Annotated in this window: 102 protein-coding genes and 3 tRNA genes (2 of these 105 cut by a window edge); 54 read left to right on the top strand and 51 right to left on the bottom strand. The window is 64.7% G+C overall.

Going from position 1 to position 113657, the window contains the following annotated elements; genetic code table 11:
- The 7 genes from SOM28_RS04905 to SOM28_RS04875 all read right to left on the bottom strand — a co-directional run.
- A protein-coding gene (locus SOM28_RS04905) for a DUF3426 domain-containing protein (protein WP_320467406.1) crosses the window boundary here: on the bottom strand, positions 1-430 show its beginning. 719 nt of this gene lie to the left of the window's left edge; the window shows 430 of its 1149 coding nt (coding positions 1-430); its start codon is at positions 428-430; its stop codon lies off the left edge, out of view.
- A 6-nt stretch (positions 431-436) separates the two neighbouring features.
- Positions 437-1387: a 50S ribosomal protein L11 methyltransferase gene (gene prmA / locus SOM28_RS04900; protein ID WP_320467405.1), complete on the bottom strand. Its 951-nt coding sequence runs from the start codon at positions 1385-1387 to the stop codon at positions 437-439.
- Positions 1384-2784, bottom strand: a complete 1401-nt coding sequence (accC, locus tag SOM28_RS04895; RefSeq protein ID WP_123072003.1) for an acetyl-CoA carboxylase biotin carboxylase subunit — start codon at positions 2782-2784, stop codon at positions 1384-1386. Before accC ends, prmA begins: the two co-directional genes overlap by 4 nt.
- A gap of 114 nt (positions 2785-2898) precedes the next feature.
- Positions 2899-3363 (bottom strand): acetyl-CoA carboxylase biotin carboxyl carrier protein, encoded by a 465-nt coding sequence (gene accB, locus SOM28_RS04890; protein ID WP_123072004.1) that lies wholly within the window; start codon positions 3361-3363, stop codon positions 2899-2901.
- A gap of 95 nt (positions 3364-3458) precedes the next feature.
- Positions 3459-3890 (bottom strand): type II 3-dehydroquinate dehydratase, encoded by a 432-nt coding sequence (aroQ, locus tag SOM28_RS04885; protein WP_123072005.1) that lies wholly within the window; start codon positions 3888-3890, stop codon positions 3459-3461.
- 143 nt (positions 3891-4033) lie between these two features.
- Positions 4034-4591, bottom strand: coding sequence for a TlpA family protein disulfide reductase (locus SOM28_RS04880; protein ID WP_123072006.1), 558 nt, complete (start codon positions 4589-4591; stop codon positions 4034-4036).
- A 3-nt stretch (positions 4592-4594) separates the two neighbouring features.
- On the bottom strand, positions 4595-5230 hold the full coding sequence (locus SOM28_RS04875) for a hypothetical protein (RefSeq protein WP_320467404.1): 636 nt from the start codon (positions 5228-5230) through the stop codon (positions 4595-4597).
- Between the two features lie 89 nt (positions 5231-5319).
- On the opposite strand from SOM28_RS04875, the gene mpl reads away from it, so the two are divergent.
- From mpl to SOM28_RS04830, 9 genes are all read left to right on the top strand, one after another.
- On the top strand, positions 5320-6690 hold the full coding sequence (mpl, locus tag SOM28_RS04870) for a UDP-N-acetylmuramate:L-alanyl-gamma-D-glutamyl-meso-diaminopimelate ligase (protein ID WP_123072008.1): 1371 nt from the start codon (positions 5320-5322) through the stop codon (positions 6688-6690).
- Entirely contained in the window at positions 6687-7289 is a 603-nt protein-coding gene (locus SOM28_RS04865; protein WP_320467403.1) for a YqiA/YcfP family alpha/beta fold hydrolase, read from the top strand. The genes mpl and SOM28_RS04865 overlap by 4 nt, the downstream gene beginning before the upstream one ends.
- Positions 7286-7876 (top strand): chorismate--pyruvate lyase family protein, encoded by a 591-nt coding sequence (locus SOM28_RS04860; RefSeq protein ID WP_320467402.1) that lies wholly within the window; start codon positions 7286-7288, stop codon positions 7874-7876. Before SOM28_RS04865 ends, SOM28_RS04860 begins: the two co-directional genes overlap by 4 nt.
- A gap of 2 nt (positions 7877-7878) precedes the next feature.
- Complete coding sequence (locus SOM28_RS04855; RefSeq protein ID WP_123072011.1) at positions 7879-9921, top strand: ribonuclease catalytic domain-containing protein; 2043 nt, start codon at positions 7879-7881, stop codon at positions 9919-9921.
- Positions 9922-10164: 243 nt separating this feature from the next.
- Positions 10165-11022 (top strand): TonB C-terminal domain-containing protein, encoded by an 858-nt coding sequence (locus SOM28_RS04850; RefSeq protein ID WP_320467826.1) that lies wholly within the window; start codon positions 10165-10167, stop codon positions 11020-11022.
- Positions 11019-11834, top strand: a complete 816-nt coding sequence (aroE, locus tag SOM28_RS04845; RefSeq protein ID WP_320467401.1) for a shikimate dehydrogenase — start codon at positions 11019-11021, stop codon at positions 11832-11834. The genes SOM28_RS04850 and aroE overlap by 4 nt, the downstream gene beginning before the upstream one ends.
- Before the next feature lie 2 nt (positions 11835-11836).
- The gene (mtgA, locus tag SOM28_RS04840) at positions 11837-12553 is read left to right on the top strand and encodes a monofunctional biosynthetic peptidoglycan transglycosylase (protein WP_123072014.1); all 717 of its coding nucleotides are present in this window, start codon (positions 11837-11839) and stop codon (positions 12551-12553) included.
- A 108-nt stretch (positions 12554-12661) separates the two neighbouring features.
- Positions 12662-13627 (top strand): magnesium/cobalt transporter CorA, encoded by a 966-nt coding sequence (gene corA, locus SOM28_RS04835; protein WP_123072015.1) that lies wholly within the window; start codon positions 12662-12664, stop codon positions 13625-13627.
- A gap of 146 nt (positions 13628-13773) precedes the next feature.
- Entirely contained in the window at positions 13774-14739 is a 966-nt protein-coding gene (locus tag SOM28_RS04830) for a DUF4214 domain-containing protein (RefSeq protein ID WP_320467400.1), read from the top strand.
- 22 nt (positions 14740-14761) lie between these two features.
- Here SOM28_RS04830 and hemL read toward each other — a convergent pair whose 3' ends face one another.
- Positions 14762-16057, bottom strand: a complete 1296-nt coding sequence (gene hemL / locus SOM28_RS04825; protein WP_320467399.1) for a glutamate-1-semialdehyde 2,1-aminomutase — start codon at positions 16055-16057, stop codon at positions 14762-14764.
- A 48-nt stretch (positions 16058-16105) separates the two neighbouring features.
- Positions 16106-16915, bottom strand: coding sequence for a bifunctional hydroxymethylpyrimidine kinase/phosphomethylpyrimidine kinase (gene thiD, locus SOM28_RS04820; RefSeq protein ID WP_123072018.1), 810 nt, complete (start codon positions 16913-16915; stop codon positions 16106-16108).
- 98 nt (positions 16916-17013) lie between these two features.
- On the opposite strand from thiD, the gene SOM28_RS04815 reads away from it, so the two are divergent.
- From SOM28_RS04815 to SOM28_RS04790, 6 genes are all read left to right on the top strand, one after another.
- Positions 17014-17166, top strand: a complete 153-nt coding sequence (locus tag SOM28_RS04815; protein ID WP_123072063.1) for a rubredoxin — start codon at positions 17014-17016, stop codon at positions 17164-17166.
- 163 nt (positions 17167-17329) lie between these two features.
- Positions 17330-17725 carry a response regulator gene (locus tag SOM28_RS04810; protein WP_320467398.1) on the top strand — a complete coding sequence of 132 codons (396 nt, stop codon included), beginning with the start codon at positions 17330-17332 and terminating at the stop codon, positions 17723-17725.
- Between the two features lie 25 nt (positions 17726-17750).
- Complete coding sequence (locus SOM28_RS04805; RefSeq protein WP_320467397.1) at positions 17751-18137, top strand: response regulator; 387 nt, start codon at positions 17751-17753, stop codon at positions 18135-18137.
- Complete coding sequence (locus SOM28_RS04800; protein WP_123072021.1) at positions 18134-18679, top strand: chemotaxis protein CheW; 546 nt, start codon at positions 18134-18136, stop codon at positions 18677-18679. The genes SOM28_RS04805 and SOM28_RS04800 overlap by 4 nt, the downstream gene beginning before the upstream one ends.
- 49 nt (positions 18680-18728) lie before the next feature.
- Positions 18729-21002, top strand: a complete 2274-nt coding sequence (locus SOM28_RS04795; RefSeq protein ID WP_123072022.1) for a methyl-accepting chemotaxis protein — start codon at positions 18729-18731, stop codon at positions 21000-21002.
- 7 nt (positions 21003-21009) lie between these two features.
- Complete coding sequence (locus SOM28_RS04790) at positions 21010-26193, top strand: Hpt domain-containing protein (RefSeq protein ID WP_320467396.1); 5184 nt, start codon at positions 21010-21012, stop codon at positions 26191-26193.
- Here SOM28_RS04790 and SOM28_RS04785 read toward each other — a convergent pair.
- On the bottom strand, positions 26183-27637 hold the full coding sequence (locus SOM28_RS04785) for a cryptochrome/photolyase family protein (protein WP_123072024.1): 1455 nt from the start codon (positions 27635-27637) through the stop codon (positions 26183-26185). The genes SOM28_RS04790 and SOM28_RS04785 overlap by 11 nt on opposite strands.
- 232 nt (positions 27638-27869) lie before the next feature.
- Here SOM28_RS04785 and SOM28_RS04780 point away from each other — a divergent pair, with 232 nt between their 5' ends.
- The 6 genes from SOM28_RS04780 to SOM28_RS04755 are packed head-to-tail and all read left to right on the top strand — an operon-like array spanning position 27870 to position 32449.
- Positions 27870-28484: a YqgE/AlgH family protein gene (locus tag SOM28_RS04780; protein WP_123072064.1), complete on the top strand. Its 615-nt coding sequence runs from the start codon at positions 27870-27872 to the stop codon at positions 28482-28484.
- Between the two features lie 27 nt (positions 28485-28511).
- On the top strand, positions 28512-28904 hold the full coding sequence (gene ruvX, locus SOM28_RS04775; RefSeq protein ID WP_147933339.1) for a Holliday junction resolvase RuvX: 393 nt from the start codon (positions 28512-28514) through the stop codon (positions 28902-28904).
- The gene (gene pyrR / locus SOM28_RS04770) at positions 28891-29421 is read left to right on the top strand and encodes a bifunctional pyr operon transcriptional regulator/uracil phosphoribosyltransferase PyrR (RefSeq protein WP_123072026.1); all 531 of its coding nucleotides are present in this window, start codon (positions 28891-28893) and stop codon (positions 29419-29421) included. Before ruvX ends, pyrR begins: the two co-directional genes overlap by 14 nt.
- Complete coding sequence (locus SOM28_RS04765; protein WP_005665326.1) at positions 29402-30376, top strand: aspartate carbamoyltransferase catalytic subunit; 975 nt, start codon at positions 29402-29404, stop codon at positions 30374-30376. The genes pyrR and SOM28_RS04765 overlap by 20 nt, the downstream gene beginning before the upstream one ends.
- On the top strand, positions 30373-31656 hold the full coding sequence (locus SOM28_RS04760) for a dihydroorotase (RefSeq protein ID WP_320467395.1): 1284 nt from the start codon (positions 30373-30375) through the stop codon (positions 31654-31656). The genes SOM28_RS04765 and SOM28_RS04760 overlap by 4 nt, the downstream gene beginning before the upstream one ends.
- 55 nt (positions 31657-31711) lie before the next feature.
- Positions 31712-32449: a lysophospholipid acyltransferase family protein gene (locus tag SOM28_RS04755; protein ID WP_183407566.1), complete on the top strand. Its 738-nt coding sequence runs from the start codon at positions 31712-31714 to the stop codon at positions 32447-32449.
- Between the two features lie 36 nt (positions 32450-32485).
- Here SOM28_RS04755 and SOM28_RS04750 read toward each other — a convergent pair whose 3' ends face one another.
- Positions 32486-33334, bottom strand: coding sequence for a symmetrical bis(5'-nucleosyl)-tetraphosphatase (locus SOM28_RS04750; RefSeq protein ID WP_123072029.1), 849 nt, complete (start codon positions 33332-33334; stop codon positions 32486-32488).
- Positions 33335-33661: 327 nt separating this feature from the next.
- Here SOM28_RS04750 and SOM28_RS04745 point away from each other — a divergent pair, with 327 nt between their 5' ends.
- The 6 genes from SOM28_RS04745 (at position 33662) to SOM28_RS04720 (ending at position 39679) form a co-directional block, all read left to right on the top strand.
- Positions 33662-34756, top strand: coding sequence for an MraY family glycosyltransferase (locus SOM28_RS04745; RefSeq protein ID WP_123072030.1), 1095 nt, complete (start codon positions 33662-33664; stop codon positions 34754-34756).
- 102 nt (positions 34757-34858) lie between these two features.
- Positions 34859-35170, top strand: a complete 312-nt coding sequence (locus SOM28_RS04740; protein WP_109348056.1) for an H-NS histone family protein — start codon at positions 34859-34861, stop codon at positions 35168-35170.
- A gap of 251 nt (positions 35171-35421) precedes the next feature.
- Positions 35422-36804, top strand: a complete 1383-nt coding sequence (locus SOM28_RS04735; protein WP_320467394.1) for a phosphomannomutase/phosphoglucomutase — start codon at positions 35422-35424, stop codon at positions 36802-36804.
- Between the two features lie 9 nt (positions 36805-36813).
- Entirely contained in the window at positions 36814-37794 is a 981-nt protein-coding gene (gene waaC / locus SOM28_RS04730) for a lipopolysaccharide heptosyltransferase I (RefSeq protein ID WP_320467393.1), read from the top strand.
- Complete coding sequence (gene waaA, locus SOM28_RS04725) at positions 37791-39077, top strand: lipid IV(A) 3-deoxy-D-manno-octulosonic acid transferase (RefSeq protein ID WP_320467392.1); 1287 nt, start codon at positions 37791-37793, stop codon at positions 39075-39077. Before waaC ends, waaA begins: the two co-directional genes overlap by 4 nt.
- A 95-nt stretch (positions 39078-39172) precedes the next feature.
- Positions 39173-39679: a YcxB family protein gene (locus SOM28_RS04720; protein WP_320467391.1), complete on the top strand. Its 507-nt coding sequence runs from the start codon at positions 39173-39175 to the stop codon at positions 39677-39679.
- A 171-nt stretch (positions 39680-39850) separates the two neighbouring features.
- Here the strand turns inward: SOM28_RS04720 and SOM28_RS04715 are convergent, their stop codons facing one another.
- The 10 genes from SOM28_RS04715 to miaB all read right to left on the bottom strand — a co-directional run bounded on the left by SOM28_RS04715 (position 39851) and on the right by miaB (position 50804).
- Complete coding sequence (locus tag SOM28_RS04715) at positions 39851-40753, bottom strand: M48 family metallopeptidase (protein WP_123072035.1); 903 nt, start codon at positions 40751-40753, stop codon at positions 39851-39853.
- A 41-nt stretch (positions 40754-40794) separates the two neighbouring features.
- Positions 40795-41535 carry a lysophospholipid acyltransferase family protein gene (locus SOM28_RS04710; RefSeq protein ID WP_123072036.1) on the bottom strand — a complete coding sequence of 247 codons (741 nt, stop codon included), beginning with the start codon at positions 41533-41535 and terminating at the stop codon, positions 40795-40797.
- A gap of 70 nt (positions 41536-41605) precedes the next feature.
- On the bottom strand, positions 41606-42175 hold the full coding sequence (gene gmhB / locus SOM28_RS04705) for a D-glycero-beta-D-manno-heptose 1,7-bisphosphate 7-phosphatase (protein WP_320467390.1): 570 nt from the start codon (positions 42173-42175) through the stop codon (positions 41606-41608).
- 34 nt (positions 42176-42209) lie between these two features.
- On the bottom strand, positions 42210-44318 hold the full coding sequence (gene glyS, locus SOM28_RS04700; protein ID WP_320467389.1) for a glycine--tRNA ligase subunit beta: 2109 nt from the start codon (positions 44316-44318) through the stop codon (positions 42210-42212).
- Positions 44319-44335: 17 nt separating this feature from the next.
- Positions 44336-45265: a glycine--tRNA ligase subunit alpha gene (gene glyQ / locus SOM28_RS04695; protein ID WP_123072038.1), complete on the bottom strand. Its 930-nt coding sequence runs from the start codon at positions 45263-45265 to the stop codon at positions 44336-44338.
- A 107-nt stretch (positions 45266-45372) separates the two neighbouring features.
- Complete coding sequence (gene lnt, locus SOM28_RS04690; RefSeq protein WP_320467388.1) at positions 45373-46938, bottom strand: apolipoprotein N-acyltransferase; 1566 nt, start codon at positions 46936-46938, stop codon at positions 45373-45375.
- Positions 46938-47816: a CorC family transporter gene (locus tag SOM28_RS04685; protein WP_123072040.1), complete on the bottom strand. Its 879-nt coding sequence runs from the start codon at positions 47814-47816 to the stop codon at positions 46938-46940. The genes lnt and SOM28_RS04685 overlap by 1 nt, the downstream gene beginning before the upstream one ends.
- A gap of 93 nt (positions 47817-47909) precedes the next feature.
- Positions 47910-48377, bottom strand: a complete 468-nt coding sequence (gene ybeY / locus SOM28_RS04680) for an rRNA maturation RNase YbeY (RefSeq protein WP_123072041.1) — start codon at positions 48375-48377, stop codon at positions 47910-47912.
- On the bottom strand, positions 48352-49446 hold the full coding sequence (locus tag SOM28_RS04675; RefSeq protein ID WP_320467387.1) for a PhoH family protein: 1095 nt from the start codon (positions 49444-49446) through the stop codon (positions 48352-48354). Before SOM28_RS04675 ends, ybeY begins: the two co-directional genes overlap by 26 nt.
- Positions 49443-50804, bottom strand: a complete 1362-nt coding sequence (miaB, locus tag SOM28_RS04670; RefSeq protein WP_123072043.1) for a tRNA (N6-isopentenyl adenosine(37)-C2)-methylthiotransferase MiaB — start codon at positions 50802-50804, stop codon at positions 49443-49445. The genes SOM28_RS04675 and miaB overlap by 4 nt, the downstream gene beginning before the upstream one ends.
- A 607-nt stretch (positions 50805-51411) precedes the next feature.
- Here miaB and SOM28_RS04665 point away from each other — a divergent pair.
- A complete protein-coding gene (locus SOM28_RS04665) occupies positions 51412-51819 on the top strand; it encodes a hypothetical protein (protein ID WP_109346351.1) in 408 nt (135 codons plus the stop codon).
- 134 nt (positions 51820-51953) lie between these two features.
- Here the strand turns inward: SOM28_RS04665 and SOM28_RS04660 are convergent, their stop codons facing one another.
- Positions 51954-52805, bottom strand: a complete 852-nt coding sequence (locus SOM28_RS04660; protein WP_123072044.1) for an HDOD domain-containing protein — start codon at positions 52803-52805, stop codon at positions 51954-51956.
- The gene (locus SOM28_RS04655) at positions 52802-53131 is read right to left on the bottom strand and encodes a hypothetical protein (protein WP_320467386.1); all 330 of its coding nucleotides are present in this window, start codon (positions 53129-53131) and stop codon (positions 52802-52804) included. The genes SOM28_RS04660 and SOM28_RS04655 overlap by 4 nt, the downstream gene beginning before the upstream one ends.
- Before the next feature lie 141 nt (positions 53132-53272).
- On the opposite strand from SOM28_RS04655, the gene SOM28_RS04650 reads away from it, so the two are divergent.
- Positions 53273-53824: a DUF1697 domain-containing protein gene (locus SOM28_RS04650; RefSeq protein WP_123072046.1), complete on the top strand. Its 552-nt coding sequence runs from the start codon at positions 53273-53275 to the stop codon at positions 53822-53824.
- An 18-nt stretch (positions 53825-53842) separates the two neighbouring features.
- Here the strand turns inward: SOM28_RS04650 and SOM28_RS04645 are convergent, their stop codons facing one another.
- Positions 53843-54115, bottom strand: a complete 273-nt coding sequence (locus SOM28_RS04645) for a hypothetical protein (protein WP_123072047.1) — start codon at positions 54113-54115, stop codon at positions 53843-53845.
- Positions 54116-54675: 560 nt separating this feature from the next.
- Between SOM28_RS04645 and SOM28_RS04640 the strand changes: the two genes are divergently transcribed.
- Positions 54676-56634, top strand: a complete 1959-nt coding sequence (locus tag SOM28_RS04640) for an AAA family ATPase (RefSeq protein ID WP_320467385.1) — start codon at positions 54676-54678, stop codon at positions 56632-56634.
- Between the two features lie 73 nt (positions 56635-56707).
- Here SOM28_RS04640 and SOM28_RS04635 read toward each other — a convergent pair whose 3' ends face one another.
- Genes SOM28_RS04635 through SOM28_RS04620 form a run of 4 tightly spaced genes read right to left on the bottom strand, consistent with a single transcriptional unit; the run spans position 56708 to position 63197 of the window.
- A complete protein-coding gene (locus tag SOM28_RS04635) occupies positions 56708-58798 on the bottom strand; it encodes a T6SS phospholipase effector Tle1-like catalytic domain-containing protein (protein ID WP_320467384.1) in 2091 nt (696 codons plus the stop codon).
- Positions 58795-59544 carry a DUF3304 domain-containing protein gene (locus tag SOM28_RS04630; protein ID WP_320467383.1) on the bottom strand — a complete coding sequence of 250 codons (750 nt, stop codon included), beginning with the start codon at positions 59542-59544 and terminating at the stop codon, positions 58795-58797. Before SOM28_RS04630 ends, SOM28_RS04635 begins: the two co-directional genes overlap by 4 nt.
- A gap of 16 nt (positions 59545-59560) precedes the next feature.
- Positions 59561-60373: a DUF4123 domain-containing protein gene (locus tag SOM28_RS04625; RefSeq protein WP_123072051.1), complete on the bottom strand. Its 813-nt coding sequence runs from the start codon at positions 60371-60373 to the stop codon at positions 59561-59563.
- A gap of 1 nt (position 60374) precedes the next feature.
- Positions 60375-63197 carry a type VI secretion system Vgr family protein gene (locus tag SOM28_RS04620; protein WP_320467382.1) on the bottom strand — a complete coding sequence of 941 codons (2823 nt, stop codon included), beginning with the start codon at positions 63195-63197 and terminating at the stop codon, positions 60375-60377.
- A gap of 231 nt (positions 63198-63428) precedes the next feature.
- On the opposite strand from SOM28_RS04620, the gene SOM28_RS04615 reads away from it, so the two are divergent.
- Positions 63429-63935 carry a lipocalin-like domain-containing protein gene (locus tag SOM28_RS04615; protein ID WP_123072053.1) on the top strand — a complete coding sequence of 169 codons (507 nt, stop codon included), beginning with the start codon at positions 63429-63431 and terminating at the stop codon, positions 63933-63935.
- Positions 63936-63994: 59 nt separating this feature from the next.
- On the opposite strand, the gene SOM28_RS04610 is transcribed toward SOM28_RS04615, so the two are convergent.
- From SOM28_RS04610 to SOM28_RS04600, 3 genes are all read right to left on the bottom strand, one after another.
- Positions 63995-64387 (bottom strand): RidA family protein, encoded by a 393-nt coding sequence (locus SOM28_RS04610; protein ID WP_320467381.1) that lies wholly within the window; start codon positions 64385-64387, stop codon positions 63995-63997.
- A gap of 273 nt (positions 64388-64660) precedes the next feature.
- Positions 64661-64915 (bottom strand): hypothetical protein, encoded by a 255-nt coding sequence (locus SOM28_RS04605; RefSeq protein WP_123072055.1) that lies wholly within the window; start codon positions 64913-64915, stop codon positions 64661-64663.
- Positions 64916-64972: 57 nt separating this feature from the next.
- Complete coding sequence (locus SOM28_RS04600) at positions 64973-66676, bottom strand: cation:proton antiporter domain-containing protein (protein ID WP_320467380.1); 1704 nt, start codon at positions 66674-66676, stop codon at positions 64973-64975.
- Positions 66677-66822: 146 nt separating this feature from the next.
- On the opposite strand from SOM28_RS04600, the gene SOM28_RS04595 reads away from it, so the two are divergent.
- The 3 genes from SOM28_RS04595 (at position 66823) to SOM28_RS04585 (ending at position 68678) form a co-directional block, all read left to right on the top strand.
- A complete protein-coding gene (locus SOM28_RS04595) occupies positions 66823-68091 on the top strand; it encodes a DUF445 domain-containing protein (protein WP_320467379.1) in 1269 nt (422 codons plus the stop codon).
- 11 nt (positions 68092-68102) lie between these two features.
- The gene (locus SOM28_RS04590; RefSeq protein WP_320467378.1) at positions 68103-68435 is read left to right on the top strand and encodes a putative signal transducing protein; all 333 of its coding nucleotides are present in this window, start codon (positions 68103-68105) and stop codon (positions 68433-68435) included.
- Positions 68436-68519: 84 nt separating this feature from the next.
- A complete protein-coding gene (locus SOM28_RS04585; protein ID WP_005665369.1) occupies positions 68520-68678 on the top strand; it encodes a hypothetical protein in 159 nt (52 codons plus the stop codon).
- Between the two features lie 68 nt (positions 68679-68746).
- On the opposite strand, the gene SOM28_RS04580 is transcribed toward SOM28_RS04585, so the two are convergent.
- The 5 genes from SOM28_RS04580 to SOM28_RS04560 all read right to left on the bottom strand — a co-directional run bounded on the left by SOM28_RS04580 (position 68747) and on the right by SOM28_RS04560 (position 72913).
- Positions 68747-68823 (bottom strand) — tRNA-Met (locus tag SOM28_RS04580).
- 73 nt (positions 68824-68896) lie between these two features.
- Positions 68897-68973 (bottom strand) — tRNA-Met (locus SOM28_RS04575).
- Positions 68974-69054: 81 nt separating this feature from the next.
- Positions 69055-70011: a tRNA (adenosine(37)-N6)-dimethylallyltransferase MiaA gene (miaA, locus tag SOM28_RS04570; RefSeq protein ID WP_320467377.1), complete on the bottom strand. Its 957-nt coding sequence runs from the start codon at positions 70009-70011 to the stop codon at positions 69055-69057.
- On the bottom strand, positions 70008-71939 hold the full coding sequence (gene mutL, locus SOM28_RS04565) for a DNA mismatch repair endonuclease MutL (RefSeq protein WP_320467376.1): 1932 nt from the start codon (positions 71937-71939) through the stop codon (positions 70008-70010). Before mutL ends, miaA begins: the two co-directional genes overlap by 4 nt.
- Before the next feature lie 44 nt (positions 71940-71983).
- Complete coding sequence (locus SOM28_RS04560) at positions 71984-72913, bottom strand: peptidylprolyl isomerase (RefSeq protein WP_320467375.1); 930 nt, start codon at positions 72911-72913, stop codon at positions 71984-71986.
- A gap of 209 nt (positions 72914-73122) precedes the next feature.
- Between SOM28_RS04560 and SOM28_RS04555 the strand changes: the two genes are divergently transcribed.
- Complete coding sequence (locus SOM28_RS04555) at positions 73123-74145, top strand: carbonic anhydrase (RefSeq protein ID WP_123072062.1); 1023 nt, start codon at positions 73123-73125, stop codon at positions 74143-74145.
- Between the two features lie 112 nt (positions 74146-74257).
- Here the strand turns inward: SOM28_RS04555 and SOM28_RS04550 are convergent, their stop codons facing one another.
- From SOM28_RS04550 to tsaE, 3 genes are read right to left on the bottom strand one after another with little or no spacing between them, the layout of a single operon-like run.
- Positions 74258-75043: a D-hexose-6-phosphate mutarotase gene (locus SOM28_RS04550; RefSeq protein WP_123070433.1), complete on the bottom strand. Its 786-nt coding sequence runs from the start codon at positions 75041-75043 to the stop codon at positions 74258-74260.
- A 13-nt stretch (positions 75044-75056) separates the two neighbouring features.
- Complete coding sequence (locus tag SOM28_RS04545; protein ID WP_320467374.1) at positions 75057-76571, bottom strand: N-acetylmuramoyl-L-alanine amidase; 1515 nt, start codon at positions 76569-76571, stop codon at positions 75057-75059.
- Positions 76523-77032 carry a tRNA (adenosine(37)-N6)-threonylcarbamoyltransferase complex ATPase subunit type 1 TsaE gene (gene tsaE, locus SOM28_RS04540; protein ID WP_123070431.1) on the bottom strand — a complete coding sequence of 170 codons (510 nt, stop codon included), beginning with the start codon at positions 77030-77032 and terminating at the stop codon, positions 76523-76525. The genes SOM28_RS04545 and tsaE overlap by 49 nt, the downstream gene beginning before the upstream one ends.
- Before the next feature lie 40 nt (positions 77033-77072).
- Here tsaE and queG point away from each other — a divergent pair, with 40 nt between their 5' ends.
- Positions 77073-78170, top strand: coding sequence for a tRNA epoxyqueuosine(34) reductase QueG (gene queG, locus SOM28_RS04535; protein WP_320467373.1), 1098 nt, complete (start codon positions 77073-77075; stop codon positions 78168-78170).
- A gap of 20 nt (positions 78171-78190) precedes the next feature.
- On the opposite strand, the gene SOM28_RS04530 is transcribed toward queG, so the two are convergent.
- From SOM28_RS04530 to SOM28_RS04520, 3 genes are all read right to left on the bottom strand, one after another.
- Positions 78191-78520, bottom strand: a complete 330-nt coding sequence (locus tag SOM28_RS04530) for a DUF3052 family protein (RefSeq protein ID WP_229493352.1) — start codon at positions 78518-78520, stop codon at positions 78191-78193.
- 199 nt (positions 78521-78719) lie between these two features.
- Positions 78720-79301, bottom strand: a complete 582-nt coding sequence (locus SOM28_RS04525) for a response regulator transcription factor (RefSeq protein WP_147933380.1) — start codon at positions 79299-79301, stop codon at positions 78720-78722.
- Between the two features lie 96 nt (positions 79302-79397).
- Positions 79398-81407: a two-component system sensor histidine kinase NtrB gene (locus tag SOM28_RS04520; protein ID WP_320467372.1), complete on the bottom strand. Its 2010-nt coding sequence runs from the start codon at positions 81405-81407 to the stop codon at positions 79398-79400.
- Between the two features lie 159 nt (positions 81408-81566).
- Here SOM28_RS04520 and SOM28_RS04515 point away from each other — a divergent pair, with 159 nt between their 5' ends.
- The 5 genes from SOM28_RS04515 (at position 81567) to SOM28_RS04495 (ending at position 87236) form a co-directional block, all read left to right on the top strand.
- The gene (locus SOM28_RS04515) at positions 81567-82565 is read left to right on the top strand and encodes a TRAP transporter substrate-binding protein (RefSeq protein WP_320467371.1); all 999 of its coding nucleotides are present in this window, start codon (positions 81567-81569) and stop codon (positions 82563-82565) included.
- Positions 82566-83122: 557 nt separating this feature from the next.
- Complete coding sequence (locus SOM28_RS04510) at positions 83123-83647, top strand: methylated-DNA--[protein]-cysteine S-methyltransferase (RefSeq protein ID WP_147933383.1); 525 nt, start codon at positions 83123-83125, stop codon at positions 83645-83647.
- Positions 83620-84522: a site-specific tyrosine recombinase XerD gene (xerD, locus tag SOM28_RS04505; protein WP_147933384.1), complete on the top strand. Its 903-nt coding sequence runs from the start codon at positions 83620-83622 to the stop codon at positions 84520-84522. Before SOM28_RS04510 ends, xerD begins: the two co-directional genes overlap by 28 nt.
- 80 nt (positions 84523-84602) lie before the next feature.
- Positions 84603-84818 carry a hypothetical protein gene (locus SOM28_RS04500; RefSeq protein WP_320467370.1) on the top strand — a complete coding sequence of 72 codons (216 nt, stop codon included), beginning with the start codon at positions 84603-84605 and terminating at the stop codon, positions 84816-84818.
- A gap of 264 nt (positions 84819-85082) precedes the next feature.
- Positions 85083-87236 (top strand): putative bifunctional diguanylate cyclase/phosphodiesterase, encoded by a 2154-nt coding sequence (locus tag SOM28_RS04495; RefSeq protein WP_320467369.1) that lies wholly within the window; start codon positions 85083-85085, stop codon positions 87234-87236.
- A gap of 23 nt (positions 87237-87259) precedes the next feature.
- Here SOM28_RS04495 and SOM28_RS04490 read toward each other — a convergent pair whose 3' ends face one another.
- Positions 87260-88219 (bottom strand): endonuclease/exonuclease/phosphatase family protein, encoded by a 960-nt coding sequence (locus tag SOM28_RS04490; protein WP_320467368.1) that lies wholly within the window; start codon positions 88217-88219, stop codon positions 87260-87262.
- Positions 88220-88257: 38 nt separating this feature from the next.
- Here SOM28_RS04490 and ybaK point away from each other — a divergent pair, with 38 nt between their 5' ends.
- The 3 genes from ybaK (at position 88258) to SOM28_RS04475 (ending at position 90223) form a co-directional block, all read left to right on the top strand.
- Complete coding sequence (ybaK, locus tag SOM28_RS04485) at positions 88258-88749, top strand: Cys-tRNA(Pro) deacylase (protein ID WP_147933389.1); 492 nt, start codon at positions 88258-88260, stop codon at positions 88747-88749.
- 81 nt (positions 88750-88830) lie between these two features.
- A complete protein-coding gene (plsY, locus tag SOM28_RS04480; protein ID WP_320467367.1) occupies positions 88831-89454 on the top strand; it encodes a glycerol-3-phosphate 1-O-acyltransferase PlsY in 624 nt (207 codons plus the stop codon).
- A 91-nt stretch (positions 89455-89545) separates the two neighbouring features.
- Entirely contained in the window at positions 89546-90223 is a 678-nt protein-coding gene (locus SOM28_RS04475) for a DsbA family oxidoreductase (RefSeq protein ID WP_320467366.1), read from the top strand.
- A gap of 152 nt (positions 90224-90375) precedes the next feature.
- Here SOM28_RS04475 and SOM28_RS04470 read toward each other — a convergent pair whose 3' ends face one another.
- From SOM28_RS04470 to SOM28_RS04460, 3 genes are all read right to left on the bottom strand, one after another.
- Positions 90376-91221 carry an endonuclease/exonuclease/phosphatase family protein gene (locus tag SOM28_RS04470; RefSeq protein ID WP_123070439.1) on the bottom strand — a complete coding sequence of 282 codons (846 nt, stop codon included), beginning with the start codon at positions 91219-91221 and terminating at the stop codon, positions 90376-90378.
- Positions 91222-91342: 121 nt separating this feature from the next.
- Complete coding sequence (gene tsaD, locus SOM28_RS04465) at positions 91343-92383, bottom strand: tRNA (adenosine(37)-N6)-threonylcarbamoyltransferase complex transferase subunit TsaD (RefSeq protein WP_320467365.1); 1041 nt, start codon at positions 92381-92383, stop codon at positions 91343-91345.
- Positions 92384-92441: 58 nt separating this feature from the next.
- Positions 92442-93503 (bottom strand): 3-deoxy-7-phosphoheptulonate synthase, encoded by a 1062-nt coding sequence (locus tag SOM28_RS04460; protein ID WP_123070437.1) that lies wholly within the window; start codon positions 93501-93503, stop codon positions 92442-92444.
- Between the two features lie 137 nt (positions 93504-93640).
- Between SOM28_RS04460 and ybiB the strand changes: the two genes are divergently transcribed.
- The 7 genes from ybiB to SOM28_RS04425 all read left to right on the top strand — a co-directional run bounded on the left by ybiB (position 93641) and on the right by SOM28_RS04425 (position 101448).
- Positions 93641-94627, top strand: a complete 987-nt coding sequence (gene ybiB / locus SOM28_RS04455) for a DNA-binding protein YbiB (protein WP_320467825.1) — start codon at positions 93641-93643, stop codon at positions 94625-94627.
- A 66-nt stretch (positions 94628-94693) separates the two neighbouring features.
- A complete protein-coding gene (locus SOM28_RS04450) occupies positions 94694-95911 on the top strand; it encodes a BaiN/RdsA family NAD(P)/FAD-dependent oxidoreductase (RefSeq protein WP_320467364.1) in 1218 nt (405 codons plus the stop codon).
- A 108-nt stretch (positions 95912-96019) separates the two neighbouring features.
- On the top strand, positions 96020-96232 hold the full coding sequence (gene rpsU, locus SOM28_RS04445; protein WP_005665410.1) for a 30S ribosomal protein S21: 213 nt from the start codon (positions 96020-96022) through the stop codon (positions 96230-96232).
- A gap of 164 nt (positions 96233-96396) precedes the next feature.
- Positions 96397-96846, top strand: coding sequence for a GatB/YqeY domain-containing protein (locus SOM28_RS04440; protein ID WP_109346388.1), 450 nt, complete (start codon positions 96397-96399; stop codon positions 96844-96846).
- Positions 96847-96965: 119 nt separating this feature from the next.
- Entirely contained in the window at positions 96966-98762 is a 1797-nt protein-coding gene (gene dnaG, locus SOM28_RS04435; protein WP_320467363.1) for a DNA primase, read from the top strand.
- Positions 98763-98991: 229 nt separating this feature from the next.
- Positions 98992-101253: an RNA polymerase sigma factor RpoD gene (gene rpoD, locus SOM28_RS04430; RefSeq protein ID WP_320467362.1), complete on the top strand. Its 2262-nt coding sequence runs from the start codon at positions 98992-98994 to the stop codon at positions 101251-101253.
- A gap of 116 nt (positions 101254-101369) precedes the next feature.
- A tRNA-Ile gene (locus tag SOM28_RS04425) sits at positions 101370-101448 on the top strand.
- A gap of 99 nt (positions 101449-101547) precedes the next feature.
- On the opposite strand, the gene SOM28_RS04420 is transcribed toward SOM28_RS04425, so the two are convergent.
- Positions 101548-102414: an SAM-dependent methyltransferase gene (locus SOM28_RS04420; protein WP_320467361.1), complete on the bottom strand. Its 867-nt coding sequence runs from the start codon at positions 102412-102414 to the stop codon at positions 101548-101550.
- Positions 102415-102649: 235 nt separating this feature from the next.
- Between SOM28_RS04420 and SOM28_RS04415 the strand changes: the two genes are divergently transcribed.
- Together SOM28_RS04415 and SOM28_RS04410 are read left to right on the top strand one after the other, a co-directional pair.
- Entirely contained in the window at positions 102650-103645 is a 996-nt protein-coding gene (locus SOM28_RS04415) for an alpha/beta fold hydrolase (RefSeq protein ID WP_123069722.1), read from the top strand.
- A gap of 79 nt (positions 103646-103724) precedes the next feature.
- On the top strand, positions 103725-104336 hold the full coding sequence (locus SOM28_RS04410) for a hypothetical protein (protein WP_123069718.1): 612 nt from the start codon (positions 103725-103727) through the stop codon (positions 104334-104336).
- Positions 104337-104386: 50 nt separating this feature from the next.
- Here the strand turns inward: SOM28_RS04410 and SOM28_RS04405 are convergent, their stop codons facing one another.
- The 3 genes from SOM28_RS04405 to SOM28_RS04395 form a co-directional block, all read right to left on the bottom strand.
- Complete coding sequence (locus tag SOM28_RS04405; RefSeq protein WP_123069717.1) at positions 104387-105550, bottom strand: HAF repeat-containing protein; 1164 nt, start codon at positions 105548-105550, stop codon at positions 104387-104389.
- Between the two features lie 49 nt (positions 105551-105599).
- Positions 105600-106733 (bottom strand): HAF repeat-containing protein, encoded by a 1134-nt coding sequence (locus SOM28_RS04400; RefSeq protein ID WP_320467360.1) that lies wholly within the window; start codon positions 106731-106733, stop codon positions 105600-105602.
- A gap of 243 nt (positions 106734-106976) precedes the next feature.
- The gene (locus SOM28_RS04395) at positions 106977-109007 is read right to left on the bottom strand and encodes a chemotaxis protein CheB (RefSeq protein ID WP_148044002.1); all 2031 of its coding nucleotides are present in this window, start codon (positions 109005-109007) and stop codon (positions 106977-106979) included.
- A 251-nt stretch (positions 109008-109258) separates the two neighbouring features.
- Between SOM28_RS04395 and SOM28_RS04390 the strand changes: the two genes are divergently transcribed.
- Positions 109259-113371: a CheR family methyltransferase gene (locus SOM28_RS04390; RefSeq protein ID WP_320467359.1), complete on the top strand. Its 4113-nt coding sequence runs from the start codon at positions 109259-109261 to the stop codon at positions 113369-113371.
- Between the two features lie 167 nt (positions 113372-113538).
- On the opposite strand, the gene SOM28_RS04385 is transcribed toward SOM28_RS04390, so the two are convergent.
- A protein-coding gene (locus SOM28_RS04385; protein WP_320467358.1) for a ribonuclease Z crosses the window boundary here: on the bottom strand, positions 113539-113657 show its end. 844 nt of this gene lie beyond the right edge of the window; 119 of the gene's 963 nt are visible here — the last part of the coding sequence; its start codon lies off the right edge, out of view; the stop codon is at positions 113539-113541.

Genomic DNA, 113657 nt, shown 5'->3' with positions numbered 1-113657 from the left:
CGGGCTCGGGCTCGTCGTGCTCATCGTCCGGCGCGGGAGCCGCCACGATCTCCTCGTCGACCTGGATGTCGGCCACAGGAGCTGGTGCGGTTTCAGTTTTTACCGCCACATCCTGCTCTTCGTCTTGTTCGGTCAAGGGATGCGGCAGGATCCCGAACGGCGACAGCGTACGGTCGAATTCGAGCGTGTAGATCGGTTGTTCGGTGTCGTCGGTCGCGGGAACGTCTGGCGCAATGGCCGGTTCGGCGACTGGAGGAGGAGGAGAAGCAGGAGGGGAAGACGGCGGGGCGTTCAGGTCGACCAGCCCCGTATTGCCGTCAAAGACCTGCTGGCAGGCGCCGCAGCGCACGATGCCCCCACGCAGCTTGAGCTGGTCCGCAGCGACGCGGAACAGCGTGCCGCAGTGGGGGCATTGGGTGGCGAGCGCCATGCCTGCCTAGCCGCCAGAGCGGGGCGGCGGCGCGCTGTCCTGGCCGAGCGTCCCGTGTAGGGCAACCCAGCCGTCCTGCTCGGCCCAGACGCCCAGCTTGATGAAAGGTGCGTAGGCGGCGGCGACTTCTTCCGCCTGGCGCGCCAGCACGCCCGACAGGATCAGCGAACCGCCAGCGGCCACGCGGCCGGCCAGCATCGGCGCCATCAGCTTCAATGGGCTCGACAGGATATTGGCCACCACGATATCGAACTTGCCGCCCGCATGACGCTCGTTGCTTGACGCAGCGAAGGTGTCGGGCAGGTAGTAGTCGATCTCGACTTTGTTACGCTCGGCGTTGGCGCGCGCCGACTCGATCGCCTGCGGGTCGATGTCGACGCCGGCCACGTCTTGCGCGCCCAGCTTCTTGGCCACCATCGCCAGGATGCCCGAGCCGCAACCGTAGTCCAGCACCGACTTGCCCGGCGCCGGATGGGCTTCCAGCCACTCCATGCACAGGCGGGTGGTCGGATGGCTGCCGGTGCCGAAGGCCAGGCCCGGATCGAGTTCGAGGATCAGGCCGGACGGGTCTGGCGCTTCGTGCCAGCTCGGCACGACCCAGATGTTCTTGCCGATGTGGATAGGCTCGAACTGCGATTGCGTCAGGCGCACCCAGTCGGCGTCTTCGACCTTGCGGGTGGTGAAGGCCGGCACGACGGCCAGCTTGACCGCCTGCGCGGCCTCGGTGACGATCGCCAGCTGGTCGGCGTCGGTGTCCGTCAGGGCCACGACGCGGCTGTGGTCCCATGCGGCCTCGGTCGGCTCCATGCCCGGCTCGCCGAACAGGGGTTTTTCGTCCTCGGTGCCTTCGTCGGCGTCCTCGACGGACACCGACAGCGCGCCGGCTTCCATCAGGGCGTCGGACAGCGCTTCCGCGTGGTCGCGGGCGATCTCGATGACGACTTCAGTCCAGCTCATTCTTGTACCTTGGCTTCCGATTTGGCGCCGAGCGCCGTTTCCTTCGGCAGGTCTGGCTTGGCGGCCAGTTTCTGCTCCAGGTAGTGGATGTTGGTGCCGCCTTCGATGAAGCGGGCGTCGACCATCAGTTCGCGATGCAGCGGAATATTGGTGAGGATACCTTCGACCACCATTTCGGAGAGCGCGATTTGCATGCGGCGGATCGCCTGCTCACGGGTCGCACCGTACGAAATTACCTTGCCGATCATCGAGTCGTAGTGAGGTGGCACATAGTATCCCGCATACGAGTGCGAATCGACACGGATGCCAGGGCCGCCCGGCGGGTGCCAGCCGGTGATGCGGCCTGGCGACGGGGTGAACTTGAACGGATCCTCGGCATTGATGCGGCACTCGATCGAGTGACCCGACAGCATGATGTCGCGCTGGCGGAAGCGCAGCTTCTCGCCGCAGGCGATGCGGATCTGCTCCTGCACGATGTCGATCCCGGTGATCATCTCGGTGACCGGGTGCTCGACCTGGACGCGGGTGTTCATCTCGATGAAGTAGAACTCGCCGTTCTCGTACAGGAATTCGAAGGTGCCGGCGCCGCGGTAGCCGATCTTGCGGCAGGCTTCGGCGCAGCGGTCGCCGATCTTTTCGATCAGCTTGCGCGGGATGCCCGGCGCCGGTGCTTCCTCGATCACCTTCTGGTGGCGGCGCTGCATCGAGCAGTCGCGTTCGCCCAGCCAGACGGCGTTTTTATGTTCGTCGGCCAGGATCTGGATCTCCACGTGACGTGGATTCTCCAGGAACTTCTCCATATAGACTTCCGGATTACCGAAGGCGGTGCCGGCTTCGGTCTTGGTCATCTGCACGGCGTTGAGCAGCGCGGCTTCCGTGTGCACCACGCGCATGCCGCGGCCACCGCCGCCGCCGGCGGCCTTGATGATGACCGGGTAGCCCACGCGGCGCGCGGTCTGCACGATCTCTTTCGGATCGTCCGGCAGGGCGCCGTCCGAACCGGGCACGCACGGCACGCCGGCGCGGATCATCGCCTGCTTGGCCGAGACCTTGTCGCCCATCAGGCGGATCGAGTCGGAACGTGGGCCGATGAAGACGAAGCCCGATTTCTCGACGCGCTCGGCGAAGTCGGCGTTCTCGGACAGGAAGCCATAGCCCGGGTGGATCGCTTCGGCGTCGGTCACTTCGGCCGCGCTGATAATCGCGGGCATGTTCAGGTAGCTGAGGGTCGATTGCGCCGGTCCGATGCAGACCGATTCGTCCGCCAGTTTCACGTACTTGGCGTCCTTGTCGGCCTCGGAGTGGACGACGACCGTCTTGATGCCCAGCTCGCGGCAGGCGCGCTGGATACGCAGCGCGATTTCACCACGGTTGGCGATGAGGATTTTTTCAAACATGGTAGGTCCGGTATTCAGTGAAAACCGGCGCGGCTGGAACAACAGGCGGCGCCGGACACGTCATGGAGGTAAGCCGGCGGCGCGTCATGCGCGCGGCCGGCTTGGAGAAGCAGATCAGCCGATCACGAACAGTGGCTGGCCGAATTCGACCGGCTGGCCGTTTTCCACGAGGATCTTGGTGACGGTGCCGGAGACATCGGCATCGATTTCGTTCAGGAGCTTCATCGCTTCGATGATGCACAGGGTGTCGCCTTCCTTGATGTTCGCGCCGACTTCGACGAAGGCGGCGGCGCCAGGCGCGGACGAACGGTAGAAGGTGCCGACCATCGGCGACTTGACCACGTGGCCGGTCGGTTCGGCGGCGACGGCCGGTGCGGCGGACGGCGCTGGCGCGGCTGCAGGAGCGGCCGGCGCCGAGTATTGCTGCACGCCCTGGTGCGGCAGCATGACCATCTGGTTCTGCGGGATTGCGGACGACTTGACGATGCGAACCTTGCTTTCGCCTTCGGTCACTTCGAGTTCGGCGATGTCCGATTCAGCGACCAGGTCGATCAAAGTCTTGAGTTTTCGTAGATCCATGTGAAACCCCTTGGAATTATTCGTTTTAGAGAGCAGACCGCTACTATCAGGATAGTCGAACGGCCGCTGTTACATGAAGTTGACGTAGATTAACGCTATTTAAGTGCGAAGTCGATGGCAAACCGATATCCGTCCGTCCCCAGCCCGCAGATCACGCCGCGCGCGATTCCAGACAAATAAGAATGGTGCCGGAAGGATTCGCGTTGGTGGATATTCGAAATATGCACCTCCACGAAGGGTATGGCCACCGAGGCGAACGCATCGCGCAGGGCTACGCTGGTATGGGTCAGGCCGCCAGGGTTGATGACGATGAAATCCACGCCCTCGCTGCGCGCGGCATGGATACGGTCGATCAACGCTCCCTCATGGTTGCTCTGGAAGTGTTCCAGTGCTGCGCCAGCTGCCTGGGCTTGTGCGACTGCCGCCTGCTCGATGTCGGCCAGTGTGGCCGTTCCGTACACCGCCGGTTCCCGCGTCCCCAATAAATTGAGGTTGGGGCCGTTCAGCAGCAGTAGCTTTTTCGCCATGGTGAGTGTCTGGTTGCCCGAAAGTCAGGCATTGTGCCGCCTAGCTCAGCTATTGGCAAGCGGTAAAATTGCCGGTCGATAGGAGGAGTTGGCGGCAGTTACAATCGTACGATCGTTCGTAATTTTGCCGTCCAAATCCCGGTTCACGTGCCCAGCTTGTCCAGGTCGGCGCGCAGTTCATCGAACTTCAGTTCGCCCAGATACGTCTTGATCACCTGCCCATCGGCGCCGATCAGTACCGTATACGGCAAGCCGCCATTCGTATTGCCGAACCCGCGAGACAGCTCGGTGCCGCCCATGCCGCCCACGTACAGCGGATAGGTGACGTTCATCTTGGCCGCGAACTCGCTCATATTGGTGGGCGAATCGATGCCGATGCCGATCACGTTGAAACGCTTGCCGCCATCTTCGCTCGCCAGGTGCATCAGTTCGGGCATCTCGCGCACGCAGGGACCGCACCAGGTGGCCCAGAAATTGACCAGCAGGGGCTTGCCCTTCCACTGGGCCAGCGGCTGCGGCTTGCCCTCGAGGTCGTTGAGCGACTGTGCATACAGGTTGACGGCCGGGTTGGTGACCTGGCCATCGTGGGCGACGGTGGTCGGCGCCACGGGAGCCGGTTTCTTGTAGACCGCCACCAGGGCGCCCATCACGCCGAACAGCGCGGCGACTGCCGCATACGCGGCCAGATGTTTCTTGTTCATTCGTCAGCTTTCACTGGGTTCACTCTTGTCGCCCGCCGCGATCAGCGCGCGCAGGCCGCTCATGTCGATGCGTTGCACACGGCCGTCGGCGCGCGGCTTGAGCGCGCCGCGCAGGTCTTGATACTCATACAGCTCGGCATGCACTGTTTCCTTCATCCAGGAGAAGGTCACGGTCTCGACCGGCGCATGGCGGCCCCCCTTGAAATGCGGGGTTTCCGAAATGTCGATATTAACATTACGGTTGAGCAAGTAGATTTCTACCTCTTTGGCACTGTCGGCGAACAACTGAAGATGGATGTCGTCATGCTCGCCCGCGGTGCCGTTGAGGACGGCGCCGGTGAGATAGGGATGGAAGTCGGCCAGCGCTTCCATCACCTGCAGCGCGGTGGCGCGCAGGTGGGCCAGGCGTTCGGTGTGGGCGGCGCCGCCGAACAGGGCCAGGTATTTACGCACCTCGTCCTCGATCTGCCCGTCGTCGGGCAGCATATTCGGTTTCGGCGGGGTGACGCCCAGCACCTGGCGGGCGGCCTTGCGGCGGGCGGTATCGAGATCGGCGCCGTCCTGCGCGATCATGCGCGCAGCGGACAGGGCGATCTCGTTACGCAACTGGAGGAGATCGTTGTTCAGATTCGGCATCATGCCTGGGATCATACTCTTGAACGGAAAATGACAGCGGCTCGGGTAGAATCGCGTATTCGTCCATTCATTATTGGCTAGACATTCTCTCCATGCACATTCATATCCTCGGCATCTGCGGCACCTTCATGGGCGGCCTGGCCGTCCTGGCCAAGGAGGCGGGCCACCGCGTAACCGGTTGCGACGCCAATGTCTATCCTCCGATGAGCACCCAGCTGGAAGCCCAGGGGATCGAACTGATCCAGGGCTATGGCCCGGAACAGGTGGCGCTGAATCCCGACCTGTATGTGATCGGCAATGTCATGACGCGTGGCAATCCGCTGATCGAAGAGATCCTGAACCGCGGCCTGCCGTATGTCTCGGGCCCGCAGTGGATCGGCGAACACATCTTGCGCGAAAAATGGGTCCTGGCCGTGGCCGGCACGCACGGCAAGACCACGACCACCTCGATGCTGGCCTGGATCCTGGAAGACGCGGGCTATGCGCCGGGCTTCCTGATTGGCGGCGTGCCGATGAATTTCGGCGTCTCGGCGCGCCTGCATGGCGACCAGCCGAGCGACTTCTTCGTGATCGAGGCCGACGAATACGACACTGCCTTCTTCGACAAGCGCAGCAAGTTCGTGCACTACCACGCCAAGACCGCGGTGCTGAATAACCTGGAATACGACCACGCCGACATCTTCCCCGACATCGGCGCCATCGAGACCCAGTTCCACCACCTGGTGCGCACCGTGCCGGGCGTGGGCCGGCTGGTCGTGAATGGCGATGAAGCGTCGATCGGCCGCGTGCTCAAGCGCGGCTGCTGGAGCGACAAGGAAAGTTTCGGTTCGGCCGACGGCGTCGACTGGAATATGGTCGAGCATCCTGGCGGCGCCAGTTTCGACGTCCTGTTCAAGGGCGAGCTGCAGGGCACCGTGCACTGGGACCTGAGCGGCAAGCACAACCGCTCGAACGCGCTGGCCGCGATCGCCGCCGCGCGCCACGTCGGCGTGCCCGTCGCCCAGGCCATCGAGTCGCTGGCGCGCTTCCAGAACGTCAAGCGCCGCATGGAAGTGCGCGGCGTGGTCAATAACATCACCGTGGTCGACGACTTCGCCCACCATCCGACGGCGATCGCGACCACGGTCGGCGGCCTGCGCCAGAAGCTGGGCACGGGCGGGCGCATCCTGGCCGTGCTCGAGCCCCGTTCGAACACGATGAAGCTGGGCGCCATGAAGGATGCGCTGCCGGGCAGCCTGAAGGATGCCGACCTGGTGTTCGGCTTCGGCAGCCAGCAGGCGCTGGGCTGGTCGCTGGCCGACGCCCTGAAACCGCTGGGCAAGATCGCGCACAGCTTCGACCAGATCGACTATATGGTGCAGGCCATCGTGCAACAGGCGCAGCCGGGCGACCACATCCTGGTGATGAGCAATGGCGGCTTCGGCGGCGTGCACCAGAAACTGCTGGACGCGCTGGCGCCATGAGTTCGGCCCCGTACCTGCTGTACCTGCACGGCTTTCGCTCCTCGCCGCGCTCGTTCAAGGCGCGCGTGGTGCAGGACAGGCTCGAGCAGGCAGGGCTGGCGGAACGCCTGATCTGCCCGCAGCTGCCAGCGTCACCGAAGGCGGCGATGGATCTTGCACTGGAACTGGCCGAACCCCACGCGCCAGGCAATTTGTCCATCGTCGGCTCGTCGCTGGGCGGCTTTTATGCGACCTGGCTGGCCGAACGCCTGGGCGTGCGCGCGGCCGTCATCAACCCTTCCGTCGACCCGACCCGCAACCTGTCCAAGCACGTCGGCGTGACCACGGCCTGGCATTCGGAAGAGCCGTTCGAGTTTCGCCAGGAATACGTCGACGAGCTGGTCGCGCTGCGCACCGCGCACATCACCCGCCCCGAGCGTTATTTCTTGCTGGCCGCGACCGGCGACGAAGTGCTGGACTACCGCGATATGGTGGCCCACTATGCAGGAGCGCGCCAGCACGTGATCGAGGGCAGCGACCACGCGATCCCGGAATTCGCGCAGTATGTGGATGAAGTATTGGCGTTCTGCGGCTTTGGCCCGGTGGACGCGGCGCAGTGAACGGCAAGTCTTTACGCCTGGCTGCCTGGCAGCCGCATGCGCGCGCGGTGCGTGCGCCGGAAGGCATGCACGACTGGCTGCTCACGCCCGGTTCGCTGACGGCGCGCCTGGTGTCCAGCAGCGCCGCCTTCCGCGTGCGCCGCCTGCACCAGCGCAGCGCCACCTGCCTTGCGGACGAGGCGCAGGCGATTGGCCTGGCGCGTCCTCAGCGGGCGTGGGAGCGCGAAGTGCTGCTGGAGTGCGACGGCAAGCCGGTGGTGTTCGCCCACACGGTGGTGCCGATGGATTGCGACGCCACCGATTGGCCGCTGTTCTCGGCGCTGGGCGAGCGCTCGCTGGGCACCACGCTGTTCTACGATCCGCTGGTGCGACGTGGGCAACTGGAATTTGCGCGCCTGTCTGCCGACCATCCGCTGGTGCGCCGTGCGCACGCGGCGCTCGGCAAGCAGGGCGACACTGACACGACTATTTATTACGCGCGGCGCTGCGTCTATCGCCGCCGTCAAGGCCTGCTCCTGGTCACCGAGGTATTCTTGCCCGCGGTACTGGAATTGGGAGCGGCCGCAACCATGAAGAACATACTGTAAATATGAACGTATTTTTTGAGGAATCGGGCGACTTCAAGGTCGGCGCCATCCTGTCGCAAGCAGGCGAAGCCTATCAGGTGGAGCTGCCGAGCGGTAAGCGCACCAAGGTCAAGACGCGCGACGTGCTGCTGCAGTTCGAGAAACCCGAGCCGCAAGCCCTGCTGGACGCGGCCAAGGCAATCGTCGCCGAAGTCGATCTCGATTTCCTGTGGGAAGTCGCGGGCGAAGAAGAATTCGGCTTCGCCGAGCTGGGCGCCGAGTATTTCGGCCACGCGCCGCTGCCGCACGAAGCGGCCGGCCTGGTGCTGGCCCTGCATGGCTCGCCCATCTATTTCTACAAGAAGGGCCGTGGCCGCTACAAGGCGGCGCCGGAACAGTCGCTGAAGGCGGCGCTGGCCGGCATCGAAAAGAAAAAGCAGCAGGCCATCGTCCAGGCCGGCTATGTGGAAGAGCTGAAAGCAGGCAAGCTGCCCGCTTCGATGCAGCAGATCGTGCACCAGCTGCTGTTCAAGCCCGACAAGAACACCATCGAATACAAGGCCTTCGAGACCGCCGCCAACGAACTGCAGACTAGCGCGCCGCGCCTGATGCTGGACGTCGGCGGCCTGGCCTCGCCCAAAGAGCTGCACATGGGCCGCTTCCTGTTCGAGCACTTCCCGCGCGGCGCCGGTTTCGCGCCCGTGGAGATCCCGAAAGCCCCGGGCGACCTGCCGCTGGCCAATGTTGCCGCCTTCTCGATCGACGACGTCACCACCACCGAGATCGACGATGCCTTCTCGGTCGTGCATCTGGACGACGGCAGCGTGCAGGTCGGCATCCACATCGCGGCGCCGGGCCTGGGCATTCGTCCGGACGACGCGATCGACAAGATCGCCCGCGCGCGCATGTCGACCGTGTATATGCCGGGCGACAAGATCACGATGCTGCCGGACGAGGTGGTCAATGCCTTCACCCTGGCCGAGGGCAACGATTGCCCGGCCCTGTCGCTGTACGCCGTGCTCGATCCGAGCGACTGGAGCGTCAAGTCGACCACGACGCGCGCCGAGCGCGTGCCGGTCAAGAACAATCTGCGCCACAACGACCTCGATCACGTGGTCAATGAAGAGACGCTGGAAAGCGGCGAGGGCGACTATCCGCACAAGGAAGAGCTGGGCCTGCTGTGGAAGTGGGCGCTGCAGCTGGAAGCGGGCCGCATGAAGAAGCGCGAAGCCTTCGGCCTCAAGCCGGAACAGGCGAACCGGGTCGACTTCAATTTCTACGTCGAGGACGACGTGGTCTCGATCGTGCGCCGCAAGCGCGGCGCGCCGCTGGACAAGATCGTGGCCGAGCTGATGATCTTCGCCAACAGCACCTGGGGCAAGCTGCTGCACGACTCGGGCGTGCCGGGCATCTATCGCTCGCAGACGCCGGGCGCCGGCGGCTGGGCCGCCAAGATGCAGGTGCGCATGGTCACGCACGCGGCGCCGCACCAGGGCCTGGGCGTGGACCAGTACGCCTGGAGCACCTCGCCGCTGCGCCGCTACACCGACCTGGTCAACCAGTGGCAGATCCTGGCCGCCGCCGAGCACGGCGTGACGGCGCCGCTGGTGGCCCCCTTTAAACACCGCGATGCGACCCTGTTCGCGATCGTCTCGAGCTTCGACGCCGCGTACGCGGCCTATAACGACTTCCAGCAGAATATGGAGCGCTACTGGTGCCTGCGCTGGCTGGGACAAGAGAACGTGAAACAGGCCGAGGCCGTCGTGCTCAAGGACGAACTGGTGCGCCTGGTCGACGTGCCGCTGGTGGTGCGCCTGACCGGCATGCCGCAGGTGGCGCGCGGCGCCCAGGTGAAACTCGACATCGTGCGTTGGGACGAGATCGAACTGAACCTCGAAGCGCGCCTGCTCGAGGTAGCGTCGGCCGAGCCGGATGCGTCGCTCGACTACGAGGAAGAAGCGGACACCGGCGAAGCGGCGGTGGCCGAGGTGGTCGAGGCCGAGGGTGCGGTGGCGGCGGTCGATACCGGGGATGCGCCGCAGCCGGCGCCGGCGTCGGCGCAATAGATTCGCGCTGCGCGCGAATGGGAGAGAATACTTGGGTTCCCGCCCTCGCCGGGCGCCTTGGCGGGAACCTAAGGCACCCACCGAAGCCGCCCAAGTTGTCGAACCAACCACATCCCTCCACACCCGTATTTTTCACCCTCCCTCATCCGTTCGTGCCGGGTTAGAATGGATCAATTCTCTGATTCAATTGCCCCACCAGGCCACCCGTAGCGCGTGAAGTCCTTTCTCCAAAACCGTCCCCTGATGATCGCCCTGGCCGTATCGGTGGCAGCCCACGCGGGCCTGCTGGCGCTGCGGTTCGCTGCGCCGGAGGCTTTCCGTCACCAGCCGGCCGATCCCGGACTGGAAGTGGTGCTGGTCAACGCCAAGCACGACCGGGCGCCAGCCAAGGCCGACGCGCTGGCCCAGGCCAACCTGGACGGTGGCGGCACGGCGGAGGCGGGCCGCGCCAAGTCGCCGCTGCCCGACCTGCGCAAGGTCGAAGATGGCGACAGCATCAAGGCCCTGCAGCGCCGCATCGCCGAATTGGAGCGCCTGCAGCAGAACGTGCTGACGCGTGCCCGCGGCGGCGGCAATTTCACCGCGCCGCCGGTCACCGAGCGCGAAAAGCCCGATCCGACCCGCACCGGCAACGACAATCTCGACACCACACGCGCCATCTCGCGCACCAGCGCCGAGATCTTCGAGCGCATCGAGGAAGAAAACCGCCGCCCCAAGCGCACGCAAATTACGCCCAGCACGCGCCAGGTCGGCTACGCGCTGTACTACAAGTCGATGCAGAAGCGCATCGAGGAAGTCGGCACGCTGAACTTCCCGCAGCAGGCCGGCCGCAAGCTGTATGGCGACCTGGTGGTCTACATCCCCGTGTTCCAGGACGGCACCCTGTACCTGGGCGATGGCGGCCCGCGCATCGAGCGCAGCTCGGGCAACCCGGCCCTCGACAAGGCCGCGCTCGAGATCGTGCGCCGCTCGGCCCCGTTCGGCGCCTTCCCGGCCAATATGCGCACCGAGGGCAAGGACGACCTGTGGGAAGTGTTTACCCGTTTCCGTTTCACCCGTGAGGACAAGATGCAGGCAACCCTTGGAGAAGCCGCCAAATGAGCGACCGCTATTGCGTCATCGGCAATCCGATCGCACACAGCAAATCCCCGCAGATCCACGCCGCCTACGCGCTGCAGACCGGCCAGGATCTGGCGTATGAACGCTGCCTGGCGCCACTGGACGGCTTCGAGGCCACCGTGCGGCGCCTGGTCGCCGAAGGTTATCGGGGCGCCAACGTCACGCTGCCGTTCAAGCTCGACGCGGCGCGGCTGGCGACCCGGTTGGCGCCGCGCGCCCAGGCCGCCGGCGCCGTGAACACCCTGATCTTCGACCATGGCGAGATCGTCGGCGACAACACCGACGGCCCCGGCCTGGTGGCCGACATCGTGCGCAATGCCGGCGTGCCGTTGGCCGGCAAGCGCATCCTTTTGCTGGGCGCCGGCGGCGCCGCGCGCGGCGCGCTGCTGCCGCTGCTGACGGAAAATCCGCGCCAGATCGTCATCGCCAACCGCACGCTGGCGACCGCCGAACGGCTGGCGGCCGATTTCGCGGCGCACGCCGACCGCCTGGCGGTGAGCGGTTTCGCCGACGTGGAGGGCGGCTTCGACGTGGTCATCAACGCCACCTCGGCCAGCCTGGCGGCCGATATTCCCCCGGTGCCGTCATCCGTATTCGGCCCCGGCGTGCTGGCGCTGGACATGATGTACGGGAAGGAGCCGACCGTGTTCATGGACTTCGCGGCTAGTCATGGCGCCAGCGTGCGCGACGGCCTGGGCATGCTGGTCGAGCAGGCGGCCGAGGCTTTCCTGCTATGGCGCGGCGTGCGTCCCGACACGGGCGAGGTCCTTGCAACGATGCGCCAGGCAGGCTGACCATGGCCAAGTCGCGCAAGACCGCGCCGACCGGGCGCCGTTGGATCAAGTGGATCTTCCTGGCCCCGCTGCTGCTGGTGCTGCTGGTCCAGCTGTATTTCTTTGCGATGGTGTGCTGGTATTCGCAATTCAACCCCGGCTCGACCAGCTTCATGCGCGAGCAGCTGTCCCAGCTGCGTGAAAAGAATCCGAACGCGACCCTCAAGCACCAGTGGGTGCCGTACGAGCGCATCTCGCGCAACCTGAAGCGCGCGGTGGTGGCGTCGGAAGACGCCAACTTCAGCGTGCACAATGGCGTGGACTGGGAAGGCATCGAGCGCGCCTACGAGCGCAATAACCGGCGCAGCAAGGTGGTCGGCGGCGGCTCGACCATTACCCAGCAACTGGCCAAGAACCTGTTCCTGTCCGGCTCGCGCAGCTATGTGCGCAAGGGGCAGGAGCTGGTGATCGCCTTCATGCTCGAGACGGTGATGAGCAAGGAGCGCATCCTCGAGCTCTACCTGAATGTGGTCGAGTATGGCCGCGGCGTGTTCGGCGCGGAAGCTGCTGCGCGCTACTACTACAAGACGTCGGCGGCCAAGCTGAACCCGGCCCAGGCCGCCCGGCTGGCGGTAATGCTGCCCAATCCGCGCTACTACGACAAGCACGGCACGACCAATTATCTGCAGCGCCGCACCAATGCGATCATGCGCCAGATGCGTTTCGCCGACGTTCCCTGATGCGAAATTGTCGTTACTGAGTTGGCTCAGTGCACGGCGAACGGTTACACTTGCGCTACTTTCCGACCCGGCTAGAGATTTGCAAGAACAGCGAACGAGACCCAGCGCATGATCAACGTATTTGTCCTACAGAATGGCCGCCTGAACCAGGCAACGATCGCTTCCCGGGAAGACCTGGAAAACGTCGCGCCGGTCTGGGTCGACCTGACCGATCCGGACGAAGAAGAGCGCACCTGGGTCAAGTCCAAGTATGGCGTCACCCTGCCGGGCGAGGACGAAGTGCAGGACATCGAAGCCTCGGCGCGCTACTACGAGGCCGAAAACGGCGACCTGCACCTGCGCACCGACTTTTTGCTCGAGGAAGAAGACGGCCCATCTCGCGTTGTGACGGTGGCCTTCATCCTGTCCGGCAAAATCCTGTTCTCGGTCCATAACGACGACCTGCCCGTGTTTCGCCTGGTGCGCATGCGCGCGCGTTCGCGGCCCGGCTCGATCGAAGACTATATGGACGTGCTGCTCGACCTGTACGCGACCGACGCCGAGTACTCGGCCGACGCGCTGGAAGGCATCTACGAAAGCCTCGAAGAAGTCTCGACCCGCGTGCTGCAGAAGGAATTCACCGACAATGACGCCGCCGCCGCGCTGAACGCCATCGCGCACGAGGAAGACTTGAACGGCCGCATCCGCCGCAATATGATGGACACGCGGCGTGCGGTCAGCTTCCTGATGCGCGGCCGGCTGCTGAACTCGGACCAGTTCGAGGAAGCGCGCCAGATCCTGCGCGACATCGAGTCGCTCGACGGCCACACTTCCTTCCTGTTCGACAAGGTGAACTTCCTGATGGACGCCACCGTCGGCTTCATCAACATCAACCAGAACAAGATCATCAAGATCTTCTCGGTGGCCTCGGTCGCCTTCCTGCCGCCGACCCTGATCGCCAGCCTGTACGGCATGAACTTCGCCCTGATGCCGGAACTGAACTGGCGCTTCGGCTATCCGTTCGCGATCGCCCTGATGGCGGCCAGCGCGGTGGCGCCGTTGCTGTATTTCCGCCGCCGCGGTTGGCTGAAATAAGACACTGCCCACGCCTATTTCAATATTTGGCTGGCAAGAATTCGAGATTCCCGACGGCAAGGCTTTTATAATCGGCCCACGCCTTACCCAGTACGCATCAGTCCGTGCTGGAACCCGTCTTCCATCTCCCGTCCCGACTTCTTGCCATGTCCGATAGCCAAACCATTCGTTCCTTCGGCGGTCCACGCCTGGTGGCCAGTTCGCATCCCGACGGCGCCGCCGGCGTCCGGGTCACGGACACCAGCATCGTCCTGACCTTCGACACCCAGATCGCGGTCGACCGCTATGCCGTCACCGTCACCGATGCCAGCGGCTACATGCTGCGCCAGGAATACGGCATGCGCGGCGTCGCCGGCGCCAAGGCGGTCGGCAACCAGCTGTTCATCAAGCCGGAGGGATTCTTCAAGCCGGGCAGCTATACGATCGAATTGCCGAACGGGTCGGTGACCGACCTGGCCGGCAATGCGTATGCGGGGCCGCAGCGCCTGACGTTCGACACCGTGTCCGCGCTGTACACGGGCACGGCCGGCAACGACCTGCTGGCCGGCGGGCGCGGCGCGCGCGTCGATGGCGGCGCCGGCATCGACACCGCGCAATATGCCGGTTTCTGGGGCGAATACACGATCGGAAAGCAGGGCGACGCGTTCACGGTGAGCCACGGACGGGCCGGCGCGGTCGACACCCTGGCCGGGGTCGAGCGCCTGCTGTTCGAGGAACGCGCGATCGCGCTCGATATCGACGGCAACGGCGGCCAGGCCTACCGCCTGTACCGCGCGGCCTTCGACCGCGAGCCGGACCACACCGGCGTCGGCTACTGGATCGGGGCGCTGGACCGCGGCGCCAGCCTGGACGTCGTCGCCAGCGCCTTCCTGGGCAGCGCCGAATTCCAGGACCTGTATGGCAGCGCGCTGGACGACGCGCAGCTGGTGGGCCAGCTGTACAAGAACATCCTGCACCGGGCGCCCGACCAGGGCGGCTTCGATTACTGGGTGGGCCGCCTCGGCGAAGGACTGGAGCGCGAGAAGCTGCTGGTCTCGTTCAGCGAATCGCCGGAAAACGTGGACGCGACGGCGGACCTGGTCGCCTACGGCTTCACCTACCAGCCGTACTGACCGGGTCGCCGGCGCTGGCGCCTCAGATCCGCTTGAACACGCGGCGCGCCGCTTCGATCGTCTCGTCGATGACGGCGTCGTCGTGCTGGATCGACACGAAACCCGCTTCGAACATGGCCGGCGCGAAGTACACGCCTTCTTCCAGCATGCCGTGGAAGAAGCGGTTGAAGCGCTCCTTGTCGCCCGCCATCATTTCGCTATAGCTGCCCGGCACGTCCTTCGAAAAGTAGAATCCGAACATGCCGCCCACCGAGTCGCCGCAGAAATCGATGCCGGCTTCTTGCGCCGCTGCGGTCAGGCCCGTCACCAGGCGATCCGCCGTCGCGGTCAGCTTTTCATAAAAGCCGTCTTCCTGGATCAGCTTCAGGGTGGTCATGCCGGCCGCCACCGCCACCGGATTGCCCGACAGCGTGCCGGCCTGGTACACCGGGCCGATCGGGGCCATCTTCTGCATCAGGTCCGCGCGTCCGCCGAAGGCGGCCACCGGCATGCCGCCGCCGATCACCTTGCCCAGCGCGGTCAGGTCGGGGGTGATGCCGTACATGCCCTGGGCGCCTTCGAGACCCACGCGGAAGCCGCACATCACCTCGTCGAAGATCAGCACCGCGCCATGTTCGGTGCACAGTTCGCGCATGCGCTGCAGGAATTCCGGGGTGGCGCGGATCAGGTTCATATTGCCGGCCACCGGCTCTACGATCACGCAGGCGATGGTGTCGCCCATCGAGGCGAAGGCGTCTTCCAGCTGCGGCACGTTGTTATAGTCGAGCACCAGGGTGTGCTTCACGAAGTCTTCCGGCACGCCGGCCGAGGTCGGGTTGCCGAAGGTGAGCAGGCCGCTGCCGGCCTTCACCAGCAGCGAATCGGCGTGGCCGTGGTAGCAGCCTTCGAATTTGACGATCTTGTCGCGGCCGGTAGCGCCGCGCGCCAGGCGCAGCGCGCTCATGGTCGCCTCGGTGCCGGACGAGACCAGGCGCACCTGTTCGATCGACGGCAGCAGGCGGCAGATTTCCTCGGCGATCTCGATCTCGCCCTCGGTCGGCGCGCCGAACGACAGGCCATTCTCGGCCGCGGCCTGCACCGCCTTCACCACTTCGGGACGGGCGTGGCCCAGGATGGCCGGGCCCCAGGAACCGATGTAGTCGATGTAGCGCTTGCCGTCGGCATCCCAGAAATGTGGACCCTTGGCGCGTTCGATGAAGCGCGGGGTGCCGCCCACCGAGCGGAAGGCGCGCACCGGCGAATTGACGCCGCCGGGGGTCGATTGCTGGGCGCGGGCGAACAGGGTGTCGTTGCGCGAGGTGGTGTGTTCAGTGGTCATGATCGATGCTTCGTGAATGAAAAGAACCCGTCCGCGCGCTACGCGTGACTACGGACGGAAGAATTTACTGGGAATGAACTTGCCCATGCCGAAGCGCTGCGCATGCTCGAGCGCGCCGGTGGTGTACTCCTGGGCCAGGGCCAGCGCCTGCGGCGCGTCCATGCCGCGCGCCAGGCAGGCGGTGAAGGCGGCCGAATAGGTGTTGCCGGCGCCCAGGAAGGGGCCGGGCAGGTGCTGCCAGTCGACCCGCGCGACTTCGCCGCTGGCGTCATACAGGCGGTTCGAGCAGGCGCCGTGTTCGTCGCGGCTGCCGGTCACCAGCACGTAATGCAGGCCGCTCGAGGTGAGTTCGGCCACGTCTTCCTCGAAGTCGCCGTCCTTGCCGTCGGCGCCATCGCGCCACAGCTCGGCCATGCGGCCCAGTTCGGACTGCGACAAAATCAGCGCGGTGGCCTGCGGCGCCAGGATCGAGCGCAGCGCGGACAGCATTTCCTCGTCGCCCAGGCCGGCGTCGGGCAGGGCCGACAGGAAGGGATCGAGGACCAGCGGCGCGTCCGGGTAGTCGGACACGATCTCGGCGATCGCGGCCAGGTGCAGGGCCGAACCGACGGCGCCGACCTTGAAGGCGGCGATCGGCATGTCTTCCAGCAAGGTGCGCGCCTGCTCGGCCATCCAGTCGCTGTCGAGCTCGTACATATTCTCGATGCGTGCGCTGTCCGAGACCAGCAGGCCGGCGATGGCCGACAGCCCGTGGCACCCGAGGGCGGCGAATGCGGCGCAATCCGCCTGCACGCCGATGGCGCCGACAGGATCGCAGACGCCGAAGCTCAGGATGAGGGGGAACGTTTGGTTTTGCACGTCGGGTAGATTAAGATGCCGGATTCCGATTCCACATTTTACTAGATACAAGGACCAATACTGTGAGTACCGAATCCACCGCGCCTTTCCAGACCTGGATGTGCCTGATTTGTGGCTGGGTCTACGACGAGGCTACCGGTTCGCCCGACGACGGCATCGCTCCCGGTACGCGCTGGGCCGACGTTCCGATGAACTGGACTTGCCCGGAGTGCGGCGCGCGCAAGGACGACTTCGAAATGACGATGATCTGAACCTCGAGCCATGCAATAAAGATCACAATGTGATCAGCTTGATAATGGCATCTCGGCCACTTCCGGGATGCCATGTTACGGGGTAGTTGACTCCCTGCAACACTTTGCGCACAAGAAAGATGCGCTGTGCTATCGTGGAGCTTCAAGCCGAAGTGAAACGAAAATGACGACATCGCCGCAATCCACGGCCCTGACCATCATGGTAATCGACGACAGCAGCACGATCCGCCGCTCCGCCGAGATTTTCCTGAACCAGGCCGGTTACCAGGTGGTGTTGGCCGATGACGGCTTCGACGCCCTGGCCAAGATCAACGACCATCATCCGGCGTTGGTGTTCTGCGACATCCTGATGCCGCGCCTGGACGGTTACCAGACCTGCGCCCTGATCAAGAAGAGCGCCCGCTTTCGCGCGACGCCGGTGCTGATGCTGTCGTCCAAGGATGGCCTGTTCGACCGCGCGCGCGGCGCGATGGTCGGCGCCAGCGCCTATCTCACCAAGCCCTTTACCAAAGACAGCCTGCTGGCGGCCGTGCGCGAGCATGCCATGTCCCAGGCCTGACCTATCTACCGAGCCGGAGCCGTAAGTGGCCATCAACAAGATCCTCATCGTCGACGATTCCCCGACCGAACGCCTGTACCTGACCGACATCCTGGTGAAGAACGGCTTTGCCGTCAGCACCGCCGTGAACGGCGACGAAGCGATCGAGCGCATCCGCGCCGAACGTCCCGAACTGATCCTCATGGACGTGGTCATGCCGGGCGCCAACGGCTTCCAGGTCACGCGCGCCATCGCGCGCGACCCGGAGCTGGCGGCGCTGCCGGTCATCATCTGCAGCAGCAAGAACCAGGAAACTGACCGCATCTGGGGCCTGCGCCAGGGCGCGAAGGATTACCTGGTCAAGCCGGTCGATCCCGAGCGCCTGCTGGCCAGCATCGCGGCCCTGGCGACTGCCGGCGGCGTGAACGCATGACGGTCGCTGCGGGCGACGGCGGCGAGAGTGACGAGGGCGGTCGGCGCGATCCCGCGGCTCGCCGTACCCGCCTGCGCCTGTATCAGGAGCAGTTGCTGGAAAAGATGCAGGCGGCCAAAACCGGCGCCGGCGCCAGCGCCGGCCAATTGGGCCTGGCGATAGGCGCCACGCGCTACCTGGTCGATCTGCTCGAGGCCGGCGAGATCGTCGCGCCCCCGCCCCTGACCGCCGTCCCGCTGACCCAGCCCTGGTACCTGGGCCTGGCCAATGTGCGCGGCAGCCTGCTGGGCGTGATCGACCTGGCGCGCTACCTGGGCGAGGAAGCAGCGCCCGATGGCCCCGCGACGCCGCGCCTGGTGGTGTTCGCACCCCATCTCGGCTTCAACTGCGCCTTGCTCGCTTCGAATGTCTATGGACTGCGCCAGGCCAGCGCGATGGAACGCGCCGGCGACGCCCTGCGCGACGCCGACGGCAACACCTGGACGCCGCTGTCGCTCGCGGCGCTGGTGCGGGAAGAGCGTTTCCTCCGGGTCGCAGGCTAACTCGCACGCTAACAACAAACACACTCACAGCAGGAAACAGGGAGCAGCAATGGGATTCGCTTCGAAACTGACCACGAACTTCTTCGCGAAGGGCGACGCCGCCCTGGAGCCGGCGCCGGCCGGCGAGTCCCCTTCGGCGCCGCACCCGGATGCGGGCGGTTCGGCTACCGCGGCCGCGCGCCGGCTCGGAGGCTTTCGCAGCCGCAGCGCAAGCGAGGCGCTGGCGGCGGAAAGCGCCGGCGACCTGCGCGCCGCCCCGATCGGCGCGCAGTTCCAGCCCAGCCGCCTGAACCTGCTGCTGGGCGCCTTCATCGGCGGCGTGCTGCTGACCATGCTGGCGGCCTGGCAGAACTCGGCGCACGACGCGCGCCTGGCCGGCCAGAGCCAGGTGACCGGCGACGCCGTGATGCACTCCCAGCGTTTCGCCAAGGCGGCGCCGATCGCGCTGCGCGGCGATGCCGCCGCCTTCGACCAGCTCGAAGACAGCCGCACCCAGCTGGGCCGCGAACTGGACCTGCTGGCGCGCGGCGGCCTGTCGCCGACCGGCCGCATCCCGGCCGCCAGCGGCCCGCGCGCGGAAGAACTGCAAAAAGCGATCGTGCTGTGGAACGCCTCGTCCAAGGCCGCCGCCAGCATCATCGCCAACAAGCGCAACCTGCTGGCCTTCGGCGTCAGCCTGCGCCAGTATGAAGAGGTGGGGCCAGAGCTGACCGCGATCGCCGAGCGTTTGCAAAAGGACGCGTCGAGCGACGCCCGGCGCCAGGTGGCGGCGCTGAGCATGCAGTCGCTGGCCCAGCGCCTGTCGGCCGGCACCCAGACCTTCACCACCCCGGGCTCGGCCCAGAACGCGGTGACCTACATCATGGGCGACATCGAGTCGCTGCGCGCGATCGTCGACGGCCTGCTCGACGGCGGCGGCAAGCTGGGCCTGGCGCCGCTGACCGACCTCGAACAGCGCATGCGCCTGGCGCGCACCCGCGACAGCTTCGACGAGTACGTCAAGACCATCACTCCGCTGCTGGGCAATCTCACCAACTACGCCAGCGCGCGCGCCGCCGAGCGCGTGATCTCGCGCGACAGCGAACAGCTGCGCGTCATGCTGGCCAAGCTGCACGGAGACTATCAACGCGACCAGGCCGGCACCAGCGGCTGGTTCTGGCTGACGGTCGCCGCCGCCCTGTTCACCCTGGTGGCGGCACTGGGCATCTCGCGCGCCATGCTGCAGGATGCCGCGTCCCGTGCGCGCGCCGCCGAGGAACGCCGCCGCGAAGCGGAAGCGATGCGCCAGCTGGCCCAGGCCAAGGAAGAAGAAGCCAAGGCCACCAATGACCAGAACCAGGCCGCGATTTTGCGCCTGATGAACGAGCTGCAAGAGGTGGCCGACGGCGACCTGACGGTGCAGGCCACGGTGTCGGAAGACATCACCGGCGCGATTGCCGACTCGGTCAATTACACGGTCGAGGAATTGCGTGAGCTGGTGGTGCGCGTCATCAAGACCTCGGAACAGGTGGCGCGCGCCTCGAACGGTGCGCAGCAGGTCTCGAGCGAGCTGCTGGGCGCGGCCGAGCGCCAGTCGCGCGAGATCCAGGAAGCGTCCAGCACCACCATGAAACTGGCCGGCCTGATCACCGACGTGTCACGTTCGGCCCTCGAATCGGCCAGCGTGGCGCGCCAGTCGGTGGCAGCGGCGGAGCAGGGCGCGACCGCGGTGCAGAACGCGATCGAAGGCATGCAGGAGATCCGCGAGCAGATCCAGGAAACCTCGAAGCGCATCAAGCGCCTGGGCGAATCCTCGCAGGAGATCGGCGAGATCACCGAACTCATTTCGGACATTACCGAGCAGACCAACGTGCTGGCGCTGAACGCCGCGATCCAGGCCGCGTCGGCCGGCGAGGCCGGTCGCGGCTTCTCGGTGGTGGCCGAAGAGGTGCAGCGCCTGGCGGAACGCTCGGGCGATGCGGCGAAACAGATCGGCGCGCTGGTGCGCACCATCCAGACCGACACCCACGACGCGGTGGCGGCCATGGAAAAATCGACCCAGGGCGTGGTCGAGGGCGCGCGCCTGTCGGACGCCGCCGGCGCCGCGCTGTCGGACATCTCGCGCGTGTCGAACCGCCTCGGTGAACTGATCGGCGACATGTCGACCGCCACCGAGCGCCAGGCTACCAAGGCCACCGGCGTGGCCGACAAGATGCAGGAGATCCTGTCCGTGACCGAACATACCCAGCAAGGTACCCGCCAGACCGCGCAGTCGATTCATGAACTGGCCTCCCTGGCCCAGGAGCTCAAGGATTCGGTGTCGCGCTTCCGCGTGGTATCCTGAGCGGCCCATGGCTACCCCGAGTCCGACCTTGCAACGTTCCAGCTTCGACACCGGCCCGCTGTCCTGGGTTATCGGCGAAATCCGCGACGCCCTGGCGCGCGCCTCCACCGCCTTGCGCGAGGCCGCCGGACGTTCGCCGGAGGCTCAGCCGACCCTGCTGCTGCACGCCAAGACCCATCTGCACCAGGCGCACGGCGCCCTGCAACTGGTCGACGTCGAGGGTGTCGGGGTGTACACCGGCGCGGCCGAGGCGGTGCTCGATGGCTTCAAGAATGGGGAACTGCCATGCACGCCGGATAGCGTGCAGGTGTTGCTGGACGCCTTCGGGGCGCTCGGCGAATACCTCGACGAACTGCTGGCCGGCATGCCGCAACAGCCGGCGCGCCTGTTCCCGTATTACCGCGACATGGTCGAGCGCCAGGGCGAGCGCAAGGTGCATCCGTCCGACCTGATGCCGCTCGACCTGTCGGTGCTGCCCGAGCTACCGGCGCCGGAAGGTGACGGCGGGCTTGACGTCGCGGCCTGCCGTGGTCGATTCGAAAAAGCCTTATTGCCCTACCTGAAGGCCGAGGATGACGCCGGACGCCAGATCCACGCCGCCGACCTGGTGGCCGCGATCGCGCCGATCGCAGCGACACAGGACGAGCCGCGCGTGCGCCTGTTCTGGCAGGCGATGCATGCCTTCGCCACCGTGGTGGCCGACGGCCAGGTCGAGAGCGATCTCTATATCAAGCAGCTGTTCGGCCAGGTCAATCTGCAATTGCGGCGCCTGGTGAAGGGCGAGACGGACGCGCCCGAGGCGATGCTGCGCGACACGCTGTTCTTTATCGCCGCCGCGCGCGAACCGGGACCGGAGGCGCGCGCGCTGCGCCAGGCCCTGGGCCTGGATGGCGCCGTGCCGCCCGATTATGCCGAGCGCCGTTACGGCAAGCTCGACCCGCAAGCGCTGCAAGAGGCGCGCGAAGCGCTGGCGCGCACCAAGTCGGACTGGGACCGCATCGCCGGCGAGGGCAAGCCCGACGCCCAGGTCGAGAGCGACTTCAACGACGCGCTGGCGCGCCTGGCCGGCGCCAGCGAAAAGCTGGGCGCCCCCGCGCTGGCCCAGCTGCTGCGCGAACTGGGCCGCGCGGCCAGCGACTCGGTGCAGTCGGGCCGCGACGACCAGTTCGGGCTCGAGATGGCGGCCGCCATGCTGTTCGTCGAGAATGGCCTGGACCAGCTGCGCCAGCTGCCCGACGATTTCTCTGAGAATGCCGAAGCCGTCGGCGCGCGCCTGCTGGCGCTGGCCGCCGGCGAGACGCCGCCCGACGCCCCGCACTGGCAGGGCGAGCTGGCGCGCCAGATCCAGCAGGGGCAGACCGTGGCCGTGCTGGCGAACGAGGTCAAGGCCGGCCTGCGCCAGATCGAGAAGCTGCTCGACGACTATTACGACGACCCATCGAAGCGCCAGGTGCTCGAGCAGGCGGCGCCAATCCTGCACCAGTTGCAGGGGGCGTTCGCCATCCTCGACCAGGACCAGGCGGTGCTGGCCGTGCGCCACGTCGAGGAATCGGTGCGCGCCTTGGCCGCCAGCGAGGCCGACGTGACCAACCAGCACGCCTCGCTGCACAATATCGCCCAGAATATCGGCGCGCTCGGATTCTTCGCCGACCTGCTGGCCCAGGACGCCGAGGCCGCGCGCGGCCGCTTCACCTTCGACCTCGACAAGCTGCTGCTGCGCGAGCTGCCGTTCGAGTTCGTCGAGGCGCCGGCCGAGGCCGCGCCGGTGGCCGAGTCGGCGGAGGAGATCGCGAACGGCGTCGACGCCGAACTGCTCGGCATCTTCATCGCCGAAGCGCAGGAAGTGCTGGCCTTCGTGGTCGAGACGCTGCCGCGCGCGGCCGACGAGCCGTCCAACCAGGAAATCCTGACCCAGCTGCGCCGCGCCTTCCATACGCTCAAGGGCAGCAGCCGCATGGTGGACCTGGAGGCCTTCGCCGCCACCGCCGCCGCCATCGAACGGGTGATGAACGTGTGGCTGGCCGACGGCCGCTCGGCCACCGCCGACCTGCTGGCCCTGCTGGCCCATGCCTATGCCGAACTCGATGCCTGGGTGGCCGAGCTGGCCGCCGGCCGCACGCCTGAGCGCGATGGGGCGGCGCTGATCGAGGCCGCCGCGCGGGTGCAGGAGGGCGGACCGTTCGAGCCGCTGGGCGATGAGCCACTGGTGCTGGACGACATCATCGAAGCGCCGGCGCTCGACGACATTCCGCTGCTCGACGAGCAGTTGGAAATGCCGGGCGACGATGGCGTGAAGCGCGTCGGCGACCTGGCCATCCCGCAGGCCTTGCACGACGTCTACCTGGGCGAAACCGAGACCCTGTGCGCCACCCTGGAGCAGGCTTTCGGCGCGCTGCGCCGTGGCCTGGACAAACAGGTGGTGCAGGACGCGGTGACGGCGGCGCATACCTTGTCGGGCACCTCGGCCACGGTCGGCTACGGCGCCCTGCGCGACCTCGCGCACGAGCTGGAGACGACGCTCGAGAAGCTGGCGGCGCCGGGCACCAGGCTCGAGGACGCCCAGTTCGAGCTGTTCGATGCGACCCTGTCGCGCATGCGCACCATGCTGCAGGTGTTCACCCTGGGCGAGCTGGCCCCTGGCCAGCCCGACCTGGTGGAACAGCTGGCGGCGCTGCGCGAGCGCCTGGCCAGCCAGCAGGCGGCGGCCTTGTATGGCGAGGCCGATCCGGCCCTGGCCAGCCAGCTCGACGCGCTGTTCGCGGCCGCCTACGAGCAGTTGCTGGCCGCGCCGCCCGCATTCGAAGCGCGCCAGGCGCCAGAGGCTGCGCCGAAACCGGCCGTGAAGGACGACGTCGACGACCTGTTCGATTCCTTCCTCGACGATGCCTTCGCCGCGCCGCCAGCCGATTTTGTGGCCGTCACCCCTGACGAAGCGGTGCTGGCTGAAGCGGCCGCGGAACCCATGCCAGAGGCCGAACCGGAGCCGGAGCCCGAACTGGTCGGCGCCAGCTTTGCCGACGAGATCGACCCGGACCTGCTGCCGGTATTCCTGGAGGAGGCGGCGGACCTGTTGCCGCGCATCGGCCACGACCTGCGCCAGTGGCAGCAGGAGCCGACCAATACCGCGATCGCGCAGGGCATGCAGCGCGACCTGCACACGGTCAAGGGCAGCGCGCGCATGGCCGGCGCGATGCGCCTGGGCCAGCACGCGCACGAGCTGGAAACCCAGATCGAGAACATGGTCCACGCCGGCACGTCCACCTTGCCGGCCACCGCCTTCGACGAGCTGCTGGCCAACTACGACGCGGCGATGCTGCTGTTCGAGGCCTTGCAGCAACCGGCCGGGGCGCAAGCCGCACCGGAGCAGGCGCAGGCACACTTGCCGGCGCCGGCCGAGCCGGTCCGTTCGCCGCTGGTGCGGGTGCGCGCCGACATCCTCGACCGCGTGGTGAACCAGGCCGGCGAGGTGTCGATCACGCGCTCGCGCCTGGAAAACCAGATGGGCGCGCTCAAGGGTTCGCTGGGCGACTTCTCGGACAACGTGGCGCGCCTGCGGCGCCAGCTGCGCGAGATCGAGATGCAGGCCGAATCGCAGATCGCCTCGAAGCTGTCGATCTCGGGCGAGCGCGAATTCGATCCGCTCGAATTCGACCGCTTCACGCGCCTGCAGGAACTGACGCGCATGCTGGCCGAGAGCGTCGATGACGTCGCCTCATTCCAGGAAAGCCTGGCGCGCACGGTCGACGGCGCCAACGAGGAACTGGCCAGCCAGGCGCGCATGACGCGCGACCTGCAGCGCGACCTGATGCGGGTGCGGATGGTGCCGTTCGCCAGCCTGTCGGAACGCCTGTTCCGCGTCGCGCGCCAGACCGCCAAGGAAACCGACAAGCGCGTCAACCTCGACATCCGCGGCGGCGCCGTGGAGATCGACCGCGGCGTGCTGGAACAGATGGCCGCTCCCTTCGAACACCTGCTGCGGAATGCGATCGTGCACGGCATCGAGCCGCGCGCGGCGCGCCAGGAGGCGGGCAAGGCCGAGACGGGAGAACTGCTGGTGCAGGTCAGCCAGCACGGCAACGAAGTCATGATCGTGTTCGGCGACGACGGCGCCGGCCTGGACCTGGAGCGCATCCGCGCCAAGGCGCAGGCCAACGGCCTGCTGGAGGGCGGCGAAGACGCCTCCGACCAGGACGTGACGGAACTGATCTTCGAGCCCGGTTTCTCGACGGCGGACACGCTGACCGAGCTGGCAGGCCGCGGCGTCGGCATGGACGTGGTGCGTTCCGAAGCCCAGGCGCTGGGCGGACGGGTGGCCGTCGTGTCCGAGCCGGGGCAGGGCGCGCGCTTCACGATCACGCTGCCGCTGACACTTGCTGTCGCCCAGGTGGTGCTGGTGACGGCCGGCGGGCGCACGCATGCGGTGCCGTCGACCCTGGTCGAGCGGGTGGAGCAGGTGCGCGCGCTGGACCTGGCGGCGGCGATCGAGGCCGGCAGCATTTCCCTGGCCGGCGCGACGCTGGCGCTGCATGCCTTGCCCGCCCTGCTGGGCGAAGACGAGGACGAGCGCACCGCGAGCCAGCGCTCGACGCCGGTGCTGGTGCTGAACGGCGGCGCCAGCCGCATCGCGCTGCGCGTGGACGAGGTGCTGGGCAACCGCGAGGTGGTGGTCAAGAACATCGGCCCGCAGCTGTCGCGGGTGCCGGGCATCGCCGGCGCGACGGTGCTGGGCTCGGGCGAGATCGTCCTGATCCTCGATCCGCTGGCGCTGGCCCAGCAGCCGCAGGCCGCCGCCCAGGTGAAGAAGGACGTGGCTCGCCAGGTGCGGCGCCCGACCGTGATGGTGGTCGACGACTCGCTGACGGTGCGCCGCGTGACCCAGCGCCTGCTGGAGCGCGAAGGCTATCGCGTGCAGCTGGCCAAGGACGGCGTCGAGGCGCTCGAACTCATTGCGCAGGGCGCGCCCGACCTGATGCTGGTCGATATCGAGATGCCGCGCATGGACGGTTACGACCTGACGCGCAATGTGCGCGGCAACGAGGCCACGAAAGACATCCCGATCGTCATGATCACCTCGCGCACGGCGGACAAGCACCGCAACGTGGCGCTGGGGCTGGGTGTGAATGCCTATTACGGCAAGCCGTATCAGGAACCGGTGCTGCTGGCGGCGATCGAAGAGCTGCTCAAACGCTGACGGCTTTTTTCACCACCGCAAACCGCTCCAGCGTCCTCCTGCGCGCCGCGTCGTGGTCCACGACCGGCGCCGGATAATCCTGGCCCAACACCACGCCGCGCTCGGCCAGCACTTCCGGCTTGACCAGCCATGGCGCGTGGACCTGCTTGCCGTCGAGCTTTGCCAGTTGCGGCAGGTAGCGCCGGATGAATTCCCCGCGCGCGTCGAAGCGCGTCGACTGCGTCACCGGATTGAAGATCCTGAACCAGGGCTGGGCATCGCAGCCAGTCGACGCCGCCCATTGCCAGCCGCCGTTGTTCGAAGCCAGCTCGTAGTCGTTCAGCTTCAGGGCGAAATAGCGCTCGCCGCGGCGCCAGTCGATGCCGAGGTCCTTGGTGAGGAAGCTGGCCGTCACCATGCGCAGCCGGTTGTGCATGAAACCGGTGGTGTTCAGCTGGACCATGGCGGCATCGACCAGCGGATAGCCGGTGCGGCCCTCGCACCAGGCGGCGAACAACGCATCGGCGTCCGGGCCAATGTCCCACTGCACCGCGTCGAAGGCCGGCTTGAAGGAGCGCTCGACCACGTGCGGGTTCTGGGACAGCACCATCGCATAGAAGTCGCGCCAGATGAGTTCGGACAGCCATACCGAGGCGCCAGTGCCGCCCGCGCCCGACAGCATCAATTGCCGGGCCGTGCGCACCAAATGGCGGATCGAGGTGGTGCCGAAGCGCAGGTGGGTCGACAACCGCGACGTGCCATCCTCGGCCGGGAAGTCGCGCGCGCGGCCGTAGTCGGCGATGTCTTCGACGAAGGCTTCGAACAAGGCTTCGGCCCCTTCCATCCCGGCCGGCAGCGGCGGTTCGCCGGACTCGAAGCCGATGTCTTCCAGCGCGGGCAGGGCCGGCGCTGACGCAGGCGGCGCGAACGCATGCGCATAGGCGTCGATCGGATACGCCGCCAGCGTCTCGGGATGCGCCGCCAGCCGCTTGAGCCAGGCGTTCTTGTAGGGCGTAAACACCGAGTACGGCTGTCCCGCCAGGGTCAGCACTTCATCCTTCTCGAAGATGACCTGGTCCTTGTACGAGTGAAAGGCGCGGCCCTGCGCTGCCAGCTGCTGCGCCACGTCGGTGTCGCGCGCGATCGCCAGCGGTTCATAGTCGGCACAGGTATGCACCGCATCGACGCCGAGTTCATTCGCCAGCGCAAGAACCTCATCCCGGGCGCTGCCATGGCGCACGATGAGGTAGCCTCCAAGACGACGCAATTCCTCATCCAGGCTGGCCAGACTGGCGTGAATGAAACGCAGGCGCCGATCGTCGCGCGGCAAGCCGTCGAGGATGTCGGTGTCATACACGAAGACACAGAACACCTGTTGCGAACAGCGCAAGGCGTGGTGCAGGGCGGCGTGGTCGAATGCGCGCAGGTCGCGCCGGAACCAGACTAAAGACTTGCTCAAATTCATCACTGTGTGCAGGGTCAAGGCGGGAGCAGATTTTACTGTCTAGGATCGGATCGTGGTGTGCGCGTCGTGATGGTTCCGAGGGTCCTGCGGCCAAATGGGTGTAAACTAGGGAAAAGCGTAACGTTGTGCTGCAGAACGTTGGCAGTCGATCATGTTTTAACGCAAGAGTGCGCCTTTTGAGAGTATCCGTATGAAAAAAACCAAAGTTGGCAAAACTCTACCGATGCCGGGCATGCCCCGGGAGCAGGATGACACACTCGCCAAGGCGGGTCCGGCAGCATCCGGGCTCAATCTTGCGAACCACTTCCTGATCGCCATGCCATCGATCCAGGACCCGATTTTCGGCGGCACTGTCGTTTATGTCTGCGAGCACAACGACAAGGGCGTGCTGGGCGTGGTCATCAACAAGCCGACCGACATGACGATGGAAACCCTGTTCGACCGCGTCGACCTGAAGCTGGCCGAAGGCCTGCGCGCGACCGTGGTGGACGAGCCGATCATGTTCGGCGGGCCGGTCCAGGACGACCGCGGCTTCGTGCTGCATTCGCCGGGCGGGCGCTATTCCTCGTCCCTCAACGTCACCGACGACGTCGCCTTCACGACCTCGATCGACGTGCTCGAAGCCGTCGCCAGCGGCGGCGGCCCCGCGCGCATGCTGGTCTCGATCGGCTACGCCGGCTGGAGTCCCGGCCAGCTCGAAGAAGAACTCTCGCGCAACGGCTGGCTGACGGTGGGCGCCGACGCGCGCGTGCTGTTCGACCTGCCGATCGAGGAACGCTACAACGCCGCCATCAAACTGCTGGGGATCGATCCCTTCATGCTCGCCACCGAAGCCGGCCATGCGTAGTTTGCCGTACCAGCATGGTTGCGCATGATGGTTGATATCGTTCTTGGCTTCGACTTCGGCGTCAAGCGGATCGGCATCGCCATGGGCAACACCCTGACCGGTCAGGCACAGCCGCTGCGCGTCATCGCCGCCATCGACAACGCCACCCGCTTCAAGATCATCGGCGAACTGATCGCCGAGTGGTCGCCGGCGCGCCTGGTGGTGGGCGAGCCGCGCCACCCAGACGGCGCCGAGCACGACATGACCCTGCGCAGCCGCCGCTTCGCCAATCAATTGCATGGCCGCTTCAACCTGCCGGTCGAGCTGGTCGACGAGCGCTATTCGTCGGCCGTGATCGCAAGCAAGCGCGGCGACGTCATCGACGACAAGGCAGCCGCCATTATTTTGCAACAATACTTTGACGCTCATGTCCACAACTAATCTTGATTTAGATGCCGAAGCGCTCTATCGCGAGCTGCTGGCCCAGGTCCGCGCTGGCCTGGCCGGCGTGTCCGACGCCGCCATCGTCGGCATCCATTCCGGCGGCGCCTGGCTGGCAGAACGCCTGGCGCGCGACCTTGATCTCACCGCCCGCCTGGGCTCGATCGACGTCTCCTTCTACCGCGACGACTATGCGCGCAAGGGCCTGCACCCCGACGTCAAACCGACCCACATCCGCTTCGCCGTCGACGGCGCCACGGTCGTGCTGGTCGATGATGTGCTGCAGACCGGCCGCACCACGCGCGCCGCGATCAATGTGCTGTTCGACTACGGTCGCCCGGCCTGCATCAAACTGGCCGCGCTGGCCGACCGCGGCGGACGCGAGCTGCCGGTGGCGGCCGATTTCGTCGGCACCCGCGTGTCGCTCGCGGCAAACCAGTCGCTGTGCCTGCAGCGCGACGAAACAGGCCAACTCTCGCTGACCATCGAAGAAGACAATGCCGACCCTGCACAATAATCCGCAACTGAACAAGAACGGCGAGCTGCAACACCTGCTCACCATCGAGGGACTCAAGAAGTCGCACATCGACCATATCCTCGACACCGCATCGAGCTTCGTCGGCATCTCCGACCGCGAAGTCAAGAAAGTCCCGCTCATGCGCGGCAAGAGCGTGTTCAACCTGTTCTTCGAAAACTCGACGCGCACCCGTACCACCTTCGAGATCGCCTCGAAGCGCCTGTCGGCCGACGTCATCAACCTGAACATCCAGGCCTCGTCGACCACCAAGGGCGAGTCGCTGCTCGACACCATCGACAACCTGGCCGCGATGCACGCCGATATGTTCGTGGTGCGCCACGCGCAATCGGGCGCGCCCTACATGATCGCCCAGCACCTGAACCGCACCCGCTCCGACGTGCACGTGGTCAATGCCGGCGACGGCCGCCACGCCCACCCGACCCAGGGCCTGCTGGACATGTACACGATCCGGCACTACAAGAAGGATTTCACGAACCTGCGCGTGGCCATCGTCGGCGACATCCTGCACAGCCGCGTGGCGCGCTCGGACATCCACGCGCTGACCACGCTGGGCGTGCCCGAAGTGCGCGCGATCGGCCCGCACACCCTGCTGCCGGGCGGCCTGGAACAGATGGGCGTGCGCACCTTCACCAATATGGATGAGGGGCTGAAAGACGTCGACGTCATCATCATGCTGCGCCTGCAGAACGAGCGCATGAGCGGCGCGCTGCTGCCGTCGGCCCAGGAATACTTCAAGAGCTATGGCCTGACGCCTGAGCGCCTGGCGCTGGCGAAACCGGACGCAATCGTGATGCACCCGGGCCCGATGAACCGCGGCGTCGAGATCGACTCGGCGGTGGCGGACGGCGCCCAGGCGGTGATCCTGCCGCAGGTGACTTTCGGGATCGCGGTACGGATGGCGGTGATGAGCATTTTGGCAGGAACCCACGCATGAAACTTCATATCAAGAACGGGCGAGTGATCGACCCGGCGAACGGCATCGACGCAGCGCAAGACCTGTTCATCGTCGACGGCAAGATCGCGGCCCTCGGCGCCGCGCCCTCGGGCTTTAGCGCCGACCAGACCATCGATGCGGCGGGCCTGGTGGTCGCCCCCGGCCTGGTCGACCTGTCGGCGCGCCTGCGCGAGCCGGGCTACGAATACAAGGCCACGCTCGAATCCGAGCTGCAGGCTGCGATGCAGGGCGGCGTGACCACGCTCGTGTGCCCGCCCGACACCGATCCGGTGCTGGACGAACCGGGCCTGGTCGAGATGCTCAAGCACCGCGCGCGCATGCTCGACCAGGCCAATGTGCATCCGCTGGGCGCGCTGACCGTGGGCCTGAAGGGCCAGGCGCTGACCGAGATGGCCGAACTGACCGAAGCCGGCTGCATCGGCTTCGCCCAGGCCGAAGAACCGGTCCTCGACACCACCGTGCTGCTGCGCGCCATGCAGTATGCCAAGACCTTCGGCTATACCGTGTGGCTGCGTCCGCAGGACGCCCACATCGGCCGCGGCGGCGTGGCCCACAGCGGCCCGCTGGCGTCGCGCCTGGGCCTGTCGGGCGTGCCGGTGATGTCCGAGACCATCGCGCTGCACACGATCTTCGAACTCATGCGCGCCACCGGCGCGCGCGTGCACCTGTGCCGCATCTCGTCCGCCGCCGGCCTCGAGCTGATCCGCGCCGCCAAGAAGGAAGGCCTGGACGTCAGCGCCGACGTCGGCGTGCACCACCTGCACATGACCGACGCCGACATCGGCTTCTTCGATTCCAACGCGCGCCTGACCCCGCCGCTGCGCTCGCAGCGCGACCGCGACGCGATCCGTGCAGCGGTGCTGGACGGCACCGTGGACGCGGTCTGCTCCGACCACACCCCGGTCGACGACGACGAGAAGCTGCTGCCGTTCGGCGAAGCCTCGCCCGGCGCCACCGGCCTGGAACTGCTGCTCAGCCTCACACTCAAGTGGGCCGAGGACCAGCGGGATGCTGACAAGGCGCTGGCCGTGGCGCTCGGCCGCATCACGCATGAAGCGGCCCGCATCGCCGGCCTGCCGGCCGGCACCCTGGGCGTCGGCGCCGCCGCCGACGTGGTGCTGTTCGATCCAGACGCGCGCTGGAAGGTGGAGGGCAAGACCCTGGCCAGCCAGGGCAAGCACACGCCTTTCCTCGGCTACGAACTGGCTGGACAGGTCAAGGCCACCATCGTGCGCGGCCGCGTGGCCTGGCAGCGCTGATCCACCCGGGACGGCGGCTTGTCATGACGCCGCCGTCCTCACTGTGTTTGCTATCTTGAAGATTCGCCTAGCCTGGCGCCTCGTGCGCGTCGTCGTCCACCTGTGCGAGGGCCTGGCGACCTGCGCGCTTGTATTCCCTTTCGCTTCGTCCCCGCTGCGCATGCGCCTGACGCGCGGCTGGTCGCGCCGCCTGCTGCGCCTGTGCCGGGTCGAGGTCGAGCACCGCGGCGGCGTGCCCGCGCTCGAGCACGCGCTGGTCGTCGCCAACCACGTGTCCTGGCTCGACATCTTCGTCATCAACGCCCTCGATCCCTGCCGCTTCGTGGCCAAGGCCGAGATCCGTTCCTGGCCGGTGATGGGCTGGCTGGCGGCCGGCGCCGGCACCGTGTTCATCGCGCGCGGCAACCGGCGCGAGCTGCGCCACGTGTTCAAGGGACTGGTCGAGGTGCTGCAAAAAGGAGAACGGGTCGCCCTGTTCCCGGAAGGGACGACCGGCCTGCAGGGCGGGGTGCTGCCCTTCCACGCCAACCTGTTCGAGGCTGCGATCGATGCCGGCGTGCCGGTGCAGCCGTATGCGCTGGCCTATGTCGATGCCGCTGGCCGGCACCATCCGTCGATCGAGTACATCGGCGACACCACCTTCGTCGACAGCCTGTTCAGGATTCTTCAGGGCCCGCCGGTGACGGCGCGCCTGGCCTGCCTGGCGCCGCTCGAGAGCAGCGGCGCGCACCGGCGCGAGCTGGCGCTGGCGGCGCAGGAGGCGGTGGGGGCGGCGGTAAGACGGCCGGTATAAGTAAACTATCACCGCGTGGACGGCGAGCCGTCCACGCTACCGCTTCTTGCCGCCATGTTCCCGGTACTCGGGACAGTCCACCTGCAATAGCGTGCGGTCGTCCAGGCAGACCGCCGTCAGCTTGCCGCCCCACACGCAGCCGCTATCGAGACCGATCAGGTTCGGCCGCTGCACCAGGCCCAGCGCCGACCAGTGGCCGAACACGACCGTCACGTCCTGGGTCTGCCGCTGCGGCAGCTCGAACCAGGGCAGGAGGCCGGAGCCGGCCGGGCCGGCATCGCTTTCCTTGTGCTTGAAATCCATCGTGCCGTCCGGCGCGCACAGGCGCATGCGGGTGAGGGCGTTGACGATGCAGCGCAGGCGGTCGATGCCCACCAGGCCATCGTCCCAGCGGTCAGGATGGTTGCCGTACATCGCGCCCAGGAACCCGATCCAGCCGTCGCCGCGCAGCGCGGCTTCGACTTCGCCGGCCAGCGCCATGGTCTGGCGCGCATCCCATTGCGGCGCCACGCCGGCGTGCACCAGCAGGTGGGCGTCGACGAACATCGCCAGCGGGCGCTGGCGCAGCCAGGCGATCAGGTCGTCGCGGTCGGGCGCGGCCAGGATCTCGTCGAGGGTGTCGGAGCGGCCCAGGCGCTGGACGCCGGCCGCCACCGCGATCAGGTGCAGGTCGTGGTTACCGAGCAGGGCTTCGATGCGCCCGCCGCTCGATTCCGATAACGCTTTCATGCGCCGCAGCGCGGTGAGCGAATCGGGGCCGCGATTGATCAGGTCTCCCACGAACAGGATGCGCGCATCGGGGCCCGCCGTCTCGAAGATTCGGTCGAGGAGAAGTTGCGCTTCGTGCGCGCAACCCTGGAGGTCGCCAATGGCATAGGTTTTCATTTTTGAGATTGGCCTGTAAAGCTGTTGCGTTCGCGGATACTAAATGATTTTACTCGCCGCCGCTGTCGTCCGGCCCGCGCTTGTGGAACCCCGCACCTGTCTCGTGTGCGAAATGCGTGCGCATCGACATTTTTTGACTCGGTTCCAACACTGCAGGCGAACACTGCGGGCATGTTAAATACGTGCGCCCGGAAATGGCCATCCATTCCGGTACAATGAATACGGCTTACTGCGCGGCTTTCCCCCGCGAATAGCATGCACTGGCCGTTGCATTTGCCAGGCGCTGCTGCCCGAGGCTCCACATACAGGCATCGAAAGAAAACAATAATGTTCTCGTTTTTCGTGAGCTTCCTTTCCTGCGCATTGCTGACGCTGCTTGTTATCAAGACCGCGCGAAAACATGGGCTGGGGCTCGATGGCGATTTTGGCGGCGTGCAGAAAGCGCACTCGCACGCGGTCGCGCGTATCGGCGGCATTCCGATTTTTCTCGCGGTGGTGGTGGCGTCCGGGATATCGATCCTGCGCGAGCCGCAAATGATGGCGTGGCTCGCCACCCTGATTACCTGCGCCACGATCGCGCTCTCCGGCGGCATCGCCGAGGATTACACCGGCCGCGTTTCCCCGCTGCGCCGGCTGGCGCTGACGATGATCGCGGCGGCGCTCGGCTACTGGCTGCTCGACGCGCGCGTCGGCCGCCTCGACCTGCCGTGGGCCGTGGTGCCGATCGAGGCGCTGTGGATCGTGCTGCCGCTGACGATGCTGGCGGTGGCGGGTATCGCCAACGCCATCAACATCATCGACGGCTTCAATGGCCTGGCGGGCGTGATCAGCATCTTCATGCTGCTGTCGCTGTCCTACGTGGCGCTGCAGGTGGGCGATATGTTCGTGCTGGTGGCGGCCCTGATCGTGGCCGGCGCCACCGCCGGCTTCCTGATCTGGAACTATCCGGTGGGGCTGATCTTCCTGGGCGACGGCGGCGCCTATTTCATCGGTTTCCTGCTGGGCGAGCTGGCGCTGCTGCTGGTGATGCGCAATCCCGGGGTGTCGACCTGGTATGCGGCGCTGTTACTGATTTATCCGGCTTTCGAAACGATATTCTCCGCTTATCGGCGCATGTTTGTGCGCGGTAAGTCGCCGGCGATGCCGGATGGTATTCACCTGCACAGTTTGATATTCCGCCGTATCGTGCAATGGACAGTGGGGCCGCGCGAAGCACGGGCATTGATGAAGCGCAATGCGCGGACCTCTCCTTATTTATGGCTGTTTTCACTGCTGGCCGTGATACCGGCAACGGTGTTCTGGAAAAACACGACGACCCTGATGTTCTTCTGTTTGTTGTTCATAATCAGTTACCTCTGGTTGTATGGCCGTATTGTTCGATTCAAGTCCCCGCGCTGGCTTTTTTTAAGCAAGAAGGACTAGTCCTGGTTTATTGATGTATTATATTGCGAGAATTAGTGAGAATTCACTAGATTCAGTAATTGCTGAATCTGCATTTAATCTTTAACGAACAAAGGAACGATGATGGATCTGTCGAATATGTCGCTGGGCGATTTGCGTAATCTGCAAGAGCAAATCAAGCAGGAGATGAAGAAGCGTGAAGTCCAGGAAGTGCAAAAAGCACGCGAGCAAATCCTGGCCATCGCCCAAAGCGTCGGCGTGCCGTTGAAAGACCTGATGGCCGCTACCGGCCGCGGTTCGAAAGGCGCCACCGTCGCCGTGCGTTATCGCCACCCAGACGATTCCAACCTGCAGTGGACCGGCCGCGGCCGTCAGCCGAAGTGGGTCAAGGAATGGGTCGAAGGCGGCAAGTCGATCGACGATCTGCGCGTCTGACCGTATTTCCCCTGCGCTGCGGAACCTCACTTCCGCAGCGCAGGCGGTAGCAGCATTCCACCAGGCACCGGGCGCTTTCCACGCCGTCCGCTCACCGCCAATTCACCGCCAGTCCCCCGCGCGCCAATCCCACGACGCCAGCGCTTGCCGGTACAATAGCAAGCAATTTTTTATCATTCCTCCAACATCCGGCGATGACCACGGTCGATCCAGTGACCGGTGCATGCCCCTCAAGAATTCCAAGGAAGAACATGGTTGCTCTCTCGAAAACGATTTTCAAGGCCTATGATATTCGCGGCATCATCGGCAAGACCCTGGATGCGGGCATCGCGCGCCACATCGGCCGTGCCTTCGGCGCCGCCGCGCTGGCCAAGGGCGAGCGCAAGGTCGTGATCGGCCGCGACGGCCGCCTGTCGGGCCCGGAGCTGAGCGCCGCCTTGAGCGAAGGCCTGCGCGACGCCGGCGTCGACGTGATCGACCTGGGCATGGTCGCCACGCCGATGGTCTATTTCGGCACCAACGTCCTTGAAACCCGCTCGGGCATCATGGTCACCGGCAGCCACAACCCGCCGGACTACAACGGCTTCAAGATGGTGATGGCGGGCGAGGCGATCTATGGCGACGCCATCACCGGCCTGCACGACAGCATCGCAGCATATGACGGCAAGATCGCCGACCAGCGCGGCGACTACGGCACCCACGATATCCGCGCCGCCTACATCGAGCGCATCGTCGGCGACGTCAAGCTGGCGCGTCCGATCAAGATCGTGGTCGACTGCGGCAACGGCGTCGCCGGCGCCTTCGCGCCCGAGCTGTTCACCCGCATGGGCGCCGAGGTCGTCGAGCTGTTCTGCGACGTCGACGGCACCTTCCCGAACCATCACCCGGACCCGGCCCATCCCGAGAACCTGCAGGACGTGATCCGCGCGCTGCAAGCGACCGACGCCGAGATCGGCCTGGCCTTCGACGGCGACGGCGACCGCCTGGGCCTGGTCACCAAGGATGGCCAGATCATCTTCCCGGACCGCCAGATGATGCTGTTCGCGGCCGACGTCCTGTCGCGCAATCCCGGCGCCGAGATCCTGTACGACGTCAAGTGCACCCGCCACCTGGCGCCCTACATCGAAAAGAACGGCGGCAAGCCGCTGATGTGGAAGACCGGCCACTCGCTGGTCAAGGCCAAGCTGAAGGAAACCGGCGCCCCGCTGGGCGGCGAGATGAGCGGCCACATCTTCTTCAAGGACCGCTGGTACGGCTTCGACGACGGCCTGTACGCCGGCGCGCGCATGCTCGAGATCCTGACCAAAGGTCAGAACCCGTCGGCGCTGCTCAACGGCTTGCCGATCGCCAGCAGCACCCCGGAACTGCACCTGCACCTGCAGGAAGGCGAGAACTTCGCCCTGATCGACCAGCTGCGCCGCGACGCTACTTTCCCGACCTCGGAAAAGATCAACGACATCGACGGCCTGCGCGTCGAGTACGCGGACGGCTTTGGCCTGGCGCGTTCGTCGAACACGACCCCGGTCGTGGTGCTGCGCTTCGAGGGCGAAAATCCGGAAGCGCTGGCGCGCATCCAGTCCGAGTTCAAGAGCGTGATCCTGGCGGCCAAGCCCGATGCCGATCTGCCGTTCTGAGGTGATCGCTTGAAGATCCTGCTGGTGCGGGTGTCGTCCCTGGGCGACGTGCTGCACAACCTGCCGATGGTGGCCGACCTGCTGCGCCGCCATCCGGGCGCCACGGTCGACTGGGTGGTCGAAGAGGGCTACGTCAGCCTGGTGCGCCTGAATCCGCACGTGCGCAAGGTGATCCCGTGGGCGCTGCGGCGCTGGCGCAAGAGCCTGGGCAAGGCCGGGACCCGCGCCGAGATCCGCGCCTTCTTTCGCACCCTGCGCGAGGAAGAATACGACTATGTGTTCGATACCCAGGGTCTGCTCAAGACCGGCATCATCATGGGCGCGGCCAGGGTTCGTAAGGGTGGAAAAAAGATCGGCCTGGCCAACGGCAGCGAAGGCTCGGGCTATGAAGGCATCTCGCGCATCTTCCACACTGACAGCATTCCCCTGAGCCCGCGCACCCATGCGGTGGCGCGCGGCCGGCTGGTGGCCGGCGCGGCGCTCGACTATCCGGTCGATACGGCGCCCGACTTCGGCCTGCCGGCGCCCGATGCGTCGGCGCGTCCCGCCTTCCTGCCGCAGCAAGACTACGCGGTGTTCTTCCACGGTACGGCGCGCGCCGCCAAGAAGTGGGCGGACGCCAACTGGATCGCGCTCGGCAAGGCGCTGGCGCCGATGCCGGTGCTGCTGCCCTGGGGTTCCGAGGCCGAACGCGTCGATGCCGAAGCGCTGGCCGCCGGCATCCCGAACGCGCGCGTGCTGCCCAGACTGTCGATGATGGACGCCGTGACCCTGGCCCAGCATGCGCGGCTCGCGGTCGGCGTCGACACCGGCCTGACCCACATCGCCGCCGCCTTCGTGCGGCCGACGATCGAGATCTATTGCGATTCGCCGAAGTGGAAGACCGAGGGCAACTGGTCCGAGCGCATCGTCAACCTGGGCGAGCTGGGCACGCCGCCGTCCGTCGACGAGGTGGTGGCGGCCGCGCGCCGCCTGCTGGCCGCGGCATGAACCGCACGCTGTACTCCGCCCTGTGGTGGGTGGCCATGCCGGCCGTGCTGGGGCGCCTGTGGTGGCGTGGACGCAAGGAGCCGGGCTATCGCGCGCACTGGGGCGAACGACTGGCCCTGGACGGCCCGGCGCCGGGCGAACGGCCCACCATCATGGTGCACGCCGTCTCGGTGGGCGAGACGCGCGCCGCCGAACCGGTGGTCGATGCGCTGCTGGCGGCCTATCCCGACTGCCGCATCCTGCTGACCCATATGACGCCGACCGGGCGCGCCACCGGCAAATCCCTGTTCGCGCACCATGGCGAACGCGTGGTGCAAAGCTATCTGCCGTACGACACGGGCGCGATGACGCGGCGCTTCCTGCGCCGCCACCGGCCGCGCGCCTGCATCCTGATGGAGACCGAGGTCTGGCCGAACCTGATCCACGCCTGCACGCGATTGGACATCCCTGTGGTGCTGGCCAATGCCCGCCTGTCCGAAAAATCCCTCAAGCGCGGCCGCAAGGCGGGCGCCGTGATGCTGGAAGCGGCGCGCGGCTTCACCCTGGTCGCGGCCCAGACCGAGCTCGATGCCGAGCGTATCCGCTCGCTCGGCGCGCCGAACGTGGTGGTTACCGGCAGCGTCAAGTTCGACGTGACGCCGCCGCCGGCGGCGCTGGAGAAGGGCGACTGGCTACGCAGCCGCATCCGTTCCGGCGGCCCCGAACGGCCGGTATTCCTGTGCGCCAGCACCCGCGAGGGCGAGGAGGCGCTGATCCTCGACGCCTGGCAGCGGATGCCTGGCAAGCCGTCCGGCGCGCTCTTGGCGCTCGTGCCGCGCCATCCGCAGCGCTTCGACGAGGTTGCGGAGCTGGCCGCGGCGCGCGGACTCACATTGGCGCGCCGTTCGCAGCTCGATCTCGACCATGGCGTGGACGGCGCCAACGTGCTGCTGGGCGACTCGATGGGCGAGATGTTCGCCTATTACGCGGCCTGCGATTGCGCCTATATCGGCGGCAGCCTGCTGCCGCTGGGCGGCCAGAACCTGATCGAAGCCTGCGCACTCGGCAAGTCGGTGCTGGTGGGCGAGCACACCTTCAACTTCCTCGACGCCACCAATGAGGCGGTGGGCGACGGCGCCGCGCTGCGGGTGCCTGACGCCGACGCCCTGGTGGCGGCGGCCGCGCGCCTGCTGGGCGACGGCGCGGCGCGGGTGGCAATGGGGGAAAAGGCGCTGGCCTTCGCCCGCCGCCACCGCGGGGCGACCCTGCGCACTGTTGAACTCGTGCAACGGCATATCCGGTAGGTTTTGTTACCATTCAAAACTGCACGGTACAAAACAAAAGGGGATGCGCCATGTTGTCGTTGAATCGCCCGAGACCAGTCGGTAATGGAAAGCCCGTGGCTGTACTGGTCCAGGAACAGGCGGCAGAGGCGCTGGAGGCCATCATGACCGCAGCACCGACCGAAGTCCCGGCGCCGCCGCGCGCCGACGCCGCGCTTCCTCTGGATGCGCTGCACTTTTTCGTGCGCTATTCGTTGCGCGAGTACACCAGTTTCATGTGGCAGCATGGCGGCTTCCTGATCCGCCGCCGGCGCGTGCGCTGGCCGGCCAGCCTGCTGCTCCGCCTGAAAAGCACCTTCAGCGCGGCCCTGAACTTCGTCCTGCTCGGACGCGGGCGGCGCACCTATGAATTCACCATCGACGAACACGGCATCGTGCGCACCAGCGGCGGCGTGACCCTGATCGACTGGGACGACGTGGCCGCCGTGCGCACTTATTCGCGCGGTTTCATGATGGTGCTCAAGCGCGGCACCTTGCCGATTCCCTTCCGTTGCCTGTCCGAGGGCCAGGTTGCCACCATGCGCGAGCTGGCGGCGGCGCGGCACGAGTTGGCATTGCGCTGATTGGTGCTGGTGGCTGGCGAGCAGACTTAGGTTCCCGCCAAGGCGCCCGGCGAGGGCGGGAACGACGTGGAGCGGTAGCGGACTACGGCTGTTCGCCTGCACCCTCACGCTTGAAACGTCGTTCCCGCGCAGGCGGGAACCTCATTTAGCCCGCCCGCACGAATATTCGGCTCACTCCTCGAACAACACCGGCATCTCGTGCGAGCGGCGGCGCAGCGCCAGGCGTGCGCCGTCGTAATCCGGATACACCTCGGCCACCGTGGCCCAGAACGCCGGGCTGTGGTTCATCTCGCGCAGGTGGGCCAGTTCGTGCGCCACCACGTAGTCGATCAGCGCCAGCGGATAGTGGATCAGGCGCCAGTTGAGGCGAATGCTGCCGCCCACCGTGCACGAACCCCAGCGCGAGCCGGCCGACGACAGCGTGAAGCTGCTGTAATTCACGCCCAGCTGCGGCGCGAAATGGTCCAGGCGCTCGCGGAACAGGCGCTTGGCCTCGGCCTGGAACCAGAGCTTCACTCTTTCCTTGAGCTGCCATTCGGACAGCCCCGGCACCACGCCGATCCATAGTTCATTGCTGGCGGCGTCGAACCGGCAGTGGCTGCGCGCCGCATCTTCGAGGCGCAGCACGATGTCGCCGCCCAGGTAGGGCAGGCGCGCGCCATCCTTCCATTCGACCGGCTGGCGCTGCTGGCGCTGGTCGCGCCGCTCTCCCCGTTCGAGCAGCTTGGCGACGATCCAGCGCTGCTTGGCGCGCAGCGCGTTGTCGATCTCTTCGAGCGTCACGCGGCGCGGCGCCGTCACGCGCAGGCCGTCGTCGTCGATCGTGAAGCCGATCGAACGCCGCGACGAGCGGCGCAGGGCGTACTCGATGGTGTGGTGGCCGAGGACGATGCGTTTCAGGGGAGGGTCTTGCGGGCCGACGGGCGGCGAGGGAAGCTTGATGCGGGGCGGCGCCGGCGGCGCCTTGAACAGCGGCTGCGCGGGCGGGAGAGGCCTGTCGGAAGGCCTCAGCGCCGCGAAGAATTCTTGCGCGAACAATTCCAGCTGGTGGCCGTCGACCTTCGCCGAGGCCATGGTCTGTGGCCTCGACTCACGAATCTGGGCGCTGACGTCGCTCAACCACCTTTGTAGGCGTGGGGCGAAATGACGCGCATTTCGGATTCTATCCAATTTTCTACCTCTGCCATCAGGCTGTCGGGGGTATGGCCTTCGGGCGAGATCGGCTTGCCGATCGAGACCGTGATCAATCCGGGCCGTTTGATGAATGAATTCTTGGGCCAGCACTCGCCCGAATTATGCGCGATCGGCACCACCACCGCTTGGGTTTCCACAGCCAGGCGCGTGCCGCCGCTCTTGTACTTGCCCTTCTGGCCGACCGGGATGCGGGTGCCTTCGGGGAACATGATGATCCACTGGCCGTCGGCCAGGCGGCGCTTCCCGTGGCGCACGACCGAACTGAAAGCGTTCTTGCCCTGCTTGCGGTCGATCGGGATCATGCGCAGCAAGCCCATGGCCCAGCCGAAGAAGGGGATGTACAGGATTTCCTTCTTGAAGACGTAGACCAGCGGCCGCGTGAGATTGGGCAGCAGGAAGATCGTTTCCCATGCCGACTGGTGCTTCGAGAGCACGATGGCCGGCGCGTCGGGCAGGTTGTCGTAGCCCTTGAATTCGTAGCGGATGCCGCAGATGACGCGCGCACACCAGATGATGAAGACGTTCCAGCGCGAGGTGAACCAGAAGCGCTTGTTGTACGACAGCGGCGCCGCCAGGAAGCAGAGGCAGGCCCAGATGACGGTGGCGACGATCATGACGACCGTGAACAGCAGGGAACGCAGGAACAAACTGAAGTTACGCAAAGGGGCTCCGGACAAATCGATCTGGTTCTGGATAGTGCAGGACTACTTTTTTATGATGGCTTTTTTATGATTATGCAGCTTGTGGGCCGCTTGCACCAGTAGCCCCCGGCTTGAGGAATGCAGCGACCATCGACGCCAGGTCCAGGAACACCTGGGTGCCGGGCGGCAGGCCGCCGGTGGCCTGGGTCTTCTCGCCTTTCCCGGTCAGCACCAGGTAGGGCGTGCAGCCGCGGTTGAAGCCTGCCTGCAGGTCGCGCAGCGAGTCGCCCACGGTGGGCACGCCCTTGAGATTGACCTTGAAACGCTTGCCGATCTCTTCGAACATGCCCGACTTGGGCTTGCGGCAATCGCAGCCGTCGATCGCCGCGTGCGGGCAGAAGAAGATGGCGTCGATGTCGGCCCCCACCAGCTGGGCCGCCGCATGCAGCTTGGCGTGGATGGCGTTCAGGGTCGCGATGTCGAACAGGCCGCGCGCGATGCCTGACTGGTTGGTCGCGATCACGACCCGGTAGCCCGCCTGGTTCAGGCGGGCGATCGCCTCGAGCGAGCCGGGAATCGGGGTCCACTCCGCCGGCGACTTGATGAAGTCCGGCGAATCGTGGTTGATCACGCCATCGCGGTCGAGGATGATGAGCTTCATCGTCCGTTCTTCCTTGGCTCGCTCGTGGCCCATCTTATGCCGCCAGCTTCGAGATGTCGGCCACGCGGTTCATCATGCCGTGCAAGACCGCCAGCAGGGCCAGGCGGTTGTTGCGCAGCTTGACGTCGTCGGCCATCACCATCACGTCGTTGAAGAAGGCGTCGACCTGGTCGCGCAGCTGGGCCAGGGTCTTGAGCGTGCCGCTGAAGTCGCCCGCGGCGAAGGCCGCATCGACTTCCGGCTGCACGCGGGTGACGGCGGCCGCCAGGTCCTTCTCGGCCTGGTCCTGCAGCAGGCCAGGGTCGACCGCGGCATCCTTCGGCATCGCTTCCTCGTTCTTCTTGAGGATATTGGTGATGCGCTTGTTGGCGGCGGCCAGCGAGGCTGCCTCGGGCAGCGCCGCGAAGGCCTGCACCGCTTCCAGGCGCTGCACCACGTCGTCGACGCGGTCCGGGTTCTGGGCCAGCACCGCCTCGACCTCGTTCGGCGAGAAACCACGCTCGCGCAGCATGCTGCGCAGGCGGTCGAGCAGGAAGGTGGTGACTTCGACGCGCGGATCCCGCAGCGAGTCAAAGCGCGCCGGTTCGTCGGCGAACGTGGTCATCGCATCGGCCAGCATGTCGGCGATCGAGAGCGGCAGGCGCTTCTCGACCAGCATGCGCACGATGCCCAGCGCGTGGCGGCGCAGCGCGAACGGATCCTTCTCGCCGGTCGGCTGCAGGCCGATGGCCCAGATGCCGACCAGGGTTTCCAGCTTGTCGGCCAGGGCGACCGCCAGGCCGGTATTGGTGGCCGGCAGGGCATCGCCGGCGAAGCGCGGCTGGTAGTGTTCGGATGCCGCGCGCGCGACCTCGTCATGCTCGCCATCATGGCGCGCGTAATACGTACCCATGATGCCTTGCAGCTCGGGGAACTCGCCGACCATGTCGGTCAGCAGGTCGGCCTTGGACAGGCGCGCGCCGCGCTCGGCCAGCGCCGCATCGAAGCCCAGGCGGGTGGCGATATAGGTCGCCAGCTTGGTGACGCGCTCGCTGCGCTCGACCTGCGAACCCAGCTTGTTGTGGTAGACCACGTTGGCCAGTTGGGGCAGGCGCGACTCCAGCGTTTTTTTCTTGTCCTGCTCGAAAAAGAACTTGGCGTCCGACAGGCGCGGACGCACCACGCGCTCGTTGCCGCCGATGATGGACTCGGGCGCATCGGTCGCGATATTCGACACGATCAGGAAGCGCGAACGCAGCTTGCCGTCGCTATCGGTCAGCGCGAAGTATTTCTGGTTGGTCTGCATGGTGAGGATCAGGCATTCCTGCGGCACGGCCAGGAATTCTTCCTCGAAGCGGCATTCATAGACCACCGGCCATTCGACCAGGGCCGCCACTTCGTCCAGCAGCGATTCGGGCATCAGCACCTGGTCGGCGCCGGCTTTCTCGAGCAGCTGGGTGCGGATGCTTTCCTTGCGCGCTGCGGCCGACGACAAGACCTTGCCTTCGTTCTCCAGCACTTGCGCGTAGTCGTTCGCGTGCCCGATCGTGATCGGACCGCCGTGCGACAGGAAGCGGTGGCCCATCGTGGTGCGGCCGGCGGCCAGGCCCAGCAGGGACAGCGGCAGCACCTGGTCGCCATGCAGCGCGATCAAAAGGTGCACCGGACGCACGAACTGCACCGTGTCGCCGCTCGGGCGCTGGTAGCTCATGACCTTCGGGATCGGCAGCTTGGCCACCGTCTCGGCCAGCACGTCCTGCAGGGCGCCAGCCAGGGCGCTGCCGGCGGCCGTATAGGTGTAGAAGAAGCTTTCGGCCTTGCCGTCCTGGGCGCGTTCGAGCTGGTCGACGTTCAGGTCGGGGAAGCCCAGCGCGGCCAGTTTCTTGGTCAGCGGCGCGCTTGGATTGCCTTCCTTATCGAGGGCCACGGAGACAGGCAGCACCTTCTCGCGGATCGATTTGTCGGGCGAGGTGTCGCGCACGTTCGTGATCGTGACGGCCAGGCGGCGCGGGGTGGCGTGGGTGGTGACGCTGCTATCGGCTTCCAGGAAGTCGCGGGCCTTCAGGCCGTTCGAGATGCCGGCGGCAAAGGCCGCGCCCAGCTTGACGAGCGCCTTCGGCGGCAGTTCTTCGGTCTGCAGTTCGACGAGGAGTGTTTGGTTCATGGTCTGTTCTGTTCTTTTCAAGCCGCTTGTTCTTGATTAGTTTGGGCCTCGCCGGCCGCAACCATCGGGAAGCCCAGCTTCTCGCGCGAATCGTAATAGGCTTGCGCCACCAGGCGCGACAGGGTGCGCACGCGGCCGATATAGGCGGCGCGCTCGGTCACCGAGATCGCGCCGCGCGCGTCCAGCAGGTTGAAGCTGTGCGAGGCCTTCATGATCTGCTCGTAGGCAGGCAGGGTCAGTTGCAGCTCGACCAGGCGCTTGGCTTCGGATTCGTGGTTATTGAAAGCCTGGAACAGGATCTCGGTGTTCGAATGCTCGAAGTTGTAGGTCGATTGTTCGACCTCGTTCTGGTGGAAGACGTCGCCGTAGGAGAGCTTCTTTTTAACGCCGCCTTCTTCCCACTCGGTCCACACCAGGTCGTACACGTTCTCGACGCCCTGCAGGTACATGGCCAGGCGCTCGATGCCATAGGTGATCTCGCCCAGAACCGGCTTGCAATCGAGGCCGCCGACTTGCTGGAAGTAGGTGAACTGGGTGACTTCCATGCCGTTCAGCCAGACTTCCCAGCCGAGGCCCCAGGCGCCCAGGGTCGGGCTTTCCCAGTCGTCCTCGACGAAACGCACGTCATTCTTCTTGAGGTCAAGTCCCAGCGCCTCGAGCGAGCCGAGGTACAGATCGAGGATGTTCTCGGGCGCGGGCTTTAAGGCCACCTGGAACTGGTAGTAGTGCTGCAGGCGGTTCGGATTCTCGCCATAGCGGCCATCCTTCGGGCGGCGCGACGGCTGCACATAGGCGGCGCGCCACGGCTCAGGGCCGATCGCACGCAGGAAGGTGCCAGTGTGGAAGGTGCCCGCGCCGACTTCCATGTCGTAGGGCTGGAGCAGTGCGCAGCCCTGCTTGTCCCAGTAGGACTGCAGGGTGAGGATGATTTGTTGGAATGTGAGCATCTCGAATGGGACGGGGCTAGTGGGCCGCGAACACGGTATGTTTGCCAAATGACTAATTCTACTGAATTTTTGCGCCCATCAGGGGGGCGATTTAACCCGACGATTCGTTACGTGGCCGGTCGCTTGCGATAACGACGGCCCGCAAACCACGCGCCGAGCAGCATCAGGCCTCCCAGCATCAGGAAAGCCGCGCTGCCAAGCCGGATGAACGGCGTCATGCCGCTCGCGCCGCGTACGGTCGCGCTCAGGACGCCGTCGGTATAGAACGGCAGCACTTGCGTGATATTGCCGCGGTGGTCGATCACGGCGGTGGCGCCGTCGTTGGTCGAACGCAGCATCGGGCGGCCCGTCTCCAGGGTGCGCATGCGCGAGATCTGCAGGTGCTGCGGGATGGCCACCGACTGGCCGTACCACGACAGGTTCGACACGTTCAGCAGCAGGGTCGCCGGGTGCTGCGCATTGCGCAGCTGGTAGGCGATCTCTTCGCCGAACACGTCTTCGTAGCAGATATTCGGCAGCACCCACTGGTCTTTCACCGCGAACGGGGCCTGCAGCGCGGCGCCGCGGGTGGCGTCGCTCAGCGGGATGTTCATCATGTCGGTGAACCAGCGGAAGCCCGGCGGGATGAATTCGCCGAACGGCACCAGGTGCGCCTTGTCGTAGCGGTAGGGCTTGGGCTCGGGGCTCATCGCGATCAGGCTGTTGCCGTATTTTTCCGGACTGTCGAACAGCGGCAGGCCGATCGCCAGCGTGCTGCCGGTGCTGGTGGCGAAACGCTGCAGGCCGTCCAGGTAGCCGTCCGGCAGATTGTGCGGGAAGACGGGCAGGGCGGTTTCAGGCGTGGCGATCAGGTCGGCCGGGGCCGCCGTGATCATGGCCTGGTAGCGCGTGACGATGCTGGTCAGGAATTCCATATCGAATTTCCTGTCTTGCGGGATATTGCCTTGCAGCAGGCGCACGGTGATCGGCTGGCCTGTTTCCTGGGTCCACTCGACCGTGCGCAGGCCGGCGCCCACCAGCAGCAAGCCCGCCAGCAGGCCGATCGCCGGCCAGCGTGCGCGCTGGGTCAGCATCGCGATGCAGCCGGCGCCGACGCCGGCCAGGATGCCGAGGCCGTACACGCCGATCAGCGGCGCGAAGCCGGCCAGCGGCGCCAGGTCGTGGGCATAGCCCGACGAGGCCCAGGGGAAGCCCGTAAACACCCAGCCGCGCAGCCATTCGGACACACCCCACAGCGTGGGCAGCACCAGCAGCAGGAAAGCGGCCACCGGCAGCGACCAGCGCTTGCGCAGCCAGGTCGCGACGCCGGCGGTGAAGGCGGCGAACAGGCCCATGTACAGGCCGAGCAGGACGATCGCCACCACCGCCAGCAGTATCGGCAGGTGGGCGAAGCGGGTCATGAGGACGGACAGCCAGTGCATGCCGGCGACCGACCAGCCGAAGCCGAAGGCCCAGCCGATCAGCGTCGCGCGCTTGACCGAACTCTTCAACCCAACCTGGTAGAACAGCCAGGCCAGCGACAGGAATTGCAGCGGCCACCAGCCGAAGGGCTGGAACGACAGGATGGAAGAACCGCCGGCCAGCGCGGCGATGAGCAGCAGCAGCGCCGACGGACGCGTGCCGCGCAGCGCCGGGTCAGGTGCTGTGGTAACGGTGGTCCGACGGCGCAGCATCAATCGCGTTCGTCTTCGACCGATGGCAACTGTTCGACCAGCAGGACGTGGATCTGGCGCGCATCGGCGCGCAGGATTTCGAAGCGCAGGCCGTGCAGGTCGACCACTTCGCCCTTGTGCGGCATATGGCCCAGGTGGCTGGCGATCAGGCCGCCGATGGTATCGACTTCGTCGTCCGGCAGCTCGGTGCCGAGTTCCTCGTTGAACTGCTCGATCTCGGTCAGCGCCTTGATGCGCCAGCGCGGGCCGTGCTGGCCTTCGCGGATCGAGATGATGTTGTCTTCTTCTTCATCGAAATCGTATTCGTCCTCGATGTCGCCGACGATCTGCTCGAGCACGTCTTCGATCGTGATCAGGCCGGCCACGCCGGAATACTCGTCGACCACGATCGCCATGTGATTGTGGTTGGCGCGGAAGTCGCGCAGCAGCACGTTCAGGCGCTTCGATTCGGGAATGAAGACCGCCGGGCGCAGTTTGGTGCGCACGTCGAAAGATTCTTCAGCGTAATAACGCAGCAAATCCTTGGCCAGCAGGATGCCGACCACCTTGTCGCGCTCGCCTTCGATGGCGGGGAAGCGCGAGTGGGCGGTTTCGAGCACGTTGGGCATCCATTCCTCGATCGGTTTCGTGATGTCGATCACGTCCATTTGGGAACGGGGAACCATGATGTCGCGCGCCGACAGGTCGGAAACCTGGAACACGCCCTCGATCATCGACAGCGCATCGGCATCGAGGAGGTTGCGTTCGTGGGCGTCGTGCAGCACTTCGAGGAGCTCTGCGCGATTTTCGGGCTCGGGGGAGATGAAGGCGGTCAGCCGTTCAAGCAGTGACCTGTGGGGTTTGGCGTCCGGTCGGACGTCACTGGGATACTCGGGCATAGTTGGCGGGAAGCCGTTGTTGCAATGGGGTGTAGGATACACCAAATAGGGGTGCGACCAGTATTTACACGAGTGCGCACCCGTTCGCCTGGCTCAATCCGCGTACGGATCCGGGAAGCCCAGCACCTCCATGATGTCGCGCTCGAACTGCTCCATTTCTTCGGCGTCATCCTCGTTTTCGTGGTCCCAGCCCTGGGCGTGCAGCACGCCGTGCACGACCAGGTGGGCCGTGTGTTCCTCGACCGTCTTGCCTTGCTCCTCGGCCTCGCGCTGCAGCACGTCGGTGCACAGCACGATGTCGGCCTGGGTCGGGTCGTCCTCGCCCAGTTCCTCTTCTTCGTTATAGGCGAAGGTGAGGACATTGGTGGCGTAGTCCTTGCCGCGGTAGGCCTTGTTCAGGGCCTGGCCTTCCTCGGCATTGACGAAACGGATGGTCAGCTCGGCCGGGCCGAGCAGGGATTCCTCGACCCAGCGCTGCAGCTTGGCTTCGGTGATCTCGCCTTCGAGGCGGGTATCGGCGAACTGGACTTCCAGTTCAAGGGGATGTTTTTTTTCTTGCATGTTTCACCGGGGTCGGTTTGGGGAGGGCGCCCAGTTCCTGGACGGACATGTCTTTGTCATACGCGTCGATAATGCGCGCCACCAGCGGGTGACGCACCACGTCGGCGCTCGAAAACTGGGTGAATTCGATGCCGCGCACGTCCTTCAGCACGTGCATGGCGTCGACCAGGCCGCTGCGCTGGGTCTTGTGCAGGTCGACCTGGGTCACGTCGCCGGTGACGACGGCCTTGCTGCCGAAGCCGATCCGGGTCAGGAACATCTTCATCTGCTCGACGGTCGTGTTCTGGGCTTCGTCCAGGATCACGAAGGCGTGGTTCAGGGTGCGGCCACGCATATAGGCCAGCGGCGCGATCTCGATCACCTGCTTTTCGAACAGTTTCTGGGTACGGTCGAAGCCCAGCAGGTCGTACAGCGCGTCGTACAGCGGACGCAGGTAAGGATCGACCTTTTGCGCCAGGTCGCCCGGCAGGAAACCGAGGCGCTCGCCGGCCTCGACGGCCGGGCGGGTCAGGATGATGCGCTTGACGGCGTCGCGCTCGAGGGCGTCGACGGCGCAGGCCACGGCCAGGTAGGTCTTGCCGGTGCCGGCCGGGCCGATGCCGAAGCTGATGTCGTGGTTCAGCACAGCGTTCAGGTACTGGATCTGGTGCGGCGTGCGGCCGCGCAGGTCGCTGCGGCGGGTCTTGAGGATCGGGCTCTCGAGGCTTTCCGGCACATCGGCGGCGGCGTCTTTGCCGCTGTCGTCGGCATTGGCGGCCTTGTCGGCCGGCGCTTCGTCAGCCCCGGCGCGCGGCTTCAGGCCGGCGCGCTGCTCGACCAGGGCCAGTTGCACCTCCTCGATCGGCACGACCTTGTTGGCGACCGCATAGAAGCGTTCCAGCAATTCGACGGCGCGTCCGGCATTGGCGCCGCTGACGATGAATTTCTCGCCGCGGCGGAACACCGTGACGTCGAGCGCGGCCGAGATCTGGCGCAGGTTTTCGTCGAGCGGACCGCACAGGTGGGCGAGCCGCGTATTGTCGAGCGGCTCGGGAATGAAGTACGAGGGCAGGGATGGCTGTGTTTTCAACTGGCTTTGGCTATCGTATCGAGGTTGGCGACGAGTTCGCCGCGCAAATAGTAATCGTGGCTGGCGACGATGCGCACGTCGGCCAGCTGGCCGATCAGCGAGGCATTTGTCTCGTCCAGCGGGAACAGCACCACGCGGTTGTTCTCGGCGCGGCCCTGCAGTTGGGTGGCGTCCTTCTTGGCGACGCCTTCGACCAGCACCCGCTGCACGGTGCCGACCATGGCGGCGCTGTGCTTGCGGGTGTTCAGGTCGATCAGGGCTTGCAGGCGCTGCAGGCGCGCCAGCTTGACCTCGTGCGGGGTATCGTCTTCGAGGTTCGCGGCCGGCGTGCCGGGGCGCTTGCTGAAGATAAAGCTGAAGCTATTATCGAAGTTCACGTCCTCGACCAGCTTCATCATAGCCTCGAAGTCGGCCTCGGTCTCGCCCGGGAAACCGACGATGAAGTCGGACGAGAAGGTCATGTCCGGGCGCACCGCGCGCAGGCGGCGGATGATCGACTTGTATTCGAGGCCGGTATAGCCGCGCTTCATGGCGTTGAGCACGCGGTCGGAGCCGTGCTGCACCGGCAGGTACAGGTGGCTGACCAGTTGCGGGATGCGCGCATAGGCGTCGATCAGGCGCTGGCTGAATTCCTTCGGGTGGCTGGTGACGAAGCGCAGCCGTTCGATGCCGGGGATCTCGGCGATGTATTCGAGCAGCAGGGCAAAGTCGGCCGTCTCTCCGCTTTCCATGGCGCCGCGGAAGGCGTTCACGTTCTGGCCCAGCAACATGATTTCCTTCACACCCTGGGCAGCCAGGCCGGCGACTTCGGTCAGCACGTCCTCGAAGCGGCGCGAGACTTCCTCGCCGCGGGTGTAGGGCACGACGCAGTAGCTGCAATACTTGCTGCAGCCTTCCATGATCGACACATACGCGATGGGGCCTTCGACCTTAGCCGGAGGCAAGAAGTCAAATTTCTCGATTTCGGGGAAACTGATGTCGACCTGCGCCTTGCCCGACTGGCGCCGGTCCTGGATCAGCTGGGGCAGGCGGTGCAGGGTCTGCGGGCCGAACACCACATCGACGTAGGGTGCGCGCTTGACGATGGCGTCGCCTTCTTGCGACGCGACGCAGCCGCCGACGCCGATGACCAGTTCTGGCTTCTTACGTTTGAGTTCCTTGATACGGCCCAAGTCGGAGAACACTTTTTCTTGCGATTTTTCGCGGATCGAGCAGGTATTAAACAGGATCACATCCGCGTCTTCAGGCGTGTCGGTACGCACCAGTCCATCCGAGGCGCCAAGGACATCGACCATCTTGTCCGAGTCGTACTCGTTCATCTGGCAGCCGAAGGTTTTAATGAATACTTTTTTTTGCATGGAGTTGCTAGTTGGGGGCGAGCGCGGCATCGACAAGGTATCGGCAAGGCCAGTTTACCGTACTTTGGTAATGACCCTGTTTGGCCACGGGGATGGCTATTTTAGTGCCGCTAGGAATGGTTAATTTCTTTACCTAAAGTAATTGTATTTATACTCAGATTGTTAAATGTCCGCTAGCGAACATACTTTATTATTCATGGCACATATCCTTCATGTCATGAAGTGTTTCTCTATGTAAATCAATGACTTCTGACTGGATTCCGATTTACAAAATTTATCCAAGAAATCTCTTGCGTGCGCCACAATTGAGCCCCATGTGCTGAAATGCAAACGTGACAAGCTTTCCACACGTTAGCTTGATTTCTGACAAGGAGTCACATGCGCCGGTTCGTCATCGCACTAGCGTACAGGACAGATAATTTGTTTGAAAGACAAGTGCGTATGTGGAAAGAAACATGGAGCACTGTGGGCCGGAATTCTTAAGGGAATGTTCAGATTAGCGCTGTTTAATCCCTGAACAAGTTCCGGGAACTTATGTTGACGAAATGTAGTCTTTAACAAAAGTTCGTAAGGGAACTATTTTAACCAAACTCGTGAGGTAATTATCATGGCACAACAACATCACGCTCTATCTTCGCAGGAAAGTTACAACCCGAACCATCTGTTGGACATCCTGCTCGGCAAGATGCAGCTGAAAAACGACGCCGCCCTGTCGCGCATGCTGGAAGTGGCGCCGCCCGTCATCAGCAAGATCCGCCACCACCGCCTGCCGGTCGGCGCCTCGCTGCTGATCCGCATGCACGAAGTGACCGGCATGAGCATCCGCGACCTGCGCGACCTGATGGGCGACCGCCGCACCAAATACCGCCTGTCGGATGCCCAGGGCCGTCCGAAGCCAGAAGAGAAAGCTGCACAGGCCGCCGCCGCTGCCGCCCAGCAGCAAGCCCAGCCGCAAGGCCAGGGCGCGCAGACCAACGAAGCGTCGAACAAGACCTCCGGCAATTATGCGCACTAATGCCGTGGGCATGACAGCCGCATCTGTCATGCCTTCGGTGTTGGCGGGCTGCGGCGCCGCCACGCTGGCCTTCCGGCAGCGGCGCCGCACTACGCACTAGTTTTCTATCGATTCATCGTGCACCGTCCTGCGGCCTAGGCCATCAGGATGGCTGTCATTTCCTCGTACTGCAGTTCCGTCTCGCGGAACACGTGCAGCCATGTTTCCTCAGACAAACCGAGCGCCGTCCAGGCCACGCTGGACACGGCGGGCACCAGTTCGTCCGCATCGCCGGCCAGGTCGAGCGCATGCGCCACCGCGTTGGCCACATGGACGATGGTGGCCAGGAAGCCGGCTCCCGGCGTTTCCGGCGCATGATAAAAGGCAATCGCCTGTTGCATCGTGCCCGAGAATTGCCAGTGCTCGGCTAGCGCCGCGCCTGCCAGCAGGTGGTCGACGCCCAGCATCGCCCGTTCGGTATCGAGCAGGTCGCCATCGAGGCGCTTGCGTTCGCGCAGCACGGCATCGTACTGCTCGGGATAACGCGTCACCAGTACCAGGCGGCCGATGCCGTGCAGCAGGCCGGCCGTGAACGCCACGTCCTGGTTGAAGCGCATATGGCGCGCCAGCACCCGCGCGCAGGCAGCAGTGGCGATCGACAGGCGCCAGAAGGCCTTGTCGTCGAAGCTGGGGCAGCGTCCGCTCGGGAAGCAACCCGTCATCGCCGCCGCCATGATCAGGTTGCGCGTGGCCTGGAATCCCAGATAGGTCATGGCTTGCTGGATCGTGGTGGCCTTGACCTGCAGCCCGAAGGCCGACGAGTTGGCCAGGCGCAGCGTTTTCGCCGTCAGCGCCTGGTCGGCCGATACTTTGCGGGCCAGCACCGAGATGTCGACGTCTTCCTGGTCGATGCTGCCGAGCAGCTCCATCACGACGGCGGGCAGCGAGGGCAAGTCTTCCAGGCCCTGGACCAGTTGTTCGGAGGTGATCGCTGACGTGGTCGTCATGGCGCCACCTGCCGTTCCAGGCGGTAATCCTCGACATAGCGGCGCAGCAGCTTGCCGGCCCAGTCGTTGTCGCCCTCGAGATCGTGCTTGCGGAACAGGTGATCGAGCCGGGCGACGACCGCCGCCTCGTCCGGCGCGCGGTGCGCTTCGACGCGGGCCACCGGCACCGCCTCGATATGGTGACGCTGCAGCGAGGCGATGGTCGCCTCGCTGAGGACGGCGCCCTTGGCCAGCATTACCAGGCCCTGATTGTCCAGCAGCTCGTCCGAGAGCACCATGCCCGGCGTCACCAGGGTCACGGGGACCATCGCGTGGTCATCGCTCATATTACCTCCATTCAATTCAGCGCCGATGTTATCACCGGCGCGGCTGAATATCTGTAAGCATCGGTCATCGTTTGTCTGTCCTGCCTGCCATATGCGTCAAGACGCGCGCACCGATTGCCCGCGCCACGTTACCATGATCCCATGACCAGCCAACGCTACATTGCTCTGTTGCGCGGCGTAAATGTCGGCCGCGCCAAACGAATTGCCATGGCCGACCTGCGCAAGCTGGTCGAAAGCCTGGGCTATACCGGCGTGCGCAGCCTGCTCAATAGCGGCAACGTGATCTTCGACGCCGACGTGCCCTCCAGCCAGGCGGCGGAGGCGCTCGAGGAAGCGATGGTGCTGCGCCTTGGCGTGGCGGCGCGCGTGTTCGTGCTCGAGCACCAGGAGCTGGCCGACATCATCGACGACAATCCCTTATTGGACCTGGCCGATGACCATGCGCGCCTGTTCGCCTTCCTGCTGGCGGGCGAGCCGCAGCGCGAGGTGGCGGCCTGCCTGTGCGGCCAGGATTGGCAGCCCGAGGCGCTGGCAATCGGCCGCCGCGCCGCCTATGTATGGTGCCCTGAAGGCGTGCTCGACAGCGCCGCCGCGGCGGCCCTTGGCAAGGGGTTGGGCGACGGCACGACCTCGCGCAACTGGCGCACGATCACCAAGCTGCACGGCTTGTGCAGCCATCCAGCCGGGTGCTGACCCGGCGTTGTCGGCCGCCTACCTGAACTTGTCGCTGCTGTCGCGGCCCGCGCGGTAGCCGATGAGGATCAGGCCGACCAGCATCATCGCGAACACTTCTGGTTCGGGCAGTTCGGACAGGTGGGACGGCGGGGTGACGATGTGCGTGTGGCCCGTGACGGCCAGGTCGTGCACCGCCTGCGGGGCCGGAACGGCGCCGACGCCATTGCCGGGAGCAAGATCGATAACGGCGGCTTGGGCTGTGTTGCCGAGGAAGAGCGCAAGCGCCGCCGTCAAAGCAAGTCTGTTCATAGCCATTCCTCTTTACAAGCTAAATGCCACCGAGCTTTGGATGAGTTCGAACTCCATCCGCGGTCGCCGTCTTGCTACATCATCATAGCAAATCCGTGGCTACTTTGCGCCCAATTGAATCCATGAGTTGTAGAAAGAAGTCATGTTTTTGCTGAAAGATGCGAGCATCTTGCGTTCACTCAAGGGAAAAGTTGACTGTGGTAAATAAACAGCGCTCAGCAGTAAATATAATGCGGGATTGGGCAGAGTGATAATGCGAATTTCGCAATAAATCGTCATTTGATTGGCACATTCATCATTATTGCTGTCACTCGAATAATTAAAAACGTTATCAGCTTTTTCATCATCATCAAATTCCGCATTTTTTTATCCTTGGGGTATTCACCGCGGTTTTTTTTGAATGTATAGTCTCCTTATCCCCTTGCCCTCGGGCATCACAGCAACGTCCCAACCAACACGTCTGAAACCTTCGGCCCCGGCCGACGCCGCGTTCGCCGCCTTCCGCGATACGGCAACAGCAGTCCCACTTTTGCACGACGCACCTTTCGACGAGTAACCAGATGCCCAACTTCGCCCGACTTCAGATTGCATTCAAGAACGTTTACGTCCGCATCCTGTCCGCTATCCTGCTGGGCATGCTGGTGGCGCTGGCGATCTTCAAGTCCGATGTACCGCAAGACCCGAGCCCGGTGGTCCACTCGCAGAACATCGCCGAGATCACATCGCTGGCCGAGCAGAAAGCGCGCCTGGATTACCTGCTGATCGCGCATCCGCTGTCGGAGGCGCCGCGCTACATCTATAAATTCAAGGACGCAGCGAGCCTGCACGTGGTGAAGGTGCCGAGCACCTCGCACCTGTCGCTCGAGCGCGAAGTGCTGCTCAAGAACGCGATTCCGTATTCGATCGCCAAGGACGATTTCCTGGCCAGCCACAAGGCGGTGATGGACGAGGGTGTGGGCATGCTCGAACAGACCGGCGATTTCCTCAAGCGCAATGCTTTCCCGATCATCCTGGTGCTGATGGTCCTGTATGTGATGAAGTTCGGCATCCCGGGCATGGGGACGAGCGCATCGATGATCACCCCGGACAAGCTGAAGGGCAGCCTGGACGACCTGATCGGCATGGAAGACATCAAGCAGGAAGTACTGCACCTGGAAGACATGATCCGCAACCGCGCGGAATACCAGTCGCACAATATCGACAAGCCGTTCAATGTGATGCTGACCGGGCCTGCCGGTACCGGCAAGACCAAGCTGGTGGGCTACCTGGCCAAGCGCCTCGACATGCCGATGATCTCGGCCTCGGGTTCGGCGCTGGAGTCGGGCTATGTCGGCGGCGGCTCGAAAGCCCTGAACGCCCTGTACCGCAAGGCTTGCGCCAAGGGCAAGTGCATCATTTTCCTGGATGAAGCGCAAAGCCTGTTCATGCCGCGTGGCCGCAGCGAAAAGAAATGGGAAGACGACACCGCCAACACCATGCTCGGCCTGCTGGATGGCGTGAAGAGCGACAAGGGACAGGGCGTGATCTGGATCGTCGCCTCGAACTTCGACGACAACACGACGGAAATGGACGAAGCGATGCTGCGCCGCTTCTCGGTCAAGATCAACTTCCGCCTGCCGAACAAGGCCGAGCGCCGCGAGCTGCTGCGCAGCTTCCTGGGACGCAAGAAGGATGGCCTGGTCGATTGGGAAGACCTGAACCTGGACCAGGTGGCCGAGATCACCCAGAACCTGAGCCCGGCGCTGCTGGAAACCGTGGTCGAGCGCGCCAGCATGCTGTCGATCCAGGAAAAAACGATCATCAACACCAACCTGATGTTCCGCGCCTATGAACGCGCCACCATCGGCCTGACTGACCGCGCGACGACGGCCGAGAAGCACAAGCAGCGTGAGCGCATCGCCCTGCATGAACTGGGTCACTTCTTCATGCAGATCGATCCCCACCTGCGTGCCGGTCTCAGCCTGGCCGAAGTGAAGGAGAAGTCGCACCTGCTCAAGATCAGTACCGAAGCGGTGTCGAAGATCGGCGCGTTGGGGTATGTGCTGCAGTCGGGCGAGGATATGTCGCTGCGCACCCTGGAAGAGCTGGAGCGTGACGTGGTCGGCCTGTACGGCGGCGTGGCGGCGGAAGAGATGTTCTATGGCGCGCGCGGTATCTCGGTCGGCAGCCAGAACGATATCGAGAAGATCACCAAGATGCTGAACCTGATGGTGAGCCGCCTGTCGATGTATTCGCGCTCGAAGATCGATTACAGCCAGCTGGGGCAGGAAGCCAGTGGCGAGCATACCGTGCGCCTGGTGGAAGAGAAGGCGGATGCGCTCTATAGCTACACCCTCGATTCGATCCGCGATTACAAGCTGGTGATGGAGTCGCTCAAGGATACCTTGCTGGAGCAGTATGTGCTGTCGAAGGATGAGGTGTTTGCGTTGCTGGAAGAGCGGAGTGAGTTGTTGATGCCGCAGTTGCATGGGCATCGGGCGGCCAAGCTGACTTTGTGTGAGGAAGAAGTCGCCGCTTGATCGGTCAGTTCGTTTCATGAAACCCGTCCCGCGCAAGCCGGACGGGTTTTTGTTTCCGGGAGCGGTGGGCGGATCATGCGCGTGCAATATAGTCGGGATGGTGGTCGGATGCGGGCGCGTCGACTGCGGATAGCAAAACCGAATCGTGTCCGCCGTAGATCTTCCTGAAGCGCAGATAGCCGGCGCCCGCAAGCCAGGCGATGGATGACTCCCAAGGCTCGCGTCCAGTGGTGGGCATGCGCGGAATGGCTTTCGTTTTCCTGTATTCATCGACAGCTCGCCGCTGTTCCGGGCTCAATCGGTCCGAGGCGACTTTGTAATCGGATTTGCCCGCAAGGGTAGGCAGCTTGACATTTGCCTCATCCAGCTCACGTCTTCGCTGCCAGCCCTGCAATTCCTTGTGAGCCTTGACTTCATTGTCGGGATTGCCCGGTCTCAGCTTGAACCAGGCCCGCGAATCGTGAACGTAGTTATCGAAGAATGTCACGACGCAGGGGGCTATTGAAAGTTCGCCTCTCCACCAAGTGGCGATTTCGAGCCATTCCGATTCATGATCGTTGTTGAAGCCTCGATGCTGTGTCCGGAATAGCGTGCGAGCGCCTTTCTCGCGTCTCCATTCAGTGAATTTTTCGATCTCATCCTCGAATTCGAGAGCGGCGCTGTACAAATCGTTCTTGTCGAAATTGGACGCCCTGGAAAAGCTCTCGCTGGACTGCAGCGGATATGCACCGCTAACGCGGCGCCAGACGCGCCATTCGATGCATTTTCGCACCTGCTCACGCATGATCAGGTGCAGTGGGCCTGTCTTGACCTGGCATGTGCCGATATACGCGTTGAAGTCTGCGATGGCTTTTTTGGTAAGCGCGAATCTCGATTTGGCCGATGTGCTGGCGAGTTCGAGCTTCAGCGGTACGCCGCTTAATCTTGCGGTCCTGTACATCATCAAGAGTGGAATCCTCGACAGCATGTCGTCACCGTTCGGATCGGTACCTCGGCCCTGTTCGGTTGGACAATAGCCGCAGCCAATATCGGAATGGGCTCCTGGCAGCACGATCTCCTGGTGACGTGATGAGAGCGTTCCGCCGACCGAGATCGAATCGACCGGGAAGCTGCGCCTGATTTCATGGGCCGCGACCAGATGAAGGCATGGGATAGTTGCTGGAACACGCAAGCTGTCTTCACTGTCTGCCCACGCGCCATGGCCGGTTGAGCCACCCAGGGTATTCCCCACGCCAATCGCCGCCACGGTATCGAACAGACCCAAGAAATCGAACTGGACAGGGAACCCACCAAGTGACATGCCGCCGGATTTTCCACTCAGCTGGGCGTCGAGCTCGCACAAGGACTGTAGCCAGTTGGTGAAGGCGCGCGCTTGCGTTGCACCGCGTGAAAATCCGAAGATCGAGATGTAGATCGTCTTGACCACTGCTGGGCTGATCTTCGGCGGTCGTCCGGTATGGCAATCCGGCCAGTGCTGGGCTATAGCTTTATGCAGACGACCCAGGATACGCTCGAATACTGCTCGGGCCATGCGATCGGACCGTACTCCCTTCTTGCCAAAGCTGGACGTCATCGGCGGCAACTTGCCCGTCATGTTCCTGCGCGTGCTCTTGTTCAGGGTGATGTCCCGGAACATCGCGTCCATCTCTGGCTGCGGCACCAAGGGGACTTTCAGGAAGTAGCGATGGACGTTATTGATAGCTTGCACGAGCGACCATAGAATTCGTCGTTCACCCATGCGACCGGCGGCCGCGCCGAAGGGCTCGTCCAGCCAGTCGGCTTTGTCACCAACTTCCTTGAATGGAGAAGAGACACCGGGGGCGTAGACCTTAAAAAAATTCGTATATTGGTCCGCGTCCGTTACCCAGTCAGCCGTATTTGGCAGTACACCAGGAACGCTTAATCCAGGATAGCAGTCATAAAGCCGAGCCACGTTGGAGTGATTTCTTGCGGTTTCAGCCTGCTCATAATTATTCTTGGTGCCATCGAAAAAGAACCCGAAAAACAGGTTCGTTGTACAGGAATCTTTAGGTTGAACTTTTTTAGAATTCTCTCTATTTTCGTGGGCCTTGATCGTTTCGATCTCTTCTTGGCTGAAGAATTTTTCTTTCAGCGAGACATTGGTGAAATTCACGTTGACGGGCGGCGACAGCTGAGTATTCATGGCTTGGCCTCCATGATATTTTGCAGGTCTCGTTTGCTTGACTCCAACGCTTCAGCGTAGCGCATCTTGCGCTCAGCTATATAGAGTGGATCATCAGGACCACTAAACCCGCTTAGCCGATAAGGGGAATGTGACTTGGTTGACTCCCAATCCTCTCTTGTCTGGGTTAGCGGGGAGGTTTCCAACTCCTCCAATGCTTCAGTGAAAATTTTCACTTCGTGGGCGGTTAGCTTTCGATGCAGTTCCCATCGCTCACGTCTATACTCGATGGATGGCACCGGCCACCCTTTGATCGCTCCCGGCCAATTGGGGTGATCAGGCTGATAATCGCTCGAGACCACTTCTACCTTGCCATCGGCTTTACGCAGCACCCATATCTCTCCCGGCTTGCCGTCGACGTATTGGGGAACTTCAGCCTCTACAACTTCCTTTATTTCTGGGATGGTGCCTTCAGACTGCTTTTCCAAATAGTGTGTCGTGTGAATTTTCAACTTCAGCCCAGGATGCCATTCGCGTGGCAACACGGCGCAACAGGTGATTCCGCTGGCACCATATGGATCGATCAAGCCGCTGCCGCCGCTGATCATTTCCGGATTCTCCGGGTCCCTGAGATAGAAGCTGAACGTCTCGTCGGTATGATTCACCCCGTGCAGACTCACGCCAACAGTCTTTTCTTCACGCTCCAAGACATAGACAGCCGTCGAAACGAGTACCAGCACGACCAGGAATACTTTGTTACCACTCATGGCATTACCGCTCCTTTCAAGCTAGATCGACTTGCGTCGCTTGCCAGTTGGCAAACTTGTCTGCGGCAGTCGATGGCGTTTCGATTTGCCCCTCCCGCCACAGGAATTCGCACCAGTCCAACACCGCCGGTTCCGTCAACCGCCCGTTTTCCGCCACCTGCAGCGCCAGCGTCAACACGTCATATCCCTGCCATGCCGGCATGAACGGCCCCGGATGACGTCGCATGAACAGCGCCAGCATCTCGTCGATACAACTGTCCTCCACCAGCAATCCGAACTGCCGCGCATCCAGCGCAGGAAAAGCCGCGACCTCCGCATCGGCGCCGTCGAGCCGAATCTCCTGCCAGGCACCGCTGCGGGTGACACAAGCCCAACTCGTCGCAGGACCGAGAAGTTGCGCGCGCTGGCCTGGTTCCAGCGCCTGGACGATTGCCGGAATCCGCCGCGTATCGGCAAAGCGCAAGTGAAACCGCTGCCCATCCGCTTCGACGACAGTCCATGCCGCCATCCTCGCAGCGAGCTGTCCCAGATCCTCGTGCGTCTGGATCACGCTGACCATGGGCCAGCCGCTGCAGCGCTGCAGTATGCGTCGGGCAGATGGATCTTCCGGATCGAATGGCATCAGGAGCGACGACAGGTCCAGCGCCTCGTCGCTGCACCCCGGCAGCGAGGCGAACAGCATGGTTTTCCGGTCTGGATGGATGCTCCGATGCAGCCCGGGAACGAAAGCCCCATCGATCAGCAAATGCAGCCGCTGTCCAGCAGCGAGGTCTCGCGTACGGGCGCACAACTCGTCCATCCAACTATCCACAAACGGTGCGATCAGCATGTCACTCCACCATGGTGAACGCCGGCCCTGCAGCCAGCGATTTCCTGAGGCATTCGAGGCAGATACTGCGCGGCAGCGCCGGCATCGGATAACCCATTTTCTCCGGCCCGGACAGACTCTTCTTGCCCGCATTGACCACCAGCTTTCCCGGACACTGAACGACGATGTTTCCACCATCGATCATGATGTTGGCGCCGCCGGCGACGCTCAAGGAGATGCTCTTCGCCGCCGCCCAGTCGACATGGGCGTTGGCGCTGACCACGTCGACTTCGTCCCGTGCCTGGACCGTCACGCCGTCGAACTGTGCCTGGACATCGATGCCATCCCGCGCCGTGATCAGTTGCAGGCCGGACTGGCCAGCCTCCTGCTTTGCCGCACCGCCGAGCATGCCGATCGCCTGGCCTGAATGCACCCGCATCCGGGCGCCGCTGACGTATTGCGCGTCGTCGCCACCAATGAGTAAACAGGTCTCGCCATTGGTGAGCTGCAGGCTTTGCCCGGCGTTGACGCCGAGCCCCTCCTTGGCGACGAACGCGATCAACGGACCGGCCATATGCGGCAGCCTTCCCGATCCGGCGCTGACGAAGCCCTGCTGGTCGACCTTGCCCGAGAGTGCAGCGTGCATGGCGCGCAAGGGTGGCGCTTTGCCATCGAGCACACTCGCATCGGATTTGGCCGCACCGGCATGCGCTGCCAATCCCACCGTCTCATGAGCGGCCGTGGCGCCGTGCAGGGCGCTGACCAGTTTCAGAACCTGGTCCAGCAAGCCGATACCACCATCATTGGCGCCAGCTGGGTCACGTGCGGTCGCACCATGGGCAATCGGATAGCTCGACACCAGCAACCCTGCACCGGCCCGCACCGCGCCATAGGCATCGGTACGAAGCTCGGCCCCGAGCCCGCGAAAACTGCCGCGATAGTTGTCGGTAGAGTGGACCAGATGCCCAAGATTGAGTTCGCTCGCGGCATGACTGCACTTGAGCTGCACCCGGCCCTGCGCATCGGTGTCATCGAACAGCAGCTGGTTGTAGCCGCTGCCCCCAAACTCCTTGGTACGGATACCCCATTGCGCCGCGTCATTGCGGTGACCGGCGCTATCGGCCGAAGCCCCATGCCATACAGGACTGTTGCCACCAGCGAGGTTGCCCTGCCCAGATCGCGCGTGATCATGCGCCCGCTCGAACGGAGACGTCGACTTGTTTGCGATGTGCTGTCCACCGGGCGTCGGCGCGATGCCGCCTTCACCTTGCCCGTTGTATAGCGCGCCAATGATGATCGGGCGATCGATATCATTTTCAAGAAACTGGACGAGCACCTCTTGCCCGATACGCGGCAAGAACTGACATCCCATGCCGCTTCCAGCCGATCTTTGCGCCACGCGCACCCAACAGCTCGCATTGCCTTGATCCTGCCAGTGAAACCGGATCCGCACACGCCCGAGACGATCGCAATACAGCTCATCCGCACCATTGGGACGATCGCTGCCGTCCGCGCCAACGACAATCGCGCTTTGCGACCCGTGTGCCGTCGGTTTGGTGTAATTGCGCCCGTCGCTGACAGCCAGTCGCGGGCGCCACGGCAGTTCTACAGGAATGGCTTCAAAGCAGTTGGCATAACCAGTCCGGCGCGCCTGCTCGATCGCCAGGCCAAATTCTTCCGACACCTCACGCATCACTTCTCCCAGCAGCTCTGGGATGGGACCGAACAGCTCGGCCAGTGCGTGCTGGGCCGCTGGCGGCAAATTGTTAATCCCGACGCTCCTGACGCGCAATATGGTGAACGCCGCACTGCCACCGAATTGCCGCAGCGGCATGCCGCTGACTTTTAGGCGCGTTCCGGCACGCAGCGTGCGCACCGTGGAACGGCCTTGCCAATGCTGTCCGCGTGCTTCGGCTTCCTGCATCTGCAGGTCGGCATAGCGCCGCGCCTGATCGCCATTGGCATAGGCGTACTGCCCGGGCACGTCATACGTCTCCAGCTCCGGGAGTTTATTGTTGCGCACGAAGGATGGAGAATTGGCGCTGACGCTGCGTTTCGATTTGTAGTCCGGGCTCAGCAAGCTGGTAAGCGATGCATGCAGGCGTCGCTGGGACACCAACGCTTGCACGGAGTCGGCCTGCTCGACCGAGTTGGCGCCGTGAAAGCGGATGCCGTCACCGGATGCGCTGCTCGCATCCTCCGGCACGGCGCTGGCCTGGGTGCTGTCCGCAAACAGCACCAGCCCGTGTCCGGCATCGTCCTGCTCGACCCGCCAGCCCAGGCCTTCTTCGGCCAGCAAGCGACGGACGAAGTCGAGATCGGTTTCCCGGTACTGGCAGCAATAGCTGCGCGGATGAGTCCCCGTCATGAAGGCACTGGTCTCGTCGCTCCAACGCCAGCGTGCCAGCGGCAAATATGCGGAAAATACCGCATCGACGATATCGATCACGCGCTTGTCCTGCCATGCGCGGCAGTTGCGGACATGCCCCAGGCGCCATAGCCAAGGCGAGATCCGAATCCGGTAGCGTGCCAGGCCGCCATCGCTGCCTAACTGCGCAACCTCGCTGATCTCGCCGGACAGGGGAGACCGTGTGCCGTCCGCCAGGCTAAGTTCGAGCTTGGCCGCTTGTCCCAGCAAGGCCTGTGGCTGGACGAATGCGCTCGGAGAAAGTGCGATTAACTCGCAACCGCCTACGTCCTGTAACCCATCTTCAGCGTAGAAAGCCTCGGCCAGAAAATCGCACCGTGCCGCACGACCATCTCCAATAGACAGATTCATCAATCTGGATGTGCCTGAATACTCGGCCAATGCGGTCTTGATCTGCTCCGTCAATGCAGTGGACATGTCGAGATGTGCTCCAGATAAACTTATCGGAGACACGATATCGGTGCTCTGAAGTTTAGCTATTGCGTTACGTCATCACTCGCCGCGTGAGCTTTGTGCCGGACCATGAGATCACGAAAAGATGATGTCATTGTTCTGCGCTGTTCATTACCGCATGCAAGCTCAGGTAGATGCTCAGGCTCTCCCGCTTGGCTATGATGGGTGGGCGTACTTCATATACAGGAGATTTTCATGCATACCCCGAAGCTTGCCTGTTTCGTCCTTCTTGCAGCGCTGATCGGTATCACAGCGCCTGCCGAGGCCAGATCGCCGAACCAGGTTCTTGGCACCTGGCGCATGGTGACCGCGCAGATAGACTCGGACGGCAAGAACGTGCCGGCCTACGGCGACAAGCCAAATGGCCTGCTCGTGTTCACCGAAGACATGCATTTCATCGAAGTGCTGACCGATGCGAACATTCCAAAATTCGCCTCGAATGTCCGAGGGCAGGGCACGACCGAAGAAAACCGCGCCGCGATGGCCGGCAGCATCGGCTTCTTCGGCACCTATACGGTGGACAAGGATGGAGTATTCAGCGGCAACCGCGTCGAGGCATCGACCTTTCCGAACTGGATCGGACAGGTGCGTACCCGCAAGGAGCTGCGCCTGGTCGTCGAAGGTGATCGCATGACCGAAAACTTCCAGAGGCCGGACGGCACCAGGATCCGGATCGTATGGCAACGGGTCAAGCGTCAGTAGCGGTCACAGGACCATGCCATCATCCTGGTAGTGACGATCGACTCCGGCAATCCGATGATTCAGGCGGGAATGCGGGCAATAACCTTGATCTCGAAGTCGAACCCTGCGAGCCAGGTGACGCCGACAGCCGTCCAGTTTGGATAAGGCGCTTCAGGAAAGATTTCGCTTTTCACCTTCATCACCGAGGCAAACTGTTTTTCAGGATCGGTATTAAAAGTGGTGACGTCGACAATATCGTCAAACCCGCACCCGGCCGCTTGCAGCGTCGCCTGGAGATTCGCGAAGGCCTGGCGAACCTGCGCCTCGAACTCAGGCTCGGGCGAACCGTCGTCGCGACTTCCGACGTGGCCCGACACGAAGAGAAGATCGCCTGACCTGATTGCCGCCGAATAAGTCTGTTTCACATAAAGGTCATGCCGGCCAGCGGGGAAAATGGCGTCTCGCACACTCATGATGATTGCTCCTGGGATAGTGAGTCAATAATTCAGTAACCACTTCACCCTATTTTGCCGTAACTGCCTGTGCTGTCGCGTTCGCTTGCGCGGTCTCTGCTCAGGAAGGTCCGCCGTCAGCCGATATCGAGAAGGTCGCCAAGATGCTCAATTTGATGGTGAGCCGCCTGTCGAAGTATTCGCGTTCGACGATCGATTACAGCCAGCTCGGGCAGAAGCCAGCGGCGAGCACACCGTGCGCCTGGTGGCCTGCATCCATCAGACGACCCGATATTAGAAATCACTCAGCTTTGCGCCATCGATCTCCTCGATCTGGTCCAGACGCACGGTGTCGCCCGTACTTATCGACATGTATTCGGCACCATTCTTTGCGTATAAGTCGGTAATGGAGGCTGTGTAATACTGTACGGCGCCTGTCTCGTTGCGAATGCCGATCTGCACTGGCTTGCCTAAGGTGGCGTTGGCCTCGAGCAGATCGTGAAATTCGCAGTTGATCGGCTGGTATGGGGAAGAAAAGTTTGTCGTCATGGTCGAGTCACTTTCAATGGGGTTATCAAGGCGAGCGAGTTGGGCAAATTTGTTGAGCTAGGCCCGTTTTTGCTCCTGCAATGTTTCTAGTACATGCCGCGTCATGCTGCTGGCCAGCTCCTCCTCACCAACGAACACCCGCCCGCCAGTTTCCGCCCGCAGCAGTTCAGCCTCCTTGTCGTTATGCGTGCGCACCACGCAGCGGATCGATGGATTAAGCGCCTTCGCAATCTCCACCATCTTGCGCACGTCGAAGGTGTCCGGCGTCGCGATCACCAGCATTGCCGCCTTGTGGATATGCGCCTGGATCAGCACCGCCGGTTCCGCCGCATTCCCCACCACCGCCGGGATGCCGCGCTGGCGCGCCTGCTCGACCAGTTCACGATGCTGCTCGGCGAGCACGAAGTGAATGCCGCGCGCCGTCAGGTCGTCCGCAATGCGCCGCCCGACCCGTCCAAACCCCACCAGCACTACCTGGTTGCTGAGTTTTTCGCGCGAGGTCGTCATCGGCAGTTCCGCCAGCGGATCGGCCGGCCGTTCCAGCTTGCGCGCCAGGTGCATCAGGTGATTCTGCTTCCCGAACCAGCGCTGCACCGGCTCGATCGACGAAAACACCAGCGGATTGAGGGCGATCGAGATGATTGCGCCGGCAAGGATCAGGTTTTGCCCCAGCTCCGGCAACAGCCCAAGCTGCATGCCCAGCGCCGCGAGAATGAAAGAGAACTCGCCGATCTGCGCCAGGCTGGCCGACACGGTCAGCGCCGTATTGAGCGGATAACGCAGCGCCAGCACCAGGATAAAAGCGGCGAGCGACTTGCCGACCACGATCACCAGCACCACGCCCAGCACGTGCAGCGGGTTGTCGACCAACACCATCGGATCGAACAGCATGCCGACCGAGACGAAGAACAGCACCGAGAACGCATCGCGCAGCGGCAGCGATTCCTCGGCCGCGCGGTGGCTCAGTTCCGATTCGCGCAGCACCATGCCGGCGAAGAAGGCGCCCAGCGCAAACGACACGCCGAACAGGCTCGATGACGCATAGGCGATGCCGACCGCCGCCGCGATCACCGACAAGGTGAACAGCTCGCGCGAGGCGGTCTTGGCCACGCGCCACAGGAACCACGGGAAGACCTTGCGCCCGACGATCAGCATGAAGGCGATGAAGCCGCCCACCTGCAGCAGGGTCATGCCCAGCGCCGGCCACAGATCGAGCCCGGCATCGCCCTTGCCGCCCAGTGGTCCGGCGAGGGCCGGCAGCATCACCAGTACCAGCACCATGACGAGGTCCTCGACCACCAGCCAGCCCACCGCGATGCGGCCGTTCATAGAGTCGAGCACGCCGCGCGCCTCCAGTGCGCGCAGCAGCACCACGGTGCTCGCCACCGACAGCGCCAGGCCGAACACGATGCCTGCGCCCAGGCTCCAGCCCCACCACCACGACAGCGCCATGCCCATCGCGGTGGCCACGCCGATCTGCAGCAGCGCGCCGGGCAGGGCGATGCGGCGTACATCGAGCAAGTCCTTTAGCGAGAAATGCAGCCCGACCCCGAACATCAGCAGCATCACCCCGATCTCGGCCAGCTGTGACGCCAGGCCGATGTCCGCCACGAAGCCCGGCGTGGCGGGGCCGATGAAGACGCCGGCGGCCAGGTAACCAACCAGCGCCGGCAGTTTGAGGCGCACGGCCAGCATGCCGAACATCAGGCCGAAACCGAGTGCGGCGGCAATCGTGGTGATCAGGCTTAATTCGTGGTGCATGTAGTGGAGGACTCTTGAGTAGGTGGGAAGGTATTTAGTATAAGTCAGCAGTATGTACGGGCTAAAAAACCCAAGCAAGGCCGGCGCGTCGTCCGCGCCTGAAGTGCGATAGCATTGGTATAACGTCACTGCCGAGCTAGCGCTGCATGGAAAAACAAGATGAACTGCGCCGTTCCAAACGGATTGCCCTCGGCTTCTTCATAGGCGCGGCCGCGCTGTTCGTGATCAGCCTCCTGCTGCCGTACACCTGGTGGACTGGCCTGCTGCGCGCCTTTTCCGAAGCAGCCATGGTCGGCGCGCTGGCCGACTGGTTCGCGGTGGTGGCCTTGTTCAGGCGCGTGCCGATCCCGATCGTGTCGCGCCATACCGCCATCATCCCCAGCAACAAGGACAAGATCGCCGACAACCTGGCGCTGTTCGTGCGCGAAAAATTCCTCGACACCGATTCCATCGTCGGCCTGATACGGCGCCACGATCCTGTGCAGAAGGTGGCCGAGTGGCTGGTCAAGCCGGCCAATACCGAGTTGATGGGCGCACACCTGGTGCGCGCCGCCACCTTCATGCTCGACTTCATCGAAGACGCGGCGGTGCAGAACTTCATCCGCCGCGGCGTGCACACGATGGTGAACAGCGTCGACCTGTCGAAGTCGAGCGGCGCCATCCTGGAAAGCCTGACCCGCGGCCGGCGCCACCAGGAGCTGCTCGACGAAGGCATCCGGCAACTGGCACACTTGCTGGACAACGCGGACACGCAAGACTACATCGCCCAGGGCATCGTCGAATGGCTCAAGGAAGACTATGCCTTCATCGAGAAGATGCTGCCGTCGGACCTCATCGGCCGCAAGGGCGCCGACATTGCCGTGCGCCTGGCCGCCGGTGTGCTGAACAAGGTCGCGGCCGATCCCGAGCACCCGCTGCGCCACCGCTTCGACGACTACGTGGCCGGCTTCATCGAACGCCTGAAAGACGACCCGGCCTTCCTGGCCAGGGCCGACGACGTCAAGCGCTACCTGCTCGAGGACGAGACCGTCAACACCTATCTCGGTTCGCTGTGGGCCGAACTGAAGGCCTGGCTCAAGCGCGACCTCGAAAGCGAGGACTCCAGGCTGCGCGTTCGCATCGTCGCCATGGGCGCCTGGATCGGCAAGGTGCTGAGCGAAGATCCCGCATTGCGCCAGTCGCTGCAAGAGAACCTGGAAGCGGCCGCGCGCGGCGTGGCGCCGGAGTTTGCGGGCTTCCTGACGCGCCACATCGCCGACACCGTCAAGCAGTGGGACGACCGCGAGATGTCGGCCCAGATCGAACTCAATATCGGCAAGGACCTGCAGTACATCCGCATCAACGGCACCATCGTGGGCGGCATGATCGGCGTGACCTTGTATCTGCTGTCCCACCTGCCCGCGCTCCTGAACTGAAGGCCTCCACCATGCACACGCTCGCACTGAACGACTGGCTCGCCGCCCACCCCGAGGTCGAGCGCATCCCCGAACGCGACCTGTACGTAGTGGCGCGCTACATGGTTCCCATGGACGCCAACCTGGCGCAGGGCTGTCTCGAGGCGTCCGGCATCCCGGCGATGCTGGCCGACGCCCACCTGATGCAGACCGACCTGCTGCTGGCGCCGGCCCTGGGCGGCGTGCGCCTGCTGGTCGATGCCGAACAGGTGCAACAGGCGTATGCGGTGCTCGAAGCGCTGGCGCGCGGCGACTATGCGCTCGACGAACATGCGCCGGATGGCGAGTGGCATAAGGCTGAGTAGACCGCGTCGATACGTGGGGTGCCGCACGAATCGATGGCGGCCTGCGGCGTAGGCTGGCCTTTTGCGATCGAAAGGAGAACCATCATGCCCCAGGGCGATAAATCGTCGTACACCGACAAGCAGAAGCGTCAGGCCGAGCACATCAAGGAAGGCTATGAGAAGAAGGGCGTCGGCAAGCAGGAAGCCGAACGGCGCGCCTGGGCCACCGAGAACAAGGTCTCGGGCGGCGGCAAGAAGCATTGAATGCGCATTGCCTCCCAATGCCGGAAACAACAACGGCCCGGTTCGCGAGAACCGGGCCGTTCTGTATTTGGTGGTGATAGGTGGACTTGAACCACCGACCCCAGCATTATGAGTGCTGTGCTCTAACCAGCTGAGCTATATCACCTGAAACTGACAAACGCGGACAAAGCAAAAATGGCTTGACTCGTTGGAGAGCCAAGCCATTCGCCTGGAATTCTTGGTGGTGATAGGTGGACTTGAACCACCGACCCCAGCATTATGAGTGCTGTGCTCTAACCAGCTGAGCTATATCACCGCAACGACCAATATTATCGGGCGCGACCGGTTGCGTGTCAAGATCGTGGCGTGTTCTGCGCGGAAAAATGTCGCGCCGATGTCATTTATCCAACGTTTCGAGGTGGGCCAGCATCGCTCCCGCCGGATCGGGGCCGAGGCAGTCGATCACGATCCTGCCGGGCATCGCGCGCAGCCAGGTGATCTGGCGCTTGGCCAGCTGGCGGGTGGCGATGATGCCCAGTTCGCGAAGTTCCATACGGTCGATATTGCCGTCGAGGTAATCCCAGGCCTGGCGATAGCCCACGCAGCGGATCGACGGCAGCGCAGGCGACAGGTCGCCGCGCGCGCGCAGGCGCGCCACTTCCGCCACCAGGCCCTCGTCGTCGCTATCGCCCAGCATCTGGTCGAAACGCAGCGCGATGCGCCGGTGCAGCACGGACCGGTCGTCGGTCTCGAGGCCGAACGACACCAGTTCGAACGGCAGCTCGGGCCTGGCGCGCTTTGCCAGCAGGGCCGACATCGGCTGGCCGGACAGTGCATGGATTTCCAGCGCGCGGTTGATGCGCTGGGCGTCGTTCGGCGCCAGGCGTGCCGCCGTCACCGGATCGACCGCGTGCAGCTTCTGGTGCATGCCGGGCCAGCCGATGCGCGCGGCTTCGGCGTCGAGCGCGGCGCGCACGCCTGCATCCGCCGTCGGCAGGTCGTCCAGGCCGTCGACCAGTCCCTTGAAATACATCATCGTGCCGCCCACCAGCAGCGGCAGCTTGCCGCGCGCCGTGATCTCTGCCACCAGGCGGATGGTATCGGCGCGGAACTGCGCCACCGAATAGGCTTCGAGCGGATCGAGGATGTCGATCAGGTGATGCGGCACGGCGGCCAGTTCGTCGGGCGTGGGCTTGGCGGTGCCGATGTCCATCCCGCGATACACCAGGGCCGAATCGACCGAGATGATTTCGCACGGCCGCGTTTGCGCGATACGCAGGGCGCTGGCCGTCTTGCCGGACGCGGTCGGGCCCATGATGGCCACGGCCATCGGCTTGTTCTTCTCGTTCATCATTGGCCGCGCAAGAACAGTTTGTCGAGCGCGGCGATCTCGAGCTGGACCCAGGTCGGGCGGCCGTGGTTGCACTGGTCGGCGCGCTCGGTACTTTCCATCTGGCGCAGCAGCGCGTTCATCTCGGGCACGGCCAGGATGCGGTTGGCGCGTACCGCCGTGTGGCAGGCGAGGGTGCCGAGCAGCTCGTTGCGGCGCTCGATCAGCACGCGCGAGCCGCCATATTCGCGCACGTCGCGCAGCACGTCGCGCGCCAGGGTCTGGGCGTCGGCGTTCTTGAGCAGGGTCGGCACGCTGCGCACGGCCAGCGTGGTCGGCGACAGCGCGGCGATGTCGAAGCCCAGCGTCTTCAGGGTGTCCTGGTGCTCGGTCGCGGTCGCGACTTCGATCGCGTCGGCGTAGAAGGTCACCGGGATCAGCATCGACTGCACCTGCATCTCCTGGCCCTGGGCCTGGGCGTCGAGCGCGTTCTTGATCTGCTCGTAGAGGATGCGTTCATGCGCCGCGTGCATGTCGACCAGCACCAGGCCGCGCGTGTTCTGGGCCAGGATGTAGATGCCGTGCAGCTGGGCCAGCGCGAAGCCGAGCGGGAAGTCGTCGTTCGACAGCGGGCGGTCCGACGCCGAGAGCGGCACAGCCATCGGGGCGGTCGAAGGCGCAGGCATCGTGGTCGTCGCATCCGACTTGAACAGCGCGCCATAGGCCTCGGTGCGCTGCGCCACGCCACCGCCGGTGGAAGGATCATCCCACCGGCTCCCCGCCGGATACGGCGACGGTGAGAAGGTTGACAACTGCGCCCCGAACGACGTCTGCTCATGCGGCCGCATCTGCGGCTGCGCTGGCGACGGCGACATTTGCCACAGCGGTGTGCCGCTCGGCCGCACCTCGGCCGCCGTGATCGGCGCCGGCACGCTGCCGTGCGCCGTGGCCGAGGTCTGGGCCAGCGTGCGCTGCACCGCGTGGAACACGAACTGGTGCACCGCGCGGCTGTCGCGGAAGCGCACCTCGATCTTCGACGGGTGGACGTTGACGTCGACCAGCGCCGGGTCGAGGTCGAGCGACAGCACATAGGAGGGGAAGCGGTCGCCGTGCAGCACGTCCTGGTAGGCGGCGCGCACCGCGTGCACCAGCACCTTGTCGCGCACGAAGCGCCCGTTCACGTAGAAGAACTGGCCGTCGGCGCGCGCCTTCGAGGCCGTCGGCAAGCCGACGTAGCCGTGCAGGTGCAGCGGCCCAGCCGATTCATCGAGTTCGAGACGCGCTTCGGCGAAATCGCTGCCGAGGATGTGGGCACTGCGCTTGGCCGCTTCGCTCACGTTCCAGTGGTCGATCGTGCGGCCGTTGTGCGACAGGCTGAACGACACGTCCGGACGCGCCAGCGCGATGCGGCGCACGACTTCGGCGCAGTGGCCGTATTCGGTCTGTTCGGATTTCAGGAACTTGCGGCGCGCCGGCGTATTGAAGTACAGGTCCTGCACGTCGATCGTGGTGCCGAAGGCGCCGGACGACGGCGCGACCGTGCCTTCGTGCGAGCCGACGATCTCGTAGGCGTGGGCCGCGTCGGGCGTGCGCGAGGTAATGCGCACCGCGGCCACCGAGGCGATCGAGGCCAGCGCCTCGCCGCGAAAGCCCAGCGTGCCCACGTTCTCGAGGTCGTGCAGCGACGTGATCTTGGAGGTCGCATGGCGCGCCAGCGCCAGCGGCAGTTGTTCGGGCGCGATGCCGCGGCCATTGTCGGTGATCGCGATGCGCTTGACGCCGCCTTCTTCGAGGCGCACGGTGATCTGGGTCGCGCCCGCATCGAGCGCGTTTTCCAGCAGTTCCTTGACGACGGCCGATGGCCGCTCGACCACTTCGCCGGCGGCGATCTGCGAGATGAGCTGGTCGGGGAGCTGCTGGATGGGGCGGTGGGTCGGGGCAGGGGCGTTCATGGTGCGATTATATCGCGCTGCCCGAGCCCCGGATCGTCAACGGCTCATTGCTGTTCGCGCACGGGAATCGGCACATTGCACAGGTCGATGGCGCCGGCCGCGACCTTGGTCCACGGACCGCCGCGGTTGCGCTGCGCCTCGATCACGGCCTGGAAGGCGGCGCTCTCGGTGCGCATCACCTCGAGCTTGCTGCGTTCGGCCGCCGGCACGTCGGCCGCCAGGCGCACGGTGGCGATCGACGTGCGCTGCTCGGCTTTCTCGTAGAAGCCGAGGGCTCCGGTCCCGCGCGGCATCACGGTGAGCAGCGGCATGCCGGCCACGATGCGGCCGACCACGGTGATGTTGCGGTCCAGGTGGCGCGGCGCGTGGCCGATCACCGTGTACAGCTGCGAACCGTTGCCGGTATTGGACGCCTCGTCGCGCGCCACGCCGACCATGGCGTAGCAATGCGGCAACCAGGCCTGGCCGCCCTTCGGGTCGCGCGCGACCGGGAAGCCGTTCACGTGGCCTACCTGCGGCGCATAGACGTCGCGTTCCCTCAGTTGCGTGAACGCGCCGGTGCCCTTGGCGGGCACGGTGAATTCGGCGTCCACGGTCTTGGTGGCCTTGAACGGGCGCGGCGTTTCCTCGTCCGGATCGCCCCATTGCACCACGAAGCCATCTTGGGCGCGCATGATCCACAAGCCGTCGAAATAGCGCTCGCGCACCAGCGCGCGGATGTTCGCGGCCGCCTTCGGCGCGAAGTTCGGCGCCAGTTCCATGACCACGCGGCCGGCCGGCAGTTCCATGTATAGCGTGTTTTCGGGATCGAGGGGGCGCCAGTCGCCCGGCTTGGACGCCTTGACCACGTCCGCCACCGAGGGTTTGGGCGGCAATTCCTTGCCGGACCCAGCCGGTGCGGCGCCGGCGCCGTGCGCGAGCAGGGCAACGAGCGCCATGCCGGTGATTGCGTGGATCGTGGTCGCTGCCTTCATGGATTCTCCGTTTGGTTATGTGTATCAGGCAATTGTAGTCGAGCGTGAGGTCTGTACAAACCTGACGGGCAGGTCCTGTGCCATAGTTGACAATTGGTGTAAATAAGTCGGCAAAACGCGAAAATTCAGCGCCTTTTGTTGCTGCGGCGCACTCAAGTTAGCTGCGCCGGGTCCGATAAGGATAGGGTAAGCCCACTATCTGGACATCCATGCGTAACCTGATCGCACTATTCGCCCTGAGCCTGGTCACCGCTCTGGCGAATGCGAACGATGCAGCTCCCACGACCAAGCCCGCGGTTGAGAAACCCGTGGCGATCGCCTCGATCAAGCCGAACCTGCGGCCTGGCGCGGCGACCCCTGCTGCTGCCCAAAAATCCGAAGAAGATGCGGAAGTCGACCTGTCGGTCCGCATCGCCGAGAAACTGGCCGAGCTGCGCGCCAAGCAAGCGCTGCGCGCCGAGGACGCCGCACGCGCGCGCCGCGCCGCGGAAGCCCGTCGCAAGAAGGAAGCCGCGGTCGCCGCCGCTGCAGCCGTCGAGGCCGCCAAGCCGAAGAACGGCACCCACTGGACGTATGAGGGCGAATTCGGCCCCGAGAATTGGTCGAAGATCAATACCGCCTGGGCGTCCTGCAATACCGGCAACCGCCAGTCGCCGATCGACCTGCGCGACGGCATCAAGGTCGACCTGGAGCAGATCAGCTTCGACTACCACCCGAGTTCGTTCAACGAGATCGACAATGGCCATACGATCCAGGTGAACGTCGCGGGCGGGAACTTCCTGAGCGTTGGTGGCACGACCTACGAGCTGCAGCAATTCCACTTCCATCGCCCGGGCGAAGAGCGCATCAATGGCAAGGGCACTGAGATGGTCGTGCACCTGGTGCACAAGAGCTACGACAACAAGATCGCCATCCTGGCGGTGCTGCTCGAACGCGGCGACGCCAATCCGATGATCCAGACCGTGTGGAACAATCTGCCGCTGGAAAAGCACATGACGGTGACGCCGTCGATCGTGCTCGACGTGAACGAGATCCTGCCGGCGCGGCGCGACTACTTCACGTATATGGGTTCGCTGAGCGAGCCGCCGTGCACCGAGAACGTGCTGTGGCTGGTGATGAAGCAGCCAATGACGGCCTCGCCCCAGCAGATGGCCTTGTTCTCGCGGCTGTATCCATTCAATTCGCGGCCGGTGCAGCAGGCGAATGGGCGGATGGTTAAGGAATCGATGTAAAACAACAAGTGGGGTCAGGTCTGACATTCGGACACGACCTGAACTGTGCCACGAAGGACGATTGCAGAGGCCGTGTCCGAATGTCAGACCTGACCCCGATTTGCTTATATCGTCAGGAAACGCGGTAGCGCCCTTCCCACACGGCGCCCGGCGCCAGTTCGACCGGCGCCAGTTGCGCCGGCTCGATGCACACGAAACGCTGGTACTCGTCGTCTTCCATATCGGCCAGCGCGGCCGTATCCGCTGCGCCCGGATTCCACACCACGGCATCGCTAAAACCTTCCTGCTCCAGCGTCAGTACGCGCGCCCAGGTGCCCAGGGTGATGTTGCCGGCAACATTCTCATAAACCACGTCGAGCTTGTCCGCGATCGACAAGGTCCCCGCCTCGAGCCCCTCGATGCGCACGTCCGCCAGGTGCGGCACCAGGTGATAGGTATGCAGCGCCGCTGCGAACGGGAAGGGTGCGTCGCCCGCGTTGCGCACGCTGAACGCCATCTCCAGCGCATTGGCGCGCACAGTCACGCGTAGCTTCAGAGCGAAGCGGTGCGGCCAGGCGGCGGCCGTTGCCGGCGCCAGGTCGGCCTCATTCAGGCCGAATTCCGCCCACGCCCCATCGCCCTCGATGCCGTGCCCTTCCAGGCGCCAGGTGCTGAGCCGCGCGAAGCCATGCCGCATGCCGTCGCCGCGTTCGCCGAACTGGGGAAAGATGACCGGCACGCCGCCACGGATCGCGCGGCTGCCATCCAGGGCCGAACGGCTGCTGAGGAACATGCGCTCGCCGCCGTCGGCGCCGTGCCACGACACCAGGTGGCCGCCATACAGGGTGACGACGGCGCTGGCGCCGTCCGGCGCCGTGATGCGAATCGCGGGCAGTTGCCCGAAGCTGATGTTTTCCATGATGGGTTCCGGCTCAGGTCTGGCGGCTCTTGGCCATGGGCGGATTATCGGCGAAATAGCGGCGGATGCCATTCGTGATCGCATTGGCCAGCTGGTCCTGGTAGGCGTCGTCGTTCAGGCGCGCTTCTTCCTGCGGGTTCGAGATAAAGGCGGTCTCGACCAGGATGGACGGGATGTCCGGCGCCTTCAGCACGGCAAAGCCGGCCTGCTCGACCGAGGCCTTGTGCAGGCGGTTGATGCCGCCGATTTCCTTCAGCACGGCCTTGCCCAGCTTGAGGCTGTCGTTGATCTGGGCCGTGGTCGACAGGTCGAACAGCACGCTGGCCAGGTGCTTGTCGCTGGTACCCGTCAGGTTGGCGCCGCCGATCAGGTCGGCCTTGTTCTGGTCGTTCGCCAGCCAGCGCGCCGCGCTCGAACTGGCGCCTTTTTCCGACAGCACGAACACCGACGAGCCGCGCGCGGTCGGCGAGATCCAGGCGTCGGCGTGGATCGACACGAACAGGTCGGCCTGCACCTTGCGCGCCTTTTGCACGCGGGTGCCCAGCGGCACGAAGAAGTCGCCGTCGCGGGTCAGCATCACGCGCGTATTCGGCATCTGCTCCAGCTTGGCCTTGAGGCGCTTGGCCACCGCCAGCACGATGTCTTTTTCGCGGCTGCCCTTGGCGCCGATCGCGCCCGGGTCTTCGCCGCCATGGCCCGGATCGAGGGCGATAGTGATCATGCGCGCCACCTTCTGGGCCGGCGCCGGGGCGGTTGCCTTGGCCGGCGGCGGCTGCACCGCCAGGGCCGGGGCCGTTCCCTTCAGGCCGGACATCTCGGCTTCCAGCTTGGCGATCGCGTCCGGGCCGGCATTCGGCTGGGTGCGCGGGACGGCGGGCGGCGGCACGGGAATCTGCACCGGCGGCGTGCCGGTGGCGGGATTGGGCGAGGCCGGCGCGCCGGCCACCGGCGTACTGGCGACGGGGTCGCCCAGGGCCGGCTGGTCGGCCGCCAGGGTCGTGGTCGGGCCCGGACTCCAGTCGCCCTGTTCGATCAGGGCGGCGATCGGGTCGACCGGGGCGGCCGGGTACAGGTCGAACACCAGGCGATGCTGGTAGCCGGCCACCGGGGCCAATGTAAACACCTGCGGCTTGATCTCGGCCTTGAGGTCGAACACCAGGCGCACCACGTTCGGCCGGTTCTGGCCGACCCGCACCTGCTTGATGTACGGATCGTTTGCCTCGATCTTGGCCACCAGGCTCTTGAGCGTGGGGCTCAAGGCAAGGCCGTCGATATCGACCACCAGGCGTGGCGGATCGGGGATCAGGAAATGTTCGGCCTTGAGGTCGGTGTCGTTTTCCAGCGTCACCCGGGTATAGTCGGGGGCGGGCCAGACACGGACGGCCAGGATTTCATTGGCGCTGGCGTGCAGCGGGATGACGGACAGCAGCAGCGTGCCGCCGGCCTTGAGCAGGACGCGGCGGCGCGAGGACGCAGGCGTCACGCTGGCGGCTGGGGCGGCAGAAGGGGGGCGAGACGGTCGAGGCATAGCAGGCCTAATTCGGACAACGCCTGCAATTCTACATCACGGCCGGGCCCGCTAACGTTGAGCAAGACACGCAAGTCGGGCGGCGGCAACACCGGATCGCCTTTTTCGGGCCACTCGACGATACATACATTGCGCCCGTCGAAGTCCTCGCGAAAGCCCGCATCCAGGAATTCTTCCGGGCTGGACATGCGGTACAGGTCGTAGTGGATGACGTTCAAGGGCTTGCCATCGAGCATTACTCGATACGGTTCCGACAAGGTGTAGGTCGGGCTTTTGACATTGCCGGCATGGCCGGCCGACTGCAGCAGCGCGCGGGTGAGGGCGGTCTTGCCGGCGCCGAGGTCGCCGTGCAGAAAGATCACCAGGCCCGGCTGCAAGGCGCGCGCCAGGGCGGCGCCGAGGGCGGAAGTGGCGGACTCGTCCGGCAGATAGCGCTGCAAGTGCGATTTAAAAGGCTGCATCGAATAAAATAGCGAGTTGTCTTGCGTGATTTCTTGCGGTATGCCCACTTCCCCCGACCCTGCTCCCGACCTGCCCCAGCTTGCGCGCGCCATCAAGACGTGGGGCAAGGAGCTGGGCTTTGCCGACGTGCGCATCGCCGACGTCGACCTGGGCCACCTGGAGGCCGGCCTGCAAGCCTGGCTGGACGCGGGGTACCACGGCGAGATGGATTATATGGCAAGCCATGGCATGAAGCGTGCCCGTCCCGCCGAACTGGTGCCGGGCACGGTGCGCGCCATCGTGGCGCGCATGGATTACCTGCCCGCCTCCCAGGATGCCGACTGGCGCGCCGGGGAGCGCCTGCGCCAGCAGGATCCTGATGCCGCCGTGGTCTCGGTCTACGCCCGGGGCCGCGACTACCACAAGGTCTTGCGCAACCGCCTGCAGTCGCTCGCTGGAAAGATCCAGGAAGCGATCGGTCCGTTCGGCTTTCGCGTGTTCACCGATTCGGCGCCGGTGATGGAGTTGCCGCTGGCCGAAAAGGCCGGGCTAGGCTGGCGCGGCAAGCACACGCTGCTGCTGTCGCGCGCGGCCGGCTCGACCTTCTTCATCGGCGAGATCCTGGTCGACCTGCCGCTGCCCGTCGATCCGCCCACCGGCGCGCATTGCGGCCAATGCCAGGCCTGCATCGACCTGTGCCCGACCGGGGCGATCCTGGGGCCGGGCAAGCTCGACGCGCGGCGCTGCATCTCTTATCTGACGATCGAGCTGAAAAGCAGTATCCCGGAAGAACTGCGGCCCCTGATCGGCAACCGCATCTATGGCTGCGACGATTGTCAGGTGGCCTGTCCGTGGAACAAGTTTGCCCAGCGTGCTTCGGTGCCGGATTTCGACGAACGCAACGGCCTGGGCGAGGGCGACCTGGTCGGCCTGTTCGCCTGGGACGAAGAAGAATTCAACCGCCGCATGGAAGGCAGCCCGATCCGCCGGATCGGCCACGAGCGCTGGCTGCGTAACCTGGCGGTAGGATTGGGAAATGCCGCCGAGAAAAAGCGCGGAGATGCGGTCATCGTGGCTGCCTTGCAATCCCGGCGCGATCATCCATCCGAACTGGTGCGTGAGCACGTCGCCTGGGCCCTGGCGCGCCACGCCGCCTGAGCCGACAGGGAATCAGACCATCAGATCTCGATGCGCTTCAGGCGCAGGGCCGACCAGTCGCCGTCGATCGAGATCATGGCCACGCCGGTGATGCCGTTTTCCTTGGCATAGGCATTGATCGAATCGCGGTTGATGTCGGTGGCCTTGGAGGCGGTCTGCTTGAGGTAGGCGATCCACAGCGAACCCTTCTCGCCCAGCTTGCGTTTGGCGACGTCGAAATAATGCTCGAGATCCTTGCGGTGCATGCAGAACATCAGGATCACGTCGAAGGGACCGTCGCCCTCCTTGACGATCTCGGCCGGCATCTGGGCCGCCACGTTCGGATTCACCTGGCCATTGAGCACCAACATCGATTTTGCCGTTCGTAAAAACATCTTGTCTGCAACTGTCTTTTCGTTCATTGGAGTTTCCTAAAAGAGAGTGGCATCGCGGCGCCCAGGGCCGCGGCGCGTTCAAGACTATTTTACAAGGCTTCCATTGAGAAGCTGGAACGCTTGACGCGACAAGGTCGGCAAAAAGGGAGAGACCGCGCGAACGCGCGGCCGGTATTTACTTCAGCAGCCCGGCCAGCTCGACGGCTGTCTTGACCTGCATCTTGTCGAAGATATGGGCCCGATGCACCTCGACCGTGCGCATGCTGATGCCCAGTTTATCGGCCACCACCTTGTTCATCATGCCGGCCAGGATCAGGTCGAGCACTTCGCGTTCGCGCGCCGACAGGGTAGCCAGGCGCGCCTGCACGCCGGCCGAGGCGGCGGCCTTGCGCGAGGCGGCGAGGGCTTCCTCGACCCGGTCCATCAGCTGGTTGTCGTTGAATGGTTTCTCGAAGAAATCGAAAGCGCCGCGCTTGAGCGAGTCGACCGCCATCGGTACGTCGCCGTGGCCGGTGAGAAAGATCACGGGCAGGCGCGGCAGCAGGCCGCGCTTGAACAGGTCATCGAACACGGCGATGCCGTTCATGCCGGGCATGCGCACGTCGAGCAGGAGGCAGTCGCCGCTGACGTCGAGGTCTTGCAGGGCGTCGAGGAATTCCTGGCCGCCCGCGTAACCGCGTGCGGGCAGGCCGCGCGATTGCGCCAGCCAGGCGAGCGAGTCGCGAATGACTTCTTCGTCGTCGACGATGTGCAGCATGCAGGTCTCCGTAGTGGCGGGATCGGATTCCCGCCTTGTTGCTTTTCTAATAAAGATGGCGCATCCAGCCAACACCGGTGCGCCGCAGACCGGATTTTAGCCCAGCGCCCGGCTTGCCGCTTGGGCCGGCAGCGAAAAAGTGAACACGGTGCCGCCGGCCGGATGCGGTGCATGGCTCAGGGTGCCGCCATGGAACTCGATCGCGGTGCGGCAGATCGACAAGCCCATCCCCATACCCTCGGCCCGGGTCGAGTAGAACGGAGAAAACAGCCGCTCGGCTACTTCAGGCGCGATGCCGTGGCCGCGGTCGATCACCGACACCGCCACCTGCTCATCCGCGTGCACGGCCTCGATACGCAGCACGCGCTGGTCCGGCGCCGTGTCCTGCATGGCCTGGATCGCATTGCGGGTGAGGTTGAGCAGCACTTGCTCCAGCATCACGCGGTCGGCCAGCACGGTTGGCAAGCCGGGCGGCAATTGCACGCGCAGCGCCACGCCGGCCTGGCGCGCCTGCAGCTCGATCAGGGCATGCACGTTGGAAATGACGCTGCGGATCGTTACCTCCTGGCGCAGCGGTTCGCGCTTCTTGACGAACTCGTGCACGCTGCGGATGATCTGGCCAGCGCGCTGGGCTTGCTGGCGCGCCTGTTCCAGCGCATGGCGCAGCATGCCCGGCTTGAGGTCGTCGCCGCTGCCGGCGGCGCGCTCGAGCATGTTCAGGGCGCCCACCGTGTAGCTGGAAATCGCCGCCAGCGGCTGGTTCAGCTCGTGCGCCAGCATCGACGACAACTCGCCCATGGTGGCCAGACGCGCGCTGGCCTGCAGCTTTTCTTCCTGCTGGCGGTTGAGTTCTTCGACCCGCTTGCGGTCGGTGATGTCGAGTACCGAGCTCATCCAGCCGGTATGGCGGCCGTCGACGTCCACCAGCGGCGCCTCGAACACCAGCACGGGCACCCGGGCGCCGTCCGGACGCTGGAACACCGTCTCGAATTGCGGCGTGACCTTGCCCGACAAGATGCCCTGGAAGCGTTCCTCGTATTCGGCGGTCGCTTCCGGCGCCCAGTAGGCCATCGGCGGTTTCTTGCCGATCAATTCTTCCGGCGGGTGGCCGACGATCTGGCAGAAGGCGCGGTTGACGTAGGTGACGCGGCCCTCCAGGTCGCGTGCACGCAGGCCCGTGAGCAGCGAATTTTCCATCGCCGTGCGAAACGCCATCTGCTGGCGCAGCGCGCTTTCGGCCGCCAGCGTGCGCGAGATGTGGCGCCACAGCGCGGCCAGACTGGTCAACAGGCCCAGGGCCAGCACGATCACCGAGCCCACCAGCAGGTTCGGCAGCAATTGCGGCGCGCGCTTGACGCTGTTGGTCGACAGCACCAGCTGGGCGCCCGGCAGGTCGAGCTCGCGCTGGTGGGTGTAGACGCCGCGTCCCGGCCCGCCGGCGGCGCGCCGCGCCACCGCCTGTTCGTCGCGGTCGAGCAGGGCCAGCGCGTTATCCTGGGCAAACCACCAGGGCACGGTTTCGTCGAGCAGCACCTGCAGGCTGTAGGTCGCGACCAGGCTGCCCGTGAACTGGCCGTTGCGGAACAGCGGCAGGTAGAAGTCGATCAGCCCATGGGTGGATGGCGTGGCGCCATACGGTTCGCTGTAGCGGCCGCGCCGGATCGAGCGCGCCATTTCTCCGGCCAGCATCGTGGTCTCGGGCAGGCCGGCAGCGGGCAGGTCGGCGCCATGGCTGTCCAGCACCGCGCCGGCGGCGTTGCTCCACACCACGCGCACCAGTTCCGGGCCGTTGACGAACATCTGGCGGAAACGCGCCTGCAACTTCTCCGGCGGCAGCGGCGCGACCACCAGGTCGGCGCCGAGGGCGCTGAGCGCATCCTCGCTGCGCGCCAGTTCGAAGCGCAAGGTTTGCTCGACCCACAGCGTGTCCGCAATCAATTGCTCTTGGCGCTCAGTGCTTTCCATCTGGCGCGCCTGCCACGGCAGCCAGATCAGCACCGCGAGGAATAGCAGCACCAGCAGCATCGGCACCAGCCAGCGCCAGAATCGCCAGGCGCGAATGCGCGCGCGCGGTTCCGACATGGGCTGGGCGAACGGAATTTTCATGCATGAGTCCTGTATTGGTTAAACTGTCCAGCTGTTGTGGAAGTCCACGATGGCGGTCGAGCACGGCGCGGCACAGACTTGCGTTCGGCAGTGCATCCGCCAGTGTAAGGGAAGCGCCTCGGTGCTTTCCAAGGTTTTATTAGAAAGAATCAGACCGTCATGCAGATCAAGACCCTGGTCGCCACAGCGCTGTTCGTGCTGGCGGCGGCCGCGAGTGTCGACGCCCTGGCGCAGGGACCGATCGTCATCAAGTTCAGCCACGTGGTGGCGCCCGATACGCCGAAGGGCCGGGCCGCCGAGCGATTCAAGGAGTTGGCCGAGCAAATGACGGGCGGCCAGGTCAGGGTGGAAGTGTATCCCAACAGCCAGCTATACAAGGACCGCGAGGAGCTCGAGGCCCTGCAACTGGGCGCGGTGCAGATGCTGGCGCCGTCGCTGGCCAAGTTTTCGCCGCTGGGCGTGCGTGAGTTCGAGGCATTCGACTTGCCGTATATCTTCCCGGACAAGGCGGCACTGTACAAGGTCACCGAAGGAAGGATAGGGCGCGACCTGCTGCGCAAACTCGAGTCCAAGGGCATCACCGGCCTGGCATTCTGGGATAACGGCTTCAAGATCATGTCGGCCAACCAACCCTTGACCTCGCTCAAGGATTTCGAGGGATTGCGCATGCGTATTCAGGCGTCCAAGGTATTGGATGCGCAGATGCGCGCGCTGGGCGCCCAGCCGATGACGCTGGCTTTTTCGGAGGCCGCACCCGCCCTGCGCGATGGCGTGGTGGAGGGTACCGAGAACACGCCGTCGAATATGTACACCCAGCGCATGCACGAGACGCAAAGCCACCTGACGGTGTCCAACCACGGCTATCTGGGTTACGCGGTGATCGTTAACAAAAAGTTCTGGGATGGACTGCCGGCCGCCACTCGCAATACCCTGGCGCGCGCCATGCGCGAAGCCACGGTGTACGAGAAAAAGATCGCCCAGCGCGCCAATGACGACGCCATGGAAGCCATCCGCCAGGCCGGCACCACGGCGATCCACACGCTCACACCAGCCCAGCAGGCCGAATGGCGGCGTGCGATGCAACCCGTGTATGGACAAATGGAGAGCCGCATCGGCAAGGAAACCGTACGCGCCATCTTGCGCGAAGTCGAGCGTTGAGGCAGGCTGGAGCGCTAGGATGTGGGGTGGCGTGCTGACATGCGCCTACAGCATGTCCACAATGACGTTTTGTTTATAAGTAAAATAATTTTCCGAATTTGTGGCCGAAAAGATACATTTTCTACAAGCACTTGCGTTATGATGGGGCTCATGCGCACTGGGATGGTGCGCGGCAGTGCCAAGAACAAGCAACAGACGGGCATTTCGAAAAACCGTCGCGAGCGGCGGCAGTTGCGGTCGAGAAGCGCAGCCGTACGTGAGTACGGCGAGCATCGCAGGCCGCAACTGCAACGCGCAGCAGGTTTGTCGAGATGCCAAGCGGCATGTAAAGGTTTTTGGGGGAGCATTGATAAAAGCACGGTATTCATACCGGAGACATTCGAGGAGACACCACGTTTGACAGAAGTCGCTGGCATTGACCAAGCGGCCGGAAACGTGACCCGAATTGGAGCGCACCCGAGGGTGCGCTTTTTTTTCGCCTGAACAGTCCAATCGCTGGCCGGGTGCGCGCTGCGCGGTTAAGATGCCTGTGCAACACTTTGCTCAGTAGACCCATCATGAAGACCGATCCAGCCAGCCAGATTTTCAATGCCATCGTGCCCGCTCCCTTCGGCGCGCTGGGCATCCGCATCGCCGACGACAAGCTGCGCGAAGTGGTCTACCTGCCACCTTCTTTCGAAGAAAAAGACGCGGACAGCGCCATCGCCCAGCAGAGCGCCGAGCAGCTCGCACGCTACCTGGCCGACCCCGATTTCACCTTCGACCTGCCCTTAACGGCGGTCGGCACCGAGTTCCAGCGCAAGGTGTGGCAAGAAATCAGCGCCATCCCGCGCGGCGCCGTGCGCACCTATGGCCACCTGGCCAAGGTAATCGGCTCGCATCCGCGCGCCGTGGGCCAGGCTTGCGGCGCCAATTGGTTCCCGCTGGTCATTCCCTGCCACCGGGTGACGGCAGCCGGCGGCCTGGGCGGCTTCTCGAACCAGAATGACGAGAACGGTTTCCATCTTTCGGTCAAGCGCTGGCTGCTGCGGCACGAAGGCGCCACCGCCGCTCCATGGCAGCAGCAGTCGATCTGGCCCTGATCGACGAGTTCTGCGACACGCTCTGGCTGGAACAGGGCCTGGCGAAGAACTCGCTCGACGCCTACCGGCGCGACCTGCGCCTGTTCGCCGGCTGGCTGGATGCCAAGCGTCCCGGCCGCGGCCTGCTGGCCGTGGGACCCGAAGACCTGGCCGCCTATTTCGCCGACCGTCACCCGGAGTCGCGGCCGAGCACGGCCAACCGCCGGCTGTCGGTGTTCAAGCGCTTCTATGGCCTGGCGCTGCGGCGCGGACAGATCGCGACCGATCCCTGCCTCAAGATGCCGTCGGCGCGCCAGCCGACCCGCTTCGTGCATACCCTGACCGAGGACCAGGTCGAGGCCTTGCTGGCCGCCCCCGATATTTCGACGCCGTTGGGTTTGCGCGAGCGCACAATGCTGGAGCTGATGTATGCCAGCGGCTTGCGGGTGTCGGAACTGGTGGCCCTGAAACTGGTCGAAGTGAGCCTGAACGATGGTGTGCTGCGGGTGACCGGCAAGGGCAGCAAGACGCGCCTGGTGCCGTTCGGCGAAGAGGCGCGGCGCTGGCTCGAACGTTATTTGAAGGATGCGCGCGGCATCATCCTGAACGGCCAGGTCGACGACGCCCTGTTCGTCACGGGCCGTGGCGGCCCGATGACGCGCCAGATGTTCTGGATCCTGGTCAAGAAACATGCGTCGAAGGCCGGCGTCACCGGTCCGCTGTCGCCGCACACGTTGCGCCACGCCTTCGCCACCCATTTGCTGAACCACGGGGCTGACTTGCGCGTGGTGCAATTACTACTGGGCCATGCCGATATTTCGACGACCCAGATCTACACCCACGTGGCGCGCGAGCGCCTGAAACGCCTGCACGCACAGCATCATCCACGTGGATAGCGTAAGTCGGGAGTTGCGGAGTAGTCCATAATGGCTGTGCAGATGCAGCATTTCCTTGGAATAAACATGTCGAGGTGACTATGGCACGGAACAATTTTTCGTACGAAAAGCGTCAACGGGAACTCGAAAAGAAGCGCAAGGCCGAAGAAAAAGCCAAGCGCAAGCTGGAAGCGAAGAACGCGCCGGCTGATGGCGCCGAGGCCGCGCAGCCGGATGGCGATGCGGACGGCGCAGAAGAGGACGCCACGCCAGGCGAAGAGCGCACTCCCGCCGCGGCGCCGTCGAGCCTGGCCTAGACCGGCCCATCAAGAGGATTGCGCGCGTGCTCCGTCGAGATCGATGGAGCCCCTGGCGCATGATGGAACTATAAGCATCTACACCGGTGCGAGCCATCTGAATGCGACAAGCTGTCAGTTGGCCGGTGTGAATGGCGGTATGACGCGATGGAGCGCATGCCGTCCGCCGTTTGCGAGCTCGCAAACGGCATGGCCCGCGACGGTATAACAATGTCGGTGTTGTCTACCTGATTATTGTCGTTTCCACAGCGAAAGGCCGTTGCTTTGAACGAACCATCGCCGAAGCCAGCGGCGTCCACGTCCGCGCCTTTATCCGATCCTCCGCTTGCCGGGGAAGGGAAGGCCATTCCCGCGGGCGACTTTCCGGGCCGCGTCGAGGCAGGGCCCGAAGCCTTCGGCTGGCTCCACCATTTCGTCACGGCGCTCGAGCTGGCACCGGCGGTCGCCGTGCATTCGATGGACCAGGCCGGCACCATCCGCTTCTGGAACCGCGCCAGCGAAGAACTGTACGGCATCCCTTCCAGCGAGGCGGTCGGCAAGCCCTTCCGCGAGCTGGTATTCCACCTCGACCACCAGGCCGAGTTCGAGGACGCGATCGCCGCGATCTGGCGCAGCGGCCACGCGCCGCCAGCGCGCGACTGGCAGGTGCAATCGTGCGCCGGCCGGCGCCACTGGGTCTATTCCTGCCACTACCCGGTCAAGCACGACAGCGTGATGCAAGAAATCTTCTGCATGGAAGTCGACATCACGGCGCGCAAGGAGGCCGAGAGCAACCTGGCGCAGGCGGCCCAGGTATTCCAGAATGCGCGCGACGCCATCATCATGATGGATGCCGACTACCGCGTGCGCGCCGTCAACGGCGCCTTCACCAGCATCACCGGCCATGCCCCCGAGCACATCCTCGGCCAGTCGCTGGCCAGCCTGGGGTGGGATGCGGCCGACGGCTTCTACGAGCGCATCTGGTCCGAACTCGACGGCCAGGATCACTGGGAAGGCGAACTGGCCAGCGTGCGCAGCAATGGCGAGCGCTATCCGGTACGGGTGGCATTGACGGCGATCCGCGACGCCCACGGCGACGTGGCCAGCTATATGGCAATGCTGTCCGACATCAGCGAGCGCAAGCGCTTGGAGGAGCAGGTGCGGCACCAGGCCGAGCACGACGCCCTGACCGGCCTGCCCAACCGCATCCTGTTCCTCGACCGCCTGCACCAGGCGCTGGCCACCTGGCGCCGCCAGCGCGACCGCTGCGCGGTGATGTTCCTCGATCTCGATAAATTCAAGCCGATCAACGATAACCACGGCCACCAGGCCGGCGACGCCGTGCTGCGCGAGGTCGCCGCGCGCCTGCGCGCCTGCGTGCGCCGGGTCGACACCATCAGCCGCCTGGGCGGCGACGAATTCGTGGTGCTGCTGGCTGACATCAAGGGCGCCGACCAGGCCGCGCACGTGGCCGGCGCCGTCACCCAGGCGGTGGCGCGCCCCATCGACGTGGGCGGGCAGCAGGTGGCGCTGTCGGTCTCGATCGGCATCGCGCTGTGCCCCGACGACGGCGACGAGGTGGAGGCCCTGCTGCACCATGCCGACGTCGCGATGTACCACGCCAAGCAGGACGGACGCGACACCTTCCGCTTCTTCGATCCGGCCATGAACGCCCATGTGATCGAGCGGGTCGAGCTCGAGAACCGGCTGCGCCAGGCGATCGAGAGCCAGGAGTTCGTGCTCGAATACCAGCCCGAGGTCGAGGTGGCGAGCGGCCGCGTCGGCACGGTCGAGGCCTTGCTGCGCTGGCGCCATCCCGAGCGCGGGCTGCTGCTGCCGCAGCACTTCCTGCCGGTGGCCGAGGAATCCGGCCTGATCGTCCCGATCGGCGAGTGGGTGTTGAAGGAAGCCTGCCGCCAGGCGCGCGCCTGGCACGATGCGGGTTGCGCGGTGCAGGTCGCCGTCAATCTGTCCGACGGCGAAGTCGCGCACGCGGGACTGTTGCGGGCCGTCGACGCCGCCCTCCAAGGCGCTGGCCTGGCGCCGGAGTGGCTCGACCTGGAAATTACCGAAGACGCGCTGGTGCGCGGCGAAACGGCTTTCGAGACGGCGATGGCGCTGCGCGCACGCGGCGTGCAGCTAAGCATCGACCATTTTGGCACCGGCACCTCGAGCCTGGAGGCGCTGCGCCGCTTCCCGCTCACCAAGCTCAAGATCGACCGCAGCTATGTGGGCGGCGTCGGGCACGACCCGGTCGATGCGGCCATGGTGCCGGCCATCATCTCCGTAGCGCGCAGCCTGGGTTTGCGGGTGGTGGGGGAGGGCGTGGAGACGGCCGAGCAGCTGGACTTTCTGCGCCGGCATGGCTGCGACGATTACCAGGGCTTTTTTGCCGGCGCGGCCATGGCGACACCCGACCTGTCACCGCATCCTGGCTGATGCGGTTGTCGGACCGTTGCCGGTCAGGTCAAATCGCGCTGTCCGAACAACCTTATCCTGGCCAGCACCTGCCCATGATCCGAGGCCTCGGGCAAGCCGAGATTCAGGTGGTCGTTCAGGTACACGACATCCACCACCTCCCCGATCGCCCCCGGCAGCGCCGGATTGAACTCGGGCGACACCAGGATGTGGTCGATGGTCGAATGGCGCGTGTCGTGCAGGATCGAGAAGCCGACGTGGCGCTGGTGGTCGAGCCGGCGCTGCACCTGGCTGGCGTCGAACAAGCGCTCGCCGACCGGCGTGCCTTCGCCCAGCACGATCTCGGTGGTCACCGAATCGGCCACGTCGTTGAAGTCGCCCAGCACGATGCGCGGCCGGCGGTTGGCGTGGGCCATGTCGGTGAGCAGCACGCGCAGCGCGGTGGCCTCGGTGCCGCGCCGGACCAGCGAGCGCAGGCAGGCCAGCGCATACAGGTGCGGGTCGGCGCCGCTGTCGCTCGAACGATAGTCGGGCCGGCGCGACTTGAGGTGGACCACGACCACGTCGATCACTACCCCCGACGCCGCGATCACGCCCGCATGCAGGGGCGCGCGGGTAAACCGGTCCGGGTCGCGGCTGCCGGACGGCATCGTGACGTTATCAGGGAACATGGGCAGTTGCGATCCGGGCTCGGCCAGCGGCAGGCGCGAGACCAGGGCCACGCTCGGGGTCAGGCGCGGCGCGTTCGGGTCGGGGTCGAAGCCGATGTGGTGGGCGTCGCGATAGCGCCGGCTGCGCCGCAGCACTTCCTTCAGCACGCTTTGCGAAAAGATCTCCTGGAAGCCGATCACGTCGGCATTGATCAGGTCGAGCTGGTGCGCGGTCCAGTCGAGCTTGGCCTCGTATTCCTCGGCCGTGAAGGGCGCGAGGTTGTCATACAGCCGGGCGCCGGGCGGGGCCAGGTTGAAAGCATTGAAGGTGGCAAAGCGAAGTTCTTCCTGCATAATAGAAACCCCTATTGATCGTCTTTAGCGTAACACGCATGGCCAAGAAAGAGCACGTCTCAGAGACACCCGCCACCCAGTTCCTGCGCAAGCATGCCGTCGCATTTTCCGAGCATCCTTATGAGTACGAAGAGCATGGCGGCACGGCAGTGTCCTCGAACGCGCTCGGCGTGCCCGAACACGACGTGGTCAAGACCCTGGTCATGCAGGACGAGGCCGCCAAGCCGCTCATCGTGCTGATGCATGGCGACTGCAAAGTGTCGACCAAGAACCTGGCGCGCGCCATACCCTGCAAGTCGGTCGAGCCGTGCAAGCCGGACGTCGCCCAGCGTCACTCAGGGTATCTGGTCGGTGGCACCTCGCCGTTCGGCATCCGCAAGGCAATGCCGGTCTACGTCGAGGAAAGCATCCTGGCGCTGGACAAGATCTACATCAATGGCGGCCGCCGCGGCTACCTGGTCGGCATCGACCCGAAGGTGCTGGTTGACGTGCTGAAGGCGCGCCCCGTGCAATGCGCCCTGGCCGAGTAACTTTATCCTTCGCGATCCGATGGTGTATATTCACGACCGATTTCCGGTAATGACACCAGCCGGAACCCACTGAGAGACTAGATGAACACCCTGATTGCCACCATCGCCGCCTATCTGCTCGGCTCGATTTCCTTCGCGGTCGTGATGAGCCGCGTCTTCGGCCTGTCCGACCCGCGCACCTATGGCTCCAAGAACCCCGGCGCCACCAATGTGCTGCGCAGCGGCAGCAAGAAGGCCGCGATCGCCACCCTGGTCGGCGACGCCGCCAAGGGCTGGCTGGCGGTCTGGCTGGCGGTGCAGTTCGGCCCCGACGTCGGCCTCGACGACACCGGCATCGCCCTGGTCGCGATCGCCGTCTTCCTGGGCCACCTGTGGCCCGTGTTCTTCCGCTTCGTGGGCGGCAAGGGCGTGGCCACCGCGCTGGGCGTACTGCTCGGCATCAATCCATGGCTCGGCCTGGCGACCCTGGCCACCTGGCTGATCGTCGCCTACGCCTTCCGCTATTCTTCGCTGGCGGCCTTGGTCGCTTCGATCTTCGCGCCGTTCTACTACGGCCTGCTGTTCGGCGTCGATGCTATCCTGTTCGCCGTATTCGCGATGAGCGCGCTGCTGCTGTGGCGTCACAGCAGCAATATCGGCAACCTGATCGCCGGCAAGGAATCGAAGATCGGCAGCAAGTCCGCCGGCGCCAAGAAGGCAAAATAAAGCCGGCGCGCGCCGGATTTTCTTGCAGGCGTTACCATTCGTCTCGAACAGCGGCACATCCGTGCCGCGCCGGACAGAAAGGTGGTAAGCCGTGAGCAAGCAACTCAGGATCGATTTTGTGTCGGACGTCTCGTGCCCATGGTGCGCGATCGGCCTGAAATCGCTGGAACAGGCCCTGTTGAAGGTCGGCGACGAGGTGCGCGTCGACCTGCATTTCCAGCCCTTCGAACTGAACCCCGACATGGGCCCGGACGGCCAGGACATCGTCGAGCACGTGACGCAGAAATATGGCGCCACGGCCGAGCAGCAAGCCGCCACCCGCGAAACGATCCGCGAACGCGGCGCCGCCGTCGGGTTTACCTTCGACATGGAGCGGCGCGGCCGCATCTACAACACCTTCGACGCCCACCGCCTGCTGGCCTGGGCCGAGGACGAAGGCAAGCAGCGTCAACTGAAGACCGCACTGCTGGAAGCCTATTTCACCCGCTGCGAAGACCCGAGCAACCACGAGGTGCTGCTACGCACGGCCGAGAGCGTCGGCCTGGACCGTGAGCGGGCCGCCATCATCCTGGGCTCCAATGAATATGCGGAAGACGTGCGCACGCGCGAACAATTCTTCCAGCGCGCCGGCGTCAAGTCGGTGCCGGCGATCATCATCAACCAGCGCCATCTGATTTCCGGCGGCCAGCCGCCGGAGGTGTTCGAGCGGGCGTTGCGCGAGATTCCGGGGTTGGAAGCAGGGGCTGAATCGCAAAACTCTGAGGCTTGAGTTAGCTCAAATACGTCGTTCCCGCGCAGGCGGGAACCCAAGTTTGCTAGCGCTGTCGTTATGCCAGCAACTTAGGTTCCCGCCTGCGCGGGAACGACGGTCTTGGGGCGAACTAATACTGCATATGTCCCATGTGGCTCTAGCATGGAAAGCTACGTCAACTCCAGCACCACCGGCTGATGATCCGACGCCGCCGTCTCCGACTGCACGTCGAGCGCCGTCAGCCGCGACGCCAGGTCGTCGGTCACGAAGAAATAGTCATAGCACTCAGGCCGCTCGGGCCACGGGAAACCGTGCAGCCCGGTGGTCGGTGCGCGCGCCATGTCGCCGTGCAGCACGCGCCAGGCGTCCACCAGCGGCAGCGCGCCGGGTTCGGGCGCCGCCAGCAGCGCCTGGTAATCCGGTGCATCGGGCGCGAAATTGAAGTCGCCGCACAGGATCGCCGAACCGGGCCGGAAGCCCAGCTGGAACGGCGCATCGAGGTTCGGATCGGGCTGGAACAGGCGCGAGCGGGCGCAGGCTTCGGCATGCAGCTCGCGGATGCGCGCCACTTGCGCCATGCGCTGCGGCGGCGAATAGTATTCCAGGTGGGTGGTCAGCAGGCGCAGCTTGCCGGTCGGCGCATCGATCACGGTTTCGAGCAGGCCGCGCGGCATGCCGGCGGGGTGCTCCGGATCAGCCGGCCAGGGCAGCAAGTGACGGTGCACCTGCGAGATACGGTACTTGGAGAGGATCAGGTTGCCGAACATCCGCGGAACGTTGTTCTTGTAGATTTCACTCGGGGCGTGCTCCATCGCGTGGTAGCCGCCGAATGCGCCGCTGAGCTGCTTGAACTGGTTGGCGCTGGCGCTGCCCTCGAGCTCGGGGTGGTTGGCGGCCACCTCCTGCAGGCAGATCACATCGGGGTTCAGCCGGCGCAGCACGTCGATGATCGCGTGGATGCGTATCCTGCCGTCCTTGCCACAACCCCAACGAATATTCCAGCTTACTACGCGCATTGTTCACCTCCGTAAATCTTGATCGACGGATATTGCCACCGTTTGGCGAGCAACGGTCACACGGTAGGATCGATGTCAGGCTGGCAAGTTCAATGGCGAATTCGAGCGCTTCCCTTGTTATTTATGCAGCTTCGAGCTCGTCCAGTGGCCAGCGCGGGCGCACCGTGAAGGCGTAATCGCGCTGGGCCAGCGCCGGGTTGCGCTCGAGGCGCATGGCGCCGGCGAAGGCGATCATGGCGCCATTATCGGTGCAGAATTCCAGCTCCGGGTAATAGACCTTGAACTTGCGCTTGGCGGCGGCCGCGTTCAGCGATTCGCGCAATTGCTTGTTGGCGCCGACGCCACCCGCGATCACGAGGCGCTTCAGGCCCGTGTGCTTCATTGCATTGACGCATTTCGCGGTGAGCACGTCGACGATCGCATCGACGAAGCCGCGCGCGATGTTCGCCTTGTCCTGCTCGCAGATATTGGCAATGACCTTTTCTTCGTGGTTCTTGACCACGGTGAGCACCGCCGTCTTCAGGCCCGAGAAGCTGAAATTGAAATCCTTGCTGTGGAGCATAGGGCGCGGCAGGGTATAGGCGGTCGGATCGCCGAACTCCGCCAGGCGAGAAATCGCCGGACCGCCCGGGTAGCCCAGGCCCAGCAGCTTGGCCGATTTGTCGAAGGCCTCGCCGGCCGCGTCGTCCAGGGTCTCGCCCAGCAAGGTATAGCTGCCGACGCCGTCGACCCGCATCAATTGCGTATGCCCGCCCGAGACCAGCAGGGCCAGGAAGGGGAATTCCGGACGCTCGGACGCGAGCAGCGGCGACAGCAGGTGACCCTCGAGGTGGTGCACACCGAGCACGGGTTTATCGAGCGCCAGCGCCAGGCTGCAGGCGACCGAGGAGCCGACCAGCAGCGCGCCGGCCAGGCCCGGGCCTTGCGTGTAGGCGATGGCGTCGATATTCGACGCCGGCAGATCCGCGCGCTTGAGGACTTCGTCCAGCAGCGGAATGGCGCGCCGAATATGGTCGCGCGAAGCGAGTTCCGGCACCACGCCGCCATACTCCTCGTGCATGGCGACCTGCGAGTGCAGGGCGTGGGACAGCAGGCCGCGCTCGGTGTCATACAGAGCAAAGCCGGTTTCATCGCAGGAGGATTCGACGCCGAGAACGATCATGGGAGGAGCAGTTTGAATTAGGCAGAACCGTCGATTTTACCGTACGGTTCGTTCTAATTCACGGACGCTGTAATAACTCCTTGTGCGCTTGACGCAACATGCTCTCGGTCTCTTCCCAGCCGATGCAGCCATCGGTCACCGAGCAGCCATAGGTCAGCTGCGACAGGTCGGCGGGAATCGCCTGGCTGCCGCTGACGATATTCGACTCGATCATCACGCCCACCAGCGATTGGTTGCCGTGACGAATCTGCTGGATCACGTCCGACATCACCAGCGGTTGCAATTCCGGCTTCTTGTAGCTGTTCGCATGCGAGCAGTCGACCACCAGGTTGGCCGGCAACTTTGCCTTGGTCAGCGCCTGTTCGGCAATCGCCACCGACACCGAATCGTAGTTCGGCCGGCCGCCGCCGCCGCGCAGCACCACGTGGCCGTAGGCATTGCCGCTGGTGCGCACGATCGATACCGAACCCTGTCCATTGATGCCCAGGAAGGCATGCGGATTGGCCGAGGACAGCACCGCATTGATCGCGATGCTGACGTCGCCGTCGGTGCCGTTCTTGAAGCCCACTGGCGTGGACAGGCCGGACGACATCTCGCGGTGGGTCTGCGATTCGGTGGTGCGCGCGCCGATCGCGGTCCAGGCGATCAGGTCGCCCAGGTATTGCGGTGAAATCGGGTCCAGCGCCTCGGTCGCGGTCGGCAAGCCCAGCTCGCACACGTCGAGCAGGAAGCGGCGCGCGCGTTCCATGCCGACGTCGACGCGGAACGAGTCGTCCATGAACGGATCGTTGATATAGCCCTTCCAGCCGGTGGTGGTGCGCGGCTTCTCGAAATACACACGCATCACCAGCACCATGGTCTCGCTGACTTCGTCCTGCAGCGCCTTCAGGCGGCGCGCATAGTCGAGGCCGGCTTCTGGATCGTGGATCGAGCAGGGGCCGACCACGACGAACAGGCGCTTGTCCTGGCGATCCAGGATATTGCGCAGCGTCTCGCGACCACCCATGACGGTCGCATAGGCGCGCTCGCTCAGCGGCAGGGTCGCATGGAGCTCGACCGGCGTGGGCATGCGGGTGAACGAGCTGACGTTGGTATTTTCGATTTGAGGCGTGCTGGTCATGATGCTGTCTGGTTTTTTTCAGGTGGATCGGCCAGTGTAGACGGAAATTGCTGCACGTGCATAAGCGATATCGCAAAAACCCTATGCCGCTGCTGCCTGTGCTGCAGGTCAATCCCGTTCCCGTGTATCCTTTTGCCATGACTACCGACACGAATGATATCGAGCGCTTTGTCGCCGCCCCCTTCATCAAGGAAATCGGCCGCGGCGTCAAAGGCGCGCGCAGCATGACGCGCGAGGATGCGCGCGCGCTCTACGCCGCCATGCTGGAAGGCCGGGTCTCGGACCTGGAACTGGGCGCCATCCTGCTCGCCATGCGCATCAAGGGCGAGTCCGTGGAAGAGCTCGGCGGCTTCATGGACGCCGCCGCCGCCTCGTTCTCGCCCCTGCCCACGCCGCGCGGCGAGTTCGCCCCGGTGCTGATCCCGACCTATAACGGCGCGCGCAAGCTGGCCAACCTGACGCCGTTGCTGGCCCTGCTGCTGGCGCGCGAAGGCGTGCCGACGCTGGTGCATGGCGTGCGCACCGACCCGGGGCGCGTGACCACCGCCGAGATCCTGGGGGCGCTGGGCCTGACTGAAGCCACGACCGCGGCCGAGGTGCAGAACGAGTTCGTCCACCTGCGTCCGGCCTTCATGCCGATCGAGCACCTGGCCCCGCGGCTGGCCCAGATGCTGTCGCTGCGGCGGGTGCTGGGCGTGCGCAATTCGACCCATACCCTGGTCAAGATCCTGCAACCCTTCGACGGCCCGGCGCTGCGCCTGGTGTCGTACACCCACCCCGAGTACCTGGAAACCCTGGGCGGATTCTTCGAGGGCGTCGATAGCGAGACGCAAGGCGACGCTTTCCTTATGCGCGGCACCGAGGGCGAGACCGTGGCCCACCCGCACCGCGCCCAGCGCATCGACTGGTTCCATGCCGGCCAGCGCGCGCTGCTGGTAGAGCGCGATGCGCCGACCGACGACTTGTCCGAGGTGCCCGATGGCCGTGACGCGGCCACCACCGCGGCCTGGATCGGCGCCGCGCTGCGCGGCGAGGTGCCGGTGCCGGCCTCGATCGCGACCCAGGTGGCGTATTGCGTGGAAGTGTCGCGCAAGATCCGCGCGCGCAGCCAGCCGCTGGAATAGCTGCTGACCGGGACCCGCCGCTGGCATTACAATGGCGGGTTCGACGGACGGCGGGAAGCAGCAAGCATGGCAAAACAATACGATGTGGCGGTGATCGGCGCGGGCGCGGCCGGGATGATGTGCGCGGCCGTGGCGGCCCAGCAGGGCAAGCGCGTGGTGCTGATCGACCATGCCGGCAAGCTGGCCGAGAAGATCCGCATCTCCGGTGGCGGCCGCTGCAATTTCACCAATATCAATGCCGGCCCGCAAAACTACCTGTCGCAGAATCCGCACTTCTGCAAGAGCGCGCTGTCGCGCTACACGGCCCAGGATTTCCTGGCGCTGGTGAAAAAATACCGCATCAGCCACCACGAAAAGCACAAGGGCCAGTTGTTCTGCAACGACTCGGCCGAACAGATCATCGCCATGCTGCGCGCCGAGTGCGATGCTGGCGGCGTGGAATGGCGCATGCCGTGCAAGGTGGCGGATGTGCAAAAACTGGAGACCGGTTTCTCGATCGACACGGATGGCGGCGAATTGCTGGTCGACAGCGTCGTGGTCGCCACCGGCGGCCTGTCGATCCCCAAGATCGGCGCGACCGACCTCGGCTACCGCATCGCCAAACAGTTCGACCTGAAACTGGTGGACACCCGTCCCGGCCTGGTGCCGCTGACCTTCGACGGCCCCAGCTGGGAGCCCTTCGTGCCGCTGGCCGGCATCGCGCTCGAGGTCGAGGTGAGCACGGGCAGCGCGAAAGGGAAGGGGAACTTGCGCGGCCATTTCCGCGAAGATTTGCTGTTCACGCACCGCGGCCTGTCCGGACCGGCGATCCTGCAGATTTCCAGCTACTGGCAGCCGGGCACGCCGATCGTGATCGACCTGCTGCCCGAGATGGACGTGGCGGAGACCCTGATCGGCCTGAAGAAGACCGAAAAAAAGCAGCTGGGCAATGTGCTGGCCCAATGGCTGCCGGCGCGCCTGGCCGACGGCTTGCTGACGGCCAATGGTTTTGATCCAGCCGCGCGCCTGCCCGACATGGCCGACGCAAAATTGCGCCAGCTGGGCGACGCGATCAATCGCTGGGCTATCGTACCTACCGGCTCGGAAGGGTATCGCAAGGCAGAGGTGACCTTGGGCGGTGTCGACACCAGGGAACTGTCGCAGCAGACCATGATGGCCAATAAAGTGCCGGGTTTGTACTTCATCGGCGAGACGGTCGACGTCACCGGCTGGCTGGGTGGCTACAACTTCCAGTGGGCCTGGGCATCGGGTGTCGCGGCCGGCCTGGCGCTGGCCAATGGCTGATGTGTCAATCGCGGCACACCGCGATTGACAGCGACATAAACGCTTCCATTGATCGACAAACGATGCTAGAATTTCGTTCTTGTCTAAATCCAACGGTTCAATTTTTACATGACCACTATCCGCCTTAAAGAAAACGAGCCGTTCGAAGTCGCAATGCGTCGCTTCAAACGCACCATCGAAAAAACCGGTCTGCTGACTGAACTGCGCGCGCGCGAGTTCTACGAAAAGCCAACCGCAGAGCGCAAGCGCAAGCTGGCAGCTGCCGTGAAGCGTCACTACAAGCGCATCCGCAGCCAGCAACTGCCGAAGAAACTGTACTAATTACAGCTCAGCCGGCCAAGACCCGGTGACGGCGATGTCTGTCCCGGCGAGTCGCTGATGTCCGCAAGCCCGCTTCGGTTTCGCCGCAGCGGGTTTTGTCGTTTGTGCCACGCCACAGGCTGTCTCGGCACAGATCCAGTTACACCACCGAATACGGAGATTCCATGAGCTTGAAAGAACAACTGACCGAAGACATGAAAGCAGCGATGCGCGCCAAGGAAAGCGGGCGCCTGGCCGCCGTGCGCCTGATCATCGCCGAAGTCAAGCGCAAGGAACTCGACGAACAGACCCAGCTGGACGACACCCAGGTGCTGGCCGTGATCGAAAAGATGATCAAGCAGCGCAAGGATTCGATCACCCAGTTCGAAGCCGGCGGCCGCGCCGACCTGGCCGACATCGAGAAGGCCGAGATGGCCATCCTGTCGACCTATATGCCTGCCGGCCTGTCTGACGAAGAAATCGCCGCCGAAGTCGCCGCCGCCGTGGCCGCCACCGGCGCCAGCGGTCCGCAAGACATGGGCAAGCTGATGGGCGTGCTCAAGCCGAAGCTGGCGGGCCGTGCCGACATGACCGTGGTGTCGGGCCTGGTCAAGAAGGCCCTGGCCGGCGCTTGATCGATAAGCCACGAGATGCCCCGGCGCGCTACCGTGCGGGGACATCATCTTGTTGCATATCAACTTGCAGCAAGCGCTGCGGTATAGTCTGACTATAGACAAACACTGTGTAACGCCAAGTGATTCCGCAAACTTTCATCACCGATTTACTTAACCGTGTCGACATCGTCGACATTGTCGGCCGCTACGTCCAGCTCAAGAAGGGCGGCGCCAACTTCATGGGCCTGTGCCCATTCCATAACGAAAAATCCCCCAGCTTCACGGTCAGCCCGACCAAGCAGTTCTATCACTGCTTCGGCTGCGGCGCCCATGGCACCGCGATCGGCTTCCTGATCGAGTACTCGGGCATGGGCTTCGTCGATGCCGTCAAGGACCTGGCCCAGAACGCGGGCATGATCGTGCCCGACGCCGACGACCGGATCCCGCCGGCCCAGCGCGCCGCCCAGCAGGCGCAGACGCTGGCCATGACCGATGCGCTGACCCAGGCCTGCAATTTTTACCGCGGCCAGTTGCGCGAAGCGCCCAACGCCATCGCCTACCTCAAGAACCGGGGCCTGACGGGCGAAGTGGCTGCCCGCTTCGGCATGGGCTACGCGCCATCCGGCTGGGACGGCCTGCGCTCGATCTTCCCTGACTACGATGCCCACGTGCTGGTCGAATCCGGCCTGGTGATCGACAAGGTGGACGAGCAGGGCAACCACCAGCGCCGCTACGACCGCTTCCGCGAGCGCGTGATGTTCCCGATCCGCAATACCAAAGGCCAGGTGATCGGCTTCGGTGGCCGCGTGCTCGACGGCGGCGAACCGAAATACCTGAACTCGCCCGAAACGCCGCTGTTCCAGAAAGGCCTGGAACTGTACGGCCTGTTCGAGGCGCGCCAGGCGATCCGCGACGCCGGCTACGTGCTGGTGACCGAAGGCTATATGGACGTCGTCGCGCTGGCCCAACTGGGTTTCCCGCAAGCGGTCGCCACCCTCGGCACCGCCTGCACCACGACCCACGTGCAAAAGCTGTTGCGCCAGACCGACGACGTGATCTTCAGCTTCGACGGCGACAAGGCCGGCCGCCGCGCCGCGCGCCGCGCGCTGGAGGCCTGCCTGCCGCAGGTAAGCGACGACAAGACGATCAAGTTCCTGTTCTTGCCGCAGGAGCACGACCCGGACAGCTTCGTGCGCGAGCGCGGGGCCGAAGCCTTCGAGCAAGAGATTACCGACGCGATGCCGCTGTCGCAATTCCTGTTGCGTGAAGTGACGCAGGAACATGACCTCGACACGCCGGAAGGGCGCGCCCACGCCCAGTTCGAGGCCAAGCCGCTGCTGCAGGCGATGACGCCGTCGAGCCTGCGCCTGCAGATCGTGCGCGGCCTGGCCAGCATGACCCAATCGACGCCGGCGGAGATCGAAAGCCTGTTCGAGTTGTCCAAGCCGGTGGCGACCGCGCGCCGTGCGCCGCCGCGCCAGGGGCGGCCCGAGCCGGTAGGGCTCGAGCTCAAGATGCTGCGCATCCTGGTCGCGCACCCGCACCTGGCCCTGCAGCTCGACGAGCAGGCTTTGACGGCCTTCGATTATTTTGGAGAGGAAAGTTCTGATCGCCTGCGCCACCTGGTCGAGACCGCGCAAGCACTGGGCGAACACGGCACCTTTGCGGCCCTGTCCCAGCAGCTCAGGGAAGTGACAAACGAATACGATGCGATGATCGCCGAAATCGCTGCGGAACCGGAAAATGAGGTCGATGGAGACCGCATTGTTCTGTTAAGTTCTGTGCGACAGATCAAGGTGGACTCGTTAAAACAGGAGCTAAACCAGTTGTTTTCTTCTGGTCTGACCCCAGATCAGGTAAGTGCTCGCTACCGCGAGATTGTTGCTCAGCAGGACCTTCTGGCCCGCGAGGCCGCTGCCGAGATGGCACCCCGATGATCACCTAGCTCCGCCCTGGATGCCCAGGCGCTCGCAACTGGAAAAAGGTGGGGTGCGTGCTATAATAAAACGCTAACTATTGCAACTGTTGAAACCATTTTCGGTTCAATTGGACGCGTGGTGTTTCAGTTAGCGAGGCCCATGGATTTGTGCCTGCAGGATGATGTAAGGTAACAAAACTTTATTTTTAACCATCGTAAAGTTAGTCGTTGTGACATCGAAAGCGCCTGTGCCAACCAAGAAACCCGAAACCAACGTGGCCGCGAAATCCACGAGAGCGTCTGCCGCCAAGGCGGACAATTCGCAAGACAAGGCCGAGGTTCGTACGGCGAACCCAGCGCCTGTCAGTCAGACGACCGATGCGGCCACCCTGGCCGCGATCGATACGTCGGGCTACGTCCTGCCTTCCGTCAAGGTACCGGGACGCCGTGGTCGCAAGCCGAAGGAATTTACCCCCGAAAACGACGAGATCGCGGCACTGAACGCGGTCGAGCGCGCCGAGCTGAAAGCGGCGGACAAGGCCAAGGCCAAGGACCGCAAAGCCAAAGAAAAAGCGCTGCTGAAAGATGCGTTCTCGTCGGATACCGAGGCCAGCGAGGAAGAACTCGAGCTGCGCCGCAACAAGCTCAAGGCCCTGATCAAGTCGGGCAAGGAGCGCGGCTTCCTCACGTATTCCGAGATCAACGACCATCTGCCCGAGAATATCGTCGATCCGGAAGCGATCGAAGGCATCATCGGCACCTTCAACGACATGGGCATTGCCGTCTACGAGCATGCACCCGATGCCGAGACGCTGCTGCTGTCCGATAATGTTCCTAACGCCACGAGCGACGACGAAGCCGAGGCTGCCGCCGAGGCCGCGCTGTCGACGGTCGACTCCGACTTCGGCCGCACCACCGACCCGGTCCGCATGTATATGCGCGAGATGGGCTCGGTCGAGCTGCTGACGCGCGAAGGCGAGATCGAGATCGCGAAACGCATCGAGGACGGCCTGAAGGACATGATCCAGGCGATCTCCGCCTGCCCGGTGACCATCGCCGAGATCATCGACGCCGCCAACAAGATCGAGCGCGACGAGATCAAGATCGACGAGATCGTCGACGGCATGGTCGACCCGCAAGGAGGCGAAGATACGTCGCCGACGGCGGTCGCCCCGACCTCGACCGACTCCGACGACGACGAGGAAGACGAAGAGGACGCCGAGGAAGAGGAAGAGGAAGAAGAAGCCTCGACCGGCACCGGCGCCGCTGCGGGCTACTCGGCCGAGCAGCTCGAAGCGCTCAAGCAGGCCGCCCTCGGCAGGTTCGACGAGATCGGCCAGCAATTCGACAAGATGCGCAAGGCCTTCGAGAAGGACGGCTATAACTCGAAAGCCTACGTCAAGGCACAAGAAGCGATCTCGAGCGAGCTGCTGGGCATCCGCTTCACGGCCAAGGTGGTCGAGAAGCTGTGCGACACCTTGCGCGGCCAGGTCGACGAAGTGCGCCACATCGAGAAGCAGATCCTCGACGTCGCGGTGAATCGCTGCGGCATGCCGCGCGCCCACTTCATCAAGGTCTTCCCGGGCAATGAAACGAACCTGGACTGGGTCGACGGTGAAGTCAACGCCGGCCACGCCTATAGCGCCATCCTGGGCCGCAACATCCCGACGATCAAGGAACTGCAGCAACGCCTGATCGACCTGCAAGCACGCGTCGTACTGCCGCTGCCAGACCTGCGCAACATCAACCGTCAAATGGCGGCTGGTGAAATGAAGGCCCGCAAGGCCAAGCGCGAAATGACCGAGGCTAACTTGCGTCTGGTGATTTCGATCGCCAAGAAGTACACCAACCGCGGCCTGCAATTCCTCGACCTGATCCAGGAAGGCAATATCGGCCTGATGAAGGCGGTGGACAAGTTCGAATATCGTCGCGGCTATAAATTCTCGACGTATGCGACGTGGTGGATTCGCCAGGCGATCACCCGCTCGATCGCGGACCAGGCGCGCACGATCCGTATTCCGGTGCACATGATCGAAACGATCAACAAGATGAACCGGATCTCGCGCCAGATCTTGCAAGAGACGGGCGCCGAACCGGATCCGGCGACGCTCGCGATCAAGATGGAAATGCCGGAAGATAAGATTCGCAAGATCATGAAGATTGCAAAAGAGCCAATCTCCATGGAAACGCCGATCGGTGACGACGACGATTCGCATCTGGGCGATTTTATCGAGGACAACAACACACTGGCGCCGTCGGACGCGGCCCTGCACGCCTCGATGCGCGGCGTGGTCAAGGACGTGCTCGACTCGCTGACGCCACGCGAAGCCAAGGTGCTACGCATGCGCTTCGGCATCGAGATGTCGACCGACCACACGCTGGAAGAAGTGGGCAAGCAGTTCGACGTGACGCGCGAGCGGATTCGCCAGATCGAGGCGAAGGCGCTGCGTAAACTCCGTCACCCATCGCGTTCGGACAAGTTGAAGAGCTTCCTCGAGGGCAGCAGCTGATTGTTGTTGCAGGCTTGACGTACCAGCAGTAAAGGCAATATGCTCTCGCCACTTCGCTCATCTGGTGTTCAGCCGGTGAGCAGGTGGCGAGTTCTACTTCTACCGTTCCAGTTTCTGGGCCTCTAGCTCATGCTTGGTTAGAGCAGCGGACTCATAATCCGTTGGTGCCGTGTTCGACTCACGGGAGGCCTACCAAACAAAACAAGGCTTACGCGAATTTCCCGCGTAAGCCTTTTGTGTTTCCGGACCAGTTCCGGTCTCGTAAAGGCGTCAGCCTCGATTCGCTGCGCAGGTTCAGGCAAGCCTGCCCATGACGAAGGTCGCTATCGGCCCCACATCTACCTCGATATCGACATACCCGCGCTCACGAAGCAGCGCTTCGAGTTGCGCGGCTTGCGTGACTTCGCCCCCGCTACGCAGCGTGCGCAACGACGACATCACCGCCATGAACGGGTCGTCCGGACTGGTATACAGCGGCGCAATCAGCCAGCCCCCGCTGCGCGAAGCAGCCGCGATCCGGTCGATCGCCTGTTCGAGCACCGGCAGTGTCATGAACATCGTCGGAAGCCATGCCAGCGTATAGCGCGGCCCGGGATCGAGCGCGGTTACGTCTAGACGGCGCAACTGGATGCGCCCGGCATGTGCGCTGGCGGCCAGGTTCTCGGCGGCGAGACGCAATGCGGGTTCCCAGATGTCGATTGCGTCGATATCGAGGTCAGGACATGTCTGCGCGGCCCGCAGCGCGACGCCGCCGACGCCGGTGCCGACATCGAGAAACACGCCATCCAGCGCCGCCTGCAAGGACGGCCGTGTGCTGGCAAGGCCCAGTATGCGGTCGAATGCATTGCTGGAGGAACGCCCCATCGCCTGGAGATGGTTGCGGTCTTCGATCTTCCACTGGGCTGTGCGATCGGGTTCCCTGAACAGTTCGCCGCTTTCCACGAACGCCATCTCGATCTCGACGAGCAGCGGCGCGATCTGTGTGTCGTCGAGGTCCCCGGCGGCTTCGCCCAGGGCCAGTCGCAGCCCCTCCCTGATGTGCTCATGGATGGCGACATTGGCGCCCGCGCCGGAACGCAGCTTGAGCGCTGCGCCGATCACCGCAAGCATCCGCGCGGCGCGAGCAAGTTCGTGGATGCGGTTAGAAATGGCTGCTGACACGTAAAACTCCCTGGATCGCGTTGAGACTACAAAGGCATGGAACATCACAACCAGATACGCAGGCATGCCACGGCCGGATGCGCCATGCGACGCCATTGCTGAAGACGTAACAGTCAATTGCGTCGGGCGCCGATTCTCCTACCAGCCCGGCCGCGCCACACTGTTAGCGTTACCTGCCACGGGTGACTGTCAGCGCCGCTCCATTCACAAGCAATGAACCTGAAAGAGGATGATCATGACCGCTCTCCGTTTCCATCGCGTGGGCCTTGCGCTCACCGCCTGCGCGACGCTGTTTGCCGCGCTGATCCTGCCCGCCTACGGCGCCGCGCCGGCTCCTGCAAAACCGGCGTCACAGGCCGCCGCCACCGTCAGCTACCACAAGGTCGACGTCGACGGCGTCAAGGTTTTCTACCGCGAAGCCGGCCCGAAGAACGCCCCGGCCATCCTGCTGCTGCATGGCTTCCCGACCTCGTCCCACATGTTCCGCGAGCTGATCCCGAAGCTGTCCGACCGCTACCGCGTGATCGCGCCCGACTTTCCCGGCTACGGCCAGAGCGACCAGCCGCCGATGGACCGCTACACCTACAGCTTCGACAACCTGGCTGCCACCATCGACAAGTTCACCACGAAGGTTGGCCTGACCCGCTACGCCATGTACGTGATGGACTATGGCGCGCCGATCGGCTATCGGCTGGCGGCAGCCCATCCCGAGCGGATCAGCGCCATCGTGGTCCAGAACGGCAACGCCTATGACGAGGGGCTGGACAACCCGTTCTGGGTGCCGGCCAAGGCCTACTGGAAGGATAAGAGCGAAGCCAACGCGGCCAAGCTGCGGCCCCTGTTCGAATTCGACGCCACGCGCTGGCAGTATTCCGAAGGCTATCGCGACCCGGCCGGCCACGTCAGTCCCGATTCCGCCGTGATCGACCAGGCCTATATGGACCGCCCCGGCAACAAGGCGATCCAGCTCGAGATGTTCTACAGCTACGGCACCAACCCGCCGCTGTATCCGGGCTGGCAGGCGTATTTCCGCAAGCACCAGCCGCCGATGCTGATCGTCTGGGGCAAGAACGACAAGATCTTCCCGGCGGAAGGGGCCGCCCCCTATCTGCGCGACCTGCCCAAGGCCGAGCTGCACCTGTTTGACACCGGCCACTTCGCATTGGAAGAAGACGGCGAGCAGATCGCACGCCTGATGCGCGACTTCCTCGGTCGCCAGGTCACGCGCTGAGCGGGCGCGCCCGGGGCGGGCGGCCGGCCGCGATCATGCATAATGGCGGCCATCGACCACCCGTCCCAAGAAGGCGCGCATGACCGGCAACGCCAGAGCAGAGCAGCAAATCACCGTCAACGACATCGAGGTCGGCATGCGCGTCTACGAAGCGCTGGCGCACCACGCAAGGTCGGGGCAGGGCGCGCCGATCGGCTACAAGGACTTGCTGACCCTGGCGCGCTCGCTGCATCCGAAGGACGCGGTGCTCGGCCGGGCGGTCCCGATCGGCATCGGCATGAAGCTGCGCTTCGTCGACGCTTTCTGCGCCGCCAATGCCTATCCAAGGCTGTCGAGTCTCGCGGTCGACCAGGAGAGCATGCAGCCGGCCAAGGGATACGACGGCGATTGGGAAGCAGACCGGCGCGCCGCCGCCGCATTCGACTGGTCGGGCGCCGATGCGCAACTGCCGGCGTTCTCCAGCGCCAAGCGGGCCGCCGTGCCGGCGCGCCTGAAGCCGCGCAAGGAGCGCCCGGCCGACGTCTCCTGGTATGCCTATTTCTGCTCGCACCGCAAGGAGTGCGAGTGGATCGGGCAGGAAGACAAGCACGAGATCATCAACCTGATCATGGCGGGCCTGGATCCGGAAACCGCGCTCGGGCGGGTCAAGGCGGCCAGGGCCGACGCCGCCGGACCTACCGAAGCGGCATGAATTACTGGGCCACGGGTTCGGCCACCTCTTTGGGTCGATAAGAGGGACACCTACTGCGCCATCGGCCGCACCACCTCGCGTTCCTGCGCCTGCGCCTCGGCCTTGGCCAGCGCCGCCTCCAGCGCCGGCGGCGCCGGGAAGGCCAGCAGCTCGGCCTGGGCCTCGGGCTCCAGCGCCGGCGCCGCGTCGACGTGCGGACGGATCAGGTCAAGGCGCACCGCGTAGCGCACGCCGTTGCGGCTGGCGACGGCTGCGATCTGGCCGGCGTCATTGATGGCGACCGGGTTGCTGATATCCCAGCCCGCTGCCGGATCGATCAGCGCGTTGAGGCTCTCCATGCGCTTGCCGCGCCAGATGAAACCCGACAGGTGGTTGCTGGTGCCGACGATGTGGCCGCGGTTGTTGATGCCGCGGCCAGCGCTGAACTTGTACTCGGTAGCGGGGCGGGTATCGAGCATGATCATGCGCCCTTGGCTGTACAGGAAGGCGGAGCTGTCGCGCGGCCCGACGGGCAGGTAGGCCTCGCCGGTGATCTGGCCGCGGTCGTTGACCGCATGTCCCGTATTGGGCGTCGAACCCAGGTCGCCCAGGTCGCGGATCACGCCGTTCTTCCAGACGAAGGCGCGGTATCCCGGCTCCGGCGTATTGAAGCGCCCGGACCGGCCGGTGATCTGGTTGCGGTTGTTGAGCGCGGCGGGAACGGTTTCCGGCGCGCCGCTGCCTTCCCAGGCAATTGCGCCCAGGTGGGTGAAGGCGCCGTTCGGCTCGCGCAGGTAGCCGCGTATCTCGCCGGTTTCGGGGATGGCGCCGGCCGCAGTGGTGTAGCCGGCATCGTTGATGCCGGTGTAGGTCGTGAACTTGCCGGGAATCCCGGCGATGTCGCGCGCCTTGCCGCAGGTATAGATGAAGCCGCGCTGGCGCCCGTCGGCGCTGCGCCAGTTGCCGATCACTTCGCCCCGGTCGTTGATGCCGGTGGCCGAGCTCCACACGCCTGTCAGGACGCCCAGGTCGACCAGGCCCTTGCCGCGGTTGAGGAAGGCGCGCCGCAGGTCGCCGCCCGCGGGATAGTCGCCGACCACCACGCCGGCATTGTTGATGCCATGGACCCAGCTGTTGGCCGGGCCGACCACCGCCACCCGGTACTCGGGATAGGCGAGGGCGCTGCCTGCCACCGTGAACGACAGCAGGACCAGCGACAGGTGCCGCATGTACATGACGATCTCCTGATGGATGGGACTGGCGGCGCGGCGGGCGCCGCGCCGCTCATTGCGCGACTGCCTGCACGGCTTCGCGCTCTTGCGCCTCGGCCTCGGCCCGCGCCAGCGCCGCTGCGGTCGCCGGCAGGGGCGCGATCGCCGCCAGCTCGGCCGCCGCGTCAGGGGCCTGCACCGGCGCCCACAGGGCGTGTGGCCGGATCAGGTCGAGCCTGATCGCATATTGCACGCCTTTGCGCACCGCGGTGGCGGCGATCTGGCCGGCGTCGTTGATGGCCTGGGGCGCCGTGATGTTCCAGCCCAGTCCGGGGGCAACCAGCGTATTCAGGCTCTGCATCTTTCGGCCGCGCCAGACGAAGCCTTGCAGGGTGTCGCTGTAGCCGACGATATGGCCGTGGTTGTTGATGCCGACCCCTTCGCTGTACTTGAGCTCGGCGCCGCCGAGGTCATCGATGCTTGCCAGGCTTCCGTTGCTGTACAAATAGGCCACGCGGTCGTGCGGGCCGCCGGTATTGACCGCGGCAAAGCCCGTGGCCTGGCCGCGGTCGTTGATCGCGTTGGCGCTGTTGGGCGTCAATCCCAGGTCGCCCAGGTCGCGCAGCTTGCCCTTGGTCCAGATGACGGCGCGGTAGGGCTGCTCAGGGAATACCAGCGGCCCCGACTTGCCGGCGACCTGGTTGAGGTTGTTGAGCGCAAAGACGTCGGTGATTGGGTGCGCGACCGGCAGGTGGCCGATGCTGCGCACGCTGCCGTTCGGTGCGCGCAGGTAGCCGCTCGGGTCGCCGTCGGCGTAGCCGGTGGCGATGGTGTAGCCGGCATTGTTGAGGTCGCGGTAGATGGAGCCGCCGCCGATCACGCCGATATCGCGCTGCCTGCCGCGGGAATAGATGAAGCCGCGGTAGCCGCCGTCGGCGGCGAGCCAGTTGCCGAGCACCTCGCCCTTGTCGTTGACGGCCACCGCGCCGCTCGCGCTGCCCAGCGCGCCCAGCTTGACCAGGCCCTTGCCGCGGTTGATGAAGGCATGGGTGGTGCCGCCCACGGAATAGCTGCCGGCCACGGCGCCGGCCAGGTTGATGTCGGCGGCGCTGCTGCCGGGCGGGCCGACGATGGTCACACGGTATTCGGGGTAGGCCGTGGCGGCGGTGGCCAGCCCGATCGCCGAGCAGAACAGGGCCAGGGCCATACAATTTCTCATCCACATGGTGATCTCCTTGATGAACCGGCGCTTGCGCTGAGGGCCTCGGTCCGTCGATCAAGTTACGCCGTCGCTTTACCCTGCATTTGGCGCAGCTCAAACGAAACCGACTGCCGCTGGCGGTGCATGCCGAATCGGTCGGCACGCATCCGGAATGGATTATTGAAAGCAATGGGATGGCAGGCAGTTGACGCAATCGCTTGCGTCCCGTAACGCCGGTGGGGGCCGGCGTCAGTGCGGGTGCTCGCCGATATCGACGCCGATCGCCACCCATTTGCGGATGCTGCCATCCACATTCAGCAGCGGGGCCGCCCGCAGCCGGGTGTGGCGCCAGCCGCCGTGCGCGGCGCGCATCCGGCACCGGGTCTCGAGGATGGCGCCGCGCGCCAGCGCTGCCTGCCACGCCTGCAGCGCCGCCGCGCGGTCGTCGGGATGGACGGCGTCGAGCCAGGCCGGATCCGGATGCGCGCCATCGCTTTCCCATACCTGACCGGCCAGCCCGTCGAGCAGGCTGCGCAGGCGCGCCTCGCTGTCGTGCAGCGCGTTTTCGGCGCAGCGCCAGCTGGTGATGTCGAAGAAGGTCATCACGGCGCCTTCGATCCGGTCGGTCGTGGTGCGGTAGGGATGGACGCGCACGATGTAGACCCGGCCGTCGCCGGCGCGCACCTCGCGCTCCATCGGCTGCAAGGTGTCGAACACGGTGGCCGCCTCGTCGGCCAGCTGCGGACGGTCCAGGCGGTTGGTGATGTGCCGCAGCGGGCGCCCGGCGTCGCCGGGCCGCACATTGAAGAAATCGGCGATGCGCGGCGTGAAGCGCAGGATGCGCATCGCGCGGTCGAGGAAAATGGTGGCCACGCCGGACGAGGCCACCAGGTTGGTCAGGTCGTCATGGGCGCGGTCGGCTACTTCGGCGCGGTGCTGCAGCGCCAGGTTATCCAGCGCCAGGGCCAGGTTGCGGCTGTACAGTTCTTCGCGGCTACCCTCCAGCTCGGTGATCGTGCTGCGCAGGTGCGCGGCCAGGGTGTGCATCTCTACCCCCTCGGTGCGCATCCCGTCGCTGCTCAGCTCCGCCTGCTCTAGCGTGTCGAGCAACTGCCTGCGCGTGGTGCGCAGTTCCTGTTCCAGCTGGAACAGCAGCATGCTGTCATGCGGAGGTACCGTGGCCGGGAGCGCAGGCGGGCTGTCGCTCATTTCCATGAACTGAACCAGCATCAATCCGGGCCCCGCGTACCGGTCGTGGAAGGGCAGCACCAGCATGTCGACCACCTGGAGCTTGCCGTCTTGCTCGAAGCGCACCGGACCGGTCGAACTGCGCTGGCCGCTGCTGCGCGCCTGGAACAGCGCCACGCGCAGGGCCAGCCGCAGCGGAGGCAGCACCAGCGCGGACAGTTCGAACGTGGGTTCGCCGCCGGTCTGGCGCAGGAAGCGCGTGGCGCGCTGCGCGACGTGCACGATGCCGCCCCCAGCATCGAGCAGGATGCTGGGAATGGCCAGCTCGGCGATTTTTTGCAGGTGGATATCGGCGAACGAGAACAGCGGCGCGCGTCCGGCGCCCGATGCGAAGGCGGGAATGGCGTGGGACGCTGGCGGCGCCGGTTCCGGCGCCCGGGCGGCATGCACGCCCGCGCCACCGTCCTGCGCCGGGCCCGGCCGGGCCGCATCCGCGCGATCGCGCAGTTCGACCAGCTTGCCCGGCATGTCGGCGGCGGCCAGTATGAATCCGGCTACCCCTGCATCGATCGCGGCGCGCGGCATGCTGTCGAACTCCGCCTCGGACGGCGCCTGCACCAGGGTGGCGCCGCCGGCGTCCCTGATGCTGGCCAGGCCGGCGGCGCCGTCGGAACCCATGCCGGACAGGACGATGGCGATGGCCTGCTCCCGTTGCGCCAGCGCCAGGCTGCGCAGGAACATGTCGATCGCGATCGGCGCGCCGCCGACACGCACCAGGTCATCGAGCAGGAGCTGGCCGTCGTGCATGGCCAGGCAGCGGCCGGGCGGGATGACGTAGACCGTTCCCGGCGCGATGGTAATCGTGTGGGTGACCTGCACCACCGGCATGGCGGTGGCGCGCTGCAGCACCCGGTCCGCCACACTGTGTTCGTTCGGCGCCAGGTGCAGGACGACCACCAGCGCCATGCCCGGATCGGCGGGCATGGCTCCCAGCAGGGCGGTCAATGCAGGAAAGCCGCCGGCCGAGGCGCCGATGCCGACGACCGGAAACGGAACCTGCGCGCTTGCTGCGCAGGCGATTGCAGGCGACAAGACGTACTCCTGTTCATTCGGGGGCAGTGCGGCATGCAAGCCGGGAAGAGCGCCAGTATATCGCCGACGGCGCGGGATGTTACGCGTCGTGCATGTGCAAGGTGTGGAAAAATATTAAATCATTGCTTGCGAAACAAAAAAACTTGGTTTTTTTTCACATTTAGAGCACAGTTCCATCCTATTCGTCTAGACTCGCAGTCAATCCAATGATCGAGCTAACGATGTCCGACACTGCTTTCATGACAAACGTCATGCCTACCGAACCTGACGTCGTCCCCAGCACGCTGCCTTTCCCCGTGATCGGCATCGGCGCTTCCGCTGGCGGCCTGCCGGCCCTGCAGCGGCTGTTCGAAGGCATGCCTGCGTCGCACGAGCTGGCGTTCGTCGTCGTGCTCCACCTGTCGCCAAAGCACCCGAGCTCGGCCGATGCCATCTTGCAGCGCACCACCCGCATGCCGGTGGTCCAGGTCACCTCGCGTGTCAAGATCGAACCCGGCCACGTGTATGTGATCGCCCCCAATCTGCACCTGACCATGTCGGACGGCATGCTGATCGTCGAGGAACTGCAGCGTCCACGCGGCCAGCACGTGGCCATCGACCTGTTCTTCCGCACCCTGGCCCAGGTGCACCGCGAACGCGCAATCGCGGTGGTGCTCTCCGGCACCGGCACCGATGGTGCGGTCGGCATCAGCCGGATCAAGGAGCAGGGCGGCGTGACCATCGTGCAGTCGTTGGCCGACGCCGAGCACGAAGGCATGCCCGGCGCCGCGATCCGTACCGGCGCCGTCGACTTCATCCTGCCGGTCACCGATATTCCGCAAAAGCTGATCGACCTGTGGGATAACGCCAAGCGCATCCAGCTGCCGATCCCCGGCAGTCCCGAGGCAGTGACGGAGCATGCGCCATTGCTGCCCGAGCAGGAAGCCGAGAGCGAGGCCGCCCTGCATGAGGTGATCGGATCGCTGCTGATGCGTACCGGCCACGATTTCCGCCACTACAAGCGCGCCACCGTGCTGCGCCGGATCGAGCGCCGCATGCAGGTGAAACAGTCGCCGACCCTGCCCGCCTATCGCGACCTGCTGCTTCACGACGCCACGGAGAACAAGGCCTTGCTCGACGATATGCTCATTGGCGTCACCAACTTCTTCCGCGACCGCGAAGCGTTCGAATCGCTCGAGCGCGACATCATTCCCGAGCTGTTCAAGGACCGCGGCGCCGCCGATGAAGTGCGGGCCTGGGTCGCGGCCTGCTCCACCGGCGAGGAAGCCTACTCGCTGGCAATGCTGATGGCCGAGCAGGCGGCGCTGATGGAAAAGCCCCCGGTCTTCCAGGTATTTGCCTCCGATATCGACGAAGAAGCGATCCACACCGCGCGCAGCGGCAACTATCCGGGGTCGATCATCACCGACGTGGCGCCGACCCGCCTGCGCCATTATTTCAAGCGCGAAGACGAGCGCTACCAGATTCGCAAGACCCTGCGCGACCGCATCCTGTTTGCCTCGCACAACCTGCTGCGCGATCCGCCTTTCTCGCGCCTCGACCTGATCTCGTGCCGCAACCTGCTGATCTACCTCAACCGCGACATGCAGGTGCGCGTGTTACAGACCTTCCATTTCGCGCTCAGGCCAGGCGGCTACCTGTTCCTGGGCTCGTCCGAGTCGGCCGAGTCGGTGGCCGAGTATTTCATTCCGGTCGATAAGAAGAATCGCATCTACCGAGCCCGTACCGACGGGCGCCAGGTGCATCACGACAATCCGTCGTCGGCCCTGTACGGCGTGCGCCTGCCCGAGATCAGCCGGCCCAAGCCGCCCGGCAAGCGCACCGCCACCTATGCCGAAATGCATCACCGCGCGCTGGCGCAGCTGGCGCCGCCCTCGGTGGTGATCGACCGCGACGGCAACCTGGTGCACGTGGCCGAACAAGCCGGCAAATACCTGCGGATGGCGGCTGGCGAACCGTCGCGCAGCCTGCTGGCGCTGGTGCTGCCCGGACTGCGCATGGAGTTGCGCTCGGCCATTTACCAGGTGGCCCAGAACGGCGGCAGCATCGCCTGCCAGCCGGTCGACCTGAGCGAAGGCCCGTCGCTGGGGACGGTCGCCGTGACGGTGAGCGCCTACCGCGACGAGGAGGCCGAGGCCGACTACCTGCTGGTGCTGTTCAGGCGCATGGAAGAGCAAGCCGGCGCGGTGGCGGCGCCGCGCCAGAACGGCGGCCATGACGTGGTGCTGTCGCAGCTCGAGGCCGAGCTGCAGCGCAAGCGCGAGCAGCTGCAAGAGACGATCGAGTATTCCGAGATCTCCACCGAAGAGCTGCGCGCGTCCAACGAAGAACTGCAGGCTATCAACGAAGAGCTGCGCTCGGCCACCGAGGAACTGGAAACCAGCAAGGAAGAGCTGCAGTCGGTCAATGAAGAGCTGGTGACGGTCAATTACGAGCTCAAGGTCAAGGTCGAGGAGACCGGCAAGGCCAACGACGACCTGAACAACCTGATCGCGTCGACTGACATCGCCACCATCTTTGTCGACAGCGGCCTGCGCATCAAGCGCTTCACGCCGCGCGCGGCCGACCTGTTCTCGATCATCGCGACCGATGTCGGCCGCTCGCTGCTCGACCTGACCCACAAGCTCGATTACGACCAGCTGGCCGAGGACGTCAGCGCGACCTTCGAGACCCTGCGCCCGGTCGAGCGCGAAGTGCGCAGCCACGAGGGGCGCTGCTACATCGTGCGCCTGCTGCCGTATCGCACCAACGAAGACCGCATCGAAGGCGCGGTGATGACCTACTTCGACATCACGGCGCGCCGCCAGGCCGAGGAGCAGGCGCGCGCCAGCGAGGCGCGCATGCGGATGGTGGCCGAAAGCGCCAGGGACTACGCCATCGTCACGCTCGACGAAGAAGGCCGCGTCACCAGCTGGAACAAGGGCGCCGAGACGCTGTTCGGCTATACCGCCGACGAAATGCACGGGCGTGCGCTCGATCCGCTGTTCGTGCCCGAGGACGTGGCGGCCGGCGTGCCCCAGGACGAGCTGCGCCGCGCCCTCGAGGACGGCCGCGCCGAGGATGAGCGCTGGCACCTGCGCAAGGATGGCAGCCGCTTCTATTGCAGCGGCGTCACCACCCCGCTGCGCAACGGCGACTTCTATGGCTACGCCAAGATCGCGCGCGACGAGACGGCGCGCGAGCGCCAGGGCAAGGAACGCGAACAGGCCCTCAACCACGAACAGTCGGTGCGCTGCGATGCCGAGAGCGCGGCCGCGCTCAAGGACGAATTCCTGGCGGTGATGTCGCACGAGCTGCGCCATCCGCTCAACATGATCCACATTAACGTCGAATTACTCTCGCGCATGCCCGAACTGCGCCAGTCGCAGAAATTCATGCGCGCCGCATCGATCATCCGCAGCTCGGTCATGAGCCAGGCCAAGATCATCGACGACCTGATGGACATGTCGCGGGTGCGCACCGGCAAGCTGACGCTGACCATGGCCCCGGTCGTGCTCGACGTGATGCTGCAAGACCTGGTCGAGGCGGCGCGCAACGATCCGGCGGCCGGCGGCATCCAGATCATGTTTTCCGGCGGCGCCGACGGCTTGCCGGTGCTGGCCGATGTGGTGCGCATCGAACAGGTGGTGATGAACCTGCTCAGCAACGCCATCAAGTTCACCCCGAGCGGCGGGAGCATCGAGGTCCACCTGGCGCACGAGGCAGAGTCGGTGCGGATCGACGTGCGTGACTCCGGCCAGGGCATTGCGCCATCCTTCCTGCCGCATGTATTCGATATGTATGGCCAGAGCATGGCCGTGACGACGCGCTCCAAGGGCGGCCTGGGAATCGGTTTGGCGCTGGTGCGCGAGATCGTGGCCCTGCATGGCGGCCGGGTCGAGGCCAGCTCGGAGGGCGTGGGCAAGGGCGCATGTTTTTCGGTGTGGCTGCCGCTGTTCGACAGCAAGGCGCTGCCCGGCGGCGGCGGCGATGGCGGCGCGGAAGACCTGTGCGGCCTGCGCATCCTGGTGGTCGACGACATGGAAGACATGCTGATGGTGTTCAAGTCGCTGCTCGAGATGAGCGGCGCCGTCGTGTTCGAGGCCACCAGCGCCCGGGCCGGCATGGACATCCTCGCGCAGCACGACGTCGATCTGTTGATCTCGGATATCTCCATGCCCGAGATCGACGGCTACGAGTTCCTGCGCATGGTGCGCGCCGTGCCGAAGCTGGCGAACCTGCCGGCGATCGCGATCACCGGCATGCGGCGCGATGCCGACATCGCGCGCGCGCGGGCGGCGGGCTTCTCGGCCCACCTCGGCAAGCCGATGTCGGTCGAGCGCCTCAATGCGGTAGTGCGCGACCTGCTGCCGCGCAAGACCTGAGACCGGCGCCTGTCGCCGACCGCGTGCCTGGCCCCAGCTTGGATGGATGGCGTCAGCAAGTCGAGCAATAGCGTGGGCCGAGCATGCCGCTCGGCCAGCAAACGCAGTTTGCCGATTGACCAGTAACCATCTGGGTGGAGCAGCAGGGTTGTTCGGGCGCCATGAATCTATTCGACCGCCAGCCGCAGCTCGCCGGTGCGATCGAGCACGTAGTGATCGAGGTCGCGCGCCAGCAGCAGGCGGCCGCCATACTGGGCGCGCGCTTCGTCCGCGAGCAGCGACAGCG

It is taken from the genome of Massilia sp. CFBP9026, assembly GCF_034045165.1.
Classification (GTDB): Bacteria; Pseudomonadota; Gammaproteobacteria; order Burkholderiales; family Burkholderiaceae_D; genus Telluria; species Telluria arenae.
This window is presented reverse-complemented; position numbering and strand designations above follow the sequence as displayed.

Excerpts from the sequence above, each read along its gene's own strand:
- SOM28_RS04640 (WP_320467385.1), top strand. The coding sequence starts at position 54,676 with ATGCCCAACTTCGCCCGACTTCAGATTGCATTCAAGAACGTTTACGTC.
- SOM28_RS04500 (WP_320467370.1), top strand. The coding sequence starts at position 84,603 with ATGGCACGGAACAATTTTTCGTACGAAAAGCGTCAACGGGAACTCGAA.
- mpl (WP_123072008.1), top strand. The coding sequence starts at position 5,320 with ATGCACATTCATATCCTCGGCATCTGCGGCACCTTCATGGGCGGCCTG.
- glyQ (WP_123072038.1), bottom strand. The coding sequence starts at position 45,265 with ATGCTCACATTCCAACAAATCATCCTCACCCTGCAGTCCTACTGGGAC.
- SOM28_RS04645 (WP_123072047.1), bottom strand. The coding sequence starts at position 54,115 with ATGAACAGACTTGCTTTGACGGCGGCGCTTGCGCTCTTCCTCGGCAAC.
- SOM28_RS04790 (WP_320467396.1), top strand. The coding sequence starts at position 21,010 with ATGGCTACCCCGAGTCCGACCTTGCAACGTTCCAGCTTCGACACCGGC.
- SOM28_RS04625 (WP_123072051.1), bottom strand. The coding sequence starts at position 60,373 with ATGCTGATCGCACCGTTTGTGGATAGTTGGATGGACGAGTTGTGCGCC.
- SOM28_RS04630 (WP_320467383.1), bottom strand. The coding sequence starts at position 59,544 with ATGAGTGGTAACAAAGTATTCCTGGTCGTGCTGGTACTCGTTTCGACG.
- SOM28_RS04530 (WP_229493352.1), bottom strand. The coding sequence starts at position 78,520 with ATGTTGGTGCTCAATGGCCAGGTGAATCCGAACGTGGCGGCCCAGATG.
- SOM28_RS04850 (WP_320467826.1), top strand. The coding sequence starts at position 10,165 with ATGATCGCCCTGGCCGTATCGGTGGCAGCCCACGCGGGCCTGCTGGCG.
- SOM28_RS04735 (WP_320467394.1), top strand. The coding sequence starts at position 35,422 with ATGGTTGCTCTCTCGAAAACGATTTTCAAGGCCTATGATATTCGCGGC.
- SOM28_RS04450 (WP_320467364.1), top strand. The coding sequence starts at position 94,694 with ATGGCAAAACAATACGATGTGGCGGTGATCGGCGCGGGCGCGGCCGGG.
- corA (WP_123072015.1), top strand. The coding sequence starts at position 12,662 with ATGATCAACGTATTTGTCCTACAGAATGGCCGCCTGAACCAGGCAACG.
- glyS (WP_320467389.1), bottom strand. The coding sequence starts at position 44,318 with ATGAACCAAACACTCCTCGTCGAACTGCAGACCGAAGAACTGCCGCCG.
- SOM28_RS04405 (WP_123069717.1), bottom strand. The coding sequence starts at position 105,550 with ATGTACATGCGGCACCTGTCGCTGGTCCTGCTGTCGTTCACGGTGGCA.
- SOM28_RS04595 (WP_320467379.1), top strand. The coding sequence starts at position 66,823 with ATGGAAAAACAAGATGAACTGCGCCGTTCCAAACGGATTGCCCTCGGC.
- ruvX (WP_147933339.1), top strand. The coding sequence starts at position 28,512 with ATGGTTGATATCGTTCTTGGCTTCGACTTCGGCGTCAAGCGGATCGGC.
- SOM28_RS04600 (WP_320467380.1), bottom strand. The coding sequence starts at position 66,676 with ATGCACCACGAATTAAGCCTGATCACCACGATTGCCGCCGCACTCGGT.
- SOM28_RS04415 (WP_123069722.1), top strand. The coding sequence starts at position 102,650 with ATGACCGCTCTCCGTTTCCATCGCGTGGGCCTTGCGCTCACCGCCTGC.
- pyrR (WP_123072026.1), top strand. The coding sequence starts at position 28,891 with ATGTCCACAACTAATCTTGATTTAGATGCCGAAGCGCTCTATCGCGAG.
- SOM28_RS04620 (WP_320467382.1), bottom strand. The coding sequence starts at position 63,197 with ATGTCCACTGCATTGACGGAGCAGATCAAGACCGCATTGGCCGAGTAT.
- SOM28_RS04520 (WP_320467372.1), bottom strand. The coding sequence starts at position 81,407 with ATGAAAATTCCGTTCGCCCAGCCCATGTCGGAACCGCGCGCGCGCATT.
- ybaK (WP_147933389.1), top strand. The coding sequence starts at position 88,258 with ATGGCCAAGAAAGAGCACGTCTCAGAGACACCCGCCACCCAGTTCCTG.
- SOM28_RS04560 (WP_320467375.1), bottom strand. The coding sequence starts at position 72,913 with ATGAAGGCAGCGACCACGATCCACGCAATCACCGGCATGGCGCTCGTT.
- SOM28_RS04525 (WP_147933380.1), bottom strand. The coding sequence starts at position 79,301 with ATGCTGCACATCGTCGACGACGAAGAAGTCATTCGCGACTCGCTCGCC.
- SOM28_RS04765 (WP_005665326.1), top strand. The coding sequence starts at position 29,402 with ATGCCGACCCTGCACAATAATCCGCAACTGAACAAGAACGGCGAGCTG.
- SOM28_RS04815 (WP_123072063.1), top strand. The coding sequence starts at position 17,014 with ATGTGCCTGATTTGTGGCTGGGTCTACGACGAGGCTACCGGTTCGCCC.
- SOM28_RS04440 (WP_109346388.1), top strand. The coding sequence starts at position 96,397 with ATGAGCTTGAAAGAACAACTGACCGAAGACATGAAAGCAGCGATGCGC.
- miaA (WP_320467377.1), bottom strand. The coding sequence starts at position 70,011 with ATGATGAACGAGAAGAACAAGCCGATGGCCGTGGCCATCATGGGCCCG.
- SOM28_RS04740 (WP_109348056.1), top strand. The coding sequence starts at position 34,859 with ATGGATCTGTCGAATATGTCGCTGGGCGATTTGCGTAATCTGCAAGAG.
- SOM28_RS04590 (WP_320467378.1), top strand. The coding sequence starts at position 68,103 with ATGCACACGCTCGCACTGAACGACTGGCTCGCCGCCCACCCCGAGGTC.
- SOM28_RS04795 (WP_123072022.1), top strand. The coding sequence starts at position 18,729 with ATGGGATTCGCTTCGAAACTGACCACGAACTTCTTCGCGAAGGGCGAC.
- aroE (WP_320467401.1), top strand. The coding sequence starts at position 11,019 with ATGAGCGACCGCTATTGCGTCATCGGCAATCCGATCGCACACAGCAAA.
- plsY (WP_320467367.1), top strand. The coding sequence starts at position 88,831 with ATGAACACCCTGATTGCCACCATCGCCGCCTATCTGCTCGGCTCGATT.
- SOM28_RS04715 (WP_123072035.1), bottom strand. The coding sequence starts at position 40,753 with ATGGCCTCGGCGAAGGTCGACGGCCACCAGCTGGAATTGTTCGCGCAA.
- SOM28_RS04545 (WP_320467374.1), bottom strand. The coding sequence starts at position 76,571 with ATGCCTCGACCGTCTCGCCCCCCTTCTGCCGCCCCAGCCGCCAGCGTG.
- SOM28_RS04875 (WP_320467404.1), bottom strand. The coding sequence starts at position 5,230 with ATGATGCCGAATCTGAACAACGATCTCCTCCAGTTGCGTAACGAGATC.
- SOM28_RS04780 (WP_123072064.1), top strand. The coding sequence starts at position 27,870 with ATGCCCCGGGAGCAGGATGACACACTCGCCAAGGCGGGTCCGGCAGCA.
- SOM28_RS04660 (WP_123072044.1), bottom strand. The coding sequence starts at position 52,805 with ATGACGACCACGTCAGCGATCACCTCCGAACAACTGGTCCAGGGCCTG.
- ybeY (WP_123072041.1), bottom strand. The coding sequence starts at position 48,377 with ATGCAAGAAAAAAAACATCCCCTTGAACTGGAAGTCCAGTTCGCCGAT.
- SOM28_RS04760 (WP_320467395.1), top strand. The coding sequence starts at position 30,373 with ATGAAACTTCATATCAAGAACGGGCGAGTGATCGACCCGGCGAACGGC.
- SOM28_RS04655 (WP_320467386.1), bottom strand. The coding sequence starts at position 53,131 with ATGAGCGATGACCACGCGATGGTCCCCGTGACCCTGGTGACGCCGGGC.
- SOM28_RS04880 (WP_123072006.1), bottom strand. The coding sequence starts at position 4,591 with ATGAACAAGAAACATCTGGCCGCGTATGCGGCAGTCGCCGCGCTGTTC.
- SOM28_RS04390 (WP_320467359.1), top strand. The coding sequence starts at position 109,259 with ATGCCTACCGAACCTGACGTCGTCCCCAGCACGCTGCCTTTCCCCGTG.
- SOM28_RS04400 (WP_320467360.1), bottom strand. The coding sequence starts at position 106,733 with ATGGCCCTGGCCCTGTTCTGCTCGGCGATCGGGCTGGCCACCGCCGCC.
- SOM28_RS04865 (WP_320467403.1), top strand. The coding sequence starts at position 6,687 with ATGAGTTCGGCCCCGTACCTGCTGTACCTGCACGGCTTTCGCTCCTCG.
- SOM28_RS04470 (WP_123070439.1), bottom strand. The coding sequence starts at position 91,221 with ATGCGCGTAGTAAGCTGGAATATTCGTTGGGGTTGTGGCAAGGACGGC.
- SOM28_RS04510 (WP_147933383.1), top strand. The coding sequence starts at position 83,123 with ATGAAGACCGATCCAGCCAGCCAGATTTTCAATGCCATCGTGCCCGCT.
- SOM28_RS04830 (WP_320467400.1), top strand. The coding sequence starts at position 13,774 with ATGTCCGATAGCCAAACCATTCGTTCCTTCGGCGGTCCACGCCTGGTG.
- prmA (WP_320467405.1), bottom strand. The coding sequence starts at position 1,387 with ATGAGCTGGACTGAAGTCGTCATCGAGATCGCCCGCGACCACGCGGAA.
- accC (WP_123072003.1), bottom strand. The coding sequence starts at position 2,784 with ATGTTTGAAAAAATCCTCATCGCCAACCGTGGTGAAATCGCGCTGCGT.
- mutL (WP_320467376.1), bottom strand. The coding sequence starts at position 71,939 with ATGAACGCCCCTGCCCCGACCCACCGCCCCATCCAGCAGCTCCCCGAC.
- queG (WP_320467373.1), top strand. The coding sequence starts at position 77,073 with ATGCCCACTTCCCCCGACCCTGCTCCCGACCTGCCCCAGCTTGCGCGC.
- SOM28_RS04515 (WP_320467371.1), top strand. The coding sequence starts at position 81,567 with ATGCAGATCAAGACCCTGGTCGCCACAGCGCTGTTCGTGCTGGCGGCG.
- SOM28_RS04410 (WP_123069718.1), top strand. The coding sequence starts at position 103,725 with ATGACCGGCAACGCCAGAGCAGAGCAGCAAATCACCGTCAACGACATC.
- SOM28_RS04750 (WP_123072029.1), bottom strand. The coding sequence starts at position 33,334 with ATGAAAACCTATGCCATTGGCGACCTCCAGGGTTGCGCGCACGAAGCG.
- SOM28_RS04650 (WP_123072046.1), top strand. The coding sequence starts at position 53,273 with ATGACCAGCCAACGCTACATTGCTCTGTTGCGCGGCGTAAATGTCGGC.
- SOM28_RS04785 (WP_123072024.1), bottom strand. The coding sequence starts at position 27,637 with ATGAATTTGAGCAAGTCTTTAGTCTGGTTCCGGCGCGACCTGCGCGCA.
- SOM28_RS04460 (WP_123070437.1), bottom strand. The coding sequence starts at position 93,503 with ATGACCAGCACGCCTCAAATCGAAAATACCAACGTCAGCTCGTTCACC.
- hemL (WP_320467399.1), bottom strand. The coding sequence starts at position 16,057 with ATGACCACTGAACACACCACCTCGCGCAACGACACCCTGTTCGCCCGC.
- SOM28_RS04585 (WP_005665369.1), top strand. The coding sequence starts at position 68,520 with ATGCCCCAGGGCGATAAATCGTCGTACACCGACAAGCAGAAGCGTCAG.
- SOM28_RS04490 (WP_320467368.1), bottom strand. The coding sequence starts at position 88,219 with ATGCAGGAAGAACTTCGCTTTGCCACCTTCAATGCTTTCAACCTGGCC.
- SOM28_RS04810 (WP_320467398.1), top strand. The coding sequence starts at position 17,330 with ATGACGACATCGCCGCAATCCACGGCCCTGACCATCATGGTAATCGAC.
- SOM28_RS04550 (WP_123070433.1), bottom strand. The coding sequence starts at position 75,043 with ATGGAAAACATCAGCTTCGGGCAACTGCCCGCGATTCGCATCACGGCG.
- SOM28_RS04685 (WP_123072040.1), bottom strand. The coding sequence starts at position 47,816 with ATGCCCGAGTATCCCAGTGACGTCCGACCGGACGCCAAACCCCACAGG.
- SOM28_RS04800 (WP_123072021.1), top strand. The coding sequence starts at position 18,134 with ATGACGGTCGCTGCGGGCGACGGCGGCGAGAGTGACGAGGGCGGTCGG.
- miaB (WP_123072043.1), bottom strand. The coding sequence starts at position 50,804 with ATGCAAAAAAAAGTATTCATTAAAACCTTCGGCTGCCAGATGAACGAG.
- SOM28_RS04855 (WP_123072011.1), top strand. The coding sequence starts at position 7,879 with ATGAACGTATTTTTTGAGGAATCGGGCGACTTCAAGGTCGGCGCCATC.
- mtgA (WP_123072014.1), top strand. The coding sequence starts at position 11,837 with ATGGCCAAGTCGCGCAAGACCGCGCCGACCGGGCGCCGTTGGATCAAG.
- SOM28_RS04555 (WP_123072062.1), top strand. The coding sequence starts at position 73,123 with ATGCGTAACCTGATCGCACTATTCGCCCTGAGCCTGGTCACCGCTCTG.
- SOM28_RS04745 (WP_123072030.1), top strand. The coding sequence starts at position 33,662 with ATGTTCTCGTTTTTCGTGAGCTTCCTTTCCTGCGCATTGCTGACGCTG.
- aroQ (WP_123072005.1), bottom strand. The coding sequence starts at position 3,890 with ATGGCGAAAAAGCTACTGCTGCTGAACGGCCCCAACCTCAATTTATTG.
- gmhB (WP_320467390.1), bottom strand. The coding sequence starts at position 42,175 with ATGAAGCTCATCATCCTCGACCGCGATGGCGTGATCAACCACGATTCG.
- SOM28_RS04665 (WP_109346351.1), top strand. The coding sequence starts at position 51,412 with ATGGCACAACAACATCACGCTCTATCTTCGCAGGAAAGTTACAACCCG.
- waaA (WP_320467392.1), top strand. The coding sequence starts at position 37,791 with ATGAACCGCACGCTGTACTCCGCCCTGTGGTGGGTGGCCATGCCGGCC.
- lnt (WP_320467388.1), bottom strand. The coding sequence starts at position 46,938 with ATGCTGCGCCGTCGGACCACCGTTACCACAGCACCTGACCCGGCGCTG.
- tsaD (WP_320467365.1), bottom strand. The coding sequence starts at position 92,383 with ATGATCGTTCTCGGCGTCGAATCCTCCTGCGATGAAACCGGCTTTGCT.
- SOM28_RS04610 (WP_320467381.1), bottom strand. The coding sequence starts at position 64,387 with ATGAGTGTGCGAGACGCCATTTTCCCCGCTGGCCGGCATGACCTTTAT.
- rpsU (WP_005665410.1), top strand. The coding sequence starts at position 96,020 with ATGACCACTATCCGCCTTAAAGAAAACGAGCCGTTCGAAGTCGCAATG.
- accB (WP_123072004.1), bottom strand. The coding sequence starts at position 3,363 with ATGGATCTACGAAAACTCAAGACTTTGATCGACCTGGTCGCTGAATCG.
- SOM28_RS04635 (WP_320467384.1), bottom strand. The coding sequence starts at position 58,798 with ATGAATACTCAGCTGTCGCCGCCCGTCAACGTGAATTTCACCAATGTC.
- SOM28_RS04605 (WP_123072055.1), bottom strand. The coding sequence starts at position 64,915 with ATGACGACAAACTTTTCTTCCCCATACCAGCCGATCAACTGCGAATTT.
- SOM28_RS04615 (WP_123072053.1), top strand. The coding sequence starts at position 63,429 with ATGCATACCCCGAAGCTTGCCTGTTTCGTCCTTCTTGCAGCGCTGATC.
- tsaE (WP_123070431.1), bottom strand. The coding sequence starts at position 77,032 with ATGCAGCCTTTTAAATCGCACTTGCAGCGCTATCTGCCGGACGAGTCC.
- xerD (WP_147933384.1), top strand. The coding sequence starts at position 83,620 with ATGGCAGCAGCAGTCGATCTGGCCCTGATCGACGAGTTCTGCGACACG.
- ybiB (WP_320467825.1), top strand. The coding sequence starts at position 93,641 with ATGACTACCGACACGAATGATATCGAGCGCTTTGTCGCCGCCCCCTTC.